110 protein-coding genes, 3 pseudogenes and 1 riboswitch are annotated in these 110,189 nt (G+C 72.1%); of the genes and pseudogenes, 59 read left to right on the top strand and 54 right to left on the bottom strand.

Going from position 1 to position 110,189, the window contains the following annotated elements; translation table 11 throughout:
• Positions 1-170: 170 nt before the first annotated feature.
• From ACZ6C1_RS30260 to ACZ6C1_RS30270, 3 genes are all read right to left on the bottom strand, one after another.
• Entirely contained in the window at positions 171-299 is a 129-nt protein-coding gene (locus tag ACZ6C1_RS30260) for a SapB/AmfS family lanthipeptide (RefSeq protein ID WP_073755677.1), read from the bottom strand.
• Positions 296-2,887, bottom strand: coding sequence for a class III lanthionine synthetase LanKC (gene lanKC, locus ACZ6C1_RS30265; protein ID WP_469245183.1), 2,592 nt, complete (start codon positions 2,885-2,887; stop codon positions 296-298). The genes ACZ6C1_RS30260 and lanKC overlap by 4 nt, the downstream gene beginning before the upstream one ends.
• 132 nt (positions 2,888-3,019) lie before the next feature.
• Complete coding sequence (locus ACZ6C1_RS30270; RefSeq protein ID WP_469245185.1) at positions 3,020-3,415, bottom strand: VOC family protein; 396 nt, start codon at positions 3,413-3,415, stop codon at positions 3,020-3,022.
• A gap of 196 nt (positions 3,416-3,611) precedes the next feature.
• On the opposite strand from ACZ6C1_RS30270, the gene ACZ6C1_RS30275 reads away from it, so the two are divergent.
• The 3 genes from ACZ6C1_RS30275 to ACZ6C1_RS30285 all read left to right on the top strand — a co-directional run bounded on the left by ACZ6C1_RS30275 (position 3,612) and on the right by ACZ6C1_RS30285 (position 5,303).
• On the top strand, positions 3,612-4,328 hold the full coding sequence (locus ACZ6C1_RS30275) for a lysophospholipid acyltransferase family protein (protein WP_469245187.1): 717 nt from the start codon (positions 3,612-3,614) through the stop codon (positions 4,326-4,328).
• A gap of 80 nt (positions 4,329-4,408) precedes the next feature.
• Positions 4,409-4,915: a YbaK/EbsC family protein gene (locus ACZ6C1_RS30280; protein WP_469245189.1), complete on the top strand. Its 507-nt coding sequence runs from the start codon at positions 4,409-4,411 to the stop codon at positions 4,913-4,915.
• Between the two features lie 97 nt (positions 4,916-5,012).
• Positions 5,013-5,303, top strand: coding sequence for a DUF4190 domain-containing protein (locus ACZ6C1_RS30285; protein WP_469245191.1), 291 nt, complete (start codon positions 5,013-5,015; stop codon positions 5,301-5,303).
• Between the two features lie 9 nt (positions 5,304-5,312).
• On the opposite strand, the gene ACZ6C1_RS30290 is transcribed toward ACZ6C1_RS30285, so the two are convergent.
• From ACZ6C1_RS30290 to ACZ6C1_RS30320, 7 genes are all read right to left on the bottom strand, one after another.
• The gene (locus ACZ6C1_RS30290) at positions 5,313-6,053 is read right to left on the bottom strand and encodes an urease accessory protein UreD (protein ID WP_469245193.1); all 741 of its coding nucleotides are present in this window, start codon (positions 6,051-6,053) and stop codon (positions 5,313-5,315) included.
• A complete protein-coding gene (ureG, locus tag ACZ6C1_RS30295) occupies positions 6,050-6,748 on the bottom strand; it encodes an urease accessory protein UreG (protein ID WP_469245194.1) in 699 nt (232 codons plus the stop codon). Before ureG ends, ACZ6C1_RS30290 begins: the two co-directional genes overlap by 4 nt.
• Positions 6,749-6,764: 16 nt before the next feature.
• Positions 6,765-7,427: an urease accessory protein UreF gene (locus ACZ6C1_RS30300; protein ID WP_469245196.1), complete on the bottom strand. Its 663-nt coding sequence runs from the start codon at positions 7,425-7,427 to the stop codon at positions 6,765-6,767.
• Between the two features lie 13 nt (positions 7,428-7,440).
• Positions 7,441-9,162, bottom strand: a complete 1,722-nt coding sequence (locus ACZ6C1_RS30305) for an urease subunit alpha (RefSeq protein ID WP_469245198.1) — start codon at positions 9,160-9,162, stop codon at positions 7,441-7,443.
• The gene (locus ACZ6C1_RS30310) at positions 9,155-9,466 is read right to left on the bottom strand and encodes an urease subunit beta (RefSeq protein WP_469245199.1); all 312 of its coding nucleotides are present in this window, start codon (positions 9,464-9,466) and stop codon (positions 9,155-9,157) included. The genes ACZ6C1_RS30305 and ACZ6C1_RS30310 overlap by 8 nt, the downstream gene beginning before the upstream one ends.
• A gap of 19 nt (positions 9,467-9,485) precedes the next feature.
• Positions 9,486-9,788, bottom strand: coding sequence for an urease subunit gamma (locus tag ACZ6C1_RS30315; RefSeq protein WP_469245201.1), 303 nt, complete (start codon positions 9,786-9,788; stop codon positions 9,486-9,488).
• Positions 9,789-10,119: 331 nt separating this feature from the next.
• Positions 10,120-10,410, bottom strand: coding sequence for a type II toxin-antitoxin system Phd/YefM family antitoxin (locus ACZ6C1_RS30320; RefSeq protein WP_469245203.1), 291 nt, complete (start codon positions 10,408-10,410; stop codon positions 10,120-10,122).
• A gap of 60 nt (positions 10,411-10,470) precedes the next feature.
• On the opposite strand from ACZ6C1_RS30320, the gene ACZ6C1_RS30325 reads away from it, so the two are divergent.
• The 4 genes from ACZ6C1_RS30325 to ACZ6C1_RS30340 all read left to right on the top strand — a co-directional run bounded on the left by ACZ6C1_RS30325 (position 10,471) and on the right by ACZ6C1_RS30340 (position 12,971).
• On the top strand, positions 10,471-11,079 hold the full coding sequence (locus ACZ6C1_RS30325) for an ATP-dependent Clp protease proteolytic subunit (RefSeq protein ID WP_469245205.1): 609 nt from the start codon (positions 10,471-10,473) through the stop codon (positions 11,077-11,079).
• Between the two features lie 3 nt (positions 11,080-11,082).
• The gene (locus ACZ6C1_RS30330) at positions 11,083-11,400 is read left to right on the top strand and encodes a hypothetical protein (RefSeq protein WP_469245207.1); all 318 of its coding nucleotides are present in this window, start codon (positions 11,083-11,085) and stop codon (positions 11,398-11,400) included.
• Positions 11,401-11,728: 328 nt separating this feature from the next.
• A riboswitch (cyclic di-AMP (ydaO/yuaA leader) is annotated at positions 11,729-11,901 on the top strand.
• Between the two features lie 4 nt (positions 11,902-11,905).
• On the top strand, positions 11,906-12,382 hold the full coding sequence (locus ACZ6C1_RS30335) for a C40 family peptidase (RefSeq protein WP_469245208.1): 477 nt from the start codon (positions 11,906-11,908) through the stop codon (positions 12,380-12,382).
• Between the two features lie 52 nt (positions 12,383-12,434).
• Positions 12,435-12,971 carry a DUF6328 family protein gene (locus ACZ6C1_RS30340; RefSeq protein WP_469245210.1) on the top strand — a complete coding sequence of 179 codons (537 nt, stop codon included), beginning with the start codon at positions 12,435-12,437 and terminating at the stop codon, positions 12,969-12,971.
• 351 nt (positions 12,972-13,322) lie between these two features.
• On the opposite strand, the gene ACZ6C1_RS30345 is transcribed toward ACZ6C1_RS30340, so the two are convergent.
• Positions 13,323-13,754: an ATP-binding protein gene (locus ACZ6C1_RS30345; protein ID WP_469245212.1), complete on the bottom strand. Its 432-nt coding sequence runs from the start codon at positions 13,752-13,754 to the stop codon at positions 13,323-13,325.
• Between the two features lie 229 nt (positions 13,755-13,983).
• Here ACZ6C1_RS30345 and ACZ6C1_RS30350 point away from each other — a divergent pair, with 229 nt between their 5' ends.
• On the top strand, positions 13,984-14,853 hold the full coding sequence (locus tag ACZ6C1_RS30350) for a helix-turn-helix domain-containing protein (protein ID WP_469245213.1): 870 nt from the start codon (positions 13,984-13,986) through the stop codon (positions 14,851-14,853).
• A gap of 15 nt (positions 14,854-14,868) precedes the next feature.
• A complete protein-coding gene (locus ACZ6C1_RS30355; RefSeq protein WP_469245215.1) occupies positions 14,869-15,066 on the top strand; it encodes a DUF397 domain-containing protein in 198 nt (65 codons plus the stop codon).
• A 6-nt stretch (positions 15,067-15,072) separates the two neighbouring features.
• Here the strand turns inward: ACZ6C1_RS30355 and ACZ6C1_RS30360 are convergent, their stop codons facing one another.
• Complete coding sequence (locus ACZ6C1_RS30360; RefSeq protein WP_469245217.1) at positions 15,073-16,260, bottom strand: 8-amino-7-oxononanoate synthase; 1,188 nt, start codon at positions 16,258-16,260, stop codon at positions 15,073-15,075.
• Positions 16,261-16,403: 143 nt separating this feature from the next.
• Between ACZ6C1_RS30360 and bioB the strand changes: the two genes are divergently transcribed.
• The 6 genes from bioB to ACZ6C1_RS30390 are packed head-to-tail and all read left to right on the top strand — an operon-like array spanning position 16,404 to position 21,457.
• Positions 16,404-17,582, top strand: coding sequence for a biotin synthase BioB (gene bioB / locus ACZ6C1_RS30365; RefSeq protein ID WP_469245219.1), 1,179 nt, complete (start codon positions 16,404-16,406; stop codon positions 17,580-17,582).
• Positions 17,575-18,864, top strand: coding sequence for an adenosylmethionine--8-amino-7-oxononanoate transaminase (locus ACZ6C1_RS30370; RefSeq protein WP_469245221.1), 1,290 nt, complete (start codon positions 17,575-17,577; stop codon positions 18,862-18,864). The genes bioB and ACZ6C1_RS30370 overlap by 8 nt, the downstream gene beginning before the upstream one ends.
• A 1-nt stretch (position 18,865) precedes the next feature.
• Positions 18,866-19,585 (top strand): dethiobiotin synthase, encoded by a 720-nt coding sequence (gene bioD / locus ACZ6C1_RS30375; RefSeq protein ID WP_469245222.1) that lies wholly within the window; start codon positions 18,866-18,868, stop codon positions 19,583-19,585.
• A 2-nt stretch (positions 19,586-19,587) separates the two neighbouring features.
• Positions 19,588-19,932 carry a VOC family protein gene (locus ACZ6C1_RS30380; protein WP_469245224.1) on the top strand — a complete coding sequence of 115 codons (345 nt, stop codon included), beginning with the start codon at positions 19,588-19,590 and terminating at the stop codon, positions 19,930-19,932.
• A gap of 52 nt (positions 19,933-19,984) precedes the next feature.
• A complete protein-coding gene (locus ACZ6C1_RS30385) occupies positions 19,985-20,629 on the top strand; it encodes a class I SAM-dependent methyltransferase (protein WP_469245226.1) in 645 nt (214 codons plus the stop codon).
• A gap of 48 nt (positions 20,630-20,677) precedes the next feature.
• Positions 20,678-21,457: an SDR family NAD(P)-dependent oxidoreductase gene (locus tag ACZ6C1_RS30390; RefSeq protein ID WP_469245228.1), complete on the top strand. Its 780-nt coding sequence runs from the start codon at positions 20,678-20,680 to the stop codon at positions 21,455-21,457.
• 230 nt (positions 21,458-21,687) lie between these two features.
• On the opposite strand, the gene ACZ6C1_RS30395 is transcribed toward ACZ6C1_RS30390, so the two are convergent.
• From ACZ6C1_RS30395 to ACZ6C1_RS30405, 3 genes are all read right to left on the bottom strand, one after another.
• Positions 21,688-22,218, bottom strand: coding sequence for a hypothetical protein (locus ACZ6C1_RS30395; protein WP_469245230.1), 531 nt, complete (start codon positions 22,216-22,218; stop codon positions 21,688-21,690).
• A 64-nt stretch (positions 22,219-22,282) separates the two neighbouring features.
• Positions 22,283-22,654 carry a fic family toxin-antitoxin system, toxin component gene (locus tag ACZ6C1_RS30400; RefSeq protein WP_469245232.1) on the bottom strand — a complete coding sequence of 124 codons (372 nt, stop codon included), beginning with the start codon at positions 22,652-22,654 and terminating at the stop codon, positions 22,283-22,285.
• Positions 22,651-22,890: a toxin-antitoxin system HicB family antitoxin gene (locus tag ACZ6C1_RS30405; protein ID WP_469245235.1), complete on the bottom strand. Its 240-nt coding sequence runs from the start codon at positions 22,888-22,890 to the stop codon at positions 22,651-22,653. The genes ACZ6C1_RS30400 and ACZ6C1_RS30405 overlap by 4 nt, the downstream gene beginning before the upstream one ends.
• 85 nt (positions 22,891-22,975) lie before the next feature.
• Between ACZ6C1_RS30405 and ACZ6C1_RS30410 the strand changes: the two are divergent.
• The 6 genes and pseudogenes from ACZ6C1_RS30410 to mug all read left to right on the top strand — a co-directional run.
• A pseudogene (locus tag ACZ6C1_RS30410) lies at positions 22,976-23,437 on the top strand (GNAT family N-acetyltransferase); the annotation flags it as partial.
• Between the two features lie 150 nt (positions 23,438-23,587).
• Positions 23,588-24,952, top strand: a complete 1,365-nt coding sequence (locus ACZ6C1_RS30415) for a hemolysin family protein (protein ID WP_469245239.1) — start codon at positions 23,588-23,590, stop codon at positions 24,950-24,952.
• Positions 24,949-25,965 (top strand): hemolysin family protein, encoded by a 1,017-nt coding sequence (locus tag ACZ6C1_RS30420; protein WP_469245241.1) that lies wholly within the window; start codon positions 24,949-24,951, stop codon positions 25,963-25,965. The genes ACZ6C1_RS30415 and ACZ6C1_RS30420 overlap by 4 nt, the downstream gene beginning before the upstream one ends.
• A gap of 33 nt (positions 25,966-25,998) precedes the next feature.
• Positions 25,999-26,790 (top strand): SGNH/GDSL hydrolase family protein, encoded by a 792-nt coding sequence (locus ACZ6C1_RS30425; protein ID WP_469245243.1) that lies wholly within the window; start codon positions 25,999-26,001, stop codon positions 26,788-26,790.
• 74 nt (positions 26,791-26,864) lie between these two features.
• A complete protein-coding gene (purB, locus tag ACZ6C1_RS30430; protein WP_469245245.1) occupies positions 26,865-28,307 on the top strand; it encodes an adenylosuccinate lyase in 1,443 nt (480 codons plus the stop codon).
• Positions 28,308-28,327: 20 nt separating this feature from the next.
• Positions 28,328-28,870: a G/U mismatch-specific DNA glycosylase gene (gene mug, locus ACZ6C1_RS30435; RefSeq protein ID WP_469245247.1), complete on the top strand. Its 543-nt coding sequence runs from the start codon at positions 28,328-28,330 to the stop codon at positions 28,868-28,870.
• Here the strand turns inward: mug and ACZ6C1_RS30440 are convergent.
• Complete coding sequence (locus ACZ6C1_RS30440; RefSeq protein ID WP_469245248.1) at positions 28,867-29,304, bottom strand: hypothetical protein; 438 nt, start codon at positions 29,302-29,304, stop codon at positions 28,867-28,869. The genes mug and ACZ6C1_RS30440 overlap by 4 nt on opposite strands.
• A gap of 555 nt (positions 29,305-29,859) precedes the next feature.
• On the opposite strand from ACZ6C1_RS30440, the gene ACZ6C1_RS30445 reads away from it, so the two are divergent.
• Positions 29,860-31,017, top strand: coding sequence for an ROK family transcriptional regulator (locus ACZ6C1_RS30445; protein ID WP_469245250.1), 1,158 nt, complete (start codon positions 29,860-29,862; stop codon positions 31,015-31,017).
• 56 nt (positions 31,018-31,073) lie between these two features.
• Here ACZ6C1_RS30445 and ACZ6C1_RS30450 read toward each other — a convergent pair whose 3' ends face one another.
• Positions 31,074-31,814: a GntR family transcriptional regulator gene (locus ACZ6C1_RS30450; protein ID WP_469245252.1), complete on the bottom strand. Its 741-nt coding sequence runs from the start codon at positions 31,812-31,814 to the stop codon at positions 31,074-31,076.
• Positions 31,815-32,073: 259 nt separating this feature from the next.
• On the bottom strand, positions 32,074-32,991 hold the full coding sequence (locus tag ACZ6C1_RS30455; RefSeq protein ID WP_469245254.1) for an RNA polymerase sigma-70 factor: 918 nt from the start codon (positions 32,989-32,991) through the stop codon (positions 32,074-32,076).
• 149 nt (positions 32,992-33,140) lie between these two features.
• Here ACZ6C1_RS30455 and ACZ6C1_RS30460 point away from each other — a divergent pair, with 149 nt between their 5' ends.
• The gene (locus ACZ6C1_RS30460; protein WP_469245256.1) at positions 33,141-33,971 is read left to right on the top strand and encodes an alpha/beta fold hydrolase; all 831 of its coding nucleotides are present in this window, start codon (positions 33,141-33,143) and stop codon (positions 33,969-33,971) included.
• A gap of 480 nt (positions 33,972-34,451) precedes the next feature.
• Here the strand turns inward: ACZ6C1_RS30460 and ACZ6C1_RS30465 are convergent.
• Positions 34,452-34,868, bottom strand: a pseudogene (locus tag ACZ6C1_RS30465) (EamA family transporter); the annotation flags it as partial.
• Positions 34,869-35,020: 152 nt separating this feature from the next.
• Between ACZ6C1_RS30465 and ACZ6C1_RS30470 the strand changes: the two are divergent.
• From ACZ6C1_RS30470 to ACZ6C1_RS30485, 4 genes are all read left to right on the top strand, one after another.
• Positions 35,021-36,073, top strand: coding sequence for a helix-turn-helix domain-containing protein (locus ACZ6C1_RS30470; protein WP_469245258.1), 1,053 nt, complete (start codon positions 35,021-35,023; stop codon positions 36,071-36,073).
• A 42-nt stretch (positions 36,074-36,115) separates the two neighbouring features.
• Entirely contained in the window at positions 36,116-37,516 is a 1,401-nt protein-coding gene (gene pdxR / locus ACZ6C1_RS30475) for a MocR-like pyridoxine biosynthesis transcription factor PdxR (protein ID WP_469245260.1), read from the top strand.
• A gap of 87 nt (positions 37,517-37,603) precedes the next feature.
• Positions 37,604-39,160 carry an alkaline phosphatase D family protein gene (locus tag ACZ6C1_RS30480; protein WP_469245262.1) on the top strand — a complete coding sequence of 519 codons (1,557 nt, stop codon included), beginning with the start codon at positions 37,604-37,606 and terminating at the stop codon, positions 39,158-39,160.
• Between the two features lie 116 nt (positions 39,161-39,276).
• Positions 39,277-40,662, top strand: a complete 1,386-nt coding sequence (locus ACZ6C1_RS30485; RefSeq protein WP_469245264.1) for a GNAT family N-acetyltransferase — start codon at positions 39,277-39,279, stop codon at positions 40,660-40,662.
• Here ACZ6C1_RS30485 and ACZ6C1_RS30490 read toward each other — a convergent pair.
• Positions 40,595-41,809 (bottom strand): trans-sulfuration enzyme family protein, encoded by a 1,215-nt coding sequence (locus tag ACZ6C1_RS30490; protein ID WP_469245266.1) that lies wholly within the window; start codon positions 41,807-41,809, stop codon positions 40,595-40,597. The two genes, ACZ6C1_RS30485 and ACZ6C1_RS30490, sit on opposite strands and share 68 nt — an antisense overlap.
• 60 nt (positions 41,810-41,869) lie before the next feature.
• Between ACZ6C1_RS30490 and ACZ6C1_RS30495 the strand changes: the two genes are divergently transcribed.
• Positions 41,870-42,376 (top strand): Lrp/AsnC family transcriptional regulator, encoded by a 507-nt coding sequence (locus ACZ6C1_RS30495; protein ID WP_469245268.1) that lies wholly within the window; start codon positions 41,870-41,872, stop codon positions 42,374-42,376.
• Positions 42,377-42,414: 38 nt separating this feature from the next.
• Entirely contained in the window at positions 42,415-44,106 is a 1,692-nt protein-coding gene (locus tag ACZ6C1_RS30500) for a DUF885 domain-containing protein (protein ID WP_469245270.1), read from the top strand.
• Positions 44,107-44,137: 31 nt separating this feature from the next.
• On the opposite strand, the gene ACZ6C1_RS30505 is transcribed toward ACZ6C1_RS30500, so the two are convergent.
• On the bottom strand, positions 44,138-44,629 hold the full coding sequence (locus tag ACZ6C1_RS30505; RefSeq protein ID WP_469245271.1) for a rhodanese-like domain-containing protein: 492 nt from the start codon (positions 44,627-44,629) through the stop codon (positions 44,138-44,140).
• 94 nt (positions 44,630-44,723) lie between these two features.
• Between ACZ6C1_RS30505 and ACZ6C1_RS30510 the strand changes: the two genes are divergently transcribed.
• Positions 44,724-45,170, top strand: a complete 447-nt coding sequence (locus ACZ6C1_RS30510; protein ID WP_469245273.1) for an Lrp/AsnC family transcriptional regulator — start codon at positions 44,724-44,726, stop codon at positions 45,168-45,170.
• On the opposite strand, the gene ACZ6C1_RS30515 is transcribed toward ACZ6C1_RS30510, so the two are convergent.
• The 6 genes from ACZ6C1_RS30515 to ACZ6C1_RS30540 all read right to left on the bottom strand — a co-directional run bounded on the left by ACZ6C1_RS30515 (position 45,160) and on the right by ACZ6C1_RS30540 (position 53,188).
• Positions 45,160-48,246 carry an AAA family ATPase gene (locus ACZ6C1_RS30515; protein WP_469245275.1) on the bottom strand — a complete coding sequence of 1,029 codons (3,087 nt, stop codon included), beginning with the start codon at positions 48,244-48,246 and terminating at the stop codon, positions 45,160-45,162. The two genes, ACZ6C1_RS30510 and ACZ6C1_RS30515, sit on opposite strands and share 11 nt — an antisense overlap.
• Positions 48,243-49,409, bottom strand: a complete 1,167-nt coding sequence (locus tag ACZ6C1_RS30520; RefSeq protein ID WP_469245277.1) for an exonuclease SbcCD subunit D — start codon at positions 49,407-49,409, stop codon at positions 48,243-48,245. The genes ACZ6C1_RS30515 and ACZ6C1_RS30520 overlap by 4 nt, the downstream gene beginning before the upstream one ends.
• 119 nt (positions 49,410-49,528) lie before the next feature.
• Complete coding sequence (gene grpE, locus ACZ6C1_RS30525) at positions 49,529-50,140, bottom strand: nucleotide exchange factor GrpE (RefSeq protein WP_469245279.1); 612 nt, start codon at positions 50,138-50,140, stop codon at positions 49,529-49,531.
• Positions 50,137-52,050 carry a molecular chaperone DnaK gene (gene dnaK, locus ACZ6C1_RS30530; RefSeq protein WP_469245281.1) on the bottom strand — a complete coding sequence of 638 codons (1,914 nt, stop codon included), beginning with the start codon at positions 52,048-52,050 and terminating at the stop codon, positions 50,137-50,139. Before dnaK ends, grpE begins: the two co-directional genes overlap by 4 nt.
• Before the next feature lie 10 nt (positions 52,051-52,060).
• A complete protein-coding gene (locus ACZ6C1_RS30535) occupies positions 52,061-52,468 on the bottom strand; it encodes a J domain-containing protein (protein WP_469245282.1) in 408 nt (135 codons plus the stop codon).
• Positions 52,469-52,561: 93 nt separating this feature from the next.
• Positions 52,562-53,188, bottom strand: coding sequence for a YigZ family protein (locus ACZ6C1_RS30540; RefSeq protein WP_469245284.1), 627 nt, complete (start codon positions 53,186-53,188; stop codon positions 52,562-52,564).
• Between the two features lie 64 nt (positions 53,189-53,252).
• Between ACZ6C1_RS30540 and ACZ6C1_RS30545 the strand changes: the two genes are divergently transcribed.
• Positions 53,253-53,675 (top strand): CoA-binding protein, encoded by a 423-nt coding sequence (locus ACZ6C1_RS30545; protein ID WP_469245285.1) that lies wholly within the window; start codon positions 53,253-53,255, stop codon positions 53,673-53,675.
• A gap of 3 nt (positions 53,676-53,678) precedes the next feature.
• On the opposite strand, the gene ACZ6C1_RS30550 is transcribed toward ACZ6C1_RS30545, so the two are convergent.
• On the bottom strand, positions 53,679-54,251 hold the full coding sequence (locus tag ACZ6C1_RS30550; protein ID WP_469245286.1) for a helix-turn-helix domain-containing protein: 573 nt from the start codon (positions 54,249-54,251) through the stop codon (positions 53,679-53,681).
• A gap of 92 nt (positions 54,252-54,343) precedes the next feature.
• On the opposite strand from ACZ6C1_RS30550, the gene ACZ6C1_RS30555 reads away from it, so the two are divergent.
• A complete protein-coding gene (locus ACZ6C1_RS30555; RefSeq protein ID WP_469245417.1) occupies positions 54,344-55,210 on the top strand; it encodes an EamA family transporter in 867 nt (288 codons plus the stop codon).
• Here the strand turns inward: ACZ6C1_RS30555 and ACZ6C1_RS30560 are convergent, their stop codons facing one another.
• Positions 55,211-55,954, bottom strand: a complete 744-nt coding sequence (locus ACZ6C1_RS30560; protein WP_469245288.1) for an acyltransferase — start codon at positions 55,952-55,954, stop codon at positions 55,211-55,213.
• Between the two features lie 130 nt (positions 55,955-56,084).
• On the opposite strand from ACZ6C1_RS30560, the gene ACZ6C1_RS30565 reads away from it, so the two are divergent.
• The gene (locus ACZ6C1_RS30565) at positions 56,085-56,615 is read left to right on the top strand and encodes a gamma carbonic anhydrase family protein (protein WP_469245290.1); all 531 of its coding nucleotides are present in this window, start codon (positions 56,085-56,087) and stop codon (positions 56,613-56,615) included.
• Between the two features lie 266 nt (positions 56,616-56,881).
• Here the strand turns inward: ACZ6C1_RS30565 and ACZ6C1_RS30570 are convergent, their stop codons facing one another.
• The 3 genes from ACZ6C1_RS30570 to ACZ6C1_RS30580 form a co-directional block, all read right to left on the bottom strand.
• Entirely contained in the window at positions 56,882-57,553 is a 672-nt protein-coding gene (locus ACZ6C1_RS30570; RefSeq protein WP_469245292.1) for a DedA family protein, read from the bottom strand.
• A 69-nt stretch (positions 57,554-57,622) separates the two neighbouring features.
• Positions 57,623-60,085 (bottom strand): beta-glucosidase, encoded by a 2,463-nt coding sequence (locus ACZ6C1_RS30575; protein ID WP_469245293.1) that lies wholly within the window; start codon positions 60,083-60,085, stop codon positions 57,623-57,625.
• 142 nt (positions 60,086-60,227) lie between these two features.
• Positions 60,228-60,680 (bottom strand): DUF4442 domain-containing protein, encoded by a 453-nt coding sequence (locus tag ACZ6C1_RS30580; protein ID WP_469245295.1) that lies wholly within the window; start codon positions 60,678-60,680, stop codon positions 60,228-60,230.
• Positions 60,681-60,786: 106 nt separating this feature from the next.
• Between ACZ6C1_RS30580 and ACZ6C1_RS30585 the strand changes: the two genes are divergently transcribed.
• Both ACZ6C1_RS30585 and ACZ6C1_RS30590 read left to right on the top strand, forming a co-directional pair.
• A complete protein-coding gene (locus ACZ6C1_RS30585; protein WP_469245297.1) occupies positions 60,787-61,863 on the top strand; it encodes a DUF8017 domain-containing protein in 1,077 nt (358 codons plus the stop codon).
• Positions 61,864-61,920: 57 nt separating this feature from the next.
• Positions 61,921-63,237, top strand: a complete 1,317-nt coding sequence (locus ACZ6C1_RS30590) for an MFS transporter (RefSeq protein WP_469245299.1) — start codon at positions 61,921-61,923, stop codon at positions 63,235-63,237.
• Here the strand turns inward: ACZ6C1_RS30590 and ACZ6C1_RS30595 are convergent.
• Together ACZ6C1_RS30595 and tuf are read right to left on the bottom strand one after the other, a co-directional pair.
• Positions 63,199-64,044, bottom strand: coding sequence for a spermidine synthase (locus ACZ6C1_RS30595; RefSeq protein ID WP_469245301.1), 846 nt, complete (start codon positions 64,042-64,044; stop codon positions 63,199-63,201). The two genes, ACZ6C1_RS30590 and ACZ6C1_RS30595, sit on opposite strands and share 39 nt — an antisense overlap.
• A gap of 150 nt (positions 64,045-64,194) precedes the next feature.
• Complete coding sequence (tuf, locus tag ACZ6C1_RS30600; protein WP_469245303.1) at positions 64,195-65,379, bottom strand: elongation factor Tu; 1,185 nt, start codon at positions 65,377-65,379, stop codon at positions 64,195-64,197.
• A 351-nt stretch (positions 65,380-65,730) separates the two neighbouring features.
• On the opposite strand from tuf, the gene ACZ6C1_RS30605 reads away from it, so the two are divergent.
• Entirely contained in the window at positions 65,731-66,435 is a 705-nt protein-coding gene (locus ACZ6C1_RS30605; protein ID WP_469245305.1) for a TVP38/TMEM64 family protein, read from the top strand.
• A 4-nt stretch (positions 66,436-66,439) separates the two neighbouring features.
• Here ACZ6C1_RS30605 and ACZ6C1_RS30610 read toward each other — a convergent pair whose 3' ends face one another.
• Positions 66,440-67,609: a thiolase family protein gene (locus ACZ6C1_RS30610; protein ID WP_469245306.1), complete on the bottom strand. Its 1,170-nt coding sequence runs from the start codon at positions 67,607-67,609 to the stop codon at positions 66,440-66,442.
• 176 nt (positions 67,610-67,785) lie between these two features.
• Here ACZ6C1_RS30610 and ACZ6C1_RS30615 point away from each other — a divergent pair, with 176 nt between their 5' ends.
• The gene (locus ACZ6C1_RS30615; protein WP_469245308.1) at positions 67,786-68,274 is read left to right on the top strand and encodes a winged helix-turn-helix transcriptional regulator; all 489 of its coding nucleotides are present in this window, start codon (positions 67,786-67,788) and stop codon (positions 68,272-68,274) included.
• A 103-nt stretch (positions 68,275-68,377) separates the two neighbouring features.
• Positions 68,378-69,253, top strand: coding sequence for an undecaprenyl-diphosphate phosphatase (locus ACZ6C1_RS30620; protein ID WP_469245310.1), 876 nt, complete (start codon positions 68,378-68,380; stop codon positions 69,251-69,253).
• Positions 69,254-69,693: 440 nt separating this feature from the next.
• Here the strand turns inward: ACZ6C1_RS30620 and ACZ6C1_RS30625 are convergent, their stop codons facing one another.
• On the bottom strand, positions 69,694-69,861 hold the full coding sequence (locus ACZ6C1_RS30625) for a DUF4177 domain-containing protein (protein WP_469245419.1): 168 nt from the start codon (positions 69,859-69,861) through the stop codon (positions 69,694-69,696).
• Positions 69,862-70,421: 560 nt separating this feature from the next.
• On the opposite strand from ACZ6C1_RS30625, the pseudogene ACZ6C1_RS30630 reads away from it, so the two are divergent.
• The 5 genes and pseudogenes from ACZ6C1_RS30630 to lnt form a co-directional block, all read left to right on the top strand.
• A pseudogene (locus tag ACZ6C1_RS30630) lies at positions 70,422-70,529 on the top strand (undecaprenyl-diphosphatase); the annotation flags it as partial.
• Positions 70,530-70,605: 76 nt separating this feature from the next.
• Positions 70,606-70,785 carry a hypothetical protein gene (locus tag ACZ6C1_RS30635; protein WP_469245312.1) on the top strand — a complete coding sequence of 60 codons (180 nt, stop codon included), beginning with the start codon at positions 70,606-70,608 and terminating at the stop codon, positions 70,783-70,785.
• A 403-nt stretch (positions 70,786-71,188) separates the two neighbouring features.
• Positions 71,189-71,404 carry a hypothetical protein gene (locus ACZ6C1_RS30640; protein WP_084896905.1) on the top strand — a complete coding sequence of 72 codons (216 nt, stop codon included), beginning with the start codon at positions 71,189-71,191 and terminating at the stop codon, positions 71,402-71,404.
• A gap of 67 nt (positions 71,405-71,471) precedes the next feature.
• Positions 71,472-71,930 (top strand): nuclear transport factor 2 family protein, encoded by a 459-nt coding sequence (locus tag ACZ6C1_RS30645; RefSeq protein WP_469245314.1) that lies wholly within the window; start codon positions 71,472-71,474, stop codon positions 71,928-71,930.
• Between the two features lie 56 nt (positions 71,931-71,986).
• Positions 71,987-73,588 (top strand): apolipoprotein N-acyltransferase, encoded by a 1,602-nt coding sequence (gene lnt, locus ACZ6C1_RS30650; RefSeq protein ID WP_469245421.1) that lies wholly within the window; start codon positions 71,987-71,989, stop codon positions 73,586-73,588.
• On the opposite strand, the gene ACZ6C1_RS30655 is transcribed toward lnt, so the two are convergent.
• A complete protein-coding gene (locus tag ACZ6C1_RS30655) occupies positions 73,509-74,417 on the bottom strand; it encodes a Gfo/Idh/MocA family protein (protein WP_469245316.1) in 909 nt (302 codons plus the stop codon). The two genes, lnt and ACZ6C1_RS30655, sit on opposite strands and share 80 nt — an antisense overlap.
• Positions 74,418-74,427: 10 nt before the next feature.
• Positions 74,428-75,657, bottom strand: a complete 1,230-nt coding sequence (locus ACZ6C1_RS30660; protein ID WP_469245318.1) for an FAD-dependent monooxygenase — start codon at positions 75,655-75,657, stop codon at positions 74,428-74,430.
• A gap of 81 nt (positions 75,658-75,738) precedes the next feature.
• Between ACZ6C1_RS30660 and ACZ6C1_RS30665 the strand changes: the two genes are divergently transcribed.
• The gene (locus ACZ6C1_RS30665; RefSeq protein WP_469245319.1) at positions 75,739-76,368 is read left to right on the top strand and encodes a TetR/AcrR family transcriptional regulator; all 630 of its coding nucleotides are present in this window, start codon (positions 75,739-75,741) and stop codon (positions 76,366-76,368) included.
• Between the two features lie 48 nt (positions 76,369-76,416).
• Positions 76,417-76,890, top strand: a complete 474-nt coding sequence (locus tag ACZ6C1_RS30670) for a hypothetical protein (protein ID WP_469245321.1) — start codon at positions 76,417-76,419, stop codon at positions 76,888-76,890.
• A gap of 495 nt (positions 76,891-77,385) precedes the next feature.
• Here the strand turns inward: ACZ6C1_RS30670 and ACZ6C1_RS30675 are convergent, their stop codons facing one another.
• From ACZ6C1_RS30675 to ACZ6C1_RS30705, 7 genes are all read right to left on the bottom strand, one after another.
• Complete coding sequence (locus tag ACZ6C1_RS30675) at positions 77,386-77,781, bottom strand: hypothetical protein (RefSeq protein WP_469245422.1); 396 nt, start codon at positions 77,779-77,781, stop codon at positions 77,386-77,388.
• Between the two features lie 175 nt (positions 77,782-77,956).
• Positions 77,957-78,640 carry a uracil-DNA glycosylase gene (locus tag ACZ6C1_RS30680; protein ID WP_469245323.1) on the bottom strand — a complete coding sequence of 228 codons (684 nt, stop codon included), beginning with the start codon at positions 78,638-78,640 and terminating at the stop codon, positions 77,957-77,959.
• 125 nt (positions 78,641-78,765) lie between these two features.
• Positions 78,766-80,343, bottom strand: a complete 1,578-nt coding sequence (locus ACZ6C1_RS30685; RefSeq protein ID WP_469245324.1) for an ABC transporter substrate-binding protein — start codon at positions 80,341-80,343, stop codon at positions 78,766-78,768.
• A gap of 119 nt (positions 80,344-80,462) precedes the next feature.
• Positions 80,463-81,230, bottom strand: a complete 768-nt coding sequence (locus ACZ6C1_RS30690; RefSeq protein WP_469245326.1) for an SDR family oxidoreductase — start codon at positions 81,228-81,230, stop codon at positions 80,463-80,465.
• 18 nt (positions 81,231-81,248) lie between these two features.
• Entirely contained in the window at positions 81,249-82,010 is a 762-nt protein-coding gene (gene fabG, locus ACZ6C1_RS30695; protein ID WP_469245327.1) for a 3-oxoacyl-ACP reductase FabG, read from the bottom strand.
• 146 nt (positions 82,011-82,156) lie between these two features.
• A complete protein-coding gene (locus tag ACZ6C1_RS30700; protein ID WP_469245329.1) occupies positions 82,157-82,540 on the bottom strand; it encodes a DUF3037 domain-containing protein in 384 nt (127 codons plus the stop codon).
• Complete coding sequence (locus ACZ6C1_RS30705; RefSeq protein ID WP_469245331.1) at positions 82,537-83,388, bottom strand: HipA family kinase; 852 nt, start codon at positions 83,386-83,388, stop codon at positions 82,537-82,539. Before ACZ6C1_RS30705 ends, ACZ6C1_RS30700 begins: the two co-directional genes overlap by 4 nt.
• Positions 83,389-84,183: 795 nt before the next feature.
• Here ACZ6C1_RS30705 and ACZ6C1_RS30710 point away from each other — a divergent pair.
• The 3 genes from ACZ6C1_RS30710 (at position 84,184) to ACZ6C1_RS30720 (ending at position 85,869) form a co-directional block, all read left to right on the top strand.
• The gene (locus tag ACZ6C1_RS30710; protein ID WP_469245333.1) at positions 84,184-84,321 is read left to right on the top strand and encodes a hypothetical protein; all 138 of its coding nucleotides are present in this window, start codon (positions 84,184-84,186) and stop codon (positions 84,319-84,321) included.
• 26 nt (positions 84,322-84,347) lie between these two features.
• A complete protein-coding gene (locus tag ACZ6C1_RS30715) occupies positions 84,348-84,605 on the top strand; it encodes a bestrophin-like domain (protein ID WP_469245424.1) in 258 nt (85 codons plus the stop codon).
• A 376-nt stretch (positions 84,606-84,981) separates the two neighbouring features.
• Positions 84,982-85,869, top strand: a complete 888-nt coding sequence (locus ACZ6C1_RS30720) for a nucleic acid/nucleotide deaminase domain-containing protein (RefSeq protein WP_469245335.1) — start codon at positions 84,982-84,984, stop codon at positions 85,867-85,869.
• Positions 85,870-86,105: 236 nt separating this feature from the next.
• On the opposite strand, the gene ACZ6C1_RS30725 is transcribed toward ACZ6C1_RS30720, so the two are convergent.
• Positions 86,106-86,363 carry a hypothetical protein gene (locus tag ACZ6C1_RS30725; RefSeq protein WP_469245337.1) on the bottom strand — a complete coding sequence of 86 codons (258 nt, stop codon included), beginning with the start codon at positions 86,361-86,363 and terminating at the stop codon, positions 86,106-86,108.
• A gap of 1,279 nt (positions 86,364-87,642) precedes the next feature.
• On the opposite strand from ACZ6C1_RS30725, the gene ACZ6C1_RS30730 reads away from it, so the two are divergent.
• From ACZ6C1_RS30730 to ACZ6C1_RS30750, 5 genes are all read left to right on the top strand, one after another.
• A complete protein-coding gene (locus tag ACZ6C1_RS30730; RefSeq protein ID WP_469245339.1) occupies positions 87,643-89,172 on the top strand; it encodes a WXG100-like domain-containing protein in 1,530 nt (509 codons plus the stop codon).
• 28 nt (positions 89,173-89,200) lie between these two features.
• Positions 89,201-89,755, top strand: coding sequence for an SUKH-4 family immunity protein (locus tag ACZ6C1_RS30735; RefSeq protein WP_469245341.1), 555 nt, complete (start codon positions 89,201-89,203; stop codon positions 89,753-89,755).
• Between the two features lie 618 nt (positions 89,756-90,373).
• The gene (locus ACZ6C1_RS30740) at positions 90,374-93,778 is read left to right on the top strand and encodes an NACHT domain-containing protein (protein ID WP_469245343.1); all 3,405 of its coding nucleotides are present in this window, start codon (positions 90,374-90,376) and stop codon (positions 93,776-93,778) included.
• A gap of 209 nt (positions 93,779-93,987) precedes the next feature.
• Entirely contained in the window at positions 93,988-96,135 is a 2,148-nt protein-coding gene (locus ACZ6C1_RS30745) for a S9 family peptidase (RefSeq protein ID WP_469245345.1), read from the top strand.
• Between the two features lie 74 nt (positions 96,136-96,209).
• Positions 96,210-96,692 (top strand): Rieske (2Fe-2S) protein, encoded by a 483-nt coding sequence (locus ACZ6C1_RS30750; protein WP_469245347.1) that lies wholly within the window; start codon positions 96,210-96,212, stop codon positions 96,690-96,692.
• Here the strand turns inward: ACZ6C1_RS30750 and ACZ6C1_RS30755 are convergent.
• Positions 96,679-97,356: a cysteine hydrolase family protein gene (locus ACZ6C1_RS30755; protein WP_469245349.1), complete on the bottom strand. Its 678-nt coding sequence runs from the start codon at positions 97,354-97,356 to the stop codon at positions 96,679-96,681. The genes ACZ6C1_RS30750 and ACZ6C1_RS30755 overlap by 14 nt on opposite strands.
• Positions 97,357-97,437: 81 nt before the next feature.
• Here ACZ6C1_RS30755 and ACZ6C1_RS30760 point away from each other — a divergent pair, with 81 nt between their 5' ends.
• A complete protein-coding gene (locus ACZ6C1_RS30760; protein WP_469245426.1) occupies positions 97,438-97,908 on the top strand; it encodes a pyridoxamine 5'-phosphate oxidase family protein in 471 nt (156 codons plus the stop codon).
• A 6-nt stretch (positions 97,909-97,914) separates the two neighbouring features.
• On the opposite strand, the gene ACZ6C1_RS30765 is transcribed toward ACZ6C1_RS30760, so the two are convergent.
• Positions 97,915-98,820: a LysR substrate-binding domain-containing protein gene (locus ACZ6C1_RS30765; protein ID WP_469245351.1), complete on the bottom strand. Its 906-nt coding sequence runs from the start codon at positions 98,818-98,820 to the stop codon at positions 97,915-97,917.
• 74 nt (positions 98,821-98,894) lie between these two features.
• Between ACZ6C1_RS30765 and ACZ6C1_RS30770 the strand changes: the two genes are divergently transcribed.
• Complete coding sequence (locus ACZ6C1_RS30770; RefSeq protein ID WP_469245353.1) at positions 98,895-99,866, top strand: DMT family transporter; 972 nt, start codon at positions 98,895-98,897, stop codon at positions 99,864-99,866.
• Here the strand turns inward: ACZ6C1_RS30770 and ACZ6C1_RS30775 are convergent.
• Positions 99,857-101,191 carry an aminotransferase class I/II-fold pyridoxal phosphate-dependent enzyme gene (locus ACZ6C1_RS30775; RefSeq protein ID WP_469245357.1) on the bottom strand — a complete coding sequence of 445 codons (1,335 nt, stop codon included), beginning with the start codon at positions 101,189-101,191 and terminating at the stop codon, positions 99,857-99,859. The genes ACZ6C1_RS30770 and ACZ6C1_RS30775 overlap by 10 nt on opposite strands.
• Before the next feature lie 35 nt (positions 101,192-101,226).
• Here ACZ6C1_RS30775 and ACZ6C1_RS30780 point away from each other — a divergent pair, with 35 nt between their 5' ends.
• Positions 101,227-101,907, top strand: coding sequence for a pyridoxamine 5'-phosphate oxidase family protein (locus tag ACZ6C1_RS30780; RefSeq protein ID WP_469245361.1), 681 nt, complete (start codon positions 101,227-101,229; stop codon positions 101,905-101,907).
• A gap of 20 nt (positions 101,908-101,927) precedes the next feature.
• On the opposite strand, the gene ACZ6C1_RS30785 is transcribed toward ACZ6C1_RS30780, so the two are convergent.
• Entirely contained in the window at positions 101,928-102,884 is a 957-nt protein-coding gene (locus ACZ6C1_RS30785; protein WP_469245363.1) for a DMT family transporter, read from the bottom strand.
• A 188-nt stretch (positions 102,885-103,072) separates the two neighbouring features.
• Positions 103,073-104,056 (bottom strand): EamA family transporter, encoded by a 984-nt coding sequence (locus ACZ6C1_RS30790; RefSeq protein ID WP_469245365.1) that lies wholly within the window; start codon positions 104,054-104,056, stop codon positions 103,073-103,075.
• Between the two features lie 215 nt (positions 104,057-104,271).
• On the opposite strand from ACZ6C1_RS30790, the gene ACZ6C1_RS30795 reads away from it, so the two are divergent.
• Positions 104,272-104,700, top strand: coding sequence for a type II toxin-antitoxin system Rv0910 family toxin (locus ACZ6C1_RS30795; protein ID WP_469245391.1), 429 nt, complete (start codon positions 104,272-104,274; stop codon positions 104,698-104,700).
• 80 nt (positions 104,701-104,780) lie between these two features.
• Here ACZ6C1_RS30795 and ACZ6C1_RS30800 read toward each other — a convergent pair whose 3' ends face one another.
• Positions 104,781-105,392, bottom strand: a complete 612-nt coding sequence (locus tag ACZ6C1_RS30800; protein ID WP_469245393.1) for a PadR family transcriptional regulator — start codon at positions 105,390-105,392, stop codon at positions 104,781-104,783.
• Positions 105,393-105,538: 146 nt separating this feature from the next.
• Between ACZ6C1_RS30800 and ACZ6C1_RS30805 the strand changes: the two genes are divergently transcribed.
• Positions 105,539-106,348 carry a PhzF family phenazine biosynthesis protein gene (locus ACZ6C1_RS30805; protein ID WP_469245395.1) on the top strand — a complete coding sequence of 270 codons (810 nt, stop codon included), beginning with the start codon at positions 105,539-105,541 and terminating at the stop codon, positions 106,346-106,348.
• Positions 106,349-106,459: 111 nt separating this feature from the next.
• Here the strand turns inward: ACZ6C1_RS30805 and ACZ6C1_RS30810 are convergent, their stop codons facing one another.
• The gene (locus tag ACZ6C1_RS30810; RefSeq protein ID WP_469245397.1) at positions 106,460-107,239 is read right to left on the bottom strand and encodes a CPBP family intramembrane glutamic endopeptidase; all 780 of its coding nucleotides are present in this window, start codon (positions 107,237-107,239) and stop codon (positions 106,460-106,462) included.
• Positions 107,240-107,339: 100 nt separating this feature from the next.
• A complete protein-coding gene (locus ACZ6C1_RS30815; protein WP_469245399.1) occupies positions 107,340-108,866 on the bottom strand; it encodes a glutamate-cysteine ligase family protein in 1,527 nt (508 codons plus the stop codon).
• Between the two features lie 521 nt (positions 108,867-109,387).
• Between ACZ6C1_RS30815 and ACZ6C1_RS30820 the strand changes: the two genes are divergently transcribed.
• Positions 109,388-109,981, top strand: coding sequence for a hypothetical protein (locus ACZ6C1_RS30820; protein WP_469245400.1), 594 nt, complete (start codon positions 109,388-109,390; stop codon positions 109,979-109,981).
• Positions 109,982-110,189 lie beyond the last annotated feature (208 nt).

Genomic DNA, 110,189 nt, shown 5'->3' on the forward strand with positions numbered 1-110,189 from the left:
ACGGGTTCGCACACGCGCCCCCGTATTTTTTCGGCCACCCCCCCCCACCCCCCCCCTCCCCCCCCCCCTCCCCTCCCCCCCCCCTCCCCCCCCCCCCCCCCCCCCCCCCCCCCCCCGGGACCGGGTGATCCGTACGGCCGCGCGCATTCGGCACCGCGCGACCGGCCGGATCAGTTACACGTGGTGACGCTCAGGCTGCTGTCGCCGCAGAGCAGCAGGCTCGCGCGGCTGCCCGTGGCGATGTCGCCCGTCGCCTCTTCCTTCGGGGTCTCCATCGACTGCAGGTCGAGAAGCGTCATGATCGATTCCTTTCCTTCATGGGGACGGTGTGCTCTGTCTCGGCCCCTGGCTGGGGCCGGCTCGTGGGCCGCCGGAGCGGCGGGAGGAACGGCAGGTGCGCGTGTCCGTCGGACGCGGCGCTGCCGAGGGCGAGCAGGCAGCCGGCGGTGCCCGTGGCGAGGTCCATGGACAGCCGCATCATCTGCTCGCCGGGGAAGGCCAGATGGCCCTGGTACGGCACGGCGTGCCGGGCGAGGGCGTCGATCTGGCGCCGTACGTCGGAGGGGGCGGTGCCGGGGCCGGGCGCGGTGGTGCGGCTGAGGTACAGCACCATGCCGGCCGCGCCGCGGAACAGCCCGGGCTGGGCGTAGAACGTGGCCTGGGCGGCCCGTACGATCTCGCGCCGCGCCCGGTCGAAGGCCTCGTCGTCGCGGTGGGCGGCGTAGTCGTCGAGCACCATCCCGATGCCGACACTCCCGGCGCCGAGGTACGGCATGGTGCGCCATCCCTCGTCGACCTGGAGGGTGCCGCCCGCGCTGGTGACGCAGCGGGCCAGGTCGCGCCGGAGCGCGTCGGCGGCCAGGTCGAGCAGTCCGCTGTCGCCGGTGCGTTCGTACAGGCGCAGGAACAGCAGGGCGGGACCCGACGCGCCGTACAGCAGCCCGGCCCGGGTGATTCCGGGGAGGGCGCCCGCGACGAGGTCGGCGCAGCGCAGGGCGGCGTCGCCCATCCCGAGGGCGTCCAGGGCGAGGCCCACTCCCGCGAGCCCGCTGTGCAGGTCGGGGGCGATGTCCTCCCAGGGGCGGCGGAGGGTCAGTTCGGCCAGTTCCATGGCCCGTTCGGGGTGGCCGAGGCGGTCGAGGGTCCAGGCGACGCCGGCGAGACCGTCGTAGAGGCCGATGGGGGTGCCGGACTCGGGTTCCTTGGTGCGGCGCAGCAGCCATTCCTCGGCTTCGGAGCAGGGTCCGGCGTCCGTCTCGGCAAGGGCGTACAGGACGCCGGCGGTGCCGTAGCCGAGGGTCAGTCCGCCGCCCGCGGAGGTGAACTGGGCGATGTCGCCGGGGAAGAACCGGTCCTCGCGTTGCGGTGTGGCGGAGGCGAGCACGGCGCGGACCATGGAGTCGCGGCTGCGCGGCCAGTCGCCGGGCTCGACCGGCAGGTAGGGGTCGGCCCTGCCCGGACGGTCGCCCGCGATCTCCTCGACGGCCTCGTCGAGGAAGGAGCGCGGTACGGGGAAGTGCGCGGCCGCGATGTCGGCGAGGTGGCGCGCCTTGCCGGGGTCCAGGGGGAAGAGGCTGGTCAGCGGTATGAAGAGGGCGAGGCGCAGGCATGCCAAGGCGTAGCGGTCGACGGCGAATCCGCGCCGGTCGGGCGGTGCGACGAACGCCGGGTTGGCGACGGTCTGGCGCCGTCCCTCGTCGATGTGGGCGGCGGCTTCGAAGTCGAGGAGTGCCACGGACGTCTCGTCCTCGGACACCATGATGTTGAACAGGTGCAGGTCGTTGAAGACGACCCCGCGTGCGTGCACGGCGTCGACGGCTTCCTCCACCAGGCGGTGGATCCGCAGTGCCCACTGGGTGTACTCCGCCAGCGACTCGGGTGTCGGGTCGGCCTCGATCAGCGGGTGGCGGCGGGCGAAGAAGGTGTTGAGGGGCTTGCCCTCCAGGAACTCCATCGCCAGGAAGTGGTGGTCGCCGAGGACGAAGGTGCCTTTGACGTCGGGGGTGTACGGCAGTCCGGCGAGCCGCTCCAGCGCGGTCTGTTCGCGTCGGAGCCGGGTCACCGCGTCGGCGCCGTCGGCCGCGAGGCCGGCGTGCGGGCGGCCCTCCTTGAGGACGACCTTCTCGCCGGTGCGGCGGTCGTGGCCGACGTACACTCCCCCGCCGTTGGAGAAGTGCAGGGCACTGTCGATGGTGTACGGGATGTCGGTGACCGTCACGGCGGACCGTGCGTCGAGGTGCGGCTCGAGGAAGGCGGGCGGGTCGATCCAGTCGGGCACCTGGAAGACCGGGCCGCGGAGGTCGGGGACGAGCCGCCCGTCGGGGTGCTGGACGGCCGGGCACAGTTCGCCGTTCTCGCCGTAGCAGTGCCGCTGTGTGAAGCTGCCGTACCGGACGTACACCGGGCCGTCGCCCCAGCGGAGGTCGCTGAGGATGTACGGGCCGGGCTCGCCGTCGAGCAGTGCCGCCAGGTCGTCGGCGATCCGGTGGCACTGCTGGTCGTCGGCCGGGTAGACGGTGATGAACTTGCCGCTGGCCGCGCGATCGGCGTACTTGGCGTTGCGGGTGTGCAGCAGGTAGCGGCTCGGTACGAACTTGAAGGCGACGTTCCCGGCGAGGCAGTAGTCCATGACCCGCGAGAGAATCGTTTCGGCGTTGTCCAGGCACGCCGATACGTGGATCTTCCAGCCCTGTGCGGGCAGCGTCAGGTCGATGGGACGCAGGGCCAGCCAGTCACCGCTGCGGTGCCGGCGCCACCCCTCGGGTACCGGGGCGAGCGCCGCCCCGTACAGCGCGCCCCTGCGGTCGGTGCCCTCGGCGGACAGCCGGTACGGCGCGTCGTAGAAGTGGCGGTCCGCGTCGCAGAAGGCGGCGTAGCCCTTGATCACACCTGCTCCCTCCATCGACGACGGTGACGACGGGGAAGACGTTGTCATCCCGGGGAGGGGCGGCAACAGTCACAGGCGTCAGCAACCGGCCGTGCGGAACGCATGAGTAACCTGCCGCCCGCCCGGGCCCCATCAGCTCGCCGTACGGCCTTCGCGGGCGACCAGGGTGAAGGAATGACCCGCCGGATCGGCGTACGTCCGCACGTCCCGGGGACCGGAGTTGTCCCTGGTCTCCACCGGTCGGGCGCCCAGGCCGACCGCCTCGCGCTCCGCCTCGTCCATGTCGTCCTCGGCCACCAGGATGTGCAGGTGCGCCTGCTGCGAGTCGTCGGGGCGGGGCCAGCTCGGCGGCGCGTAGCCGTGGTCGCGGCGTACGGCCACGCACACGCCGTCGTGGCCGACCACCTCGATGAAGTCGGGATCGGTTCCGCGTTGTGTCCGGGCGCCGAGGAGCCCCGCGTAGAACTCCGCCAAGGCCTCGGGTTCGGCGCTGTCCAGGACCAGGACACTGTTCTTGGGTACAGTCATGTCCCCCTTGTGCCCCCGGTCCGGCGGGGCATCACCCCGGGCGCTCGGGAGGGCCCGACGGATCCTCGCGGGCGCCTGTAGCGGAAATGGGCGGGTACGGATCGAGGGTGGGACACAATGACCTGACGCCCCGTTAAGGATGGGCGTCGGTCAGGACGCGGCGCAGAGGCGTATTCGGTGGCGTAGGGAGAAGCCCATGTTCTACCACCTGCTCAAGTACGTCCTCCTGGGGCCGGTGCTGCGGCTGTTGTTCCGGCCGAGCACCGAGGGCCTGGAGCACATTCCGCAGGACGGCGCCGCGATCGTCGCGGGCAACCATCTGTCCTTCTCGGACCACTTCCTGATGCCCGTCGTCCTCAAGCGGCGGATCACCTTCCTGGCGAAGCAGGAGTACTTCACCGGGCCCGGCATCAAGGGCCGGCTGACCGCCGCGTTCTTCCGCAGCGCCGGGCAGATCCCGGTCGACCGCTCCGGCAAGGAGGCCGGGCAGGCGGCGATCCGCGAGGGGCTCGGTGTGCTGGCCAAGGGCGAGCTGCTCGGGATCTACCCGGAGGGCACCCGCTCGCACGACGGGCGCCTCTACAAGGGCAAGGTCGGGGTCGCGGTCATGGCCCTGAAGGCAGGTGTTCCGGTCATTCCGTGCGCGATGGTCGGGACGTTCGAGATCCAGCCGCCCGGACAGGTCGTACCGAAGATCAAACGGGTGAGGATCCGGTTCGGCGAACCGCTGGACTTCTCCCGGTACGCGGGGATGGAGAACGACAAGACGGTGCTGCGTGCCGTGACCGACGAGATCATGTACCGGATCCTCGCGCTGTCGGGCCAGGAGTACGTCGACGACTACGCGGCCAGGGTGAAGGAGGCCCAACAGGCCGAGCAGCAGCGGAGGTTCCCCCCGAGGTTCCGCCGCTGAGGGCACCCGCGCACCACGGGCTCACCGATGGGTATCGTCGGCGTCACGCGGGCGGAGGACGCCCGGCCGAAGGGACGACGGTGAGCGAGCACGGGACCCACGAGCACGATACGTACGACAAGCTGATCGGCCTGCTGGACGAGCGCGGGGCGGCCTACCGGGTGATCGAGCACGAGCCGGAGGGCGCCACCGAGGCGGTCAGCGCGCTGCGCGGCAACCGGCTGCGGCAGGCCGCCAAATGCATGGTCGTGATGGTCAAGACCGGCAAGAAGACGAAGCGGTACGTCCTGGCCGTGGTGCCGGGCGACCGACGGGTCGACCTGGGCGCCGTGAAGGCGCTGCTGGGCGGTGGGTACGCCGGATTCGCGACCCCGGAGGTGGCGGAGCGGCTGGCGCGCAGCGTCAGCGGGACGATCCTGCCGTTCTCCTTCGATCCCGAGCTGGAACTGGTCGTCGACCCGGCGCTGCTGGCGGAGGACGAGCTGTTCTTCAACGCGGCGCGGCTGGACCGGTCGCTGGCGCTGCGGACGGCGGACTACGTGGCGATCGCCGAGCCCCGGACGGCCCCGATCGCTCAGGCGGACTGACCCGGGAGCGGCACGAAGTTCTCACGCCGCGGGCATGGGACCGGCACATCGGGCAACACGGACGTTCACAAGTCCACCCCGAACAGGGAGAGTTGTCATGGCCGGTTACGGCACCAGCGGTACGCACGGGCAGGCGCAGTCCCGTACGAACGGGCTCGCCATCGCCGGGCTCGTCTGCGGCATCATCGGCGTGCTTTTCTTCAATGTCATCCTCGGGCCGCTGGCCATCATCTTCGGTGCGGTCGGTCTCAAGCAGGCGCCGGTCAAGAACGGCGCGGGCATGGCGAAGGCCGCGATCGTCCTCGGTGTCGTCGACCTGGTGATCTTCGGCATCCTGCTGGCCGTCGCGGCGTCGTCCGGCGGCTTCACCTGGTACGTCGGCGGCTGACACGAGCCGTCACGGGGGCGCCAGCCGCGTCAGTGCCTCGTCCAGGACGCGTCGCAGGCGTCGCGCGTCCTGGGCGACCGCGGTCACCAGGGCCCCGGGCCCGGCCAGCGGGGCCAGGGCGGCGGTGTCCCCGATGAGGCACGGGGCGACGGGCTTGTCATGGAAGTCCGGGTCCACCACCAGGAGTTGACCCACCGCCCGATGCCCTGCCAGGACCGCGCCCCCGTCCCAGCCGCCGGGCGCCCCCGGACCGTAGGCCAGTTCCTGGTCCAGCAGGGGGCGCCCGGCGCGGCGTACGGTGAGGCGCGTGGTGAGGGTGCCGGTCTCCTCGCCGTGACGGCCGAGGACCTGCTCCTCGCGCAGCACCAGCCGGGCGCCGGCCGCCAGGTCGACCGTCGTGCGCATCCGGAGATCGGAGCCGTACGCGGAGACCAGCTGCTCCGGCAGCCAGCGCAGCTCCGCCCCCTCGCCGACCGTCAGACGCACGTCATAGGTCGCATGGCCGGCGTCGCGGCCCGGCAGGGCGACCGTCGCGGCCGCCGAGTCGACGGTGAGCCGCGCCCCGTCCCGTACCTCCGCCTCGACGGCCAGCCGGTCGCCGCCCAGCGGCGCGGTCATCGCGCCGACGACGGTGACCCGGGTGCGGGGGCCGGTGGCGCGGGTGCGGCGCAGGGCGAGCGGACCGTCGCTCTCCAGCACGGGCAGCCCCGCCGGGGTGGCGACGATCCGGGCGGTGGCGTGGACGCTCATCCCCGGGCGTTCCAGGCGGCGAGCCGAGCGCGTACCCAAGCGGCGACCGGTCCGACGCCCTCCTCGCCGGTCAGGGACGTGAAGGCGACCGGCAGGTCTCCGCGCTGCTCCTTGGCGTCGCGCGCCATCCGCTGAAGGTCGGAGCCGACGTACGGGGCGAGGTCGGTCTTGTTGATCACCAGCAGGTCGGCGGTGGTGACGCCGGGGCCGCCCTTGCGCGGGATGTCGTCGCCTCCCGCGACGTCGATGACGAAGATCTGGGCGTCGACCAGCCCCTTGGAGAAGGTGGCGGTGAGGTTGTCGCCGCCGGACTCGATGAGGATGAGGTCGAGCGGGCCGACGCCCTCGACGGAGAACACGGCCTCCAGGTCCTCGACGGCTTCGAGGTTGGCGGAGATGTCGTCACGAATCGCGGTGTGCGGGCAGGCGCCGGTCTCCACGGCCTGGATGCGCTCGGGCGGCAGGACGGCGTTGCGCAGCAGGAACTCGGCGTCCTCACGGGTGTAGATGTCGTTGGTCACGACCGCGAGCGACAACTGGTCGCGCAGTTCCCGGCACAGGGCGGCGACGGTGGCGGTCTTGCCGGAGCCGACCGGACCTCCGAGGCCGATGCGCAGCGCGCGGCGGGTGCCGTCGGGGCGGTGGGCGTCGGCGCTGACGGCGGCGGGGCCGTGGTGGTCGTGGTCCAGGTGCATGGGTACTCCAGTGGGTTCAGGATGCGAAGAGGCGTACGGGCCAGGCCGCGTGCTGCTCGGCGGTGATGTCGAGGAGGGGCGCGGACGCGGCGGGCAGCGCGTCGATGCCGGTGCGGGCGGCGTGCGCGGCCCGCTCGGCCACCCGGTCCATGTCGGGTGCGAGGCGGGCGAGGACGGCGGTGGCCTGGAAGGGGTCGAGGCTCAGCAGCCGGACGGCTGCTGTTGCGGGGCCGCCGACCGTCTCGTACGCGACGCAGTGCGCGGCGTCCTCGGGGCCGAGGCCCGCCGCGCGGGCGGCCAGGCCGAGGACGACCGGCTGGTGCGCGCCGCGCGGGAACGCCAGGGCGAGTGCGTCGAGTTCGGGGCTCGGCCAGGTGGCGCGGGCGGCCCGCAGCATCTGGCGGCCGAGCTTGCGGGCGGTGGCGCGCAGCGCGGGCGACGGGGTGCGGGCGTCGGCGGCCTCGTCGAGCGCGCCCGGGTCGTGTCCGAGGGCGGCAGCGGCGGCCAGGGCGGCGGAGGTGAGCCCGCTGGTGTGCAGGCGGCCCCGGCAGAAGGCCTCCAGGTCGCGGGCGTCACGGATGCGTCCCGCCTTGACGGCCGGTTCCGCGCCTCCGGAGTGGGCGTGGCCACCGGCGGGGAACCGGCCGTCGGCGAGGACGAGAAGAGCGGCGCGTGTCATCGTCACGTCCGTCTCAGAAGAGGAAGTAGCGCTGCGCCATGGGGAGTTCGGCGGCGGGCGCGGGATCTACCGGTTCGCCGTCGATCGTCACCGTGAAGGTGTCGGCGTCGACCTCGACGCGCGGCAGGGTGTCGTTCTCCCGCATGTCGGCCTTGGTGACGCCCCGGGTGCTGGTGATGGCTTTGAACTCCTTGGCGAGGCCGAGGCGTTCGGGCAGTCCGTCGTCGAGGGCGGACTGGGTGACGAAGTTGACCGAGCCGGCCGCGGCCGCCGCGCCCAGCGCGCCGAACATGGGGCGGGGCATGACCGGCTGGGGTGTGGGGATGGAGGCGTTGGCGTCGCCCATCTGCGCGTAGGCGATCTGCCCGCCCTTGATCACGGTCTGCGGCTTGACGCCGAAGAACGCGGGCTCCCAGAGCACGAGGTCGGCGAGCTTGCCGGTCTCGACGGAGCCGATCTCGTGGTCGAGGCCCTGGGCGACGGCGGGATTGATCGTGTACTTGGCGACATAGCGACGCGCGCGGTGGTTGTCGGCGCGGCCGTCGCCCGGCAGTGCGCCGCGGCGCCTCTTCATCACGTGGGCGGTCTGCCACGTCCGCAGGATCACCTCGCCGACGCGGCCCATGGCCTGGGAGTCGGAGGAGATGATCGAGATGGCGCCCAGGTCGTGGAGGATGTCCTCGGCCGCGATGGTGGAAGGCCGGATGCGGGACTCGGCGAAGGCCAGGTCCTCGGGGACGGCGGGGTTGAGGTGGTGGCAGACCATCAGCATGTCGAGGTGCTCGTCGAGCGTGTTGACGGTGTGGGGCCGGGTGGGGTTGGTGGAGCTGGGCAGGACGTTCGGTTCGGAGACGACCGTGATGATGTCGGGGGCGTGACCGCCACCCGCGCCCTCGGTGTGGTAGGCGTGGATGGTGCGGCCGGCGACGGCGGCGAGGGTGTCACCGACGAACCCGGCCTCGTTGAGGGTGTCGGTGTGGATGGCGAGCTGGGCGCCGGTCTCCTCGCAGACCCGCAGGCAGGCGTCGATGGCCGCGGGGGTGGCCCCCCAGTCCTCGTGGATCTTGAACCCGAGTGCTCCGCCGCGGAGTTGGGAGTGCATCGCCTCGCGGGAGACGGTGTTGCCCTTGCCGAGCAGGCCGATGTTGACGGGATAGGTCTCCAGCGCCTGGAACATCCGGGCTAGGTGCCAGGGGCCGGGTGTGATGGTGGTGGCCTTGGTGCCTTCGGCGGGTCCGGTGCCGCCGCCGACCAGTGTGGTGATGCCGGAGGTGAGCGCCTGCTCGACCACGGTCGGGGAGATGAAGTGGATGTGCGCGTCGATGGCACCGGCGGTGACGATCTTGCCGTTGCCGGCGATGATCTCCGTCTCGGGGCCGATGACGAGATCGGGGTGGACGCCGTCCATGGTGTCGGGGTTCCCGGCCTTGCCGATGCCGGTGATCCGGCCGTCGCGGATGCCGATGTCCGCCTTGACGACGCCCCAGTGGTCGATGATGACGGCACCGGTGATGACGGTGTCGGGAGCACCCTCGGCGCGGCCGGCGCGCGACTGGCCCATGGATTCGCGGATCACCTTGCCGCCGCCGAACACCGCCTCGTCACCCGCGCGTCCGGGTCCGCCGCAGCGGTCCTCCTCGATCTCGACGAGGAGGTCGGTGTCGGCGAGCCGGACACGGTCACCGGTGGTGGGGCCGAAGAGGTCGGCGTACACGGGCCGGGTCAGTTCAGCCATCGAGGGGGCCTCCGGTCTGTCCGCGCAGGCCGGGGACGACACGCAGCCCGGCGAGCGGTACGAGTTCGACGTCGACGGGGATGCCGGGCTCGAAGCGTACGGCGGTACCGGCGGCGATGTTCAGCCGCAGGCCGTACGCGGCCGAACGGTCGAAGTCGAGGCCCGGGTTGGCCTCGGCGAAGTGGTAGTGGGAGCCGACCTGGACGGGCCGGTCGGCGGCGTTGAGCACGGTGAGGCGGGTGACGGCGCGTCCCTCGTTGAGGGGGACGGGCTCGTCCGCGTACAGGATCTCTCCCGGAATCATCGGCGGCGCTCCTGTCCCGTCAGACGATCGGGTCGTGGACGGTGACGAGCTTGGTGCCGTCGGGGAAGGTGGCCTCGACCTGCACGTCGTGGATCATCTCCGGGATGCCCTCCATGACGTCTTCGCGGCTGAGCACCTTGCGGCCGGACGCCATGAGTTCGGCGACGGTGCGGCCGTCGCGGGCGCCCTCCAGGATGTGGGAGGTGATGAGGGCGACGGCCTCGGGGTGGTTGAGCCGCACACCACGTGCCCTGCGCTTCTCCGCCACGTCGGCGGCGACATGGATGAGCAGGCGTTCCTGCTCGTGCGGGGTCAGTTGCACGTTTCACCTCACAGTCTCCCGCCCGATGTGATCCCGGGCGCAGCGGGACCCTATCCGGCTTCAACACTCTGTTGACCTGCGGGAACGAGTGTGGCGCAGAGATATTTCAAACTCGGGCAGAAGTTTTTCCGGCAGGTTAACTGGCCCTTTGCCGGCTCATGGGCATCAGGCGGCGCGGACCCGGTGGATCCCGCCCTGGCGGGGGTCGTATACGGACCCGCCCCGTCACGGCGACGACGGCGGGCCCGACGGGTCTCGCCGTACGTGTGTCCGGACGGTTCTCGCCGTACGTAACTCCGGACGGTCTCGCCGTACGTACGGCGCCCTGTCGTCAGTGGCCCGGCCGGCGGGAACCCCCGGGGCGGTGTTCGGCGGCGATGCCGAACCGGCCCTGTTCGCCCGGAGCGGAGGGCGGGACGTCGTGGACGGTGGAGACGGAGCCGATCACCTTCTCGTCCGCCGTCGGCTCCTCTTCGAGTCGCTGCAGGTCGGCGGCCGACACCAGCGCCACGAGCGGCTTGCCGTGACGCGTCACGACCACGCGCTCGCCGCCGTAGACGACGCGGTTGATCAGATCGGCGAGCTCTGCCCGGGCTTGCGTCACCGGAATCTCGTAGGCCATGCTCCCATCATAACGGCCTGTACATCCTGTACATTTTTTACAGCGACAGAGGGGCACGTCTTGATCCACACCAGTCGCCACGTCCTGCCCGAGTTCACCGAGCGCACCAGCGCCGGGAGCCGCACGCTCGACCCGTACTCCAAGCTCCTGGAGGAGCGGATCGTCCTCCTCGGCACACCGATCGACGAGACCGCCGCCAACGACGTCGTCGCACAGTTCCTCCACCTGGAGTACGCCGCGCCCGACCGGGACATCTCGCTCTACATCAACTCCCCCGGCGGCCCCATCAGCGCCATGACCGCCGTGTACGACACGATGCTGGCCGTCCGGTGCGACGTGGAGACGATCTGCATCGGCCAGGCCGCGTCCACCGCGGCCGTCCTGCTGGCCGCCGGCACGCCCGGCAAGCGCATGGCCCTGCCGGGCGCCCGTGTGCTGGTCCAACAGCCTGCGATGGAGGAGCCCCTGCGGGGACAACCGTCCGACCTGGACATCCACGCGCGCGAGTTGCTGCGACTGCGCGGCCAACTCGCCGGAATGCTCGCCCGCCACACCGGCCGGAGCCGCGAGCGGATCGACGACGACCTGGAGCGCGACACGGTCTTCGACGCGACGGCCGCTGTGGCGTACGGCCTGGTCGACCGTGTCGTCCCCCGCCGGACGAGGTGAGCGGTGCCGGCACCCGAGCCTCCGCCGCTCCCCGCCCTCACCCGGGCCGAATGCGCGTTCGTCGACAGTTGGCTCGAGGTCGTCGACCTCCTGGGGCGGATCAACCCGGCGCGCGCCACCCACACCTACGGCGCCCTGCGCGCGGCACAGGCCCTCGTCGGACGCGCGACGGCGCTGCGCGACGCCCTGACCTCGATGCACGAGCGCGGCGAGTACGACGTGCATGCCCATACGCTGGCGCGGGCACTGCGGGTGCTTGACGGCGAACGGCGCGCGGGACGCGTGACGGTGCCTCAGAATCGAGGTGTGGGACCGACGTAGCTCTCCCCCGAATGGGCTCAGGAGTACGAGGACCGCTCCCCCGTTCAGCGTACGCAACCGGACGAATTTTGTACGACGCGAGTTGCGCTCCAGCTGTACACATCTGGCGGAATATCAGCTTCCGCCGCTGGTACGGGGATCGTCGAGGTCTCGCCGCCGGGCGCCAAATCCCCCCTGTCCACCCGAATGGATCAGTCGTGAGGAGCCTCACAAACGGCCGTTTCGACTCGGAATTTCTCCTCGACATGGGTCAAGATCCCTGACGACGACAAGCCCCCGCCACCGCGGCGGGGCGGTCCGGGCGGACGCCGAGTCCTGCCGCCGTCCGGATGACTGGTCGACAGGAGTGGATCGGCAGGAGTGGAGGACCCAAGCAGTACGGGTGACCGAACGATGTTCGTCCCATCGGTCGCCCTTGGGGTGAAGCCGCGTCAGCGGCCGGGCAACTTCGCCAGTCCGAACCCGACAGGTCATCCTTCACAGGCGGCTGACGAAGGGTTGCGCTATGACCGCGCAGATTCATGTCCCGTCTCTGCTGTCCCGGGCGGGTGCCGTCTCGGCACTCACCCTCGCCGCCGTCGGCGGCCCGATGCTGGCGCCCGGCGCCGTGTCGGAGGCCCAGGCCGCCCCGGCGCACGCCACGAAGGCGCTGAACATCGCCGCCTCCAAGAAGGGTGCACCGTACAAGTACGGAGCGGCCGGCCCGTCCCGGTTCGACTGCTCCGGCCTGACGCTGTACTCGTACAAGAAGGTCGGCAAGACCCTGCCACGCACGGCACAGCAGCAGTACAACAAGACCCGCCACATCTCCGCCTCCAGCCGGCAGAAGGGCGACCTGGTCTTCTTCCATCGCGGGAGCAACGTCTACCACGTCGGCATCTACGCGGGTAACAACAAGATCTGGCACTCGCCGAAGTCGGGGTCGGTGGTGAAGTTGGACAAGATCTGGTCGAAGTCGGTCTGGTACGGACGCGTCCGCTGATCCCGCGGTGACCCTCCGGGCATGAGTCGTGGTGCGGGGGTACTCGTCGGAAATGTCCGGCGAGTACCCCTGCACCGCGCGCAACGAGACGCCCCTGGAGCGTGCCGACCGCAATTTCGCCGAGCTGCTCCAGGAACTGCGCGTCACCCAGACCGGCGTCCAGATCCTGTTCGCCTTCCTGCTGACCCTCGCGTTCACGCCCCGCTTCGGCTCGCTCGACTCCTACCAGCGGGGCATGTACGTCGTGACGCTGCTGCTCTCGGTCGTGGCGGCGGTGCTGCTCACCGCCCCCGCCGCGCTGCACCGCACGCTCTTCCAGCAGGGCGCCAAGGCGCGCATCGTGGCCGTCTCCTCACGGCTGGCGAAGATCGGCCTCGGTGTCCTCGCCCTGGCCCTGACGTGCTCCGTGTCCCTGGTCGTGGACGTGGTGCACGGCCGCCCCGAAGGTCTGGCGGCCGGTGCCTTCACCCTGCTGGTCTGCGCCGGGCTGTGGGGGTTCCTCCCGCGTCTCGTACGGCGGGGGCTCAGCACCCCGCCACCGCAGCGGCCGGCGGCGACACATCCGGGGCGGCGAGTCCGCCACCGCTGACACCCCGCATGCGCCCTGGCGGGTACGCGGCCGTCCGCGCTCCGGCGAGCAGCCGGCTTGAGCGGGAGGCGGGCGCGGCACCGGGCGGGCACCGCTGAACGGCCTCACGGGCGGCCGGCCCGCGGGTGGGGACGTCCACCTCGCGGCGGCTTCGGGCGCGGGGACGTGCTCATGGGGCGCGCGGACGCGGGATGGCGTGGAATGCAGGGCACGGGACGCGGGACGGCGTCGGACGGGCACAGGCGCGGCGCTGTCTCGGGCCGGGGCCCGCGCACGGAGTGGTTCGGTTCCGGCGCTGTCCCGGGCGGGCCCGCGCACGGACTGGTTCGGGTCCGGCGTTCGGGGGTGCGCTCAGGTCTGGACCGGAACCGTCCACGGGAGGGCGATCCAGACGGTCTTGCCGCCCTCCGGGGTCGGGGTGACCGAGAGGCGACCGCCGCATTCCGCGGTGAGCCAGCGGATGATGACCATTCCGCGGCCGTTGTCCTGCTGCACGGCGGCGGGCAGCCGCTGCGGCCAGCGCGGGTGGCTGTCGGTGACTCCGATGCGCAGCCGCTCGTCGCGCTCCAGCCTTACGTCCACGGTGAACGTCGGCGACTGGCCGAAGGTGTGCTGGACGGCGTTGGTGGCCAGTTCCGAGACGATCAGCCGTACCGTGTCGGCCGTCTCGGCCTCGGCGGGGAGGCCCCATTCCGTGAGGACGTCCGCCACGTATCTCCGGGCGGTGGAGACCGAGGCGGGATCGCTCGGCAGAGTGACGGATGCTTCCTGATGGTCTGCCATGGCGACGCTGTCCCTTTCCCACCGGGGCCGGACTCCGACACGAACCGGATGTTTTGTGAGGACGGCCTCGGATTGCGCTTCGCGCCAGACTGCCACTTATGTCGCCCCTGTTGGGGGCGATCCCCCAAGATATGCATATATCTGTCGCTCGAAGCGGTGAACTCTGCTACGCGAGAACGGATTTGGACGGCAAACTGGTGGGTTGGCCCGGCTGCGGGAGGAGGCGGTCATGCGAGGCACTCGGCACGGCCCGGCGGTACGGCGGCGCAAGCTCGGTGAGGAGTTGCGCGGACTGCGCCTGGCCGCCGGCCTCACAAGCCGCGAGGCGGCACGGCTGGTGGGCTGGCACCAGTCGAAGGTGAGCCGGATCGAGACGGGTACGAGTGGGGTGACGGGGGCCGACGTGGCGCGGCTGCTCGACGCCTACGGGGTCCACGACCCGCGGTTGCGGGCCCTGTTGGAGGCGTTGGCGGGAGCGGCGGCCGACGGTGGCGGCGCGGGGTGGTGGCATGCGTACCGGGGCGTGCTCCCGCCTCCGTACCAGGATTTCATCAGCCTGGAGGCACAGGCGTGCACGGCCCGCACCCTGGAGACGTCCGTGGTGCCGGGGCTGCTGCAGACCGCGGAGTACGCACGCGCGGTGACACGTGCGGCGCTGGACGGGGCTCCGGCCGCGACGGTCGACTCGCTGGTGCGGGTGCGGATCGCGCGGCAGGAGGTGCTGCGCGCCGGTCGTCCGCTGCGACTGGAGGCGGTGATCGACGAGGCGGTGCTGCGGCGGCAGGTGGGCGGCCCGGGGGTGATGAGGGAGCAGTTACGGCAGTTGCTGGAGTGGGCAAAGTTGCCCCATGTGCGGCTTCAGGTGCTGCCGTTCTCGTCGGGTGAGTACGTCGGACTCTCCGGCCCTTTCGTTATTTTCTCCTTTCCGAACATTTCTGATCTGGATGTGGTTGCTCTTGACCACTTGACGAGTAGCCTCTATCTGGAACGCACGGAAGACCTCGAGGCGTACGGCGCCGCCTTCCGCACCATGCAGGCGCTCGCCCTGTCGCCCGAGGACACATCGGACCTCATCGCCGGGATCGGTGACGGCGCGTAGGGAGAGGCACCCCCCATGTCTGCTTACCTCGCACACCACGACGGCCCGCGCTGGTGGCGCAGCAGCCGCAGCGTCGGCATGAACAACTGTGTCGAGGCCGCCCGCCTCGACGGCGCGCACCTGGCCGTACGCGACTCGAAGAACACCTCCAGGCCGCCACTGCGGTTCTCCGCGGCGGCCTGGACCTCCTTCGTCTCCTCCCTGAAGTCCTGAGGGAGTTCAGCCGACCGGAACCGGTGCCGTACGGAGGATCGTGGCGACCGCCTCGTCCACCTGACCCTCCGTCAGGTCCGCGCGCGCCGTGAGGCGGAGGCGCGAGATGCCGTCCGGCACCGACGGCGGCCGGAAGCATCCCACCGCGAGCCCCTCGGCCCGGCAGTCGGCCGCCCACTTCACCGCCTGCTCCGGCGACGGCGCGCGTACGGAGACCACGGCGGCGTCCGGCCGCACGGCGGTCAGCCCCGCGGCCGTCAGCCGGGTGTGCAAAGTGGCCGCCACCGTACGCGCCCGGCCCGCCAGGCCCGGCTCGGCGCGCAGCAGCCTCAGGCTCGCCAGCGCGGCACCCGCCGCCGCCGGGGCGAGGCCCGTGTCGAAGATGAACGTCCGAGCGGCGTTGACCAGGTGGTCGATCACCCGCGCCGGTCCGAGGACCGCGCCACCCTGGCTGCCCAGGGACTTGGAGAGCGTGAGCGTGGCGACCACGTCCGGGGCGCCCGCGAGTCCCACCGCGTGCAGCGCGCCGCGCCCGCCGTCACCCAGCACGCCAAGACCGTGCGCGTCGTCGACCACCAGGGCCGCGCCGTGCGCCCGGCACGCCGTCGCGAATCCGGCCAGCGGCGCCGCGTCCCCGTCGACGGAGAAGACCGAGTCGGTGACCACGAGCGCCCGGCGCCCCGGGTGGGCGTCCAGGGTCTTGGCGACCGCGTCGGGATCGGCGTGCGGCACGACGGCCGTCTCGGCGCGGGAGAGCCGGCAGCCGTCGACGATCGAGGCGTGGTTGCCCGCGTCCGAGACGATCAGCGAGCCCCGGGCGCTCAGCGCGGTCAGGGCGGCGAGGTTGGCCGCGTACCCCGAGGAGAACACCAGCGCCGCCTCGAAGCCGCAGAACGCCGCCAGCTCCCGCTCCAGCTCGGCGTGGAGCTCGGTGGTGCCGGTCACCAGCCGTGAACCGGTGGCGCCGGCACCCCAGCGGCGGGCGGCGCCGGCGGCCGCCGCGGTGATGTCCGGGTGGTGGGTGAGACCCAGGTAGTCGTTGCTCGCGAGATCCAGGAGGTCCGGCACGGCCGGTCGCGGCCGCAGCGTGCGGACGAGACCGGCGTCCTCACGGCGGCGCGCCTCCTCGTCGGTCCAGTCGAAGGGCGAGCCGGTGGCCGGGGCGAGCGGCGGGTCGAGCGGAGCCTGGGGCATGTCTGGGTCCCTTTTGTAGACAGCGAACAGACCCTAATGGTGGTCGGGTGGTACCGGAGTGTGGTTATACACACACTCGAAACGGGCTCTCCTGTGGAGTTCCTCCTTGGCCCGGGGCCGTGCCGTAGGCCAGGATCAGCGTCATGGACCTGCTGAATACGCTGGTGGAGAAGGGGCTTCGGCGTGAGTTGCCGACCCGCGAAGAAGCGCTCGCCGTGCTGGCGACCTCGGACGACGAGCTGCTGGATGTGGTGGCCGCGGCCGGAAAGGTGCGCCGTCAGTGGTTCGGGCGGCGGGTGAAGCTCAATTACCTGGTCAACCTCAAGTCCGGTCTGTGCCCGGAGGACTGCTCGTACTGCTCGCAGCGGCTCGGCTCGAAGGCGGAGATCCTCAAGTACACCTGGCTGAAGCCGGAGGAGGCCTCGAAGGCGGCCGCCGCGGGCGTCGCGGGCGGCGCCAAGCGGGTCTGTCTGGTGGCCAGCGGTCGCGGTCCGACCGACCGGGACGTCGAGCGTGTGGGCAAGACCATCGAGGCCATCAAGGAGGAGAACGAGGGCGTCGAGGTGTGCGCGTGCCTCGGGCTGCTCTCGGACGGCCAGGCGGAGCGGCTGCGGTCGGCGGGTGCCGACGCGTACAACCACAACCTCAATACGTCGGAGGGGACGTACGGGGACATCACGACCACGCACACCTACGCGGACCGGGTCGACACCGTGCAAAAGGCGCACGCGGCGGGCCTGTCGGCGTGTTCGGGCCTGATCGCGGGCATGGGCGAGAGCGACGAGGACCTGGTCGACGTGGTCTTCGCGCTGCGCGAACTGGACCCGGACTCGGTGCCGGTGAACTTCCTCATCCCCTTCGAGGGCACGCCGCTGGCCAAGGAGTGGAACCTGACCCCGCAGCGGGCGCTGCGCATCCTGGCGATGGTCCGGTTCGTCTGCCCGGACGTGGAGGTCCGCCTCGCGGGCGGGCGCGAGGTGCACCTGCGGACGCTCCAGCCGCTGGCGCTGCACCTGGCCAACTCGATCTTCCTGGGCGACTACCTCACCAGCGAGGGCCAGGCCGGCAAGGCGGACCTGGAGATGATCGCGGACGCCGGATTCGAGGTGGAGGGCACGGACACCACCACGCTGCCCGAGCACCGCGCGGACGCCGCCTCCTGCGGAACCGGTGGCGGCGGCTGCGGCTCCGGATCCGTGTGCTCCTCCGAGGAGCCCGCCCCCGCCGCCACGGCCGAGCAGGCCCGTACCGACCAGGCCCGTACCGACCTCGTCGCCGTGCGCCGCCGGGGCGCCGGTACCGACCTCGCCCCCAATGCGTGAGTCCGACGCCGCCGAGCTGATCGCCCTCGACCGGGCCCACGTGTGGCACCCGTACGGCCCGATGCCGGGCCGTACCGATCCGCTCGTCGTGGAGTCCGCCTCCGGGGTGCGGCTGCGGCTCGCCCAACCGGCGTACGGCCGGGACGAACTGGTCGACGGCATGTCGTCCTGGTGGTCCGCCGTCCACGGCTACAACCACCCTGTCCTCAACGAGGCGGTGCGCGGCCAGCTGGACCGGATGAGTCATGTGATGTTCGGCGGGCTCACCCATGAGCCCGCCGTGCGGCTGGCCACCCGGCTGGTCGAGATCACCCCGGAGCCGCTGCGGCACGTCTTCCTCTGCGACTCAGGCTCGGTGTCGGTCGAGGTCGCGATCAAGATGTGCCTGCAGTACTGGCGCTCGGTGGGCCGGCCCGGCAAGCAGCGGATGATGACCTGGCGCGGCGGCTACCACGGCGACACCTGGCAGCCGATGTCGGTGTGCGACCCCCAGGGCGGGATGCACGAGCTGTGGTCCGGGGCGCTGCCGCGGCAGGTCTTCGCGGGGCCGCCGCCGGTCGCGTACGAGGAGTCGTACGCCGAGGAGCTGCGGGCCGCGATCGCGCGGCACGCGGACGAGCTGGCGGCGGTGATCGTCGAGCCGGTGGTGCAGGGCGCCGGCGGGATGCGGTTCCACGACCCGGCGTACCTGCGGGTGCTGCGGGAGGCCTGCGACGCGCACGACGTGCTGCTGGTGTTCGACGAGATCGCGACCGGCTTCGGGCGCACGGGCACCCTGTTCGCGGCCGAGCACGCGCGCGTGGCGCCGGATGTGATGTGCCTGGGCAAGGCGTTGACCGGCGGCTATCTGTCTCTGGCGGCGACGCTGAGCAGCACCCGCGTGGCGGACGGCATCTCGCAGGGCGACGTCCCGGTGCTGGCGCACGGGCCGACGTTCATGGGCAACCCGCTGGCCACGGCCGTGGCGTGCGCCTCTATCGACCTGCTGCTCGGCCAGGACTGGGAGCAGGAGGTCAAGCGGATCGAGACGGGGCTGCGGGACGGCCTGGCGCCGGCCGCCGAGCTGCCGGGGGTGCGCGAGGTGCGCGTGCTCGGCGCCATCGGCGTCGTCCAGCTCGACCACCCGGTCGACATGGCGGCCGCGACGGCGGCGGCGGTGCGCGAGGGCGTGTGGCTGCGTCCGTTCCGGGACCTGCTGTACGTGATGCCGCCGTACGTCACCGGTGACGAGGACGTGGCACGGATCTGCCGCGGGGTGTACGCGGCGGCACGGGAGGGCTGAGATGACGGTACTGGTGGTCAGCGGTACGGGCACGGAGATCGGCAAGACGGTCGTCACGGCGGCCCTCGCGTCGGTGGCACGGGCGGCCGGGCGGTCGGTGGCCGTGCTCAAGCCCGCGCAGACCGGCGTCGGGCCGGGTGAGCGGGGCGACGCGGACGAGGTCGTGCGGCTCGCCGGGGACGGCGTCACCCCGGTCGAACTGGCACGGTTCCCCGAGCCGCTGGCTCCGGACACGGCCGCGCGGCGGGCCGGCATGGCGCCGATCGGGCCGGCCGAGGTGGCCGAGGCCGCCGGCAAACTGGCGGACGAGTACGACCTGGTGCTGGTCGAGGGCGCGGGCGGGCTGCTCGTGCGGTACGACGAGGAGGGCGGCACCCTCGCCGACGCGGCGCGGCTGCTGGGCGCGCCGGTGCTGGTGGTGGCACCGGCCGGGCTCGGCACGCTGAACATGGTGGCGCTGACCGCCGAGGCGCTGCGGGCGCGCGGGCTGGTACAGGCGGGCGTGGTGGTCGGCTGCTGGCCGGACGAGCCGGGGCTCGCGGAGCGCTGCAACGTCACGGACCTGCCGAAGGTGGCGGGTGCGCCGCTGCTGGGCGCGGTGCCCGCGGGCGCGGCGGCGCTGCCGGTGGACGCCTTCCGGACGGGGGCCGCGCGGTGGCTCGCCCCGGCGCTCGGCGGCACGTGGGATGCGGAGGCGTTCGCCGCGGCCGTACGCTCCTGATCATGCGAGCTGTCGTCAGCGAGATCGTGTTCGACTGCGCCGATCCGGCGGCGCTGGTCCGCTTCTGGGCCGCGCTGCTGGGCGGTGAGCCGGTGGACCGGAGCCCGGACTGGTCGTATGTGGACCCTCCGGGCTTCGTCCGGGTCGCCTTCCAGCGCGTACCGGAGGGCAAGGCCGCGAAGAACCGGCTCCATCTGGACCTGGAGGGCGGCGACGTGGCGGCCGCGGCGAAGGAGGCGGTGCGGCTCGGCGCGGAGCGGGTCGGCGGCATCGTGACGGACGACTACGGCGACTTCCAGGTGCTGCGGGACCCCGAGGGCAACGAGTTCTGCTTCGTGAGCGGCTGACGGGGGGACACTGACGGTGTCTGGTCCTGGCCCCTCTCCCAGGAGGTCCGCGATGAAGGACACCGTCCACCACCCGCTGTTCGCCCGGGTCTACGCGCGCGTGAGCGTCGCCGTGGACACCAGGGGCGGGGTCGCCGCACACCGGCAGGAGCTGCTGGCCGGGCTCTCCGGCCGGGTCATCGAGGTCGGCGCGGGCAACGGGCTGAACTTCGCGCATTACCCGGGCGCCGTGTCGGAGGTCGTCGCGATCGAGCCGGAGCGGCGGCTGCGGCAGCTCGCCGCGAGGGCGGGGCTGCGCGCCGAGGTTCCGGTGGACGTGGTGCCGGGCGTGGCGGAGGCGCTGCCCGTGAAGAGCGAGGCGTTCGACGGGGCCGTCGCCTCGCTGGTGCTGTGCACGGTACGGGACCTGCCGCGGGCGCTCGGGGAGCTGCGGCGGGTGCTCCGGCCGGGCGGCGAACTGCGGTTCTTCGAGCACGAGGTGGCCCGGGGGCGGGCCGCGGCGACGGCCCAGCGGACGCTGGACCGCACGGTGTGGCCCTTGCTGTTCGGGGGCTGCCACACGGCACGGGACCCACTGGCCGCGATCGAGACGGCCGGGTTCGAGATCGGCTCGTACCGCCGGTTCAGGATCCCGGAGAAGGGTCCGTGGACGCCGACTTCGTCCTTGGTGCTGGGGGTCGCGCGGCGCGGGTCCTGAGCGTTCACCCGGGCGGAGGCGTCGTGGCGTGCGCATTACTGTGCGTGCATGACTTCGAACACGTACCTCTCGCGGCTGTTTTCGCTGGACGGCCGGGTGGCCCTGGTGACGGGCGGGAGTTCCGGCATCGGCCGGGGGATCGCGGGCGCCCTCGCCCGCGCGGGCGCGAGCGTGGTGATCGTCGCGCGCCGGGAGGCGGAGCTGGCGGCCACGGTCGACGAGCTGGTGGCCGACGGGTGCCGGGCCGCGTGGGTGAGCGGCGACCTGTCCACCCGGGACGGGGTGCGGGCGGCGGCGGAGCGGGCGGCCGGGGTGTACGGGGAGCCCGACATCCTGGTGAACAGCGCCGGGGTCAACCTGCGGCCGCCCATGGGCGAGGTCGGCGAGGACGTCTGGGACACCACGATGGCGGTGAACCTGGAGGCGCCCTTCCTGCTGGGGGAGCGTTTCGGCCCGGGCATGGCCGAGCGGGGCCACGGGCGGATCATCCACGTCACCTCGCAGCAGGCGCACCGGGCGTTCGTGCAGAGCGGCGCGTACGGGGTGTCGAAGGGCGGCCTGGAGTCGCTGGCCCGTTCGCAGGCCGAGGCGTGGTCGCCGTACGGCGTCACGTGCAACACGCTGGTACCGGGCTTCGTGCTGACCCCGCTCAACGCACGGCTCCAGGAGGACCCGGAGACGGTCGAGGCGCTGGCCGCGCGCACGATGGTGGGGCGCAACGGGCTGGCGGACGACTTCGCGGGCGCGGCGGTGTTCCTGGCGAGCGACGCCTCGGCGTACGTCACCGGGCACGCGCTGTTCGTCGACGGCGGCCTCTCCGTGCACTGATCGTGTGCGGGCACGAGACCGGCAGCCCCAGCCGCGCGGTCGACCGGCTCAGGGCGCAGGCCCCGGGGTAGGCCGCCGTCCATGTCCGACTGCGCGGGGTCGCTGATGCGGGCGGTGCGGCTGCTGGACCAGGCCCCGCCCCCGCCCGCCGCATCAAGGGCGCGGCGGCCGGTGGGGGCCCACCCGGTGGTGACCGCCGCGATCGTCGGGCACCCGCACCGCCCAGGGGGTTACTTGTCCAGCTCGTCGGCGAAGGCACGCAGCGCGTCGGCCAGTTCCTTCTTGGTGGGCAACTCGTCGACCTTCTTGTCGAGTGCGTCGATGCGCTTGGTCAGGTCGGCGAGGTCGGGCGGGGTGGACGGGCCGCCGGGGTCGCCCGGGTCCGTGGGCGCGGGGGTGGACGTCGGGCCGGGGTCCTCGCCACCGGAGCCGGAACCGCCGGAATCGTAGCCCCCGGAGTCCGGGTCGCCAGAACCGGAGCCGGAGTCGGAACCGCCGGAATCGTAGCCCCCGGAGTCGGGGGCGCCGGAACCGGAACCGGAGTCGGAACCGCCGGAGTCGGAGCCGGAACCGCCCATCGTGCCGCCGCTGTCACCGTCCGGCGGGATCGTCGGCTCCGGCTGCGAGGTGGACGGCGGCGTGGTCGGTTCGCCGGTGTCTCCGGCCGCGAGCGCGCCACCGATGCTCAGGACCACCGCCGCGGCGGTACCGGCGACGGCGACGGCGATCCGTCTCGTACGTACGTTCTGCGTGGGTGCCATGGGGCGAAAGTAAGCGGCGTGCCGGGGCGGACGGGGTGCTTCCGACGATCCCGTACAAGGGGATTCACCGGCTCCACCGGCGCAGCTCGGTGGCGATGGCGCGTACGTCCGCGTCTCCCGCCTTGACCAGCCGGGCCAAGTCCCTGACCTTTTCGGGAGAGGTGGCCACCTTGAGCCCGGAGGCGACGAGGTAGCCGTACGCGACGGCGGAGGCGTACATGGCGTTGGAGTGCTCCAGCGCGGGCACGTGCAGCAGCAGTTGGAGCAGCGCCGCGGCCCGGGTGTACGGGTCGCCGTAGACGGGGACGCCGAATATTTCCGCGTCGTGCCGGCTCACGGCGGCGACGAGTGCCCCCCAGTCGGCCACCTGGGGGTCGCCGGGCGTCTTCTGCTCGGCGACCATGAGCAGCCAGGAGAGGTCGACCGACAGGTTCATGCACGCCTGTCGGGCGTACGGCGGTCCGGCGCCTTGAACTCCTCGGCGAAGACGGCCTCGTACTGCTTCATGAAGTCGGCCGCGGCCTCGACGAAGGTGCGGCCCGCCTCGCCCGCGTCCTGCTGGACGAGCTCCTCGATGTACCGGTTCACGCTGACACCCCGCTCCTGCGCCCGGCGGCGGGCGGCCTCGGCGGTGGACTCGTCCACGCGTACGTTCAGCTGGGTCTTCGCCACACCACCAAGCTAGCGCGGTGGTGCTAGCACCGACAAGCCCGGCCGGTGCCGCCAGGAGGGCTTCGGGCGGTGACGGCGGAATTGCGGGCGAGCGACGGAACGGGTGTCCGATGATGGGGCGATGAACGATCTTCGGATACGGGCCGCGTCACCGGCTGACCTCGACACCGTCCTGGCCTTCTGGAAGGTCGCCGCCGAGGGAACGAGCATCAGCGACGACCGGGCCGGCGTCGAGCGGCTGGTGGCGCGGGACCCCGGGGCGCTGATCCTCGCCGAGCAGGGGGGCGAGCTCGCCGGGACGGTGATCGCCGGCTTCGACGGGTGGCGCTGTCACCTCTACCGGCTCGCCGTCCACCCGGACCACCGCCGCCGGGGCGTCGGCGCGGCGCTCCTCGCGGCGGCCGAGGAGAGGTTCGTGCGCCTCGGCGGGCGGCGCGGGGACGCCATGGTCCTGGATCGCAACGAGCTCGCCCACCACGCCTGGCGGGCGGCGGGCTACGCCCCGCAGCCGGAGTGGAGTCGCTGGGTGAAGCCCCTCGACCACTGACCGCTTTGCCGATCCTTTACCATGAGTGAACCAATCCCCACCGATCGAAAGGTGTGAGCGTCCGCCCATGGGCGACCCTCCCAGTAGTTGCCGTAGCCGAGATCGCGCATCCCTCCCCTCCGTGGCCGATCATGGAACGGAGGTGAACCGATGACCGAAGTGCTCCTGCTCCTCGTGGCGCTGCTGCTCTCCGTCGCGTGCGGTGCGTTCGTCGCAGCCGAGTTCTCCCTGACGACCGTCGAGCGCGGGGAGCTCGAACGGGCCGTCGAGCGGGGCGAGCGCGGGGCGCTCGGCGCCCTCAAGGCCGTACGCTCCCTGACCTTCCAGCTCTCGGGCGCCCAGCTCGGCATCACCGTCACCAACCTGATCGTCGGCATGCTGTCGGAGCCGTCGATCGCGAAGCTCATCCGTGGCCCGATGCAGGACCTCGGCTTCTCGGCGTCCGTGGCGTCCTCGGTGGCGCTGGTCATCGGTACGGCCCTGTCGACGGTGGTCCTGATGGTCGTGGGCGAACTCGTGCCGAAGAACTGGGCCATCTCGTCACCGCTGGCCGTCGCCAAGGTGGTGGCCACCCCGCAGCGGGTCTTCACGGCCGCTTTCAGGCCGCTGATCAGTCACCTCAACAACACGGCCAACCGCATCGTGCGCCGGCTCGGCATGGAACCGGCCGAGGAGCTGGCCTCCGCCCGCAGCCCGCAGGAGCTGGTGGCACTGGCTCGCCACTCCGCGCGCGAGGGCGCCCTGGAGCCGGACACCGCCGAGCTCTTCGTCCGCACCCTGAACCTGGCCGAGCTGACCGCGGAGAACGTCATGACCCCGCGCGTCCAGGTCACCGCCCTGGAGGCACAGGCCACCACCGAGGACGTCGCCAACGCGACCCGGGCCACCGGCCTGTCCCGCTTCCCCGTCTACCGCGGCGGCCTGGACTCGGTCATCGGCATCGCGCACATCAAGGACGTGCTGACGGTCCCGGCCGGGCAGCGGCGCCTCAAACCGGTCTCCGAGATCCTCCGTGAGCCGCTGCTCGTGCCGGAGTCGCTGACCGTGGACCGGCTGCTGGACCGGCTGTCGGGCAAGACGACGATGGCCGTCGTCATAGACGAGTACGGCGGTACCGCCGGCGTCGTGACGCTGGAGGACATCGTCGAGGAGGTCGTCGGCGAAGTGCGTGACGAGCACGACCCGCACGAGACGCCGGACCTGGCACCGGCGGGCGAGGACGCCGACGGGCGGGCCCTGTGGTCCGCGGACGGCGCCGCCCGGACCGACCAGCTGGAGAGGGTCGGCCTGCGGGTGCCGGACGGTCCGTACGAGACCCTCGCCGGGCTCGTCGCGACCGAGCTGGGCCGCATCCCGGAGGTCGGCGACCGCGTCGTCCTCGGCGGCTGGCTGCTCGACGTCGTGGACGCCTCCGGGCGCCGTGCCGCGCGGGTGCTGCTGCACGCCCCGGTGGGAGGCCCGGACGGTGACGCCGGAGAGCCGGGGGCCCGTGAGAGCGGGGAGGCGGGCCGATGACCGCGATCCAGTTGCTGATCGGTCTCCTCACGCTGGTGGTCAACGCCTTCTTCGTCGGCGCGGAGTTCGCCATGATCTCCGTGCGCCGCAGTCAGATCGAGCCGGAGGCGGAGGCCGGGAACCGGCGGGCGCGCAGCGTCATCTGGGGCCTGGAGCACGTCTCGGCGCTGCTCGCGGCGGCCCAGCTGGGCATCACGCTGTCCACCCTGGTGCTCGGTGTCGTCGCCGAGCCGGCCATCGCGCACCTGCTGGAGCCGCTGTTCGACGCCGTCGGCGTACCGCACGGGCTGGTGCACCCCATCTCGTTCGTGATCGCGCTGTCGCTGGCCACGTACCTGCACATGCTGCTCGGCGAGATGGTGCCGAAGAACATCGCGCTGGCGGAGCCGACACGGACGGCGCTCCTGCTGGGTCCGCCGCTGGTGACGCTGGCGCGGGCGCTGAAGCCGGTGATCTTCACGATCAACGCGTTCGCCAACGCCCTGCTGAAGCTGCTGCGGGTGGAGACGAGGGACGAGGTGTCGGCGACGTTCTCCGACGACGAGCTGGCCCGGATGGTGAAGGACGCCGGTGACGCGGGCCTCCTGGACGACCGGGCGGCCGAGCGGCTGCACGACGCCCTGGAGCTCGGGCGCCGCCCGGTGCGCGACGTGGTGATGCCGGTGGAGCGGGTGGTGTACGCCCGGGTCGGCACCACGCCGGAGGAGCTGGAGGCCCTGGCCGCCGAATCGGGGTTCTCCCGCTTCCCGGTCGTGGACTCCACCCGCCGGATCCTGGGCTATCTGCACGTCAAGGACGCGCTGGACGTGACGCCGCGCGACCTGCCGTTCCCGGTGTCCGCGATGCGGCCGATCGCCCGGGTGCGGGCGGCCACGCCGCTGGACGACGTGCTGACGGCGATGCGGCGCAGCCGGACGCACCTGGCGGCCGTGCTGGACGACGACGGCAAGCTGGCCGGCATGGTGACGATGGAGGACGTCCTGCGGGAACTGGTGGGGCGGCCGGCCGCGTAGCCCCGGCATACCGCACGGTATGATCGCTCCGCCATGGAGACGAATGCCACCTACAACAGTTTTGTCGCGCTGGGCGACAGCTTCACCGAGGGCATGTCGGACCTCCTGCCCGACGGCTCCTACCGGGGCTGGGCCGATCTGCTGGCCGCCCGCCTCGCCGCCCGGGCGCCCGGCTTCCGGTACGCCAACCTCGCCGTGCGCGGCAAGCTGATCGGCCAGATCGTCGACGAGCAGGTGGACCTGGCGGCGGCCATGGGGGCGGACGTCGTCACCCTGGTCGGCGGGCTGAACGACACGCTGCGCCCGAAGTGCGACATGGGCCGGGTGCGCGGGCTGCTGGAGGAGGCCGTGGAGCGGCTGGCCCCGTCTTGCGGGCAGTTGGTGCTGATGCGCAGCCCCGGCCGGAACGGCCCCGTCATGGAGCGGTTCCGGCCGCGCATGGAGGAGCTCTTCGCCCACGTCGACGCACTGGCCGCCCGGCACAGCGCCCTGGTGGTCGACCTGTACGGTGCCGAGGTGATGGGCGACCCGCGGCTGTGGGACCTGGACCGGCTGCACCTGACCACGGAGGGGCACCGGCGGGTGGCGGAGGCCGTGTGGCAGGCCCTCGGCCTGGACGCGGAGGAGGACTGGCGGGCGCCGCTGCCGCCGGCGGTGCCGATCGCTTGGCACGCCCGGCGGCTCGGCGACGCCCGGTTCGCCCGGCAGCACCTGGGGCCGTGGATAGCGCGGCGGCTGACCGGCCGGTCCTCCGGCGACGGCCGGCCGCCCAAGCGTCCGGAGCTGTTGCCGTACCTCCTCGACGACGAGCCCTCGCGCCCGTAGCGGGCGCGTTCGTAGCAAGCCACAATCCGGACCGTGGCGCTGGCCTGCAGAAACCGCCAGTAGAATCTGGTCACGTGACTGCTCAGACTGCGAAGCCCCGCATCCCGAACGTCCTGGCCGGCCGCTACGCCTCCGCGGAGCTCGCCGTCCTCTGGTCCCCCGAGCAGAAGGTGAAGCTGGAGCGCCGGCTGTGGCTCGCCGTGCTGCGCGCCCAGAAGGACCTCGGGATCGAGGTGCCGGACGCCGCGCTCGCCGACTACGAGCGGGTGCTCGACCAGGTCGACCTCGCGTCGATCGCGGAACGCGAGAAGGTCACGCGCCATGACGTGAAGGCGCGGATCGAGGAGTTCAACGCGCTGGCGGGTCACGAGCAGGTCCACAAGGGCATGACCTCCCGCGACCTCACCGAGAACGTCGAGCAGCTCCAGATCAGGCTCTCGCTGGAGCTGATGCGCGACCGCACGGTGGCGGTGCTGGCCCGGCTCGGCAAGCTGGCGGGCGAGTACGGCGAGCTGGTCATGGCGGGGCGCTCGCACAATGTCGCCGCCCAGGCCACGACGCTCGGCAAGCGGTTCGCGACCGCGGCGGACGAGCTGCTGGTGGCGTACGCGCGGCTGGAGGAGCTGCTGGGCCGCTACCCGCTGCGCGGCATCAAGGGCCCGGTCGGCACCGCGCAGGACATGCTCGACCTGCTGGGCGGGGACGCCGCGAAGCTGGCCGAGCTGGAGCAGCGGATCGCCGGTCACCTGGGCTTCGCGCACGCCTTCACCTCGGTCGGCCAGGTCTACCCGCGCTCGCTGGACTACGAGGTCGTCACGGCGCTGGTGCAGCTGGCCGCCGCGCCCTCGTCGCTGGCGAAGACGATCCGGCTGATGGCCGGGCACGAGCTGGTCACCGAGGGCTTCAAGCCCGGCCAGGTCGGCTCCTCGGCGATGCCGCACAAGATGAACACCCGCTCCTGCGAGCGCGTCAACGGCCTGATGGTCATCCTGCGCGGCTACGCGTCGATGACCGGCGAGCTGGCGGGCGACCAGTGGAACGAGGGTGACGTCTCGTGCTCGGTGGTCCGCCGGGTGGCGCTGCCCGACGCGTTCTTCGCGCTCGACGGACTGCTGGAGACGTTCCTGACGGTGCTGGACGAGTTCGGCGCGTTCCCGGCGGTCGTCGCCCGTGAGCTGGACCGCTACCTTCCGTTCCTGGCCACCACCAAGGTGCTGATGGCGTCGGTGCGGGCCGGGGTCGGCCGCGAGGTCGCGCACGAGGCCATCAAGGAGAACGCGGTGGCGTCGGCACTGGCCATGCGCGAGCAGGGAGCCGAGCGCAACGAGCTCCTCGACAAGCTCGCCGCCGACGACCGCCTGCCGCTGGACCGGGAGCAGCTGGACGCGGCGATGGCGGACAAGCTGTCCTTCACGGGTGCCGCCGCCGACCAGGTCGGTGCGGTGGTCGCCCGGATCGAGGAGATCGCCAAGCAGCATCCGGAGGCCGCCGGTTACGTGCCGGGTGCGATCCTCTGATCCCTGGGCACACGACCCGTATGACACCCCAGGAACTCGAGGCCGCTCGTGACCGCATCGTCCCCGATGTGATCGCGGGCGGCCTGTCCGTGCTGTTCTGCGGCATCAACCCGGGGCTGATGTCGGCGGCGACGGGCCACCACTTCGCCCGCCCCGGCAACCGCTTCTGGCCCGTGCTGCACCGCTCCGGCTTCACCCCGAGGCAACTGCGCCCGTCCGAGCAGGAGGAGCTCCTGACCTACGGGCTGGGCATCACCAATGTCGTCGCGCGGGCCAGCGCGCGGGCCGACGAGCTGAGCGACGAGGAGTTCCGCGAGGGCGGCAGGCTGCTGGCCCTCAAGGTGGAGCGGCTACGGCCGCGTTGGCTGGCGGTGGCCGGGATCACCGCGTACCGCACGGCGTTCCACGATCCCAAGGCCCGGACAGGGCCGCAGCGGCGGGTCATCGGTGACACCCGGATCTGGGTGCTGCCCAACCCCAGTGGGCTCAACGCACACTGGACGCTGGAGACGATGGCGGAGGAATTCGCCCGGCTGCGCGAAGCCGCGCGGGAGGAGTCCTAGGGCGGGTCGATCTCCGTCACCGCGGCGACCAGCTGGAACGGCAGCTCCTTGTCCCACTGGGAGACGCCGAGGACTATCCAGTGCTCCTCCACGCGCCACAGGTGGACGTCGGGCACGGACTGACTCAGGCCGTCCCACGGGTCGGGTATCTCCTCCCCGGCCATGCTGCGGTCCAGCACCGACCACAGGCTGAAGACCTGCGGCTCACCCCAGCGGGCCGTGAGCAGCATCGAGAGCGCTTCGCGCTCCGCCTCGTACTGGTCCTCGACGGCCTCGCGCCCGGTGCCGTCGTCGTCCCAGAAGTCCTCGCTCGTGGCGAGCTCGACGAGGTGGTAACCAACGCCGCTGTGGCCCACGTCCGTTCTGCCGGACTGCGCCGGGAAGGGCAGGGAGCGCAGCCGGTCGATGGTCGCCAGATGCCGTGCGGTGGTCATGGGTCCAGTAAAGCGGCCACCACTGACAATTGGCGTTCCGTCAGCCTCTCCTCCGGGTCGTGGTCGGGCGTCCCTGCGGCGCGGGGCGAACCAGCCGGCCGGCAGTGCGGCCGAGTGGCCACGGAGATGTGCACGCGGTGCGGCTGGTCGCGGGGGCGAGTCGCCGCTCTTCCCCGCGGCGGCGCGGTCGTTGGCCGCCCCCGTACGGCAGCGGCACCGCGCGGGCACGTGCCGGAGCGGGCCGCGCCGATCGGAGGGGAGCCGGAGCGGTGCTGCGGCGGGTGGTGCGGGGCCCGTACGCGGAGGTCGCCGCCGAGTTCGTCGTCGGCACGGAGACGGGCGAGACCCGTGTCGGCTCAGTCCTCGCCGAGGTGGGGGCGCACGACCGCGCGCACGCGGTGGCGTACGCGTCGGGGTTCCTCACGCCGGCCGAGCCGCCCGGGGTGCGGCCGGAGCGCACGCCCCTGGGGGCCACCGCGGGTGAGGGGTCTGACCACACGGCCGGGGCATTGAGTACCATCCGGCAGACATGCGTTCTAGCTGGGAGGACACACGGTGAGCCGGCTGACCGGCGGGGATCCGTCGCTTTTGCGGCGGATCAATTCCGCGGTGGTACTCCATGCGCTGCGGGGCGCCGACGCGCGCACCCTCACGGATCTCACCCGGATCACGGGGCTGTCACGGCCGACCGTCGAGGGTGTGGTCGAGGGGCTCATCGGCAACGGTCTGGTGGTCGAGGCGGCGCCCGAGGAGGGCGAGGCGAGGCGGCAGGGACGGCCGGCGCGGCGGTTCCGGTTCCGGGCGGAGGCCGGGCATCTGATGGGCGTCGAGATCGGTCCGCGCCGGGTGGCCGCGCTGATGTCGGGGCTGGACGGACGGATCATCGGCGCCGGTTCCCGGGAGGTGTCGGAGACGGCGTCGGCGGACGAGCGGCTGGAGCGGGTGCGGGCGGTGGTCGCCGACGTGCTGCGCCGCACCGGTGTCGCGCGCGGCAGTCTGCGGGCGGTGGGGGTGGGGACGCCCGGGATCGTGGAGGCCGACGGGACGGTCCGGCTCGGTACGGCGCTGCCCGGCTGGACCGGGCTGGCGCTGGGCGAGCGGCTGCGGCGGTCGTTCCGGTGTCCGGTGCTGGTCGAGAACGACGCGAACGCGGCGGCGGTGGCGGAGCACTGGAAGGGCGCGGCGACCGACTCGGACGACATCGTGTTCGTCCTGGCGGGGCTGAGTCCCGGGGCCGGGTCGCTGATCGGCGGGCGGCTGCACCGGGGGTTCGGCGGGGCCGCCGGGGAGATCGGGGCGCTGCACCTGCTGGGGCAGGGGGCGACGCCGGAGACGCTGCTGTCGACCACGGACGAGCCGCTGCACCCGCTGGACGAGCAGGCGGTGGCGGAGGTCTTCGCGCTGGCGCGGGACGGCGACGTACGGGCCCGGGCGGCGGTGGACCGGTTCATCCAGCGGCTGGTGCACGACGTGGCCGCGCTGGTGCTGGCCCTCGATCCGGAGCTGGTGGTGGTCGGCGGCTGGGCGGCCGGCCTGGACGGGGTGCTGCAGCCGCTGCGGGACGAGCTGGCACGGTTCTGTCTGCGGCCGCCGCGGGTGGCGCTGTCGCTGCTGGGTGAGGCGGCGGTGGCGACGGGTGCGCTGCGGCTGGCGCTCGACCACGTGGAGGAGCAGTTGTTCGCGGTCGAGGGAACGGTGACGGCCCGCCGCTGAGCGACGGGCCGGTCACGGTGGTGGGTACGCGGAGGCGATGCGTCAGGGGCGGTGCGTCAGGAGGCGATGCCGAAGTCGCCCGCGTCGCCGAAGGTGAGCCGGCAGGTGTCGGCGCGGTAGGTGGCGACGGAGACGGCGGCGGTGCGGCCGTCCGCCAGGTAGCGGGTGGTGACGACGAGGACCGGGGCACCGGGCAGCCGGTCGAGTTCCCTGGCGTCGTCCGCGCGGGCGGAGCCGAGCTCCACGGCGCGGTCCTGGCCCTCCAGGGTGAGCCGCTGCAGTTCGCGCAGGACGCTGCGGGCGCGGGCCGTGCCGGAGAGGGCGTCGATGGCGGTGAGGTCGGGTACGGAGCCGGCCGGGACGTACAGCTGCTCCGCGGCGACGGCCTGGCCGTGCGTCACACGGAGGCGGCGCACGGTGTGCACCGGTTCGTCGGCGTCCTGGTCGAGGAGGCGGGCCACGGCGGTGGGCGGGGCGGCGAGGGCGCAGTCGACGGGCTCCCAGGCCTCCTCGCCGGCGCCGGGCCACTGGGCTTGCGCGGTGGAGACGTCGACGCCCACGCGGGGCGGGGCGACGGTGGTGCCGACGCCGCGGCGGCGCTGCAGTCGGCCCTCCAGCTCCAGCTGTTCGAGTGCCTGACGGAGCGTGGCGCGGGCGACGCCGAAACGAGCGGCCAGTTCACGCTCGTTGGGCAGGATCTCCCCCACCGAGAAATCCGTGTCCAGTGCTTCGCCGATCACGGTCTTCAGGTGCCAGTACTTGGGCTCCGGCACCGATTCCAGCTGCGTGGTCCCCACCCTGATCCTCCGCAATCGCCGGACTCCCGGCGGCTTTCCGTGCCTTGTTTATTAAAGGTTCCTGCACTATCCCTTGCGACCATAAGGCGGTGCCCACCCTTGGTCAAGACCAATCGTCGGCCGGTTACGCAGCGGGGTCGAGCGTTGTCGCAGAGCGTTCACGGGCTGTTCGCACCCGCCGTGCGGGGCGGGGCTGCGGTACGACGAAGGCCCCGCGTCCGGGAAGGACGCGGGGCCTGGCGACCGGCGGGACGCCGGGTTACGGCTGCAACTGAAGTGAAGCCAGCTTGTCCGGGTTTCGCACGATATAGATGCACTGGATCTGATTGTCCACCACATCCACCTGGAACACCGAGTCGGGCCTGCCGTCGACGAGAACGACCATCGCGGGCCCGCCGTTGACCTCGACCGTCCGGAACTCGGCGTACGCGGCCGGATCCTGGGCGACAGCGCAGAGGAACCGCCCGACCTTGTCGGGGGTGTGCATGACGCGCAGCGGCGCCTTGGCCTTGCCGCCACTGTCGCCGATGAGCCGTACGTCGGGGGCGAGCAGGGCGAGCAGCCCCTCCAGGTCTCCCCCCGCCGCCGCCGCGAGGAAACGCTCCGTCAGGTCGCGGCGCTCGGCGGGGTCGACGTCGTACCGGGGCCTGCCCTCGTCGACGTGGCGGCGGGCACGGCCGGCGAGCTGCCGTACGGCGGCCTCCGAGCGGTCGAGGGTGGCCGCGATCTCCGCGTATGGGAAGCCGAAGGCCTCGCGCAGTACGAACACCGCCCGTTCCAGCGGCGAGAGGGATTCCAGGACGACCAGGACCGCGAGCGAGACGGACTCGGCGAGCACCGCACGCTCGGCCGTGTCGGGGACGGTCGGGCCGAAGTCGGTGACGACCGGTTCGGGCAGCCAGGGGCCGACGTAGGCCTCGCGGCGCGCCTGCACCTGGCGGAGCCGGTCGATGGCGAGACGGGTGGTGACGCGGACGAGGTAGGCGCGGGGCTCGCGGATGTCCGAGCGCTCGGCGGCGGACCAGCGGAGCCAGGCCTCCTGGACCACGTCCTCGGCGTCGGCGACCCGGCCGAGCATCCGGTAGGCCACTCCGGTCAGGACGGGCCGGTGCGCCTCGAACACCCCGGTGACGTCGTCGGCCTCCGTGCCGGGTTCTGTGTCTGTGTCGGTTGCCACCGCCCCATCATGCGATACGGGGCACCGGGGGCACCCACCCGCCCCTTGAACTCCGGCCCACCGCACGGTATTTCTTGCTGACATCGCGTCTAAGACATCGCGTCCACGACAGGGCGCGGAGGTGCAGGGCGGGGACAGGGAGAAGCAGCATGGCCGCACAGGTGTCCTTCTCGGTCGAGTCCTCGCGCGGGTCCGGCACGGTCTCCGTCGAGTACGAGCGGATGGGCGACGGGGAACCGCTGCTGCTCCTCCACGGCATCGGGCACCACTGGCAGGCCTGGCAGCCGGTGCTGGAGATCCTCGCGGCCGAACGCGAGGTGATCGCCGTCGACCTGCCGGGCTTCGGCGCCTCCCCCGCGCTGCCCGACGGGTTCGCGCACGACCTGGTCACCTTCGTACCGGTGCTCGGCACCCTGTGCGAGGCACTGGACCTCGACCGCCCGCACGTGGCCGGCAACTCGCTGGGCGGGCTGCTGGCCCTGGAGATGGGCCGGCGGAACCTCGTCCGGTCGGTCACGGCGCTCTCCCCCGCCGGCTTCTGGACCGAGGGCGAGCGCCGGTACGCCTTCGGCGCGCTGCTCGCCATGCGGCAGGGGGCGGAGTCCTTGCCGCTGTCGCTGATCGAGCGGCTGTCCCGGTCGGCCGCCGGACGGGCCGCGCTGACCAGCACCATCTACGCGCGGCCGGGGCGGCGTTCACCGGAGGCCGTGGTGGCTGAGACGCTCGCCCTGCGCGGGGCCGCCGGCTTCCGCCGGACGCTGGCCGCCGGGCGGGAGGTCCTGTTCGCGGACGACGTTCCCGGGCTGCCCGTCACCATCGCGTGGGGCACCCGCGACCGGCTGCTGCTGCGCCGCCAGGGCGTCCGCGCCAAGCGGGCCGTTCCCGGGGCGAGGCTGGTGCGCCTGCCGGGATGCGGACACGTGCCGATGAACGACGACCCCGCCCTGGTCGCGCGTGTGCTCCTGGACGGAAGCCGCTGAGGCGTCCGCGGTACGCCGCCGCAGGACACCCGAGCCGAGCGCGACACCCGCGCCCACCAGCGCGCTGCCGACGCCCTGGGCGACCCCGTACGAGCCGGTGGCCACCAGCGGCGCGGTCATCGCCGCCGACACCGGGATGAGCCCGGAGAAGAGGGTGGCGCGCTCGGCCCCGATTCGCTGGACGCCCATGTACCAGCAGACGAACCCGACGACCGTGACGACCGCCGCCTGCCACACCAGCGCCGCCGCCTCCTGGCCGGACGGTACGCGCAGCATGTCCGTACCGTCCATCAGCAGCCCCGCGAGGGCCGATTCGAGCGCCGCGACACCGCAGACGGTGGCCGACAGCACCTTCGGGCCGAGCGGCTTCAGTACGGGCACGGCCAGTACCGCGAACCCGACCTCCCCCACCAGGGCCCCCACTGACCAGGCGATCCCCGCCAGGTCGGTACGGCCCCACCCCTGCACGGTGAACGCCCCGGCGGCGACCAGCAGTGCCCCGTACAGCACGGGCCGGCTGGGCCGGCGGCCGCCCATGGCGGGCACCAGCACCGCGACCACCACGGGGGCGCAGCCGACGAAGACCCCTGGAACGGCGGGCTCCGCGGTGCGTTCGGCGGCCAGGACCGCCAGGTTGAACCCGACCATCCCGACGGCCGCGAGCAGCGCGACCCGACCCCACTGGCGCACCGTCAGCTTGCCTACGGCGTCGGCCGCGCCCGGCCCCACCAGAGGCAGCAGCAGGAGGAAGGCCAGGCCGTAACGGAGGGCCTGGCCGCCCGCGTACGGGTAGTCGCCGAGCACGCTGTTGGCGGTGAAGGAGGCGCCGACGAGGACGCAGGCGAAGGCGGCGAGTGCCATGCCGCGCGTCCGGTTCGGGTTCGCGTTCGTGTTCATGCCGTCGACGCTAGGTGCGGAGCCGGACCCCTTGGAGGTCCACTTTCCACCCTGGTTCGGGGACCACTCGCCCACACCTCGCCCGTCCGGGTCGCGGTTGCGGGACGCACCGAGTGCCGCGGTCCGCCGATGGGACGACCTATCCTCCTGCCATGGAGGCACTGGCCGCACGGCTGTCGCAATTGGACGCGCAGGCCGAAGGGGTGATCCGCGTCGTCATGTTCTACGACACGCTGATGCGCCGACGGGTGGATCTCCCGGCGCTCACCCGGGCTTCGGCGGGTCTGGCCGGGTGCGTGGCGGGGGTGCGGCTGCACGGCACGGGTCGGGCGATCCGCATGGCGCCCGACGGCAGGGAGGAGTCCACGCCGCGGTCCCCCGAGTGCGCCCGGGCGTCGATCACGCTCGACGAGGAGGAGATCGGCACGGTGTGGCTGGAGCGGCCGGGACCGCCCGGCCCGCTCGACGAGTTGCTGCTCGAACGGCTGGCCCTCGCCGCCGCCTCGGTCGTCGAGAGGTACGGCCCGGCCCGCACCACCATGGCCGACCCCGCCCTCGTCGAACTGGTGATCAGCGCCGACAGCGACGAGGCAGCCAGAGCACGGGCGTTGCGCCTGCTGGGTTTCGCGGCCGGACTTCCGGTCAGGGTCGTCGCCGTACACACGCGGGCCGCCCTCGACCAGGTCGGCGCCCTGGTCTGCCCGGCCCGTCCGGTGAAGGCGGCGGTAGTCGCCGACGTGGGCGTCATCCTGGCCACCACCGTCGACGCGGGCCGGTTCCCGGCGGACGTACGCGCGGGCATCGGCGCCGCCGGGAGCCCCGACCGCTCCTGGCGGCAGGCCCGCACCGCCCTCCGCTTCACCACCCCGCGCCGGCCGGTCGTCCCCTACGAGGGACTGGGCGCGCTGGCGCTGCTGGCCGATACGCCCCTGGACGCCCTGCGTGAGAACGCCGACGTGGCCGCGATCGCCCGTGTCGCCGGCAATCCGGAAGATCTGGAGACCCTGGACGCCTACTGCGCCACTGGCTCCCGGCGCCGGGCCGCCGAGCTTCTCCACCTCCACCACAGCAGTGTCGCCCGCCGCGTCGAACAGCTGGAGAAGACCCTGGGCATCGCGCTCGCCGAACCCGCCGGGCTGGTGCGGGCCTCCCTCGCCCTCGCCGGATGGCGGCTCCTCGACGACCGGGAATCGGTGACACGCTGATTTACTGGTCGCTTCGCGGCGGCATCGGGGGAGAGCGTGGCCATGACGGGCGAATGGCGCGGGGGCGCCTGGGAGTTGCTGCTGCCCGTGGCCGGCGCACCGCCCCGGCGGCGGGGCCGGGCGCTCCAGTCGGCGTTGCGCGAGGCGGTCAGGTCGGGACGGATCGCGGCCGGGACACGGCTGCCGTCCAGCCGGGAGCTGGCCGCCGACCTCGGGGTGTCCCGGGGGCTGGTGACCGAGGCGTACGAGCAGTTGACGGCCGAGGGGTACCTGCGCAGCGGCCGGGGTGCCGGGACCTGGGTGGGCGACGCGGTGCGGCAGGCCGCGCCCGCGGCGCGGGACCTGGCACCGGGCGGGGCGGCGGCCCGTGTGGACTTCCGCCCGGGCACACCGGACCTGTCGCTGTTCCCCCGTACCGCCTGGGCGGCCGCGCACAAGGCCGTCCTGTCCCGGCTGCCGCACCGCGCGCTGGGGTACCCCGACCCACGCGGGCTGCCGGAGCTGCGGACGGCGCTGGCCTCGCTGCTGGCGCGGCGGCGGGGGGTGGTGGCCGACCCGGAGCGGGTGGTGGTGTGCTCGGGCGTGGCACAGGCGATGACGCTCCTCGGTTTCGTCCTCCGGGCGCGCGGTCTGCGGACCCTGGGCGTCGAGGATCCGGGCAGCCCGGAGCCGACTGCCCTCTTCGCTTCGGCGGGGCTGCGGACCACTCCCCTGCCGCTGGACGCGGAAGGGCTCGCACCGGCGCCGCTCGCCGCGTCCGGCCTGCGGGCCGTGGTGCTCACGCCCGCCCACCAGTTCCCCTCCGGGCTCGGCTACTCGGCACGGCGCCGCGCCGAGCTGCTGGACTGGGCCCGTACGGTGGACGGTTACCTGATCGAGGACGACTACGACGGCGACTTCCGTTACGACCGCGCCCCCGTGGGCGCCCTCCAGGGCCTCGACCCCGAGCGCGTGGTGTACACCGGCTCGGTCAGCAAGTCCCTCGCGCCCGGGCTGCGGCTCGGCTGGATGCTCGTCCCGGAGTCCCTCGCCGACGAGGTCGTCGAACGCAAGCGCACCATGGACCTGGGCAACCCGTCGCTGGACCAGGCCGTGCTGGCCCACTTCATCACGAGCGGTGGCTACGACCGCCAGCTGGGCCGCTGCCGGCGCGCCTACCGGGAGCGGCGGGACGCGCTCATCGCCGCCCTGGCGGAGCACCTGCCCGGTACGGAGGTCAGCGGCATCGCGGCCGGGCTCCACGTCATCGCGCGCGTGCCGGGGCGATTCGCGCCCGAGGCGGTCTTCCTGCGGCGGGCCGCCGCGGCCGGGGTGGCCCTCCGTCCGCTCGCCGACTACGGGACGGCGCGGCCCGACGACCAGGACGTCCGGCTGGTCCTGGGCTACGCCCATCTGACGCCGGCGGAGATAGCGCGGGGTGTGGGGCTGATGGCGGGCGCCTGACGAAGTTCACGCGGGGTTCGCGTGCAGGCCGCCGCCGGGCGTTAGGCATGGGGCGGCCCCTGCCGTCCCGTCCCCGGAGGCGTATCGATGTCGCACCGCACGAGCCCGTCCCCCGCCCGCCGTACCGTCCTGCGCGGTTCGCTGGCCGCTTCGGCGGCACTCTCACTGGGCGCCGCCGCGCCCGCGTTCGCCCGGTCCGGCCGGCCGGGGGCCGCGTGGGGGGTGCAGACGGGTGACGTCACGGCGTCGTCCGGTCTGGTGTGGGTACGGTCGGACCGGCCGGCCCGGATGGTCGTGGAGACCTCGGCCACCGAATCGTTCCGGCGCGTGCACCGGCACGTCGGCCCGCTGCTCGGTCCGGACACCGATTTCACCGGCACCACGCCGTTGCGCGGCCTGCCGCCGGGCGAGCAGATCCACTACCGCGTCACGCTCGTGGACCCGGACGACCCCCGGCGCGGCGGCGAGCCGGTGCTCGGCACCTTCCGCACCGCGCCCGCGCGGCGGAGGGACGGGGTGCGGTTCCTGTGGTCGGGCGACATCGCCGGGCAGGGGTGGGGCATCAACCCCGACATCGGCGGGTTCTACGCGTACGAGGAGATGCGCCGTCTGGATCCGGACTTCTTCCTGTGCAGCGGTGACACCGTCTACGCCGACGGCCCCCTCCAGGCCCGGGTGGCGCTGCCGGACGGGCGGGTCTGGCGCAACGTCATGACCGAGGAGAAGGCGAAGGTCGCCGAGACGCTCGACGAGTACCGGGGGGTGTTCCGCTACAACTTGCTGGACCCGGCCGTCCGCGCCTTCAACGCCCAGGTGCCCTCCGTCGTGCAGTGGGACGACCACGAGGTGCGCAACAACTGGTACCCCGGCCAGATCCTGGACGATCCCCGGTACACCGAGAAGGACGTCGACGTCCTCGCCGCCCGCTCGATGCGGGCGTTCGGCGAGTACTTCCCGGTGTCCACGCTCCACTCGGGCCGGATGCACCGGGTGGTGCGGTACGGGCCGCTGCTGGACGTGTTCGTGCTGGACATGCGGACGTACCGCAACGCCAACTCGCCGGGCCGTCAGACGGACGACACCACGGGCATCCTGGGCGCCGGGCAACTGGCGTGGCTGAAGCGGGAGCTGAGCCGGTCCCGCGCGGTGTGGAAGGTGCTCGCCGCGGACATGCCGCTCGGGCTCGTCGTCAAGGACGGCGCCACGGACATCGAGGCCGTCGCGCAGGGCGACCCGGGCGCCCCGCTGGGCCGTGAACTCCAGATCGCCGAACTCCTCCGGTTCGTCAAGCACCGCCGGATCACCGGGACGGTATGGCTCACGGCCGACGTGCACTACACGTCGGCGCAGCACTACGCGCCGGAGCGGGCGGCTTTCACGGACTTCGCGCCGTTCTGGGAGTTCGTCTCGGGTCCGCTCGCGGCGGGCGGGTTCCCGGCGAACGCCCTGGACGGTACGTTCGGCCCTGATCGGGTCTTCGTCCGCGCGCCGGAGCGCGCCAACGTGTCGCCGATGGAGTCGCCGCAGTACTTCGGCGAGGTGGCCATCGACGGCGACAGTGGCGAGATGACCGTACGGCTGCGGGCGACCGGCGGGGCGACGCTCTTCACCAAGACCCTCCGGCCGGGGCGGGTCGGCCAGTGAGGCCCCCCCGGAAGCCCAAACTATTGAAAACCGGACCTAATAGTCCAGATGCACGCTTAACCCATCAGACACAAAGCGTTCGTGATCGCGCAACACCACTGGGTCACAGTGAAGCCATGACTGATGTGACTTCTGCGAAGAGCCCCCGCCGCCACCACTGGCGGCGGGACCTCGTCGAACTGGCCGCCCTGTTCACGGCGGTGGCCGTCGCGGACGCGATCGCGAACACCATCGTGCACGGTCCGGACGGCCGGTACCTCCTCGTCGTGTCGGCGGTGGCCCTGGTGGCGACGGCGGTGTTCCACACCTGGTGGGCACGCCGCCACAGCCATGCGCCGCCGGCCGTCTCCCATACCGGTGGCGGCCCCGCGACGGCCGCCGGCGGCGAGGACACGACGGGCGGCACGGTGCTGTGGCGCATGCGGACCACCGTGCGCGACGAGCCCGGAAGCCTCGCCGCGCTGTGCACCGCGCTGGCCCATCTCCGCGTCGACATCCTGACCCTGCAGACTCACCCACTGGCCGACGGCACGGTCGACGAGTTCCTGCTGCGGGCGCCCGCCTCGCTCCAGGCCCCGACGCTGACCCGGGAAGTGGCCTCGGCGGGCGGCACGGGCACCTGGACCGAGCGCGCCGACGCGCACGACCTGGTCGACACCCCCGCCCGGGTGCTGGGCCTGGCCACCCGTACCGCACTCGACGCCGCCGAACTCCCGCTGGCACTGCGCCAGTTGCTCGGCCGGTGCACGATCCACTCGCTGCCGGCCGTCTCGCCGACCGGCCGCCCCACCGGTGTGACGGCGCCGGTGGAGGGTGCCCTGGAGGACGGCGACACCGTGATGCGGCTGCGCGATCCCCACGGTGGAGCCATCACCATCGAGCGACCGTACCTGCCGTTCACTCCCACCGAGTTCGCCCGTGCCCGCGCCCTCGTGGAGCTGGACGCCCGCCTGGGTCCGCGCATCCCGCGCAGCCAGGACGTGCTGACGCTGCCGGAGGGCAACGAGATCACGGTCCGCCGTGCCGACCGGGGCGACCTGGAAGCGGCCCGGGCCATGCACGACCGCTGCTCGGACCGCACCCTGAGCCTGCGCTACCACGGCCCGGTCGGGGACGCCCGCAGCTATCTGAACCACCTGCTCAGCCCCCGGTTCGGCCGCACCCTCGCCGTCGAGACGGCGTCCGGCCGGCTGGTCGCCCTCGGTCACCTGCTGTGGGACGGCGACGAGACCGAAGTGGCGCTGCTCGTCGAGGACGACTGGCAGCGCCGCGGCATCGGCTCGGAACTGCTGAACCGCCTGGTCGGGCTGGCGCTCGAAGCGGGCTGCGAGAGCGTGTACGCCGTGACGCAGTCGTCCAACACGGGCATGGTCGCGGCGATGCGGGGGCTGAACCTGCCGCTCGACTACCAGATCGAGGAGGGCACCCTGGTGATCACCGCGCGGCTGACCGGTGTTCCCGCGCCGCACCCTCAGGGGCAGGCCGGGCGGGCCGAGCGCTGAGCGCCTCCGTCAGGTCCCGCCACAGGTCCTCGACGTCCTCCAGGCCGACCGACATCCGCAGCAGCCGGTCGCTGACGCCCGCCGAGCGCCGGTCGTCCTCGTCCACGATGCGGTGGCTGATGGAGGCCGGGTGCTGGATCAGGGTGTCGACGCTGCCGAGGCTGACCGCCGGCGTGATCAGCTTGACTCCGGCGATCACGTCGTGGGGGTCCCCGTACACCTCGAAGGCGACCATGGCCCCGCCGATCTCCGGGTAGTACACCCGGGCGATCCGGGGATCGGCCGCCAGCCGGCGCGCCAGGTCGGCTGCGGACGTGGAGGCGGCCCGCATCCGCACCGGCAGCGTGGACAACCCGCGCAGCAGCAGGTAGCCCGCCAGCGGGTGCAGGACCCCGCCGGTGGCGAACCGCACCTGGCGCAGCTTGCCGGCGAACTCCTCGTCGCACGCCACCACACCCGCCAGCACGTCCCCGTGCCCGCCGAGGTACTTGGTGGCGCTGTGCAGAACGATGCGCGCCCCGTGCTCCACGGGGCGTTGCAGCACGGGGGTGGCGAAGGTGGAGTCGACGAGGAGCGGCACCGAGCCACAGGCGTGCGCCACGGCCCGGATGTCCACCTCGGCGAGTGTGGGGTTGGCGGGGGTCTCCACCATCACCAGACCGGTGTCGGGGCGGATGGCGTCCCCGATGCCCGCCACGTCGGTCCAGGTCACCTCCGTACCGAGCAGCCCGGCCGTGAGGAGGTGGTCGCTGCACCCGTACAGCGGGCGGACCGCCACCACGTGCCGCAGCCCCATGCTCGCCCGGACGAGCAGGACCGCGGTCAGGGCGGCCATGCCGCTGGCGAACGCCACGGCGCTCTCGGTGCCCTCCAGCCGGGCGAGCGCGGTCTCGAAACGGGCGGTGGTGGGGTTGTCGAGCCGGGCGTAGACCGGCGGCCCGTCCGGGCGGGCACCCGTGGTCGCGAACGCGTCGATCCGTTCCGCCTCGGCTCTCGCGTCGTGGGACGGGTACGTGGTGGACAGATCGATCGGCACGGCGTGCAGGCCCAGGGCGGCGAGGTCGTCGCGGCCGGCGTGCACGGCTTCGGTGGCCAGCGCCCTCGGGGTGGGGAGGGCGGGCGAGGCGTCGTGAGACAGGGCATCCATGGACCGCACTGTGAACAGATACCGAGGGGTAGCTGGAAATTGCCGTGTTACGTTCGACGAATGACCGATTCTGTCGTCCTGGACACGGTCGATCTGCACATACTTCGCCTTTTGCAGAACGACGCCCGGACCACGTACCGCGAGCTCGCCGCCGACGTCGGGGTCGCCCCCTCCACCTGCCTGGACCGGGTGGCACGGCTGCGGCGCACCGGCGTGATCCTCGGGAACCGACTGCGACTCGATCCGGCCAAAATCGGCCGCGGCCTGGAAGCGCTGCTCCTGGTGCAGGTGCGCCCCCACCGACGGGAGCTGATCGGCCCGTTCGTCGAGCGCATCCGCGCCCTGCCGGAGTCCAGGGCCCTGTTCCATCTGACGGGTCCTGATGACTATCTGGTGCACGTGGCGGTGTCGGACCCCTCCGACCTGCAACGACTCGTGCTCGACGAATTCACCTCGCAGCGCGAGGTCGCCCGCGTGGAGACCCGGCTGATCTTCCAGCAGTGGGAGTGCGGGCCGCTGCTGCCGCCGGGCGCGCCCGCTCATTTGTCAGCCGACCGGGACGGATGAGGATGACGACGAGGCCCGTGGCATACCAGGATGGCCTCATGCCAGAGACCTCCAGCAGCGCGCTCCCCCGCATGGTCGCCGACGCCTATGTCGACGCGCTCATCGAACTCGACCCGATCACCGGTACCTACCTGGGTGTCCAGAAGAGCGCCGGACTCCTTCCGGACTTCTCGCCCGCCGGTCAGGAAGAGATCGCCCGGCTGGCCCGTGAGACGCTCGCCCGGCTCGACGAGGCCGAGCGCCTGCCCGGCGCCGGCAGCGACGCCGAGCGGCGCTGCGGACGGCTCCTGCGGGAGCGCCTCACCGCCGAACTGGCCGTCCACGAAGCCGGCGAGGGGCTGTGCACGGTCAGCAACATGCGCTCCCCCGCGCACAGCGTGCGCATCGTGTTCACCGTGATGCCCACCGAGACCGACGACGACTGGGCGGCCGTCGCCGAGCGGCTGCGGGCCGTACCGGCCGCGATCGCCGGTTACCGGGAGTCCCTCGAAGTGGGCCTGCAGCGGGGGCTGCTGGGCGGGCCGCGCGCCACGGCGACGTTCACCGACCAGCTCACCGAGTGGACGGGCAACGACGGGGCCGGACGCGGCTGGTTCGAGGAGTTCGTGGCGACCGCCCCGGCGGGCCTGCGCCCGGAGCTGGACGCGGCGGCGGGGGGCGCGACCCGGGCACTGGCGTCGCTGCGGGACTGGATGCGTGACGTGTACGCCCCGGCGGTGAAGGACGCCCCCGACACGGTGGGCCGCGAGCGGTACGCCCGCTGGTCGCGCTACTTCAACGGCAGCGACTGCGACCTCGACGAGGCGTACGCGTACGGCTGGGGCGAATACCACCGGCTGCTCGCCGAGATGAGGACCGAGGCGGAGAAGATCCTGCCGGGCGCCGGGCCGTGGGAGGCGCTGGCCCACCTGGACGAGCACGGCACCCACATCGAGGGGGTCGAGGAGGTACGGGTCTGGCTCCAGCGCCTCATGGACGAGGCGATCGAGGCACTGGACGGCACCCACTTCGAACTCGCCGAGCGGGTACGGAAGGTGGAGTCGCGGATCGCCCCACCGGGCGGAGCGGCGGCCCCGTACTACACCGGTCCGTCCGAGGACTTCTCGCGCCCGGGCCGCACCTGGCTGCCGGTCGACGGCGAGACGCGGTTCCCGGTGTACGACCTGGTGTCGACCTGGTACCACGAGGGCGTGCCGGGCCACCACCTCCAGATCGCGCAGTGGGTGCACGTCGCCGACCAGTTGTCCCGCTACCAGGCGACCATCGGCGGGGTCAGCGCCAACGCGGAGGGCTGGGCGCTGTACGCGGAGCGGCTCATGGACGAGCTCGGGTTCCTGCCCGACCCCGAGCGGCGCCTGGGGTACCTGGACTGCCAGATGATGCGGGCCTGCCGGGTGATCGTGGACATCGGCATGCACCTCGGGCTGGAGATCCCGGCGGATTCGCCGTTCCACCCGGGTGAGCGGTGGACTCCGGAACTGGCGCAGGAGTTCTTCCAGCGGCACACCAGCCGGCCGCCGGCGTTCGTCGAGAGCGAGTTGACCCGCTACCTGTCGATGCCCGGTCAGGCGATCGGCTACAAGCTGGGCGAGCGCGCCTGGCTGCTCGGCCGGGAGAAGGCCCGCCAGGCACACGGCGACGCGTTCGACGCGAAGAAGTGGCACATGGCCGCGCTGTCGCAGGGGCCGCTCGGCCTGGACGACCTGGTGGACGAACTGGCCAGGCTGTAACGGCTCCGGGGCGCCGGGCGGGCGGCGGAGGTCAGCAGCCGCAGTCGTCCGCGTCGACCGGAGCGGTCAGCGGGTCGGCGTCGCGCTCACGGACGCCTTCCCAGGTCTCGTACGCGAAGCCCTCGCGGGCCCAGTACTCGAAGCCGCCGAGCATCTCCTTGACCTGGTAGCCGAGTTCCGCGAGGGCGAGCGCCGCGCGCGTGGCGCCGTTGCAGCCCGGGCCCCAGCAGTACGTGACGACCGGCACCGACCTGTCCAGAAGCCGCTCCGCCTGCTCGGGGATGAGCGCTGTCGGCAGGTGGACCGCGCCAGGGATGTGGCCCTGGTCCCAGGACTCCGTCGACCGGGAGTCGAGGACCACGAACCCGGGGTCACCGCCGGCGGCGAGTGCGGCGGCCACGTCGGAGACGTCCGCGTGGAAGGCGAGTGCGGCCGAGAAGTAGGCGGCGGCCGCGGCCGGTGAGGCCGGGGGCACCCGGAGGACGGGGTCGGCGGGGGCGCTGCTGCTCTGTGTCGTCGTCATGTCCGAAAATCTATGATCCTTGATCATCTCAGTGAAGTGACAATCCCCGGAGGTTGTCTTGTCCGGCCGGGGAATCCCCTGCTATCCCTCGTCCATGACCGGATATTCCCCGGACGCCACCGACTGGCGCATCCTCGCGGCCCTCCAGGACCAGGGCCGGGCCACCTTCGCCGAACTGGCCCGTACCGTCTCCATGTCGGCGAGCGCCGTCACCGAACGGGTGCGGAGGCTGGAGGAGGCGGGGGTGATCGCCGGCTACACCGCGGTCGTCGACCAGGAGCGTCTCGGACTGCCGATCCTCGCCTTCGTACGGCTGCGCTACCCCAACGGCAACTACAAGCCCTTCCACGACCTGCTGGACACCACGCCGGAGATCCTGGAGGCGCACCACGTGACGGGGGACGACTGCTTCGTCCTGAAGGTCGCCGCCCGGTCGATGCGGCACCTGGAGGAGATTTCCGGGAAGGTCGGCGCGCTGGGCTCGGTGACGACGAGCGTCGTCTACTCGTCGCCGCTGCCGCGCCGCCCGATCAGCCGCTGAGCCCTCCCCCGCCACGCAGCCGCACCGCGGAACCACCGCGCTCCTTGACGACCTCCAGCTGGGTGGGGATGCGGCGGCGCAGGTCACCGACATGGCTGACGATGCCGACGCTGCGGTCGCGTTCACGCAGCGAGTCCAGCACGTCCAGCACCTCGTCCAGGGTCTGGTCGTCCAGGCTGCCGAAGCCCTCGTCGATGAAGAGCGTGTCGAGGCGTACGCCCCCGGCCTCGTCGGTGACGACATCCGCGAGGCCCAGGGCCAGCGCCAGCGACGCGAAGAACGTCTCCCCGCCCGACAGCGTCGCCGTGTCGCGCTCGCGGCCCGTCCAGGCGTCGACGACGTGCAGGCCGAGACCGGCCCGTTTGCCGCCGGACCTGGCGTCGGAGTGGACGAGCGTGTAGCGGCCGGCCGACATGCGTGCCAGGCGAGCCGTCGCGGCGGCGGCCACCTGTTCGAGCCGGGCCGCGAGGACGTACGACTCCAGCCGCATCTTGCGCTCGTTGTCCGCGGACGTGCCGGCGGTCAGCCCGGCCAGCCGTGCCACCCGGTCGTACTCCTGGCGCAGCGGCCCCAGACGCCGGACCTCGGTGGCGGCCTGCCGGGACAGCCGGTCCAGCTCGGCGCACCGGTCGCGGTGGGCGGCCAGGGCGGCGTCCGCGTCGCGGGCGGCCCGGTCGGCGGCGGCGTGGGCGGCGTGGGCGCCGTCCGGGTCGGCGGGCGGGCGCTCGGCCGCCGCCCGCGTCTCCGGCTCGGCGAGCCGGTCGGCGACGGCCGCCGCCTCGGCCTGCCAGGCGTCCAGCCGCCGCTGGAGATCGCGGTGGGCCGCGTCGTCGAGCAGCGCGGCGGCCGCGGCGGCCGGTGTGTCGAACCCGGCCCGGAACGCGGCGTCGGCGAGCCGGTCGTCGGCCTCCTTCAGGCGGCGGGCCGTGTCCTCGACGGTGCGTACGGCGTCGGCGGCCCCGGTGAGGCGGGCGATCCGGTGCTCCAGGGACGCCGCGTGCTCGGCGACGGCGCCGCCCGGCACCCGGGCGAGCTCGGCGTCCACGGTCCGCTGCTCCCGGTCGAGCGCCTCGCGCTGCGAGGTCCGTGCGGCGGCCCGGCGCTCGGCCCGCTGCCGCACGTCCAGCCTCCGCCGGTACTCCGCCTCGGCCTGATCGAGCGCCTCCCGCGCCGCGTGGGCGCCCCCCGCGACCTCACGCGCCTCGGTGTACGCGCGCTCCAGTCGCGTGACCTCGTCGGCCAGTTCGGCGACCGACGGCTGATCGCCGACCACGGGGTCGTCGCCGTGCCGCGGGGCGGCGGCGACGTCCGCACGGGCGGGAGCAACGTCCGCACGGGCGGCGGCGACGTCCGCACGGGCGGTGGCCAAGGCCTCCTCCGCCACGGCGAGTTCGCGTTCGGCCGCCGAGCGGGCCCGGTCGGCGCGGGTGTGGGCGTCGTAGGCCGCGTCCTCCGCCGCGCGGTCGACGTGGTCTGCGTCGGCGCGGGCGGGGGCCGGATGGTCGGCGGAGCCGCAGACCGCGCAGGGCTCACCGTCCGTGAGCCCGGCCGCGAGTTCGGCGGCGATGCCCCGCAGGCGGCGTTCGCGGAGGTCCAGCCACGTCTCGTGGGCCGCGTTGGCGTGCTCCCGGGCGGCCGTCAGGCGGGCGGCGGCGGCCGTCACGTCCCGTATCAGCGCGTCGCGGCGGCGTGCGGCGGCCAGCCTCCGGCGGGCGGGCTCCAAGCGGCCCGCCAGGTGTTCGGCGCGGGTGGCGGCCTCCTGGGCGGCCTCGACCCGGTCCTGGAGGGCCCGGCGGGAGGTCTCCCAGCCGGCCAGCCACACGTCCGCGTCCTGGAGGGCCACCTCGTCGGCGCGGGCCTGGCGGTCCAGCTCGTCGCGCTCGCGGGCCAGCTCCGCCGCGCGCCGCTCGGCCCGGCGGGCGGTGTCGAGGCCGCCGAGCTCCTCCCTCACTCTCCCCGCCAGCGCGGCCAGGTGTTCGGCGCCCGCGTCGGCGAGGTCCGGCGGCAGACCGGCCACGGCCCGCCCGTGCGTCTCGCCCGCCGCGCGGTGCTCCCGCTCGGCGTCGTCGCGCAGGCTCAGCGGGCCGGCCACCCGCTCGGCCTTGCGGCCCCGGTCCATCCGGGCCTGCCACCCGTCGCGCTCGGCCCGCCGGGCGTCCAGCTCGGCGCCGCGCCGCCGGGCGTCCTCGTACCGCCGCTGCCGCGCGGCCAGCTCCCGTTCGTCGTCGAGGGCGCGGCGCGCGGCGGCCCGGCGGCTCTCGGCGGCGGCGAGCGCCGACTCGGCGATGCCCAGTGCCTCGCGGGCGCCCGACCGGGCCACGGCGGCCCAGTCAAGGACGGCCCCGGCGAGACCCGGGTCGCCGGGCCTCGCCTCCGGCGCGGGCCACCCTCCGGCGGCGTCGCCCGCCGCCTGGGCGATCCGGTGCGCGAGGGCGAGGAGCCGTTCGTCGCCGTCCTTGACCTGCTGTTCGGCGGCGCGCCGCAGTTCGGCGAGGCGCTCCTCGACGGCGGCGAAGCGCCGGGTGTCGAAGAGCCGGCCGAGGAGCTTGCCGCGCGCCTCGGCGTCGGCGCGCAGGAACCGCGCGAAGTCGCCCTGAGGCAGGAGCACCACCTGGCAGAACTGCTCCCGGTTCATGCCGAGCAGTTGGGTGACCTCCTCACCGATCTCCTGGTGGGAGCGGCTGAGGCCCTTCCAGGAGCCGCTGCCCGCGTCGTACTCCCGCAGCCACGACTGCGCCTTCTCCGTGGTGAAGCCGCCGCCCCGTTTCTTGGGGCGCGGCTGGGCGGGCCGCCGGGTGATCTCCAGCCGCCGGCCGGCCACGGTCAGGTCGAGCACGACTTCGGTGGGCGTGCCCACCGGCGCGTGGTCGCTGCGCAGCGAGGCCCCGGGGCTCTGCCGGGCGCCGGGGACGGCTCCGTACAGGGCGTAGCAGACGGCGTCGAGGACGGAGGTCTTGCCCGCGCCCGTCGGCCCGTGGAGCAGGAAGAGACCGGCCTGCGACAGGGTGTCGAAATCGACGGTCTGGGTGGTGCCGAACGGGCCGAAGCCGGTGATGTCGAGCCGGTGGAGTCTCACCCGGCCACCTCGCGCAGCGCCATGTCCACCCGTACGTCGTCGAAGGCTCGCAGCAGCGCGGCGCGCTCCTGGTCGTCGGGGCCCGCCCCGCCGCGTACGTGGGTGACGAAGTCCTCGGCGATCTGCTGGTCGTCGCGGTCGCGCAGGCGCTGCGCGTAGGAGGCGTGGGGATCGTCGTCGGGCCGTTCGGGGGCGAAGAGCAGGCTGAGGGTGTGGGGGAAGCGCTCGGTGAGGCGGGCCATGGGCTCGGCGGGACGCACCGGGTCGGTGAGGGTGGCCTCGACCCAGGAGTCCTCGTGCCGGGCCAGTGCCGGGTCGGCGAGGAGGTCGTCGAGCCGCCCCCTGACGCGGGCGAGGGGGCGCGGCACCGGGCAGTCGATCCGTTCGGCGCGGATCGACCCGTCCCCGTCGAGGTCGACGAGCCACATGGTCTTGCGGTGGTCGGTCTCGGAGAAGGAGTACGGGAGGGGCGAGCCGGAGTAGCGGATCCGCGCGGTGAGAGCCTGGCTGCCGTGGAGGTGCCCGAGGGCGACGTAGTCGACTCCGTCGAACACCCCGGCCGGGACGGCGGCCACGCCGCCGACGGTGATGTCGCGTTCGCTGTCGCTGGGGGAGCCGCCGGCGACGAAGGCGTGGGCGAGGACGACCGAGCGGGTGCCGGGCGCGCGGCCGGCGAGGTCGGCGCGGACCCGCTCCATGGCGGCGGTGAGGACGGCCTCGTGTCCCGCCTTCTCGGCGCCCAGCCGGTCGCGGACGAGGGCCGGTTCGAGGTAGGGCAGTCCGTAGAACGCCACGTCGCCGTGTGCGTCGCCCAGCAGGACCGGGGTGCCGATCCCGGCCGGGTCGGTCCTCAGGTGGATCCCGGCGCGCTCGATGAGTCCGGCGCCGACGCCGAGCCTGCGGCCGGAGTCGTGGTTCCCGGAGATCATCACCGTGGGTACGCCCGCCTCGGCGAGCCGGTGCAGCGCGGTGTCGAACAGCTCCACGGCGGGCAGCGGCGGCACGGCGCGGTCGTAGATGTCCCCGGCGACCAGCACCACGTCGACGGCGTGCTCACGGACCGTCGCCACGAGGTGGTCGAGGAACGCGGACTGCGCCTCCAGCAGGCCCACCCGGTGGAACGACCGCCCCAGGTGCCAGTCCGATGTGTGCAGCATTCTCACGATGCCGCTCCGACCTGCATGTGTACCGCTCCTCCGCCCCCAGAACCCGCACGGGCACCGTTGTGAACCCCGTACACGCTAACGGTGCCGGGCACCGGCCACGTCACGGACCTCTTTTTTCACCGGTGCGCGGGACCGGTGACCGTGACCTCGGCGGGGCGGAGGAGGAGGTCGCCGACCCGGTATCCGGGGCGGACGATCTCGGTGCACACGGGCCGGTCCACCAGCCCGGAGCGGAGGTAGGCGACGGCCTGGTGGACGCGCGGGTCGAACGGGTCACCGACCGCGCCGAACGCCCCGAGGCCCAAGGCGCGGAGTTCGGTGTCCAGGGCCAGGGCGACGCGCTGGAAGCCGCCGGTGAGCTCGCCCTGGCCGGCCGCCTCCCCGATGGCGTCCAGCACGGGCAGGAACCTGCGCAGCACGTTGGCCACGGCCGCCTCGCGCACCGCGAGACGGTCGCGGTGCACACGGCCGCGGTAGTTGTCGTACTCGGCCTTCAGCCGCTGGAGGTCGGCGGTCCGCTCAGCCAGCGCCACGGCGAGCGCGGCCGCGCCCGGGGGCGGCGACTGCGGCACCTCCGCCTCTCGCGGCTCGCGCCGTCCACGGCCCGGCGGGTCGGGGCGTTCGGCGCCACCCTGGCGGGCCTGTCGGCCGGGGGTGGCCGGGGCGATCATCGGTGGCGGGTCGGCGGGGCCGCTCACCGTGGTCAGCCTGCGCGTACCCTGCCTCATCCTCCGCCTCCCTGCTGCTGCCCTTCGTCGTCGACGATCTCGGCGTCCACGACCTCGTCGTCGGCGCCCTTCGGCGCCTCTCCCGAACCGGAGCCCGAACCAGAACCGGAACCGGGACCGGCACCGGCACCGGCACCGGCACCGGCAGCGCCCTGGGCGGCCCGGGCGTCCGCGTACATGGCCTGGCCGAGCTTCTGGGAGACGGCCGCGACCTTCTCCGTGGCGGTACGGATCTGGGCGGTGTCCTCGCCCTTCAGCTTCTCCCTCAGGTCGGCGAGGGCGCTCTCGACCTCGCTCCTCACCTCCCCCGGGACCTTGTCCTCGTTGTCCTTGAGGAACCTCTCCGTCTGGTAGACGAGCTGCTCGCCCTGGTTGCGGGTCTCGGCGGCCTCGCGGCGGCGCCGGTCCTCCTCGGCGTGGCGTTCCGCGTCACGGACCATCTGGTCGATGTCGCCCTTCGGCAGGGCGGAGCCGCCGGTGACGGTCATCTTCTGCTCCCGCCCCGTGCCCAGGTCCTTCGCGGTCACGTGCATGATGCCGTTGGCGTCGATGTCGAAGGAGACCTCGATCTGCGGGACGCCGCGCGGGGCCGGCGGGAGGCCGGTCAGCTCGAACATGCCGAGCTTCTTGTTGTACGCCGCGATCTCGCGCTCGCCCTGGAAGACCTGGATCTGCACCGACGGCTGGTTGTCCTCGGCCGTCGTGAAGATCTCCGAACGCTTCGTGGGAATGGTCGTGTTGCGCTCGATCAGCTTGGTCATGATGCCGCCCTTGGTCTCGATACCGAGGGACAGCGGGGTCACGTCGAGGAGCAGGACGTCCTTGACCTCACCCTTGAGGACACCGGCCTGGAGCGAGGCGCCGATGGCGACGACCTCGTCCGGGTTGACGCCCTTGTGCGGGTCCTTGCCGGTGAGTTCACGGACGAGGTCCGTCACCGCCGGCATACGGGTCGAGCCGCCGACCAGGATGACGTGGTTGATGTCGGCCACCTTGATACCGGCGTCCTTGACCGCGTTGTGGAACGGGGTCTTGCACCGCTCCAGCAGGTCGGCCGTCATCTGCTGGAACTGGGCGCGGGTGAGCTTCTCGTCCAGGTGCAGCGGGCCCTCGGCCGACGCGCTCAGGTACGGCAGGCCGATGGTGGTCTCGGTCGTCGCCGACAGCTCGATCTTGGCCTTCTCGGCGGCCTCCCGGAGCCGTTGCGTGGCCATCTTGTCCTTGGTCAGGTCGATGCCGTACGCGCTCTTGAACCGTTGCGTCAGGTGGTCGACGATCCGCTGGTCCCAGTCGTCGCCTCCCAGGTGGGTGTCGCCGTTGGTCGCCTTGACCTCGACGACGCCGTCGCCGATCTCCAGCAGCGAGACGTCGAAGGTGCCGCCACCCAGGTCGAAGACGAGGATGGTCTGGTCGCTCTCCTTGTCGAGCCCGTACGCGAGGGCGGCGGCCGTCGGCTCGTTGATGATGCGCAGGACGTTGAGGCCGGCGATCTCACCGGCCTCCTTGGTGGCCGTGCGCTGGGAGTCGTTGAAGTACGCGGGCACGGTGATGACGGCGTCGTTCACGTCCTCGCCGAGGTAGCCCTCCGCGTCCCGCTTGAGCTTCTGCAGCACCCGCGCGGAGATCTCCTGGGCCGTGTACCGCTTGCCGTCGATGTCGCCGTGGTCGGGGAAGCGCCAGTCCGCCTCGCCGATGTGGCGCTTCACGGACCGTACCGTGCGGTCGACGTTGGTCACGGCCTGCCGCTTGGCGACCTCACCGACCAGGACGTCCCCGTTCTTCGCGAAGCCGACCACCGAGGGGGTGGTGCGGGCGCCCTCCGTGTTGGTGATCACCGTGGGCTCGCCGCCCTCCAGGACGCTGACCACCGAGTTCGTCGTACCGAGGTCGATTCCCACCGCGCGTGCCATCGCCGTCTCCTCAGCTCACCGTCCACTGCCACAGAAGGTCCAGGACCGTGCGGCGCCCCGCCGTCACGTCCGCCGGTTCGACCCGCGTCGGCCCCACCCGCAGCAGGACCTCGGAGGGGACGTGCCGCACGGGGACCCGGCGCGCCCGCCGGGCTTCGTCGTACGCCGCCCGCCGGGCCGGGTCGCGGAGGGTCGCGTAGGCCGCCACCACGTCGTCGAGCTGCTCCCGGGCGGCCGACCGCTCGGCGTCGCTCCAGGCGTTCCGGGCGTTACCGGTGTTCCAGGTCTTCCCGGTGTTCCGGGCGGGGTGCGTGTCGGGGTGCAGGGCCCGCACCCGGCTCCGGTAGGCGGAGGCGATCTGTCCGGCCGAAGCCGTCGGTTCCACCCCGAGTACGGCGTAGTGGTCCCGGCCCGCCACGGTTCTCACCTCACTGACGTCCTGCTCACCGGCGTCCTCAAGATGTGCATAGAACGTCGTCAGGCGCGTGTCAAGGTGCCCGCTTTTGCGGGGTTATGCACTGCCGTACGCCTCGCCGCCCAGCTCCAGTGCGGCGGTCCCGGCCGTCGCGTCCGCGAGCCAGGCGCGGAAGGTGTCGACGTCGGCGTCCGGCAGTCCGACCTCGATGGTGACGGCCTCGGCGTACCGCACGTCCCGTACGGCGCGGCCGGTCGCCCGCAGGTCGTTCTCCAGCTTTCCGGCCCGCTGGTGATCGACGGTGACGGTGGCCAGGCGGAAGCGCCGGCGGGTGAGGGTGCCGACCGCGTCGAGCGCCTCCCCCACCGCACCGCCGTAGGCCCGGATGAGCCCGCCCGCACCGAGCTTCACGCCGCCGTAGTAGCGGGTGACGACGGCGGCGACGTACCGGACCTCGCGGCGCATGAGCATCTGCAGCATGGGCACGCCGGCGGTGCCACCCGGCTCGCCGTCGTCGCTCGCCTTCTGTACGGCGGCGTCGGCGCCGATGACGTACGCGAAGCAGTTGTGGGTGGCGGTCGGGTGCTCCTTGCGGACGCGTGCGACGAAGTCCTGCGCCTCCTGCTCGGTCGCGGCGGGCGCGAGGGCGCAGATGAAGCGCGATCGGTTGATCTCGGTCTCGTGCACGCCCTCGCGGGCGACCGTCCGGTACTGCTCCTGCATCCCGCCACCCTATGCGTACGGTGGCGGGGGAAAAGACGACGACCTCATGCCGGGGAGGCACAGCGTGGCGAGCGAGACGCGGGAGAGCGAGACCATCCGCAGGATCCTGACCGAGTCGGGCGACACCTGGGCGGTGGTGGGCCTGTCCGCCAACCGGGCCCGCGCCGCGTACGGTGTGGCCGCCGTGCTCCAGCGCTTCGGCAAGCGCGTGGTGCCGGTGCACCCGAAGGCGGAGACGGTCCACGGGGAGCAGGGGTACGCCTCGCTCGCGGAGATCCCGTTCCCCGTGGACGTCGTGGACGTGTTCGTCAACAGCCGGCTGGCGGGAAGCGTCGCGGACGAGGCGGTGGCCAAGGGCGCCAAGGCGGTGTGGTTCCAGCTCGGGGTGATCGACGAGGCGGCGTACGAGCGGACCCGGGCGGCCGGGCTCGACATGGTGATGGACCGCTGCCCCGCGATCGAGATCCCCCGGCTCGGCCCGCGCTGATCCTCAGCGTACGGGCGGGATCGACACGGCCATGGTCATCTCGACCGTCTCCTCGCCGTCGTTGCGGTACGCGTGCGGGACGTTGGACTCGAAGACGGCGGAGGTCCCAGCCGGTACCGGGTGGTCGACTCCGTCGACGACGAGGGTGAGCTCCCCCGCCGTGACGTGGAGCAGCTCGGTGGTGCCGTCCGGGTGGGGGTCGGAGGCGCTGGCGTCGCCGGGCATCAGCGTCCAGGCCCACAGTTCGAGGGGGCCGCGGGCCTCGGCGCCGACGAGGAGGGTGGTGCTGCTGCCCTTGTCGGTGGACCACATCCTCACCGCCTGCTCCTGGGGTACGAGGCGGACGTGCGGGCCCTGCTCGTAGTCGAGGAGCGTGGTGATGGAGACGCCCAGCGCGTCGGCGAGCTTCACGGTGGTGCCGACGCTGGGGTTCGTACGGGCCTGTTCGATCTGGATGATCATGCCCCGGCTGACGCCCGCGCGGGCGGCGAGCGCGTCGAGCGTGAAGCCGCGTTCGCCGCGCCAGCGCTTGAGGTTGCGGGCGAGCGACTGCGTGAGCTGGTCCAGGTCCGACACATTCCGTCCAATATTCTGGATGACAGAGTTCATTCTGTTGAACTACGGTGTGGTGCACCCCGATGTTCACCGCACTGTACTGCGAGGATCTCATGACAGCGCTGTTCGCCCTGGCCACCAGCTTCCTGTGGGGGCTGGCCGACTTCGGCGGCGGGCTGCTCTCACGGCGTACGCCCGCACTGACGGTGGTCGTCGCCTCGCAGATCATCGCGGTCCTCGTCCTGGGCGCCCTCGTGGTCGCGACCGGCGGCTGGAGCGAGGCGGGACCCGGACTCTGGTACGCGGTGGCGGCCGGAGCCGTCGGCCCGGCGGCCATGCTCGCCTTCTACAAGGCCCTCGCTCTCGGCCCGATGGGCGTGGTCTCGCCCCTCGGCTCGCTCGGTGTCCTCGTCCCCGTGTCCGTGGGCCTGCTGGTCGGCGACCGGCCGGGACTCCTCCAGTTCGCGGGCATCGGGGTGGCGATCGTGGGTGTCGTCCTGGCGGGCGGACCGGAGTTGCGGGGGGCGCCGGTGCAACGGCAGGCGGTCCTGCTGACGCTGGTCGCGGCGTTCGGCTTCGGTTCGGTGATGGCGCTGATCGCGGAGGCGTCCACCACGCTCACCGGGCTGTTCCTCGCGCTGTTCGTGCAGCGCGTCACCAACGTCGCCGTGGGCGGGGCGGCGCTGTGGGTCTCGGTGAAGCGGGGCGGGCGGGCCCTGCCTGAGGGCGGAGGGATGAGGGCGGTGTGGGCGTCGCTGCCCGCGCTGGCTTTCGTCGGCCTGGCGGACGTCGCGGCGAACGGCACGTACGCGATCGCCGCGCAGAACGGTCCGGTCACCGTCGCCGCCGTGCTCGCCAGCCTCTACCCGGTGGTGACGGCACTCGCCGCGCGCGGGGTGCTCAAGGAGCGGCTGCGGGCGGTGCAGGCCGCGGGGGCGGGGCTGGCGCTGGTCGGCACGGTGCTGCTGGCCGCCGGCTGATCAGGCGCTGTCCGGGTCGAGTTCGGCCAGCGCGGCCAGTTGCTGAGGCGTGACGCCCTGCGGAATGGGCACCGGAGCGGGCGTACGCAGCGGAGGCTGCCAGCCGCTCTCGGCGTCCCAGCGGCGTACGACGCGGGCCGGGGCCCCGGCGACCACCGCGTGGTCGGGCACCTCACCGCGTACGACCGCTCCCGCCGCGACCACGACATTGCGTCCGAGCCGGGCGCCGGGAAGGATCACCGCCCCCGTGCCCAGCCAGCAGCCGGGGCCTATCACCACCGGTTCGGACCGCGGCCACTGCCTGCCGACGGGCTCGTGGGGGTCGTCGTAACTGTGGTTCGTCGAGGTGATGTAGACGTACGGACCGCAGAAGGTGTCCGAGCCGATGGTCACCGGCGCGTCGGCGATGACGTGGCTTCCGCGGCCGAGGACGACGCCGTTGCCGAGCGTGAGGATCGGGTCCGGGCCGAGGTCGAGCCCCGGCATCATCCCCGCGGTGAGCGTCACCTGCTCCGCGATGATGCAGTGGTCGCCGAGCTCGATCCACTCCTCGCCGAAGACGGTGCCCTGCGGGAACGCCAGCCGAGTACCGGGGCCGAGCCTGCGGAAGCGCAGCCGTCCGGGGCGCTCGGCGGTGACGGCGCCCGTCTCCTGCACCCACCGCCAGCCGCCGTGCACGGCCCGGCTGAGGACCCGGCGCCGCCAGGCTGCCAGGGAGGAGAACGTGTTTCTGTTCTTCGGCACCCGGACACGGTAATCGTCCAGGTCATGCCCCACCCGGGCCCCGCGCTGTGATGTTCGCCCCACCGTCGCCGCCGTGACGGCCGTCGCCTAACGTTCCCCCTGGCGCGACGTGCGGAACGAGGAGCAGACGATGACAGAGCGGCCGTTGATCACCGGAGTGGGCGGCAAGGAACCGGACGTGCATCCGGACGCGTTCGCCGCGCCGACGTCCGTGGTGGTCGGCGAGGTGACGATGGCGGCCGGGTCGAGCGTCTGGTACCACGCCGTCCTGCGTGCCGACTGCGGCCCGATCGTCCTGGGTGCCGACTCCAACGTGCAGGACAACTGCACCGTCCATGTGGACCCGGGCTTCCCCGTGACGGTCGGCGCACGCGTCTCGGTCGGCCACAACGCCGTCCTGCACGGGTGCACCGTCGAGGACGACGTGCTGATCGGCATGGGGGCCACGGTCCTCAACGGCGCCCACATCGGGGCCGGCTCGCTGATCGCCGCCCAGGCGCTGGTCCCGCAGGGCATGCGCGTCCCGCCGGGCTCCCTGGTCGCGGGGGTGCCCGCGAAGGTCAAGCGGGAGCTGACGGACGAGGAGCGCGAGGGCATCAAGCTGAACGCCGCGATGTACCTGGAGCTCGCCCGTGCGCACGGGGAGGCGCACTCGTCCTGACGGCCGGTCGGGGCGGCGGGGCGGTTCTCCCCCGCAGGGGGCCTTGGTCCCGCCGGCGGGACGCGGCGCCGGTCGCGGCGGAGTGGGGCCCGGGTGCCACCGGACGGCCCGTGCCACCGGGCGGCGCGTGCTACTGGACGGCCCGTGCTACTGGACGGCCCGTGCCACCGGGCGGCGCCGGTGGCGGACCGGGCGGCGGCCCGTCCGGCGGTCCCCGGCGCAGACGCCGGACCGGAGGGGCCGGCGAGGGCCCCTCCGCACGGTCGTCAGTCCGCGGTGGCGCCGACCGGTTCGGGGGAGGCAGCCTCGGTGGCCGACCGGGCTTCGGCCTGGGCCGCCGCCTTCTTGGCGCGGTTCTTGAGGACCAGCATCGACGTCAGGCCCACCAGGACGGCCAGTACGAGGCCCAGCCAGGAGAAACGCTTCAGCCACGCCTCGGCCACCACGCCGACCGAGTAGATGACGGCCGTGGTGCCGCCCGCCCAGAGGATGCCGCCGAAGACGTTGGCGATGGCGAACTTCCAGTAGGGCATGCGCAGGACGCCTGCGAGCGGCCCCGCGAAGATCCTCAGCAGCGCGACGAACCGTCCGAAGAAGACGGCCCACATGCCCCACTTCTCGAACGACCGCTCCGCCATCGCGATGTTCGCCTCGCCGAAGTGCTTGGGGAACTTCCTCTCCAGCCGGGCCAGCAGCGGCCGGCCACCCTTGCGGCCGATGGCGTAGCCGATCGAGTCGCCGATGATCGCCCCGGCCGTGGCGCAGGCGCCCAGGATGTACGGATTGATGTCGCCGTGCTGGGACGCGAGCAGCGCCGAGCTGACGAGGACGATCTCGCCCGGCAGCGGGATGCCGAGGCTCTCGAGCCCGATCACCACCCCCACCAGGACGTAGATGCTGACCGCGGGAACGGTCTCGAGCCACTCCTGGACGTGCAAAGCCGGTTCCTCCGTCGTCGTGTCGTGCTGCCCCCGCGCGCGACGCGCGCGCCGGGGCAGCCTACCCGGTCATGACGGGAGGACCTGTGCCCGAGCGGTGAGCAGCAGATCGCGCGAGGAGGTGCCGAGCCGGATGGTGCGCGTGCCGGTGCCGAGGACCCAGGTGTGGCGTTCCGGGTCCCAGGAGGACAGGGTCCGGGCGGCGACGGGCACCGTGACGTGGCGGAACTGGCCGGGCCGCAGCTCGATGCGCCGGTAGCCGGCCAGCATCCGTACCGGCTGGTCCAGCGTCAGGTCCGGTGACGGGCCGGCGTACAGCTGGGCGACGGTGACACCGGTGCGCCGCCCGGTGTTGCGGACGGTGAAGCGGGCCGTGAGGCCGCCGCCGGGCGCGGGGGTCACGGTGAGCCCCGTGTACGCGAAGGTGGTGTAGGACAGGCCGTGCCCGAAGGGGAACAGCGGCTCGACGCCCTCCGCGTCGTACCAGCGGTAGCCGGTACGGATGCCTTCGGAGTACTCCTGGACGCCGCCGCTGCCGGGGTAGCGGCGCGGGTCGCCGGCCATGGGGTGGCGGGTGTCGGAGACCGGGAAGGTCTGGGTGAGGCGGCCGCCGGGGTCGGTGTCCCCGAAGAGCACGGCGGCGGTCGCGGCGGCGCCTTCCTGGCCCGGGTAGTACATCTGCAGCACGGCGCCGGTGCGGTCCAGCCACGGCATGGTGACGGCGGACGAGGTGTTGAGGACGACGGTCGTACGGGGGTTGGCGGCGGTCACCGCGTCGATGAGTGCCTCCTGCCGGCCGGGCAGCGCGAGGGTGGTCCGGTCGCGGCCCTCGGCGGCGTCCTCGTAGGCGAAGAGCACCACGCTGTGGGCGGCGCGGGCCGTGCGTACCGCTTCGGCGAGGTCGGCCGCGCGGGTGGCGGTGGTGATGTGGCGCAGCCGGAAGAGCTGTCCTTGGGTTCCACCGTGGGCGGTGACGCGCAGGGTGTGGCGTCCGGGGGTGAGGCGGAGGCCGCGGCGGCGGACCTTCAGGCCGTCGGGGGCGGTGGAGACGAGGCCGAAGCCGGCGAAGAGTTCGGTCTCGCGGTCCTGCGCGGCGAAGAGTTCAGTGCCGTCCAGGACGACCTTGGGGCGTTCGCCGCCGTAGTGGACGACGAAGGTCCACTCGTCGGGGTCGTCGACGGTGAGCGTTCCTTCGTAGGTGTAGGTCTTCCCGGGCCGGACGCGTTGGCCCTCGAAGGACGCCCCGCGGACCGGGAGGGGCTTGCCGTACAGGTCCTCGCCGAGGGCGTGGGTGACCGTGGCGCCGTCGCCCGCGCGGGCGGTGATGGCGTCGAGCGGGCTGTCGGCACGGTCGGGGACGACGTGGGCGCTTCCGCCGCCGGCGGCGAACGGCACCGTGCCGGTGGGGCCGATGACGGCGACGGAGCGGGCGGCGGGCCCGGTGAGCGGCAGCGTGGACCGCTCGTTGCGGAGCAGGGTGGCTCCCGCGACGGCGACCCGGTACGCGAGGCGCGCCCCGGCCTCCCGGTCGCGGGCGGCGGGGCGGGCGGGCACGGTGCCGTCGAGGAGGCCGAAGCGGCTCATGACGGTGAGGATCCGGCGTACGGATCGGTCGACGACGTCCTCGGGGACGGTGCCGTCCCGCACGGCCCGCCGGAGGGCGTCGCCGAACCAGCGGCCGGCGGGCATCTCCATGTCGAGGCCCGCGGTGAGGGACGGGACGGTGCTGTGGGTGGCGTCCCAGTCGCTCATCACCCAGCCGTCGAAGCCCCACGTCTCGCGCAGGACGCCGGTGAGCAGGGCGCGGTTCTCGCAGGCGTGGAGGCCGTCGACCTTGTTGTAGGCGCCCATCACCGCTCCTGTGCCGGCGGCGACGGCGGCCTCGAAGCCGCGCAGTTCCGTCTCGTGCAGGGCCTGTTCGCCGATCCGTACGTCGACGGTGGTGCGGTCCTTCTCCTGGTTGTTGAGGGCGAAGTGCTTGACGGTGGCGATCAGTCCCTCCTCCTGGATGCCCCGGATCTCCTCGGTGACGAGGTCGGAGGTGAGGAGCGGATCCTCGCTGAACGTCTCGAAGTTGCGTCCGGCGTAGGGGGTGCGGATCAGGTTGACCATGGGGGACAGCAGGACGTCCTGTCCGAGCGCCCGGCCCTCGTGGCCGATGACGCGGCCGTACTCGTGCGCGAGGGCGGGGTCGAAGGCGCTCGCCAGCATCACGGGGGCGGGCAGGGCGGTGGCGCGTGCTCTGACGCGTACGCCCGCCGGGCCGTCGGCCAGTCGCAGGGGCGGGATGCCGAGCCTCGGTACGCCGGGGATCCAGCCGGCCTGGCCGAGGCTGCGGGGGTCCTTGGCACCGTGGAGGAAGGTGAGCTTCTCGTCGAGGGTGAGCCGGGCGAGCAGGTCGTCGACGCGGCTGCCGGTGGTGGGTGGTTCGGCGGCGCGGACGGAAGTGGTGAGGGGCCCGGTGGCCGCCGCTGCGGCGGCCGCTCCGGTGAGCAGGCGGAGCGTGGCCCTGCGTGAGACGTTTTCTGACATACGCGCACTATGCGCGTCATATGGGGCGTTTCAGGCGATGTGCCGCCGGACGGGGCCGCCCCCGCACCCGAAGAGGGGTGCGGGGGCGGCTTTCACGCGCGCGTCCGACCACGCGCGCGTGAAGCGTGGGCACGCGCGCGTGTCAGGAGTGCGGGCGCAGGGTCCAGATGATGGTCATCTCGCCCGTCACCGCGCCGTCCTCGCGGGTGATCTCGATGTTCACCGGGAACTCGGGGCGCTGTCCGGCGTCCAGTTCGGCGACGACCTCGGCCTTGGTGCGGCCGAGGGTGGCCGTGGCGGTGACGGGGCCCATCGCGAGCTTCTTGTAGCCGATCTCCGCCTTGACCGCGAGCGGCACGGCCCGGTTCATCTGGTCACCGAACGCGCCGATGACGATGGCTCCGCTGGCGGACTCGCCCAGCGTGAACATCGCGCCCGCGTGCGGGCCGCCGACGTGGTTGTGGAAGGCGCCCTGGTCCGGGAGGCGGAGCACCGCGCGCTCGGCAGTCGCCTCGACGACCTCCAGGTTCAGGGTCTTGGCCATGGGAACGGTGGCCAGCAGCATGTCGCCGATGTTCGGCAGGGTCTCGGACATGCCCCGAAGTTACCAGGCAGTAGCAAGCGCGGGAACCCATGCCGGGGCGCCTTCTCATGGGGGCGGGCGTGGCACCCGTCACCACCCCCCTCTATGGTTACTCGCCATGTGGCCAGGACAGCAGCCGCCCGGGGGCGAGCAGAACCCGCAGGACCAGAACCCGTACCAGCAGCCGGGGTACCAGCAGCCCAACCCGTACCAGCAGCCCGGCACTCCGCCGCCGCCGCACACTCCGCCGCCGCAGCCCGGCTACGGCTACCCGCAGCAGGGGCAGCCCGGGTACCCGCAGCCGAACCCGTACCAGCAGCCCACCGTCCAGCAGTACGGGGTCCCGGGGCAGCCTCCCGGCCCGCCCGTGCCGCCGCCGCGGAACGCCGACGACAAGAAGAAGACGACCGTCGTCGCGATCGTCGCGGCGACCGCCGTGGTCGTCGCCGCCGGTGTCACCGGGTTCCTGGTGCTGAAGGACGACGGCAAGAACACGAACGCCGGCGGGGACCCCAAGCCCTCGCAGAGCACGTCGAAGTCCTCCGTGCCCGCCCCGCCGGCGCCGACCGACAACCCGCGCGACGGTTCCGGCGCGGCCAAGCCCACCATCCCGGGGTGGAAGGTGGTCCACAACCCCAAGCGCAGCGCGCAGTTCGACGTGCCGCCGGACTGGGAGGTCGTCGGTGCGGGGACCGGCGTCGGCTTCGAGGACGAGAAGAAGGGCGACGGCAGCTCCGTCGTCATGATGTCCGCCCCGGCCGAGTACAAGAGCAAGTGGTGCGTGGACGACGCCGACAAGGACGGCCGCGACGAGGAGACCGGCCTCGCCATGGTCGGCACCAAGGGCGGCCAGGGCGCGAAGAACACCGCCGAGGCGGCCTACAACGAGGCGGGCAACTGGGTGTGGGCGGGATACGCCCAGACCGAGCCCAAGGGCACCGTCAAGGTGACCAAGGCCGCGCCGTACACGACCACCTCCGGGCTGACCGGGCACGTGGCCACGGCGACCGCCCTGAACACCAAGAAGGAGGGAAAGTGCGACACCGACGGCAAGTCCATCGCCTTCTCCTTCAAGAACTCCAAGGGTGACTTCGTCAGCTGGGTCATGTACGCCAACACCGGCGTCGCGGGCGAGGTGCCGGAGGCGACCATCCAGAAGATCCTCGCCACGGTCCGGCTGGCGGAAGGGTCCTGATCGCTCCGGACCGTAATCGGTTTGGCATCGGGGCGCGTCGCCGGGGATAGTCCCGGAGTGAGTACTCCCGCCGCCGCTCCCCGCAAGCGCTCCCGTCCCCGGCGCCCCGAGTGGGCCGGGCGCAACTACACCCTGCTGACCGCCGCCGCGATCGTCACCAATCTGGGCACCCACGGGGCCCTGATCGCGGCGGCGTTCGCGGTGCTGGAGTCCGGCGGGGACGGCGGCGACGTGGGCCTCGTCGCCGCGGCCCGCACCCTGCCCCTCGTGCTCTTCCTGCTCATAGGCGGCGCGGTGGCCGACCGGATCCCCCGCCACCGGGTGATGGTCGCCGCCAACGCGCTCAACTGCGCCTCCCAGGCGGTGTTCGCCGTCCTGGTCCTGGCGGGCGACCCGCAACTGTGGCAGATGATGCTGCTCACCGCCCTGTGCGGCACCGGGCAGGCGTTCTTCAGCCCGGCCGCCGAGGGCATGCTGATGTCCAGTGTCAGCGGCGAGCAGGCCGGCCGGGCCTTCGCCCTCTTCCGGATGGCCATGAACGGCGCGGGCATCGGCGGCGCGGCGCTCGGCGGCGCGATGATCGCCGCGTTCGGCCCCGGCTGGGTCCTCGCCGTCGACGCGGCGGCGTTCGCCGTGGCGGGCGCGCTGCGCGCCTTCCTCGACGTGAGTCACATCCCGGAGCGCGAGGCCGGGGGCGGGCTGTTGGCCGATCTGCGGGAGGGCTGGCAGGAGTTCACGGGAAGGCCCTGGCTCTGGGCGATCGTGGCGCAGTTCTCGGTCGTCGTGGCGGTGGTCGGCGCGGCCGAGTCGGTGTACGGGCCGCTGGTCGCCCAGGAGGAGCTGGGCGGCGCCCGGCCCTGGGGCCTCGCCCTCGCGGCGTTCGGCGCGGGCACCGTCGGCGGCGCGCTGCTGGCGATGCGGTGGAAGCCCCGCCGGATGCTCCTGGTGGGCACGCTGTGCGTCTTCCCGCTGGCCCTGCCGTCCGCCGCGCTGGCCGTGCCGCTCCCGGTGGGCGGTCTGATCGCGGCCATGTTCGTCTGCGGTGTCGCGCTGGAGATCTTCGGTGTCGCGTGGATGACCGCGCTGCACCAGGAGATCCCGGAGGACAAGCTGTCGCGGGTCTCGGCGTACGACTGGTTCGGCTCGACCGCGATGCTGCCGCTGTCGACTGCCCTGGCCGGACCGGCGGCGGACCTGTTCGGACGGTCGGCGTCGCTGTGGGGCTGTGCGGCGCTGGTGGTGCTGGTGACGGCACTGGTGCTGCTGGTTCCCGACGTACGGAACCTGACGCGGCGTACGAAGGAGGTGACCGCGCAGGCGGCCGTCCCCGCGCCGTCAGCCGATGCCGAAGGCCCCGTCGGGCGGCTGGGGTGACGCGACCGCGTCCTCGTCCCGTACGATCCGCGCGTCGCCCATGAACCGGGCCAGCGACGCCCCGTGCTCCACGCGCGCGGGGAAGGCGTCCGCGGCGGCCCGCCGGGCCAGGCGCGCGGTGTCGATCTCCCGGTGCGAGGCGACGAGCACGGCGTTGCCGAACCGCCGGCCGCGCAGCACGCCGGGCTCGGCGATCAGCGCGAGGTGCTCGAACACGGCGCCGAAGGTGGCCAGCTGGGAGCGGAGGAACACGAAGGGCGCCCCGTCCGCCAGGTTCGCCACATAGACCCCGTCCTTCCGCAGCACCCGCTCCGCGGCCCGCGCGTAGGCGAGGGACGTCAGGTGCGCGGGCACCCGCGACCCGCCGAAGACGTCCGCGATCAGCACGTCCGCCGACCGCTCGGGCGCCGCCTCCAGCCAGGCCCGCGCGTCCGCGCCGTGCACGGTGATCCCGCTGCCGGGCGGCAGCGGCAGGTGCTCGGTCACCAGCGCGATGAGTGCCCGGTCGGCCTCGACGACGTCCTGCCGTGAGCCGGGCCGGGTGACGGCCAGCCGGCGGGGCAGGGTGAGGGCCCCGCCGCCCAGGTGCAGGACGTCGAGGGGCTCGCCCTCGGGCGCCACGCAGTCCACGGCGTGGGCGAGCCGGCGGGCGTACTCGAACTCCAGGTGCGTCGGGTCGTCCAGGTCGACGTACGACTGGGGCGCGCCGTCGATCGTCAGCAGCCAGGCCCGGTCGCGGTCCACGTCGGGCATCAGCTTGGCGGTGCCGTGGTCGACATCGCGGAGTACGGGCAGCGGCTCGGTCACCGCTTCATTGTGCCCGCGCGGCGGCGACGGCCTCCGCGTGGGCCGCCCCCCCGGCGCGGGCCGCGCGCGGGCCGGCCGTCGGGCTGTCCGCCGCACCACCACGTGCCCGCCTCCCCGGGTGGTGCTCCCAGGGGAGGCGGGCACGTCGGCTCACAGCACCTCGGTCACCGTCCCGGCGCCGACGGTGCGGCCGCCCTCGCGGATCGCGAAGCCGAGGCCCGGCTCCAGCGGGACGTCACGGCCCAGCTCGACGGTCATGGTGACCGTGTCGCCGGGGCGTGCGACGGCCGCCTCGCCGAGGTCGACGTCGCCGACGACGTCCGCGGTGCGGATGTAGAACTGCGGCCGGTAGCCGGTCGTCAGGGGCGTGGTCCGGCCGCCCTCGCGCCCGGACAGGACGTACACCTGCGCGGTGAAGCGCCGGCGTGGCGCGACGCTGCCCGGCGCCGCCACGACATGACCGCGGCGGACCGCGTCGCGGGGCACACCGCGGAGCAGCAGGGCCACGTTGTCCCCCGCCTGGGCGGAGTCCATGGGCCTGCCGAAGGTCTCCAGGCCGGTGACGACCGTCTCCCCCGCTTTCGATGCCGCCGTCGCGCCGAGCACCTCCACCCGGTCGCCGACCCGCACGGTGCCGCGCTCGACGGCCCCGGTGACGACCGTGCCGCGTCCGGTGATGGTGAGCACGTTCTCGACGGGCAGGAGGAACGGGGCGTCCACGTACCGCTCGGGCATGGGGACATACGTGTCCACGGCGTCCAGCAGCGCCTCGATGGCGCCGGTCCAGCGCGGGTCGCCCTCCAGGGCCTTGAGCCCCGAGACCCGTACGACGGGGACGGCGTCGCCGCCGTACCCGTGCGCGGTGAGCAGCTCCCGCACCTCCAGCTCCACGAGGTCGGTGAGCTCCTCGTCGCCCGCGTCGGCCTTGTTGAGGGCGACGACGATGTGGTCGACGCCGACCTGGCGGGCGAGCAGGACGTGCTCGGCCGTCTGCGGCATGATCCCGTCGAGCGCCGAGACGACGAGGATCGCCCCGTCGAGCTGGGCGGCTCCGGTGACCATGTTCTTGACGTAGTCGGCGTGGCCGGGCATGTCGACGTGCGCGTAGTGGCGGGTGTCGGTCTCGTACTCGACGTGCGCGATGTTGATGGTGATGCCCCGCCGGGCCTCCTCGGGCGCGCGGTCGATGCGGTCGAAGGGCACGAAGGTGCCGGTTCCGCGCTCGCTGAGGACCTTGGTGATGGCGGCGGTCAGGGTGGTCTTGCCGTGGTCGACGTGGCCCATGGTGCCGATGTTGAGGTGCGGCTTGGTGCGCACGTATGCCGTCTTGGACATGACTGTCTGCGGTTCCTTCCCGGAACTCGAAGCGATGAAGGGGACCCCTGGGCCTTGCCGACCCTCCCCCTGCGGGGTCCGCCGGACGATCCGGGAAGGGTCAGCTTCGGGCGCCGTCGAGAACGGCCGGGAAAGCGAATGCGGCAGCCTTCGGCGCGTCCGCGACTGCGGACGGCGCTGCGGGGAAGGCGTACCGGAACATGTGCTGATCATGGCGCGGCGGGAGCCGCGCGTCGACCGATTTTCGCTACGCCCGGGACCGGTGGTGCCTGGGGGGCCGACGAGGCCGGCGGGGCGTGCGTGAGGCGGGCGTTACGGCGATCACGGCGCCCCGTCGGTTAGTCTCCCCGGATGCTCGACCCCGTCGCCAGGCCCCAGGCCGGTCTCGCCGTCCGCTGCTCCCGCGCTCTTCTGTCGCCGTGGTCGCGACTGTCGCTGCTCCTCGTCGTCCTCGCGTCGGCGGCGGTGACGGTGGTGCTGTACGAGCCTCAGCGGTTGCTGTCGGCGGGCTGGCCGCCGCAGGTGAGCGGTGCGGGCGCGGTGGTGTTGTTCGCGCTGGCGTACGGCCTGTGCACCGCTGCCTTCGTGCCGAGGCCGATCCTCAACCTGGCGGCGGGTGCGCTGTTCGGCTCCCAGGCGGGGCTCCCGGCGGCGGTCGCGGGGACGGTGCTGGGCGCCGGGATCGCCTTCACGCTGGGGCGGGTGCTGGGGCAGGACGCGCTGCGGCCGCTGGTGCGGGGGCGCTGGCTCGAGGCGGCGGACGGGCAGTTGAGCCGGCACGGGTTCCGGTCCATGCTGGCGATCCGGCTGTTCCCAGGAGTGCCGTTCGCCGCGGCGAACTACTGCGCGGCGGTGTCGCGCATGGGATACCTGCCGTTCCTGCTGGCGACCGGGCTCGGATCGATCCCCAACACGGCGGCGTACGTGGTGGCGGGGAGCGAGGCGGCGTCGCCGACCTCGCCCGCCTTCCTGTTCGCGATGGGGTTCATCGTGCTGAGCGGGCTGGGCGCCGCGGTGGTCGCCTGGTGCAAGCGGCACCGCCTGCGCAGCCGTTGAGCTCCTACAGCGCTTCGAGAATCATGGCGTTGGCCAGTCCGCCCGCCTCGCACATGGTCTGGAGGCCGTAGCGGGCACCGCGCTCGCGCATGGCGTGGACCAGGGTGGTCGTCAGCCGGGTGCCGCTGGCACCCAGCGGGTGGCCGAGCGCGATGGCGCCGCCGTGGACGTTGACACGGTCGAGGTCGGCGCCGGTCTCCTGCTGCCAGGCCAGGACGACGGCGGCGAAGGCCTCGTTGACCTCGAAGAGGTCGATGTCGTCGAGCCGCAGTCCGGCCTTGTGCAGCACCTTCTCGGTGGCGGGGATCACGCCGGTCAGCATCAGCAGCGGGTCCGAGCCGGTGACGGCGAAGCCGTGCAGGCGGGCGAGCGGACGGAGTCCGAGCTTCCGGGCGGTGTCGCCGGCCATGATCAGCACGGCGGAGGCGCCGTCGTTGACGGGGCTGGCGTTGCCGGCCGTGACGGACCAGTCGATCTGCGGGAACCGTTCGGCGAAGACCGGGTCGTGGTAGGCGGGCCGCAGCCCCGCCAGTATCTCCGTGGTCGTGCCGGGCCGGACGCACTCGTCGCTCCGGAGGCCCGCCAGGGGGGCGACCTCGGCGTCGAACAACCCGTCCGCCCAGCTACGGGCGGCCCGCTGGTGCGACATCACCGCGTACTCGTCCATCGCGGTGCGGTCGATCGACCACTTGGCGGCGATCAGTTCGGCGCTGATGCCCTGCGGCACCAGGCCCTCGGGGTAGCGGGCGGCGACGCCGGGGCCGAACGGGTCGGCGCCGGGCGGCACGTTCGACCACATGGGGACACGGCTCATCGATTCGACGCCGCAGGCGACCACGATGTCGTACGCGCCCGACATCACGCCCTGTGCGGCGAAGTGGGTGGCCTGCTGGGAGGAGCCGCACTGGCGGTCGACGGTCGTGGCGGGCACGTGCTCGGGCAGTCCGGCGCCGAGCCAGGCGTACCGCGTGGTGTTCATGGCCTGCTCGCCGACCTGGTCGACACAGCCGCCGATGACGTCGTCGACGAGGGCGGGGTCGACGCCGCTGCGCTCGATGAGGGTGCGAAGGGTGTGGGAGAGCAGCTCGACGGGGTGGGTTCCGGCCAGGGCTCCGTTCTGCTTGCCCTTGCCGATGGGGGTCCGGACGGCCTCGACGATGACGGCGTCGCGCATGGGTACGGCTCCTCGTTCGCGGGAGGTGGGCTGACGGGCGAGTGAGTTGGAAAACTGGACCAACACTCGTCGGTAACATAACGCAGTGAGTTGGGAAATCCAACCCTCCCCCTTAAGGTGGCCGCCATGGGGGACGCCCCATGGACGTCGCATGGACGTCGCCTGGAGGAAGCCGCATGAAGGAGACCCCACCGGTGAAGGAGTCCCGGCCGAAGCACCCCCGGCCCTGTTCGATCGCGGACACCCTGGCGCTCGTCGGCGAGAAGTACTCGCTGCTGGTGCTGCGCGAGGTGTTCCTGGGCGTACGCCGCTTCGACCGCATCGCCCGCAACACCGGAGCCCCCCGCGACATCCTCACCGCGCGCCTCCGCCGCCTCGTCGACGCCGGCATCCTGGAGAAGGTCCCGTACAGCGAGCGCCCGCGGCGCTTCGAGTACCGCCCCACCGACGCCGGCCGGGACCTGCACCCCGTCCTGCTCACCCTCATGGCCTGGGGCGACCGGCACCTGAACGACGAGCCGCCGACGGTGGTCGAGCACACGTGCGGCGTCCCGCTCCGCCCGGTCGTGGTCTGCGGCTGCTGCGGCGAGGAGGCCCGTGGTGACACCCTGACCCCGCATGTGCGGGCTCCCGGCTGGACGGTGGCGGGTCCCGTCGAGACCTGAGAGGGGTTCATTCATCTAAGGGCTGTACGCTGCGCACCGACCGGCCGTCGATCAACGGCCCCCTCATTGACCGCACGAGCACATTCGGGACGGCCCTAGCCCCATGAATTGGTTCGAATCGCTCATCCTCGGACTCGTCCAGGGGCTGACGGAATTCCTCCCCATTTCGTCCAGCGCACACCTGCGCCTCACCGCGGCCTTCGCGGGCTGGCACGACCCGGGCGCGGCCTTCACGGCGATCACGCAGATCGGTACCGAGACGGCCGTCCTCATCTACTTCCGCAAGGACATCGCGCGGATCGTCTCCGCCTGGTTCCGCTCGCTCACGGACAAGGCGATGCGCGGCGACCACGACGCACAGATGGGCTGGCTGGTCATCGTCGGCTCGATCCCGATCGGTGTGCTGGGCGTCACCCTCAAGGACCACATCGAGGGCCCCTTCCGTGATCTGCGACTGATCGCGACGACGCTGATCGTGATGGGCATCGTCCTGGGCATCGCCGACCGTCTCGCGGCCCGGGTCGAGGAGGGCGGCCGGCACCGTGCCGCGCCGGAGCGCAAGACGCTGAAGGACCTGGGGGTCAAGGACGGCCTGATCTTCGGCATGTGCCAGGCGATGGCACTGATCCCCGGTGTGTCCCGGTCCGGAGCGACCATCAGCGGCGGCCTGCTGATGAGCTACACCCGCGAGGCGGCGGCCCGGTACTCCTTCCTGCTCGCCATCCCGGCGGTACTGGCGTCCGGGCTCTTCGAGCTGAAGGACGCGACCGAGGGCGGACACGTGTCGTGGGGGCCGACGATCTTCGCGACGATCATCGCCTTCGGTGTCGGTTATGCGGTGATCGCGTGGTTCATGAAGTTCATTACGACCAAGAGCTTCATGCCGTTCGTGATCTACCGGATCCTGCTCGGTCTGGTGCTGTTCGCGCTGGTCGGGATGGGTGTCCTCAGCCCGCACGCCGGGGAGTCGGGCGGCTGACCGGGGCCTCAGCGATCCTCTCCCCCTCATCCAGACAGCCGTCACCGGGGCTCTTCTCCCGGCACCCGAACCTCCTTCACCGAGGCTCGCCCGCGACAGCGCAGGCGCGCAGCGGGCGCTTGAGCTCGTGAGGGAGGCCGCTGGTCTCCACCGAGCAAGGAGGGCAGAGCGGAGGATGTGATCGCAGAGGCCCGACGCGCCGGCCTGTCGCCGACCACCATCTCGGAGTACCCGCCCTCAGTCGCGAGTGGGTGCGCTGAATCGCGGACCGGGTGGACCGCGAGCGATCCACCGCCTAGCCCGCCGGTGCCGGCGCCGCTGGCGGTGTCGCGCGTCCGACCGTCACCCCCGACACCCCCGCCTGCCCGGCGGGGGCGTTCTGTATGCGTCCGGTTCGTGTCGCCCCCTTGCGCTGCGCCCCGGTTAGGCCGTTTTGATGCTTATCCGAATTTCGGGCGCTTCATGTAGGCCACGAGTTGGCCATCGTTGGGGCCGGGGTGGTTGGGCACGACTTGGACGAGCTCCCAGCCGTCGTCGCCGAAGGTGTCGAGGGTCTGCTTGGTCGCGTTGAGGGGTAGCGGTATGGTCGCGTACTCCCACTTCGCCAGTTCCGCGCTGCCACCTCCTGTGGGGGTGGATTTGGCTTCGATTCGATTCGAGGCGGTGGTCACCGTGGGGTTTTTCGCTTTTGCCTGCTCGCCGGTCGGCAGGAGCAGTAGCAGGGCCGCAGCGACCGACACTACGAGCGCGGAGCTGAGCGACCACCATAGGAGGCGCGGGCTGAGGCGGGTGGGTGTCGAGGGGGTGAGTCGTGGCATGGATGTACTCCGTGTTTGAGGGCAGGGGTGCCGCGTGGCTTGGGGCGCCTCTCGCGTAGGGCAACGGGTCCAGTTGCTGCGCGCAGCAGTTGAGGCACATTGGTGAGGCTAAGTGGGCCCTGATTACAGCGGCCAACCAGCCGAGCCGAACGAGTGAACGAAGTGTGCGGGACACGGTCGGCGACGCCGCCGGCGGTGCCGGGCGCCTGATCACACGAAGGAACGCCCCGCCTTCTCGGCGGGGGCCTTCTGCGTGTGCGCCCGCTTCGCGCCCTTGTGGCTGTATTCGGCTCGCCTGACCGTGGTGCGTAGGCAAGGTGTCGCATCGACGACAGAGGGCTGACCTGCGACGTAAGCTCATGCCGTTCGTGATCTACCGGATCCTGCTCGGTCTGGTGCTGTTCGCGCTGGTCGGGATGGGTGTCCTCAGCCCGCACGCCGGGGAGTCGGGCGGTTGACCGGCCGCGGGAGCTTCGTCACAAAACGGCCCTGGAAGTAGCCTGACCGCCCGCACCTCCGCCTACGCTGGTTGCCATGACCCGATCCCCAGACGAGCTGCCCACCCCGGATGCCGACGCCCTGAACGCGGCGATCCGGGAATTGTGGGTGCGCTCCGGCGGGCAGCTGTCGGCGGACGAGCAGCGGATCTACAGCGCCCTGGTCCTCCAGTGGGCCCGGACGTCGCAGCAGGGTGACGTCGCGAGGGCCGCGTAGGACCGCCCGGCGCGTGCCCCGGCCCCGCCGGGGTGCCAAGATCCGAACGACCCGCCCCAGGCCTGCCTCGCCCGGCGCCGCGACGCCTCCCCGGCGCACGTCATCGGTGACGTCCCGCCGCCGTACGCGCCCGACCCGCCGGAGTCTCCCGAGCACGGGCACCGGCTCCCGGCACGGGCACCGGCTCCGGGCATGGGCGGGGGCCGCCGGCAGGGGGGGGTGACCGGCGGCCCCATGCCCGGGTCCTCCGTCCCGAACACACATAAAGAGGGTCCCGCGCACCACGGATGGGCGCGAGGGCGCGCGGCGCATATATGCATGCATTCCGTTCACACCCCGTGTGAACCCTGTCCCGACTTCCCGCCCGGCTGCGATCACGCGCCGCGCGGCGCACCCTGGTCCCATGGCCTGGCAAGCACCTGTCGTCGTGCACCGCCCCTCCCCCGGGGGTGGGCGGCGCGTGACGATACGCGGGCAGATCGTGGGGCTCGCCCACAACGACGCGGACCTCATCGAGTTCCTGCGGCGGGCCGGGCTGGACGAGGCCGACATCTCCCTGGACGACCCGCACCTCGTGGAGTGGCGCGGCGGCCGGGCCCACCACTGGGAAGCGGCCTGAGGGACGGGGCGCAGGGCGGCCGTGCAGGGCTCTTGGCCCGCGGCTCCCGCTGCCCGACACTGAAGCGATGACGCAGCGCGTGGATCTCGCGACCGTGATGGACCGGCTCGCCATCGACGAAGTGATCACCCGGTACGCGGTGGCGGTGGACGACGCGGACTGGTCCGCCTACCGCGAGCTGTTCACGGGGGACGGGCACGCCGACTACCGGGCGGCGGGCGGTGTCGCGGGCAGGGCGGGAGAGGTCGCGGACTGGCTGGCGGAGACGATGCGGCTGTTCCCCGTGCGCCAGCACCTCATCGTCAACCGGCGGGTGGCCATCGAGGACATGGGCGGCTATCCAGGCGACAGCGCCGAGGCGCTGGCCGACTATGTGAACCCGATGCGGATGGCGGCGGGAGACGACTTCGTCTCGGGCGGGCGGTACACGTTCGCCCTGACGCGCACGGACGGCGGATGGCGGCTGCGGACGGTGGTCGTGCACGAGAAGTGGCGACGCGCTACGGGCGTACTGTCGGCGGAATGACCGGCTCCCGCACACTGGAGGCGTCAGGGGTGCCCCCACTGCGCGAGGAGGCGCGGATGCGGAATGCGGTCGGCGGCCGGGGCGGCACGGGGCGGCTGATGACGTCCCCGTGGTGGCGGGGTGCGGCGGCGGTGGCCGCCGGGGCGCTGCCCGCGCTGGCCTTTCCGGCGCCGTCCCTGTGGTGGTGGGCGTACGTGGCGCTGGTGCCGTGGATGCTGCTCGTCCGTACGGCGCCCACCGGACGCCGCGCGGCTCTGGACGGATGGCTGGGCGGCCTCGGCTTCATGCTGGCCGTCCACCACTGGCTGATGCCGAGCCTCCATGTGTTCATCCTCCTGCTGGCCGCGTTGCTGGGGCTGTTGTGGGCGCCGTGGGGGCCGCTGGTGCGGCTGATGCTGGCGGGGGCGCCGTCACGCGCGCGTGCCGTGGCCGCTCTGGTCGTCGTGCCGTCGGGCTGGCTGATGGTCGAACTGGTGCGGTCCTGGGAGGGGTTGGGCGGTCCGTGGGGGCTGCTGGGCGCCAGCCAGTGGCAGGTGCCGCCCGCCCTACGTCTGGCGTCGCTGGGCGGTGTGTGGCTGGTGACCCTGCTGGTGGTGGCGGTCAACACGGCGGTGACCCTGCTGGTGTCGGTGAGGTCCCTGCGGAGAACGGCGGTCGCCGGCCTCGTGGTGTGCGCGGTCGCCATGGGGGCGGCGGCGTGGTGGGTGCCGGCCCCCCAGCAGACCGGGCAGGTGGTCCGGGTCGCCGTCGTCCAGCCGGGTGTCATCAACGGGGTGGGCGGCGCGGAACGGCGGTTCGCGCGGGGCGAGGAGCTGACGCGGGAACTGGCGGGCCGGGGTGACGTGGACCTGGTGGTGTGGGGCGAGAGCAGTGTCGGCGCGGACCTGACGGCGCGGCCCGCCTACACGGACCGGCTGGCGAAGCTCTCCCGTGAGGTCGGTGCCGAGGTACTGGTGAACGTGGACGCGCGCCGCTCGGACCGGCCGGGCATCTACAAGAGCAGTGTCCTGGTGGATCCCGGTGGCACCACCGGTGACCGCTACGACAAGATGCGGCTGGTGCCGTTCGGCGAGTACGTCCCGTTCCGGTCGGTGCTGGGGTGGGCCACCTCGGTGGGCAAGGCGGCCGCCGAGGACCGCAGGCGGGGTGAGCGCCCGGTGGTGATGACGGTCGGGGAACGGGGACTGCGGCTGGGCCCGCTGGTGTGCTTCGAGTCGGCGTTCCCCGACATGAGCCGGCACCTGGCCGCTGAGGGGGCGCAGGTGCTGGTGGCGCAGTCGGCGACGTCCACCTTCCAGCACAGTTGGGCACCCGGGCAGCACGCGTCGCTGGCGGCGCTGCGGGCGGCGGAGACGGGGCGGCCGATGGTGCACGCGACGCTGACCGGCGTGAGCGCGGTGTACGGGCCGGACGGGGGCCGCGTCGGCGACCCGCTCGGTACGGACCGCAGTGCGGCCGCCGTGTACGAGGTTCCGCTGTCCGGGGCGACGACTCCGTACGTCCGGTTCGGTGACTGGCCGGTGTACGGGGCCGTCGCGGTGCTGGTGGCGCTGTGTGCCGTCGAGGTCGGCCGGGCGGTCAGGCGGCGGCCTGCTCCAGGCACTCCCGTACCACCCGCTCGCACAGCTCATGGGTCGCGAGTGCGTCCCGGGCGCTGAGCGTCTTCCCGGCCCGTACGGCGTCGAGGAAGGCGTGCACGGTCTGTTCGATGCCGCGCTGGCGGGCGACCGGCACCCAGTCGCCGCGCCGCCGGATGCTGGGCTGGCCCTTGTGGTCGATGACGTCGGCGAGGTTGAGGACCTGGCGCTTGGTCTCCTGCCCGGACACTTCGAGGATCTCCTCGGTGGAGCCGTTCATCCGGTTCATCATGCCGATGGCGGTGAAGCCGTCACCGGAGAGCTGGAGCACGACGTGGTGCAGCAGGCCGTCGCGGATCCGCCCGCGTACGTCGGTGTGCTCGACCGGGCCGGGCAGCAGGAAACGCAGGGTGTCGACGACGTGGATGAAGTCGTCGAGGACGAGTGTGCGCGGGTCCTCCGGCAGGCCGATCCGATTCTTCTGCATCAGGATCAGCTCGCGCGGGTGGTCCTGGCACTGCGCGTAGCCGGGTGCGAGGCGGCGGTTGAAGCCGACGGCGAGGCTGACGCCGTGCCGCTCGGCGAGCTCCACCAGGCGGCGGGAGTCGTGGAGTTCGTACGCCAGGGGCTTGTCGACGTACGTCGGCACGCCCGCCTCCAGCAACCGGGTGACGATCTCGGCGTGCACGGAGGTCGGGGCGTGCACGAACGCGGCGTCGAGCCCGGCGGCGAGCAGTGAGTCCAGGTCGGTGTGGCACCGGTCGGCGGGCACGTGGTAGGTCTCGGCGACCCGTGCGAGGGTCGCCGGGGTGCGGGTCTGGAGGTGCAGTTCGGCGCCGGGGACGGTGGCGAGCACCGGCAGGTACGCCTTCTGCGCGATGTCGCCGAGTCCGATGCAGCCGATTTTCACAGTGCTCTCCCTATCGCCGTACGCGCCTGTCCTCGCGCCCCTGTGCCCGGTCAGAATACGTGTGCTGGGGAGGCCGCCAGTCGGCGATGCCGTCGAAGGTGCGCAGCGCAAGGCCGGGGCCGAAGCGGGAGAGGGCCATCAGGGTCTCGCGGACGGCGACGGCCGGGGCGCTGGAGAGGGACACCAGCCGGGCGACGTGCGCGGACTTGCGGACGATGCCGGTGGTGCGGGGCAGACGTGCGGCGGAGTAGGCGGCGAGTCCGGCGCCCGGGTCGCCGTGGGGCGGCAGGTGGTGGGCCAGCACGATGCCGTCCTCGATGGCCTGGTTGCCGCCCTGGCCGAGGGTGGGCGCCATGGGGTGGGCGGCGTCGCCCAGCAGGGCGGTCCGGCCGCGGTGGAAGGCGGGCAGCGGGGTGGTGAGGTGGCGGACGTCGTGCCGGAGGACCTGGTCGGGGGTGACGGCGTCGAGGATCGCGGGGATGGGGTCGTGCCAGGTGCCGAAGCGGCGCAGCAGTTCGGCGCGTTCGTCGTCGGGGGCGTGGCCTCCGGCGGGTGCGGCGGCGGCCGCGTAGGCGTAGAGGCGGCCGTCCTTGAGCGGCTGGGTGCCCCACAGGGCCCCGCGGCCCCAGGTCTCGTGCGGGTGGAAGGGCTCTTCCGGGGCGGGGATGACGACGCGCCAGGTGGTCATCCCCGCGTAGGCGGGCTCGGGGTGGGCGGGGAACAGGGCGGGGCGGACGGCGGAGTTGATGCCGTCGGCGCCGATGACGAGGGCAGCCTCGATGTCGCCCTCCGGGGTCGTCACCACGGCGGGGCGGTCCCCGGTGGCGGACCCTGGCTCGGTGAGCGTGGCGGCCGTCCCGGTACGGATGGCCCCGTCCGGCAACCGGGAGGCCAGGGCGTCGATGAGCGTGGCCCGGTGGACCAGGACGAGCGGGCCGCCGAACCGGTCGGCGGCGGCCTGCGCGTTGGTACGGGAGAGCCAGCGGCCGTTCGGGGCGCGCATCCCGCCGTCGCCCTGCCAGGCGGCGAGGGCGCGGATCTCGTCGCCGAGGCCGATGACGTCCAGGGCGCGCAGTGAGTTGGGGGCGAGGCCGATGCCGGCGCCGACGGGCTGGAGCGACGCGGCGCGTTCCAGGACGGTGACGCGCCAGCCGCGCCGGTGCAGGGCGACGGCGGCGGTCAGTCCGCCGATGCCCGCTCCGATGACGACGGCCAGGGGCGTGGCGGTTCTGTTGTCCATGATTCCTCCGGAATCCGGCACTACACCTGTAGTGACCTCACCACCGTACTACGGATGTAGTGCGGGCGGTAGGTTGGTCCCATGACCGCACGCGCCGACCTGATCGCCGACGCCGCCCTGGCCCTCCTCGCCGAGCGCGGCATGCGCGGGCTGACCCACCGCGCGGTGGACGAGGCCGCCGGCCTCCCCCAGGGCTCGACCTCCAACTACGCCCGGACCCGGCAGGCGCTGCTGGAGACGGCGGTGCGGCGGCTCGCCGACCGGGAGGCCCAGGTGCTGTCCATGGAGGAGATGCCCGGGCCGGGAGAGGGCCTCGACGGGCTGCTCGACACCATGTCCCTGGCGCTGCACCGCTACCTCACCGACCACCGCGACCTGCTCGTCGCCCGCTACGAGCTGGCGCTGGAGGCCACCCGCCGCCCCGAGCTGCGAACGTTCTACGACGAGACCGGGCGACGGTTCCGGGAGCCGCTGATCGAGCTGATGCGAGCGGCCGGATCGGGGCAGCCGGAGCGCCACACCCTGTCCCTGGTGTCCTGGTGCGAGGGGATGATGTTCTCCTGCGCGGTGGGGCCGTTCCACTCCGCCGTACCGAGCCCGGCGGAACTGCGCGCCGGATTCGGCGAGTTGCTGTACGGGATGCTCGGCGCCCACCCGGCGCCCGGGGCTGATCACCTTGCCGCCGCCTCCCTCACTCGTGCGGAGCAATAACCTCGGGTAGCGATCCCCAAGGGGCCGGTCACCGACCACAGTTACCGCGTGCGACGAACGAGAATCACCGCGAAGGTCCTGGCGACCGTGGCCGTGGCGGCCGTCTCCGGCTGTGTGTCGGTGGACCACGACCCGCCCCCCGTACCGGCCGCCCCTGAGGCGAGCAGCCCTGCCCGACAGGAGGTCGCGCCGCAGGTCGTCGAGGGCCCCGCGCGGGAGGCCCTGGAGGCCGCGCTGCCGCCCCCTTCGGCGCCCGCGCCGCGGTCCCCGTCCCAGGCGGGCCCCCACCGGGCACCGGCCGCCGCGCCGCCCCCTGCTCCGCGCACCGACCCGCCCTCCGACCGGCCGGCCGGGCTCCCGTCCCCGGAGCGGCTGCGCGAGCGGCTCCCCCGTGTCCACCCGCCGTCGGTGCCGCCCCTCCCGGCCACCGTGCCGGACGTCTGCGCGCTCGGCCGGAGCCACGGAGGCTGGGACCCCGACAGCCGCCAGGCCCGCCTCTGCCGGGAGGCCTACGGCCACTGACCCCACCGCGGTCCCCCGACCTCGCAGGCGGGTCCCTCACCGGCCGCCTGAACGGTCTCGGCCCCACCGGTCACCTGCGTCGCAGAACGGCGCTCCAGCTCGTGCGGGACCGAGATCGGCGCGCAGAACCGGCCGGGCGCCGGCCCCACCGGTCACCCGGCGTCCCCGACCGGCGCCCCGCCGCGTGGGCTCAGGGCGCCCAGGCCGAAACCGGCCCGGCCGCCGCCCACCCGTGGGCACGCGCCCTGGGGGGACCACCGCGTGCGCGGCCCACGAGGGCACCGCCGCTCGGGGCACACGCCCCGAACCGACCCGGGCGCCGTCCTCCCAGGCACACGCCCCACGGGGCACCGCCGCGTGCCCCCGCCGCTCGGGGCAGACGCCCCGAACCGGCCCGGGCGCCGCCCACCCACGGGCGCACGCCCCGTGGGGCACTACCGCAGGCCGCCCCACGCGCACGCCCCGTGGGGCACCCCCTAGGGCGGGGGCGGGAGGTCAGTCCGTGGCCAGGCGCTCCGCGAGGCGGGCGATGGCGGCGCGGACGCCGTGCCCGTAGCTGTCGTCGTGCAGGCTGTGCGACGCGGCGCGTGCGCGGGCGAGGTGGATACGGGCGGCGTCCGGACGGCGCAGCCTGACGTAGTCGGCGGCGAGGTTGATGTGCAGCGAGGGGTACAGGGCGCGCAGCGCCGGGCGGGGCCCGTCCGGCCCTTCCGCGGCGGTCAGCGCGCGGAGGTCCCAGGCGAGCTCGTCGTAGGGGTCGTCCTGGGCGTCGGCCATGCAGTGCGCGAGCGTGCAGCGCTGGAGGGGGTCGCCGTCCGCTCCGAGCTGCTCCCACAGCTCACCGAAGCGGTTGCGGGCCTCCTCCCGGTCACCGCCGTGGAGCAGCATCATCGTCTGCCCGATCCTGGTGAGGACGGCGTCCTCGGACGCGTCCTGCTGCTGCTCCCGCACTGCGGCCTCCACTCGTCCGTCGGCGACCCGGCCCCGGCCGGCAAAGGCCCGGGGCCGGGGTTCCGACGCTAGCCGCAGTCACCCGCATTCCCGCTCAGGCTCGGGCAGCCGCCGGTCAGCCCAGGTTCGGGATGCGCCAGTCGATGGGGTCGTGGCCCTGGTCGGCGACGGCCTTGTCGATCTGGGTGAAGGGACGGGAGCCGAAGAACCTCTTCGCGGAGAGCGGCGAGGGGTGCGCGCCCTTGACCACCACGTGCCGCGTCTCGTCGATCAGCGGCAGCTTCTTCTGCGCGTAATTTCCCCACAGGACGAAGACGGCCGGGTCGGGCCGCGAGGCCACGGCGCTGATCACCGCGTCCGTGAACTTCTCCCAGCCCTTCCCCTTGTGGGAGTTCGGCTCGCCGGCCCGGACCGTGAGCACCGCGTTGAGGAGGAGGACGCCCTGCTGGGCCCACGGCATCAGATAGCCGTTGTCCGGCACGGGGTGTCCGAGCTCCTCCTGCATCTCCTTGTAGATGTTGCGGAGGGAGGGCGGGGTCTTGACGCCCGGCCGCACGGAGAAGCACAGGCCGTGCCCCTGCCCCTCCCCGTGGTACGGGTCCTGGCCCAGGATGAGGACCTTGACCTTGTCGTAGGGAGTGGCGTCGAGGGCGGCGAACACCTCTTCGCGCGGCGGGTAGACCGGCCCCTTGGCCCGCTCCTCCTCGACGAACTCGGTGAGCAGCTTGAAGTACGGCTTGTGCAGCTCATCGCCGAGGACGCCGCGCCAGGACTCGGGCAGCATGTCGGTGTCGGTCACGTCAACAACCTCCGGTGGGGTGATCGCCTTGTCTGTTCACAGAACTTACCGGTGACCACTGACAACCGGCCCCACCGGCCGGTCTCTCATACGATCTTCAACAGCCGGTCCCCACCGGCCGGTGCTCACCAGCTCGTCTTGCGCTGCAACTCCCACATCTGCATGACCGTCTGCGGGTCCAGCGCACGCTCGCCGCCCGCGATCTCCTCGCTCGCCGCGATGTAGAGCTTGCCCTGCCACAGCGGCAGCAGCCGGACGTCGTCCACGAGGATCTCCTGCGCCCGCTCGAACTCCTCCGTGACCGCTCCCCGGTCGCTGACCTTGCGGGACTTGGGCAGCAGTTGGTCGGTGATCTCCGGCTGGACGTACGGGGTGGACAGCACGTTCTCCTTGCCCACGAACGGGGCGATGAAGTTGTCGGGGTCCGGGAAGTCCGGGAACCAGCCACGTCCGAAGGTCGGGTACTCGCCCTTCTGGTAGCCCTCCTGGAACTCCTTCCACGGCTTGCCCTTCAGCGTGACCGTGAACAGCTTGGACGCCTCGAGCTGCCGCTTGAGCTCCCGGAACTCGGCCTCGGTGCCCGAACCGTAGCGGTCGGTGGTGTACCAGAGCGTCAGCGCGACCGGCCCGTCGACACCGGCCTCGTCCAGCATCTTCTTCGCCTTGTCGACGTCCGGGTCCCCGTACTTGTCGAAGAAGGCGGTCGTGTGCCCGGCGATGCCCTTGGGGACCATCGAGTACAGCGGTTCGGCGGTGCCCCGGTACACCTTGGCGACCAGCATGTCCCGGTCGACGACCTGGGCGATCGCCCGGCGGACGGCGAGCTTGCTCACGGAGGGGTCCTTGGCGTTGAACACCAGGTAGCGGATGTCCGCGCCAGTCGATTCGACCAGCTGGAGCCCCTCGTTCTCCGGCTTCTTCTCCTTGAGCTGGACGACCTCCTCCGCGGTGAGACCGCGGTAGGTGGCGTCGATCTCCTTGGCGCGCAGCGCGCCGACCATCGCCTCGGACTCCTTGAAGTACCGGATGGTGACGGCGTCGTTCTTACGGCTGGCGAAACCCTTGTAGGTGGGGTTCTTGGTGAGCTCGGCCTTGGCGCCCTCTTCGTACGAGTTCAGCACGTACGGGCCGGATCCGGTGACCTTGCCGTCCTCGCGCAGCGCGTCCGCCGGGTACTTCTCGGGCGGGACGATCGACATGGCGGGGGTGGCCAGGATGAACGGGAAGGTGGCGTCCGACTCCTTGAGGTGGAACGTGACGGTGCGGTCGCCGCTGGTCACGATCTTGTCGAGGGACCCGAGGAGCGGGACGGGGCCACCCTTGGCGTTGATCGTGCGGATCCGGTCGATCGAGTGCTTCACGGCACGGGCGTCGAGCTTGGCCCCGTCGGAGAAGGCCAGCCCCTCCTTGAGCCGGCATTCGTAGACCTTGCTCACGGTGTCGGTGAATTTGCACTCGGCCGCGTCCGGCTGCGGGGTCGCACTGCCGGTCGGGAAGCTCATCAGGGTCTGGAAGACGTTCCGATACAGCTCCCAGGAGCCGTCCCAGGCGGCCGCGGGGTCGAGCGTGCTGGGTTCGCTCGTCGTGCCGACTACGATCTTGTTCTCCCCATCGGCGTCATCCCCCGAAAAGAGGCTGCATCCCGCCAGCAGGGATATGGACGCAAGGGCTGCAGCCGCCTGCAGACTGGTCCGGTTGAACACGTGCGCACGCTCCTCGTTCAGCCATGGGTCGGCCGACCATACCGCAGTGCCCCGCCAGGTCAATGTGGTGGCCGGGCGGGGCACTTACGGCATCTAGCAATCAATCGGAAAAATCGGGATCAGCCGACTCCGGCATTGAGGAAAATTCCGCCGTCGACCACCAGTGTCTGGCCGGTGATCCAGTCCGACTGCCCGGAGGTGAGGAATGCGGCGGCCCCGCCGATGTCCTCGGGCACCCCGAGCCTGCCCAGCGGATACGCGGCCGCCGCCTCCGCTTCCCGGCCCTCGTAGAGGGCCTCGGCGAATTTCGTCTTCACGACGGCCGGGGCGATCGCATTGACGCGGACCCGGGGGGCGAATTCGTGCGCGAGCTGGAGAGTCAGATTGACCATGGCGGCCTTGCTCATGCCATAGGCGCCGATGAAGGGCGAGGGGGCGATTCCGGCGACCGACGCGATGTTCACGATCGCACCGCCGTTGTCCTTCTGCCACGCCTTCCACGTCTGCTGGGCGAACCCGAGCGCCGAGATGACATTGGTCTCGTAGACCTTGCGCGCGACGCTCAGGTCCAGCTCGGCCATCGGGCCGAAGACCGGATTCGTACCGGCGTTGTTCACCAGGAAGTCGACACGGCCGAAGGCCTCCATGGTGCGCTGCACGGCGAGGGCCTGGTGCGCCTCGTCGTGGGCCTTGCCGGCGACGCCGATCACACGGTCGGCGCCCAGCCTCTCCACGGCCTCCTTGAGCGCCTCCTCGCCGCGCCCGGTGATGCACACCCGGTCACCCCGGGCGACGAGCGCCTCGGCGACGCCGTAGCCGATGCCGCGACTGGCGCCCGTGACCAGGGCGACCTTGCCGGACAGCGGGGGCAGTTCCTGTGCGGTCATGTCCGTCACCCTTCCGTCTCAGTTGAGCGGGCCGCCGGCCACGTACATGACCTGGCCCGAGATGAATCCGGCGTCGTCGCCCGCGAAGAAGGCGATCGCGTGGGCGACGTCCTCGGGCCGGCCGACGCGCTGGACGGGGATCTGGGTGGCGGCGGCGGCCTGGAACTCCTCGAAGCCCATGCCCACGCGCGCGGCGGTCTGGGCGGTCATCTCGGTGACGATGAAGCCGGGTGCCACGGCGTTGGCCGTGATGCCGAACTTGCCGAGCTCCTTGGCGAGGGTCTTGGTGAAGCCCTGGAGGCCCGCCTTGACGGCCGAGTAGTTGGCCTGGCCGCGGTTGCCGAGCGCGGAGGACGAGGAGAGGCTGACGATCCGGCCGAAGCCCGCGTCGACCATGTGCTTCTGGCAGGCCTTGGCCATCAGGAACGCGCCCTTGAGGTGCACGTTCATGACCATGTCCCAGTCGGACTCGCTCATCTTGAAGAGCAGGTTGTCACGCAGCACGCCCGCGTTGTTGACGAGGATCGTCGGAGCGCCGAGCTCGGTGGCGACGCGCGCCACGGCGGCCTCCACCTGGGCGCTGTCGGAGACGTCGCAGCCGACGGCGATGGCCTTGCCGCCCGCCGCGGTGATCTTCTCGACGGTGTCCTTGCAGGCCGCCTCGTCGAGGTCGAGTACGGCGACGGCGCGGCCCTCGGCCGCGAGCCGGACCGCGGTGGCGGCGCCAATGCCCCGCGCGGCCCCGGTCACGACCGCGACGCGCTGCTCGGTGGTGGACATGCTGGTTCTCCTCGCCCTTGGATCCCGGATAGGCGGCTCGGCCGGCAACGTCCCTGCCGGTGAGCGACCGCTTAGTACCTTCAGCAGACGAGACGCTAGAGACCCTGGCACCCGGTGTCAACGGCCCACCGGGTGCGCCCGGTCACTCAGCGCACCAGCAGGTCGAGCAGCCGCTCCGCCTCGGCCACCGGATCGCCCGTGAGGCCGGTGTGCACCGGCCCCGGCTGGACGACCGTGGAACGCGGTGCGATCAGCCACCGGAAGCGCCGCCCGGCGTCGTCACGCGCCGCCTGCCCCGCGTGCTCGCCGCCCTCGCAGACACCCTCCACGGCACGCAGGGCGGCCCGTACGCCAGTCACGTCGGCGTCCGGGTCCAGCGCCCGCAGCTTCGCCTCGTCGAGGTGCGTACGGGCGCACACGAAGGCCTTGGCGCGGCAGTACACCACCACGCCCGCGTTGAAGCACTCGCCGCGCTCGACACGCGGCACGACGCGCAGCAGCGCGTACTCGAAGACGTCCCGGTCGTTCACTGGTTGCCGTCCTCGCTGCTCTTGGTGGGGTGCGGCCAGGGCGCCAGGTGGTCGGTGAGCCACCCGGGGGCGCTGGACGGCCCCGGTTCGGTGCGCTCCCCGAGGGAGATCCGCTCGTGGATGGTCGCGGCACGCGACAGCAGCGCCTCCACGTAGGCGCGGCGCAGCGCGTCGGCCGTGTCGAACCCCGGCTCGTCGACCAGCCACTCGTCGGGGACGTCGGCGGCCACCTCGGTGAGCAGTTCCTCGGTGACCAGCGGGGCGAGTTCGGCCGCCGCGGCCGGGACGTCGGGCCGGAAGGAGGCGAGCACGTGGTCGGAGGCGTCGTACGGTTTGGCGACGGAGGCCTGGACGCCCGGCCAGTTGTGGTGCCAGATCATGGTGGCGCCGTGGTCGATGAGCCACGGCTCGCCGTGCCAGACCAGCATGTTGGGGTTGCGCCAGGAGCGGTCCACGTTGTTGATCAGCGCGTCGAACCAGACCACGCGGCCCGCCTCCTCGGCGTCCATCGCGTAGGCGAGCGGGTCGAAGCCGATCGAGCCGGGGAGGTAGTCCATACCGAGGTTCAGCCCGCCGCTCGCCTTGAGCAGCTCCTGGACCTCCTGGTCGGGCTCACCGAGCCCGATGACGGGATCCAGTTGGATGCTGACCAGTTGGGGCACGCGCAGCCCGAGCCGGCGGCCGAGCTGTCCGCAGATGACCTCGGCGACGAGGGTCTTGCGACCCTGTCCGGCTCCGGTGAACTTCATGACGTACGTACCGAGATCGTCGGCCTCGACGATCCCTGGGAGCGAGCCACCCTCACGCAAAGGCGTGACATAGCGGGTCGCGACGACCTCTTCCAGCACTTTCCCAGGCCACCTATCTCTTCAGCCTTACATCCACGGACGACTTCTCCGAGGCGCAGGGGCATGAATCACCGGTCAACGACGCTGGGAGAATCCGGGGAGTTCCGGCCGGCGGGCCGGTCTCCCCGCTCCCCCAGCAGGCCGTCGATGACGCCGCGCCCCTTCCTGCCGGCCTCCGGCACGAAGTGAGCATAGTAACCGAGGGTGATCGTCGGCGAGCAGTGTCCGAGCCACCGGTCCAGGGTCACAACAGACTCTCCGGCCTCCCGCGTGAACGAGGCCAAGGTGTGCCGAAGCACGTGGAAGCCGCCCTTGGGGGCCGCCACCCATTGCCAGGCTTGGTCTGTGTTGTCGGGTCGCGTCAGGAGACGATGTTCCCACCGGTGAGATGACGGGCCATGAGGTCGCTCTGGACGACCTCGCGCAGCAGTCCCCATTCCTCAAACCCGTATCTACGCAAACAAGCGTCGGTACGCGACGCCGCGGTGGTCTGCGCCAGGTCCCCATGGGCTGACGGATGCCGGCCTCTCGGCTGGCCGCGATCAGCGGCCGCATCAACGCGTCTCCCAAACTTTGGTTGATGCGCCTGGGCGTCAGGTACGCGGAAACCTCACCAGTGTGCCGGTACGACGGACCCGGCTTCCACGGATGCACATGTCCGTAACCCACTACCTCGTCCTCCACCGCCACGAGGAACGGCAGGCGGAGCTTGCGCAGGTCGGACCCGGTCGCGCCGCGGTCACACCGCCGACGTACCCTCCCCGCCTCGACCACCTCAGCAGGCGATGATCACGTGTGCTGATCACCATCGTCGTAGCCGCAGCCGCCCTGGTCCTGGGAGTGATCGGGCACTGGGTACTCCGCAGCCGGCTTGAGGAAACCGCAACCCCTGCGCTCACCATCCGCGACTTTGTCCTGCCCTTGCAGACCTGACGGTGGTCGTCCTCGCATTCGTCCTGGTGACCGCCTCCACGTCGAACGGTAAAGCAGACGAAGCGGCCCGCAAGGAGGCCGCTGTGGTGGACCACATGTACGAGGTCGCCGACTTTGCTCCGGCAGCCCAGCGCCAGCGCCTCCAAGGCGACGTCGTCTGTTACGCCCGCGCGGTGCGTGCCCACGAGTGGCCGTCGATGGCCCCGGGACACGGTGCGTCAGAGCCCAGCAGATGGGCAGCGACGCCCCCGTCTTCGGCATGCTCATGGCCACTGACGGCATAATCGCCCTCCGGCAGCACACCGCTGCCGCCAAGACCAGATCCGAGCACCACGGGCCTCGGTGGACTCCTCCGCGCGACCCCGCCCAACCTCGACCTGAAGCAGACGCGGAGAAGCCTCGAAGCCCTGACGGAAGTACCAAGCAGGCAGCCCGGCTCGCCGACGCCACGGGCGACAACGCGGCAGCACGGGAATACTTGGGCCTGCCGGAGGCCAACCCGGAGATACCCGCCTGCTGCTCACCACATCGCAGATTGAGTGACCTACCTGGGTCGGGGCACTGCTATTGCTCCTCCCGCAGCCGCCTGCGGTGCCGGCTGCCGATCAGGCGAGACTATGGTCGTGGTGACCATCGGCCGTTCGCTTCAGTGAGGTAGCTATGCCGTATCCCGCCTCGGATCACCCTGATGAGTTGATTGAGCACTTTGGCCAGGAGGGTGTTCGGCGTTTTGAGGCGGCCAGCCTGTTGGGGGCTCGCTTGCCGGGTGCCGAGGAAGCTCTCTTGAAGGCGGTCGGTGTCCCACGTGTGGTTGCACCGTACTTCCGGGCTCCTGACCCCGACGAGCCGGTGTCTCTGGGCGTGGTGGCCTCACGGTCGTCCGGACCTCTCGCGCCGGCCCCGATGGAGTCTTGGCCCAGGATCGGCTTCGATGGCCTGGCGCACTTGTGTGTGCGTCCCGATGGTGCTGTGCAAGCGGTGGTGTTGGGGAACGTGGCGGACGACATGTTCGTCAATACGGACGTCGCTTCGTTGAACGCATCCCTCCTGGCCTTGGACCGTGCGCAGTCCGTCATCGCTGTGTCTTCCAACTTGGAGGAGGCTGCCGCTGTCTTCCGCGACTTGAGTGCTGAGCTGCGGCGCATCGATGCGGGAGCCTACGAGGAGCGAGAATCGTGGTGGCCGCGTGTGCTCGACGACGTCCGGCACACGCTGAACTTCCCCTTCTCGGCCGCCTTCGAGTACGTAGATGCTTCTGGAGCCAAGCACGTGGTGACGGAGGCAACGGGACCTGGACTGCTGCATCCTGAGGAAATCCTCTGGCGCCGTCTGTCTGCGGAAGGAATCGAAGGTCACCAAGTACGTCGCGTGTACTGCGAGTTGGAGCCATGCATGATGCCAGGGCACTATTGCGCGGTGTGGATGATGGAGACGTTTCCGCAGGCGCAGTTCACCCATAGTTTTGACTACGGGCAGACGGCCCAGTCCCGTGAAGAGGGGCTGAAGGGTCTGATCACCCACGCCGCTGAGCAGGCGAGGCGTCGGTAATGCGCTGGGGACGTCCTGCTGCTGGTCGTGAGCCTGCGGCCGCAGCTCTACTGGCCTGGCTCGCCGATCCTCTCGCACCTGGTCTGTGCCTGGTCAGTGGTTCGCAAGGATCGGGAAAGTCCGAGCTGCTCGCATGGCTCGTTTCCAACGGAACCCGGCCGGGCAACGCTGCCGAACGTGCGGTTCATGCTGTCGTGCCCTCGGCGGGAAGGTCTTTGAGAGCTACTGCCTGGTCCCTAGCCGACCAGCTCGGTGTGGTGACGACCACTCCTGGCGACCTTGTCGCTGCCCTGGCGAGGGATCCCCGCCGCACTGTGATCGTTCTTCCGGATCTCCACGAAGAAGCTGTAGTCGACCTTGTCCTCGAGCTGATGCGGCTGCCGCATCTTCGCTTGCTCGTCGAGGCCCGTACCGAAGGCGCAGCGCATAAGGTGCTGCGCCGCACCGAATGCGCAGAACTGGACCTGGACCTCGATCAGTGGAGGGATCAGCACCGGTACGATCAGTGGCTGGCCTCGGTGCCTGACTCTCGCTCCGCTGAAACGAGTGACCGTGATGTAGATGTGGACCTGGCTGACCCTGTTGCCGTCTGTGAAGGGGATCCGTGGCTGATCACCGCTGGGTATGAGCGGGGTGATCAGGATTACGACGGCCTGAGATCCGCGTGGTTCCGGGCCGGACAGGCAGTGTGTCGACAGCAGTCGCCGGCGTTCCGGGCTCTGATTCTCTCAGTTGTCCTGGGTGACGGTGCCGATCCTCGGATCGCCCCGGCACTTGCCGATCTGGCTACAGGGGCATCATGGCAACTGGAATGGAGTCGGGTGCGCGGGGACCTGATGCCTCCCTGGCCAGGGCCGGCCACTGCTCTGACGAGGGGAGCGGGCCCTTTGGCCGGCAGCCTTCTCATCGCCGGCCAACACGAAACCGTGCGACTGGTCAGCGCGACCGACGCAATGCCGCGGGGCCGTAAAGCCTCAAAGTACGGGCCGCCACAAGCGGTCGCCGTGATGGCAAACGGCACGGTACTCCTGCTCGATGAGGGCGGTCGCGTACATGCGGACGTCACATGGGCCGCACGGCCGTCTCAGTCCGGAATCAAAGGCCTGCTGGAGAACGGTCCCTCATGCACGGACCGCCTCACTTCTGCCCTGACACAGCACCGTGGTACAGCACTCGCCCTTCTTGAAGACCATGGAGTCGAGTCGGTCGTGCTGGGGTGCGCTGACGGAGCGGTGAAGGTGATCGGAGAGTCACTGCAAGCGGAGGTGCTGCACGACGGTGCCGTGACCTCGGTCGCAGGGATCGGCCTATCGCTTGGCGACGATGAAGCTGTACCCCTTGTCTACAGTGGTGGAGCTGACGGCAAGGTCCGTGCCTGGGCCCCCGGCCTTCCCCCCATGGCAGAGCCTGTCATGCAGCGGGCCCTCGCCGTGGCATCTCTGGACGCTGCGACAACGGCCGACGGGCCTGTACTCGTAGTCGCTTGGGCGGACGGGATGGTATGCCACCTCCGCTTGGACGTTGGCGTGCAGCACGCATTCCCGCCTGGCCTCCCTGTCCGTTCGGTGGCGCTCGCCGACGACGGCCGTGTACTCATCGGCATGGACGAAGCCTTGGCCTGCATCAGGCCCGTCCTGTCCTCCACGTAGATGGGCCGCACAAGTTCCGTACTCGCCCGGCTCACTGCATGACGGACGTTCCCAGGCTCGACTGAGTTGACGTACAGTCAACCTTTGCCCCAGGGTTAGCCGATTGGCACTACGGGGGTAACGCATGGGGAAGCAGCTGCCCGACGACCTCGTCGAGGTCTTGGACCTTATCGGTATTGACTGGCCGCAGATCGATGAGGACGAGATCAAGGCGTCGGCCACGGACTACCGGAACCTGGCCGAGGGCATTCGCGACGCGGTGAAGGAAGGCAACAACGCCTGCTCACACATCGTCGGAGGTAAGAGCAAGGGTGAGACGGTCAAGGCGATCGACCGCCGCTGGGGCAAGCTCACCACCAGAGACCTGGCCACGTTTGCCAAGGGGTGTGACGACCTTGCGGGCGCACTTGACGACTGCGCCAGCCTCATCCTGACCTGCAAGATCGCGATTATCACCAAGCTGAGTGCCACGGCCGCGGCTGCGACCGCCGGTGTAGTTGGCATGTTCTTCACCGTCGGGCTCAGCGGGTTGCTGTCAGCCGCAGCCATCGCTGCCGCGCGGTTGGTAATCCAGGAAGCCATCGATTACGCCATTGGCGAGATCACCTCGATTGTTACCGACAGGATTGAGAGCAAGATTCTGTCCGAGATCGAGAAGCTGTTCTCCGACAAGCCGGGCGGAGGAAGCACGTACGACGTCATGGCCTCCGGTGATGCCGACATGGCCCAGGATTTGGTAATAGAATTTACCGAGTTCGAACTAGCAGCCGGCGACTACAAGACGACCGCATCCAACTTCGACAAGAAGAATGGTGAATTCAAGACTGGCGGTGTCCAGCGCAAGTCATCCGTCAAAAAGGACAGCCGCTTCTACAAGCTTGCCGCCGTCATGGACAAGGCCGAGGACGCTGTCGACAAAAAGGCCGACGAGATGGTCAAAACCCTCGAAGACCACGGCGGCAAGATAGATAAGAGCAAGGGTCACCACAAAGACGAGGACAAGCACCAGAAGCAGGAAATCGATAAGTGCAAGGGGGGCGGCGATGACGACGACGTACCCATGTACCTGCTTAACGCGGACGGAACCGTGCAGCGTCTTAGTCTCGACGGCGGTGTAGACGCACTCAGTACCAGCGATAAAACGCGACTCGACGGAATCTTGAATGACGGAAAGGTATGGATACCCGAGACACCCAAGGAGAAGTCCGAGTTCTACTCCGACTCTTCTCATACTGGCAAGGTTTCGTCGACAAAGATCAGCTTCAACAGCACAAATGATCTCGTGCAGGCCACTCAAGCCGCACGCATTGCGCGGGATGACTACAAGGGCACCAACTATGCTGCTGGCCGATACATCGACCCTGACTCGGGCAAGGAGTCGATCCTCGTTGGGTACAGCAATAAGCAAGGCCACTCCGAACGCATGATAGGACGCCCGTTGTTGCACAACGGGAAACAAGACGGCCTGAAGGAGGTTTTCACCGAACGAGAGCCGTGCAAGAAGAATCCAGAATGCGCACGATGGCTAGACTACTACTTCGGCAAGGATGTAAATGTCACACATGTTGCCGACTACTACAAGCCCAACGGAGTGACGTCGAACAAACAACACACCGACTATCTCACCTACCTCAAGAAAGTGCACGGAAAGTGACGGTTGCGGGGTGGGGTAGAATATAAGTGTGAATTCCTCGATTAATCCTCAAGACCTCCTGCGGGCCTACGGGTTGAGCAACGTCGTGTACTTCCCGCAGAGCGGGGTCAGTGGTTTCGATCAGCGCACGGCCAATTTCCTGAGCTGGGTGGGCCTACCGCACTCAGAAGTTTTTTCCTCTCGCGAAGACGTCGAGGATCCTTACGACCCCGAACTGGACGCCATCACCCTCGGGAGTCGCTTCGACCACTACGGCATCCCCTGCCCGCCAGAAAGTCGGTCGTGGTGGATGCTTGGCTACCTTTTCACTTCATTGGTGGCCGTTGACCCTGCCTCCGGGAAGATCTACGGCTTCCCAGAGGGTTCCACGGGATACATTCTCCTGCACCGAGATATCGAATCTCTGGTATACGCCCTCATTGAATTCCGGAAACTCGAAGTCGACCACGACAACGACGTAGACCCCGAGGAGCTGTCGGCGCGCTTCAGAGAGGTGGTCGGCGCATTTGATCCCACCCCCTTCGCCGACGAAAACTCACAGTGGAATCTGTCGCTTGAGGAGCTGGAGCACGGCATCTGGTGAGTGGGTAGCTCAGACGGCGTGGTCAGTTGCAACGTCGACTTCGCGGAGGCTCGGTCGTGGCCACGTCTGCCGGCAGATCGGCATAACCGGTCGAGAAGAAGGAGGTTGAGTGTTGCGGCGGTCAGTGCGGCGGCTCACCGACGGGGGCCGCATCGCCGCCGACAGCCCGATCACCGCCGCCGGCCTCGGAACCTCGACCCGACCGCCCTGCCGTCCGGCTACGTCCTCCAGCTCGCCCTCGGCCCGCTGGACAAGCTCGTCTCCTCGATGCGCCTCGCCCGCGACCACAAGTACGCGATCCTTTGCGCATGGCGCAGCGCCTCCCCCAGGCCGGTCCAGCAGCAGATTGGCCCGCGGGGGAGAGCGTGCCCGCCCGGCTCATGTGGGGCCGCACACCCCGATTGACCGGGCCACGGTCCCAGGTCCTGTCCGATGGGTCGTTGTCGGCGTGACTGAGCAAGGCTGGCGCCCATGACCAGCGAACCCGTGCAGATCCCGATCGATCAGCTTCGTCGCGCTTTGGACGACTGGGCCGGCCGGGTGAATGACGGTGGGGTGCCTGCCTGACACGGAATCAGTCACAGCGTGAACGTTGGAAGGAGTTCCTCGCGTCGGCTGATGAAGCAGGGGTACGGCAAGGCCCGGCCCTGGCGGGTCCGCAAGAGCGGGTGGTACTACCTGTCGCTCGCGGCGACGGTCCTGGGCGCCCTGTTCCTGCTGTTCCTGGCCGTGACGGCGCTGGTCACGCTGGTGAACGACAAAACGTACTGGACGCCCGTCCGGTGGCTCGACCAGCGCTGCGAGGACAATGGATTCGCCTGCAACATCCTGCAGACACTGACCATGCCGTTCCTCACGCTCGCCCTGGCCACCGTCGCGTACCTCTCCTTCCGGTTCACCCGGGTGCGCAGGGCATATCTGAGGAAGGCGCGGCAGGAGCCGCACGCGCTGGTGGAGACGGCGGGTGGCATCTTCGGCAAGGTCGTGGGCCGCGACCAGCTGTGCGAGGTCCTCATGGAGGACCAGCGGGACACCAGGTTCCGCCGTACGCACGTCGTGGTCGGCGGCGTCGGCACGGGCAAGACGGCGCTGATCGTCCTGCTGGCGGAACAGCTCGCCCGGCGCAAGGCCCTCCCCGTGCCCCTGCGGCTGCGGAACTCCGACACGAACCTGGATTTCCGCCAACTGGCGTTCGAGCGGTTCTCACGGGAGGTGCAGGGCTACATCCGTTCCGACGCCGAGGCGGAGAAGGTGTGGCGCAGCCTGTGCCAGCAGGGACGGATCGTCGTCCTCGCGGACGGCCTGGAGGAGGCCCTCACCGGTGACGACCTGGCGGAGGAGCGCGACAGCGTCATCCGACTGGCGATCCGGCGGGCCAACGACGAGCGGCTGCCGCTCATCATCACCTCGCGTCCGCACGATTCGCTGCGGGCCATGGAGGCCTCCCTCACGGATCTGGAGCCGCTGAGCGAGGAGGCGGCCCTCACGTACATCTCCTCCGGCAGCGCCTGGGAGGACCGGCAGCGGCTGGACTGGATCGTCGAGAAGGCCGGCATCGCCGAGGCGCCGACGTATCTGCAGATCGCCAGCGAACTCCATGAGGAGGGCCTGCTGGAGCGCGCCCTGACCGCCCGCTCCCAGGAGGAGGCGGTGGAGACGCGCGGCGGGGACCGGGCGGCCCTGCGCCACCACCTGCTCGACAGCTGGATCGCCGCCGTGATCAGCGGACGTTTCCTGCCCGAGCTGCCGCTCGGCCAGGATGAGCGGCGGGCGGTCGTTCATTACCTATCCGCGCTGGCGTGCGCCGGCCTGGCCTCGGACTCCTGCGAGGTGCACTTCACCGACGTGGTGGACGAGCAGAACCCCTCGCGGCCCCGCTTTCCCGAGCTGCTGGGGGAGCTGGTGCGGAGGGTCGAGGACAGCGGGCTGGACATTCGCCTGGCCGCGCACTGGGGGGCGCGCATGGGGCTGGTGGAGGTCGGCGGTGACAAGGTCCGCTTCCAGCACAGCGTCATCCAGGCCCACCTCGGGGCGCGGTTCATGAACGCCGTGATCCATCGGCACATCCCCGACGAGCCCACGGAAGGGTGCTTCTTCCCGGCGGCACTCGAGAAACCGGGCCGGGAGCTGCTGATCGCCATGGTGCTCTACTCCCGTACGCCCGAGGGCTCGTGCCGCCACGGCGGGGACGCGCCCGCCGGGGAGGATGCGGACGCGCACGGGGACAGGGACGGGGACGGTCAGCAGTGGTGCCCCGTGTCCGCCGCGCGTGATCTCCTCGTGCGGGCGGCCTGCAGGGCTCAGATGGCGGCCAGGGAGGACGGGCACGCCCAGGCACCCGATACGCCGTGCTGCCCGGGACCGCGGGCGGAGCAACCGGACGCCCGGCGGCTGTCCGGCCGCACGCTGCACGCGAAGGCGCTCGAGCTGTACGCCGCCGCCCTGGAGATCGACAGCGTGGACGCCGAACCGCAGCAGCACCTCATCGCCATGCGGCTGGCCACGGCCTGGTCCGACCTGCGCGCACGCGATCCGCACACGCTGCGCGTCGCCAAGACGCTGCTGGTGTCCCGCTTCGGCGATGCCATGCGCGGCGTCGCGCAGAGGGGCACGGTGGTCCCCGCGTACCTGGAGCTCTTCGAGATCGCGCGCCTGGAGCCATCGTACCCCATTCGCGTCGCCATCGCGCAGGAGATCGGCGCGGGCGGTGACAGCGCCTTCGCGGTTCTGCAGGCGCGGTTGCGCGGCCCGGAAACCGACCGGGACCAGCGGATCGAGCGCTCCGCGGACTGGATGCTGGACCTGTGGGGGGCCCAGGACCCGGAGACCGACGGCGGGAAAGAGGGGGAGGGAGAGCGTCGAGGACACCGCCGGGCGGAGGGCGACGGGGCCCACACGCCGTGGGAGGTGCGCGAACGGGAGCAACGGCGGCGTGAGGAGCGCAGGAGGGAGGAGTCCGAGCGGGAGGAGGAGGAACAGCAGTGGCGGGACAACACCATGTGCGCCTGGCTGGTCCCGCTGCTCGTCGGCTCCGTCACGACGCAGCGCCACCAGAACACCCCCTATGAGTTCCTGGAGGGCTGGGTACGCCGGGTCGGCGCGCCGGACGGATCGGGCGCACCCGCACTCGATCTGACGGTGGAAATCGCGCTCGCCCAGGGCTTCAAGTACGCGGCGAACCGCCGCCACCGCCATCCGCACGCCCGCGCCGAGGCCCGCGAGTACCTCAGCGGGCAGGCCTGGGACATGCTCAAGCGCACCCGGTTCTGGTTCACCCGCCTCACGCTGCTGCACGCGCTGACCCTGTGGGACCTGCCCGACGGCGTCACGGTGACACGCCCCGCGCAGGGACAGGGCTCGGACCCCGAGGCGCAGGTCCGTCAGTGGCTGGCTCTCCCGGACGGCAAGGAGCAGCACCCGTTCGTCGAGGAAGCCGCCCAGCTCTGCGTGTGGGCCATGAAGACCCGGCAGCCGGAGCGGTTCCTCTGGATCGACGAGTCGGGTGTCGCCGCCCACGTCGGTTCGCAGACGGCGCCTCACGGGGAGGCACGCAAGCATCAGTTGTGGATTCCGCCCTCCACCGGCTGGAGCACCCTGCACCCGCGCGCCCAGCAGCTCCTGGCGGACGTGCTGCTGCTCCTGAACCTCGCCGAGCGGGGCGACTGGCCCAAGGACCGCCTGCGGCGCCTGCGGCACACGGCACGACCGGACCTGCCACCGTGCCTGACCCGGGACCGCAGCCCGCTCGACCCGGGTCGTACGGTCGTCCGTACGGCCGCTTCCCTGGCCGGCTCCAATTGCCGTGACGACTGCGCCTTCGAGCTGTGCCCCTACCCGCCCAAGGGCCTCGACGGCCATCGGGTCGAACTCAGCGAGGCGTTCTGCCGGGCGCAGTCGTCCCTGCTGTCGCGGTCCTTCTTCCACCCCCAGGCGCCCTGGCAACGGCGCACGGACGTGGCCGGGCTGCGCCGGTTCTGGGAGCGCATGGGGCAGCGGGCACAGGACAACACCCGCCCGCGCTGACGCCGTGCCTTTCCGGTGGGGTGCCGCTGTGGTTCGGGTCGGTGAGGCGGGCCCCCGCGCGGAACTGAGGCCCGACTTCCGGGAGCGGCTCCCGCCCCACGTGGCTGTCATGGCCCGACTTCCGTGAGCGGCTCCCCACCTCACGTGGCTGTCATGGCCCGACATCCGGGAGCGGCTCCCCGCCCCACGTGGCTGTCATGATCTGCCCCATGATCACCGCCACCGCCACCACCGCCCCGGGCGTGAACCTGCCCGGATTTCCCCGCCAGTTCGCCCGTACGCGCCGCTTCTCGCTCGGTGTTCCGGGCGGGTTCACCGTCTCCCCGGACGGCTCCCGGGTGTTGTTCGTGCGGACCGGTTCCGGCTCCGACCCCGTTGGGCGGCTGTGGCTGTACGAGGACGGCGGCGAGCGGCTTCTCGCCGATCCCTCCGCACTGGTCGGTGACCGGGAGGACGACGTTCCGCCGGCGGAGCGGGTGCGCCGGGAGCGCGCCCGGGTGGCGTCGATCGGTGTGGTGGATTACGCCGTCGACCGGCACGCGCGCGTGGCGGTGTTCGCGCTGGGCGGCTCGGTGTGGGCGGTACGGACGGACGGCGGGGCTCCGTGGCGGATACCGACGGCGGGGCCGGCCGTGGACCCGAGGCCGTCGACGGACGGTTCCCTGGTCGCGTACGTGACGGAGGGCGCCGTCCGGGTGGTCAGGACCGAGGACGGCGCGGAGGACCGGCTGCTGGCCGCGCCGGAGGGGCCGGACGTCACCTACGGGCTGTCGGACCATGTGTCGGCCGAGTCGGTCGGCCGGCTGCGCGGCCACTGGTGGGCGCCGGACGGGGAGGCGCTCCTGGTGGCGCGGACGGACCACGCGCGCGTGGCGCGGTGGTATCTCGCCGACCCCACCGATCCGTCCCGCGCTCCGCGCGCCGTCCGGTACCCGGCGGCCGGTACGGCCAATGCGGAGGTGTCGCTGCACGTCCTGCGCCTGGACGGGAAGCGGATCCCCGTCCGGACACCGGCGGAGGCCGATCCGGCCACCCATCCGCCGGGCGAGTGGACGGACCCCCGGTTCGCGTACGTCACGGCTGCCGGCTGGGACGGAGCCGGGCCGTTCGTCGAGGTGCAGACGCGCGACCAGCGGTCGACCGAGGTGCTGGCCATCGACCCGGACACGGGCGCGACCCGCCCGCTGGCGCACCGCCACGACCGCGCCTGGGTGGACCTCACACCGGGCGTGCCGGTCCGTACCGCCACCGGAACGCCGGTCGTCGCCCTCGTCCGCGACGACGTGCGCGGCCTGCGCGTCGGTGACGTACCGAGCCCGCCGGGGCTGCATGTCCGTGCCGTCCTCGGCACGGCCGGCGAGCGGGTGTTCTTCACCGCGAGCGAGGACCCCACGGAGACACACGTGTGGGTGTACGACCCGGCCGGCGGGTTCGAACGCGTCAGCCGTGAGCCTGGCGTCCACACGGCCGCCGCCGGCGGTGACACCGTCGTCCTGGACAGCCGGACGCCGGACGGGCGGACGGTGACGGTCCTGCGCGGCGGGAAGCCCGCGGGTGGCGTCGCCGTGCTCGCCGAGAGGCCCCTGGTGGTGCCCCGGCCCGTGCACCTGTCGCTGGGCGTGAGGGAGCTGCGCAGCCACCTCTACCTGCCGTCCTGGTACGACCCCGGGTCGGGCCGACTGCCCGTACTGCTGAGCCCGTACGCGGGCCACGGCGTGCAGCTGGCCGTGCGGGCGGGCGGCTGGTACGGCGCGGTGGCCCAGTGGTTCGCCGAGCAGGGCTTCGCCGTCCTGATCACCGACGGGCGCGGCACGCCGGGGCGCGGCCGGGCGTGGGAGACGGCGGTCCACGGCGACCGGCTGACCGCGCCGCTCCAGGACCAGGTGGACGCGCTGCACGCGGCGGCCGAGCGGTATCCGGACCTGGACCTGGAGCGGGTGGGCATCCGGGGCTGGTCGTACGGCGGCTATCTCGCCATCGGCGCCGTACTCCACCGCCCTGACGTGTTCCATGCGGCCGTCGCGGGCGCCGCGCCGACCGACCGGCGGCTCTACGACACGCACTGGGAGGAACGGTTCCTGGGCCACCCGGACGTCCAGCCGGAGGCCTACGAGCGGTCCTCGCACGTGCCGTACGCGCACCTGCTGTCGCGCCCGCTGCTGCTGATGCACGGGTTCGGCGACGACAATGTGGTGGCGGCCCACACTCTGCGGTTCTCCGCCGCGCTGCTGGCGGCCGGGCGTCCGCACAGTGTCCTGCCCCTGCCCGGCGCGACGCACAGCGTCACCGGGGAAGACGTGGCGAGCGGCCGGCTGTCGGCCGAAGTGGAGTTCCTGAAAAGCTCCTTGCGCATGTGAACACCTCCGGCGGCCCCGCCGTACTCCCCCACGACGCGTTGACGTCGGGTCGACCACCACGGAAGGGATGCGGAATGACCGGATCGCAGGGGACCAGCAGGGCAGTGGCCCGCCGTACCGTCGTCGCGGCGGCGAGTGGGGCCGGCCTGGCCGCCGTGCTCACCGCGTGCGGCGAGTCGGACTCGCCGGCCACGTCCGTGGGCGACGCCCAGGCGGGCGGGGGCCCGACCGGCGCGGCCGCCGGGGGCGGTGCCGGGGCCGGGAGCGGGGCCGGGGGCAAGGTGCTGGCGAAGACGTCGGACATCCCCGAGGGTGGTGGCAAGGTCTTCGGCGAGGTCGTGGTGACCCAGCCGAAGGCGGGCGAGTTCAAGGCGTTCTCGTCGAAGTGCACCCACGCGGGCTGCGCGGTGAAGGACGTCGCCGACGGGATCATCAACTGTCCTTGTCACAACAGCAAATTCGACGCGACGGACGGCAGCGTCAAGGGGGGCCCGGCCACCGCCCCGCTCGCGGCGGCGTCGATCATGGTCGAGGGCGACTCGATCAAGCTGGTGTGACGCGTGTGCCGGCGGAGGCGCGGCGCGGTCGCTTCCAGCAGGCCAGCACCTCGTCGGTGGTGGTGATCGTCGCCACCAGGGCGAGTGTGTGGCGGACCATCGCGGGGGTGTACTCGGAGGGGATCCCCGCGATGGCGTCCGCCGGGACCACCGCCGTGTAGCCGAGGTTCACGGCGTCGAAGACGGCGTTCGGTACGGCCACGTTGGCGGAGACACCGGTGACGACCAGGGTCCGGCAGCCGAGGTTGCGCAGCAGCGCGTCGACGTCGGTGCCCGCGAGCGGGGACAGCCCGTGCAGCCGTCGCACCACGAGGTCCTCGTCGGCCACTTCGATCGGCTCGGCGACCCGGACGGCGGTGCTCCCGCTGTGCTGCTGTACGGGGAGCCGCTCGGCGGCCCGGAACAGCCGTGCGTTACGGCTCGCCCCCCGCCCGTCGGGGCGCCGCTCCGCCACCGCGTGCAGGACCTGGACGGAGGCCTCGTGGGCGGCGTGGACCAGTCGGACCACCCGGTACAGGGCGCCCGACGACCGCGCCTCGGCGGCGAGTTCGGGCAGCGCGCTGTCCGGGCCCACGACCCCGCGCTGGCACTCGACGGTGAGCAGCACCGTACTGGCGGGGTCGAGCTGGTCACGGAGCTGTGCGAACCTCGGCGTCGTCGCCATGCGGCGCGAGGGTAGCCCCCATTGCGCGGGGAAGGAAGAGACCCCATGCTTTCTGACAGTCCATCAGAAAGCGAGGCGGTCATGACGGCCACCCAGCGCCGGGGCCGGCGCATCATGATGTCGGAGCCGGAACTCGACACGTACCTCACCGAGCGGCGCACCTGCCGCGTGGCGACCGTCTCCCCCGACGGCCGGCCCCATGTCGGCGCCCTGTGGTTCGCCTGGGACGGGACGTCGCTGTGGCTGTACTCCCTGACCCGCAGCCGGCGGTGGGCGGACCTGCGCCACGATCCTCGGATCGCCGTCGTCGTGGACGACGGGGAGGAGTACGGCGAGCTGCGGGGTGCGGAGCTGTCCGGCACGGTGACCTTCGTCGGGGAAGCACCCCGTACGGGAGAGCCCTGCCCCGAACTGGACGCCGTCGAGCGGCTCTTCGCCGCCAAGAACTTCGGGCTGGACGCCATGCCGCACGACGGCCGCCACGCATGGCTGCGCCTGACCCCCGAGGCCGTCGCCTCGTGGGACTTCCGCAAGCTCGGCGACGCCCCCTGACCACCGTCAGCCGCCGGCCGACCGCCCCACCTCGCGCAGCGCCTCCACCACCGCCCTGATCGACGGCCGCCGGTCCGCGTCCGCGCGCCACACGGCGTAGATGTGCCGCCGCATCTGGTGGCGTACGGGTACCAGGACGACGCCGTCCGGCACGGCGCCACGGCCCAGCCTGGGCGTGACGCACACCCCGAGGCCCGCCTGGATGAGGGCGAGCTGGGTGTGGTGTTCCCCGGCCAGGTGCGCGATGCGCGGTTCGACGCCCTTCGAGCGCAGCGTGAACATCAGCCACTCGTAACAGAACTCTCCCTCCGGCCAGGACACCCAGTCATCGTCCGCGAGGTCCTCCAGGTCCAGCTCCGCCCGGCCGGCGAGCGGGTGGTCCGCGGGCAGCGCCACGTCCGCGGTGTCGTCCAGCAGCTCCGCCCTGGCGAGCCCGGCGGGGACGGGCAGCCGCTTGTTGTTCCAGTCGAGCACCACCGCCAGGTCCATGTCGCCGCGCATCACCTGGCGTATGCCGTGCTCGGGTTCCAGCTCGCTGGTGCGTACGGCCAGGTCGGGGTGGTCCCGCCGCAGGGTGCGGATCGCCGCCGGGAACAGCCCGCGCGCCGCCGTCGGGAATCCCGCCAGCCGGACCTCGCCCACCACCTGGCCGCGCTGTGCCTCGATGTCCGCCTGCGCCAGCTCCACCTGGGAGAGGATCCGTGCCGCGTGGTCGGCGAGCAGCAGACCCGCGTCGGTCAGCCGCACCCCGCGCCCGTTCTTGGCGACGAGCTGCTGACCGACCTCCCGCTCCAGCTTGGAGAGCTGCTGCGAGACCGCCGAAGTGGTGACGTGCAGCCCGTCGGCCGCGGCACTCACCGAGCCATGACGGGCGAGGGCGTCGAGGGTGCGGAGGCGCTCCAGGTTCAACATGTAAGCAATGCTAAGCGAACCGTCCCAGAAAATCTCGCTTGTTCTACGACGTATCAGGGGCCATCGTGTTCGTCATGAGCACCGCCACCGCACCCTCCCGCCGCTCGCGGCCCACGGCATCCACCCCCTCCAGCGCGCCTCCCGCGCCCCGTCGCGCCCTCGACTGGCGCGTCCGCTTCGCGCTGCTCTCCCTCGTCTGGGGCTTCAGCTTTCTGCTCATCAAGGTGGGCACCGAGGCGTACGCCCCGTTTCAAGTGACCTTCGGCCGCCTCCTGTTCGGCACCGCGGTGCTCGCCGTCGCCATGGTGGTGAAGCGCGCGAGGCTGCCGCGCGGCGCCCGGACGTGGGGCCACCTCGCGGTGGCGGCGTTCTTCCTCAACGCCCTGCCGTTCTCGCTCTTCGCGTACGCCGAGCTCACCATCCCGTCGACCCTGGCGGGCATCTGCAACGCCACCTCTCCGCTGTGGGGCATGGCCCTGTCCCTCGTCGCCCTGTCGGAGGACCGGCCGACGCGCCGCCGGGTGGCGGGGCTCGGCATCGGATTCCTCGGCGTCCTGACGGTGCTGGGGGCGTGGCAGGGCTTCTCCGGACTGGACGCCACGGGCACCGCGATGGCGCTGCTGGCCTCGCTCAGCTACCCCGTCGGCTGGATCTACGTCCGGCGCACGCTCGCGGGCCGGGACGAGTCGCACCTGTCCCTGACCGGGGCGCAGCTCTTCCTGGCCACGCTGCAACTCGCCGTCGTCACACCGCTGTTCACCACCTGGCCGACCGCCTTCCCGGTGGTGCCGCTGCTCGCGGTGATCGCGCTCGGGGCGCTGGGCACCGGCCTGGCGGTCCTGATCCAGTACGGGATCGTCGCCGAGGTCGGCCCGACGACCGGCCAGATGGTCACCTACTTCATCCCGGTGATCGCCACCGCCGCCGGGGTCACCCTCCTGGACGAGGCGCTGACCTGGAACACCCCGGTCGGGGCGCTGATCGTGCTGGCCGGAGCCGCCCTCACCCAGAGCCGCCCGAGGACGGGCACCGGACGTCAGCCGTAGCTGCGCGCCGCCACCGGGCCCACCGCCGCCGCCACCGTGTCGGCGAGCGACTCCAGGTCCGCCGGCGGCAGCCCCGAGACGGTGATCCGTACGCCCGGTCCGGCAGCCATCCGGAACCGGGCTCCGGGCGCCACCGCCCACCCGGCGTGCAGCAGGCGGGCGACCGCCCCGGTCTCGTCGGCGACCGGCACCCACACGTTCATACCGCTGCGCCCGTGCGCCTCGACGCCCCGCCGGGCCAGGGCCGCCACGAGCGCGTCGCGCCGCTCCGCGTACGCCGCCGCGACGGCTCGCGAGTCCACCGCGCCGGTCTCCCACAGGTGCACGACGGCCCGCTGCAACAGGCGGCTCACCCAGCCGGGCCCCAGGTTCTGCCGGCCCAGCACCCGGTCGACGGTGACCGCGTCGCCGGTCAGCGCGGCGACGCGGAGATCGGGTCCGTACGCCTTGGCGACCGACCGCACCAGCACCCAGTGGTCGGTCACGCCCGCGAGCGGATGCAGCGGCACGTCGACGAAGCCGTGCCCGTGGTCGTCCTCGATCAGCAGCACGCCCGGATGCGCGGCCAGCACCCGCCGCAGTTCCTCCGCCCGCGCCGCGCCCACGGCGGCGCCGGTCGGGTTCTGCGCCCGGTCGGTCACGACCAGCGCCCGCGCCCCGGCGTCACGGAGCGCCCGCTCCACCTCGGCGGGCAACGGACCGTCGTCGTCCAGGGCGACCGGCACCGGCTTCAGCCCGAGCGCGGGTACGAGGTCGAGGAGGGCGCCCCATCCGGGGTCCTCGACCGCCACGGCGTCACCGGGCCGCAGATGGGCGGCGAGTACGCGTTCGATGGCGTCCAGGGAACCGGACGTGACGGCGATCGGCCCGTCCGGCACTCCGTCGGCGTCCAGCGCCGCACGGGCGAGCCGGGCGAAGTCCTCGTCCACCGGCGCCTGCCCGTACAGCCCGGGCTCCTCGGCGTCGCGCCGTGCGGCGGCCGCCAGTGCCTCGCCGAGCGGCGGCAGCAGGGCCGGGTCGGGGTTGCCCTGCCCCACGTCCCGTACGCCCTCCGGCGCGTCGATCCGGAGGGAGCCGCGCACCGTGGTGGCCGGCCGCGACCGCACCCGGCTGCCCCGGCGCCCGGCCGTCTCGATGACCCCGCGCTCGCGCAGGGTGCGGTACGCGGCCGCGACCGTATTGGGATTGACGCCCAAACGAGCCGCCAACTCCCGCATGGGAGGCAGCAGTTGACCCGGCTCCAGCCGGCCCGAACCGACACCCTCCTCCACGCTCGCGGCAATCTCCGATGCGCGACGCCCTGTGATCCGATACTCTCCTAGCACAAACAAGATTATGCACTAGTGCAATGGAGACCGCAATGCCGGGGACCTCGACGCCGGAGACCGAGACCGCCTACCAGCCCACCGACCGGACCGTGCCGACCCGCTCCCGGGACCGGGCGTCGTACGACCGCGCCCTGGTGCACGCCATACTCGACGAGGCGTACGTCTGCCACCTCGGCTTCGTACGGGACGGCGCGCCGGTCGTCCTGCCCACGCTGTACGGCCGCGTCGGCGAGCGTCTCTACGTCCACGGTTCCACCGGTTCGCGCCCGGTGCGGATGGCGGGCGGGGCCGACCCGGGCCTCGCCGTCTGCCTGACGGTGACCCACGTGGACGGCCTGGTGCTGGCCCGTTCCGCCTTCCACCACTCGATCAACTACCGCTCGGTGGTCGTCCACGGCATCGCCCACCAGGTCACCGATCCCGAGGAGAAGCGCACCGCCCTCGACGCCCTCGTCGACCACGTCGTCCCCGGCCGCTCCACCGACTCCCGGCCGGCCAACGCCAAGGAGCTCGCCGCGACGGCCGTCCTCCGCCTGGACCTCGACGAGGTGTCGGCCAAGCTCCGCACCGGCGGCCCCAACGACGATCCGGAGGACCTCACGCTCCCGCACTGGGCGGGCGTGCTGCCGCTCCGGCCCGCCTACGGCAGCCCCGACCCGGCCTCCGACCTGGACCCGGCGATCCCCGTCCCCGACTACCTCACCGTTCTCTGAGACGCCCCGGGACGGGGCGATCAGGCCGGCGCCTCCAGCCGCCGCCCGACCGCGCTCCGCGCCTCGGCGACCGCCAGCCCGGTGACGGCACCGAGCAGGAGCAGCGTCCCGCCCACCGTCGCCCCGGTCAGCCGCTCGCCGAGCACCGTGACCGCGATGACGGCCGCGCTCACCGGCTCCAGGAGCATGATCACGGAGACGGTCGCGGCGCGCACCACGGCCGCGCCCGCGAAGTACAGCGCGTACGCCAGCGCGGTCGGCACGGCCGCCACGTACACCAGCAGTCCCACCACCTTCCCGAGTTCGGCCGTGTGCGGGACGAGGCCCTCGGCCGAGGCCATCGGCAGCAGCGCCACGGCGCCGACCGCGAAGGCCCAGGTGCTGGTGGCCAGCGCGTCCGGGCCGTCACCGCCCCTCCCGAGCCACCGCGTCAGGAGCGTGAGCGCGGCGTATCCGGCGGCGGAGAGCACCGCGAGCGCCACTCCGGCGGGGCGCACGGCGACACCTCCGCCGCCGAGCACGAGCACGGCGAGCCCGGCCAGCGCGCCCGTGACGGCGAGGACTCCGCCGCGCCCGAGCCGCTCGCCCATGGTCAGCCGTGCGCCGAGCGCGATGAGCACGGGACCGGCGCCCAGGGTGACGACGGTGCCGACCGCGAGGCCGGTCGCCTCGACGGCGGCGAAGTAGGCGCTCTGGAAGAGGGCCAGCCCGACCCCCGTACCGAGGACGCGCAGCACCCGCCGCCGACGGGACTCGGCCGCTCGGGGCGCACGGCGGCGGCGTACCGCCAGGGCGCCGAGCAGCAGTACGAGGCCACCGACGCAGCGCCAGAACGACAGGGCCAGTGGACCGAGGTCGCTGACGAGGAACACCAGCGAGGCGGCCGCCCCGGCGGTGCCCCAGGCGACCCCGGCGACGATCAGGTAGAAGAGACTGCGCCCTATGGACAAACCGGGCACAACAGAGGCATTCGACACGTGACTTCTCCGCACGAAGACAGACAGATGGATGACCGCTCGACTCCGCACGCGGGCAGCGACGATCCACCCGGCAACCCGGCGCGCGCCTGCGCACCGAGCCCGGATCGGTCTCCGTCAGAAGGGAGAGGTGCCGCCCGCGTTACGCGGCAGGCGGCGGAAGTACGGTCGAATGCATGATCGTCACCTTACGTGGCGGCCGTTCCGGCCGACAACTCGCCCTCCGACCGCACCTGGCCGGACCCGGCCACCGGCCCCGACGGCGCCTTGGGCGTCGATGACTGGGCGATGAAGGCACCGACGAGCACCACCGCGCCGCCCAGGATCTGCGGCCCCGAGAGGTGCTCCTCGAGCAGCACCCAGGCCAGTACGGTCGCGATGACCGCCTCCAGACAGGCGACCACGCCCGCCACCTGCGGCGAGAGCCGCCGCACCGAGATGACACCGGTGACGTACGCGAGGACCGTGGCGATCAGCACGATCCAGCCGAGCAGCAGCCACGCCGGAGCGGCCGCCCCGCCCATGTCCGCACTGCCGCCCAGCACGGCCCAGTCCATGCCCCACGGGCGCGCGACGGCGGTGAGGACGACCGAGCCGAAGAGCAGCCCGTAGGCGATGACCCCGAGCGGGTCGGCCGGTTCCGCCTCGTCGCTGCCCTGGTCGGAGAGGACGAAGTAACCCACCTGGCAGCAGGCGGCACCCAGCGCGAGCGCCAGACCGAGGAGGTCGAAGCTCAGCCCGGACCACACCTCCACCACGCACGCGAGTCCGCCGACGGCGAGGAGCACCCCGAGAGCCGCGGCCCTCGTCACCGGCCTGCGCTGGACGAACCGCACCCAGCCGAGCACCAGCGCCGGGGCGAGGTACTCGATGAGGAGCGCGACCCCGACGGGGATGCGGGAGATGGCCGCGAAGTAGCAGGCCTGTACGCCCGCGACGGCGAGCAGCCCGAAGCCGGCGAGCAGCGCGGGCTTGCGGCGGAGCAGATCGCGGTGGCGCCAGGCCACGGGCAGCATGACGAGTGCGGCACCGGTCACCCGTAGCCACACCACGTGCAGCGGGTCGAGCCCCGCCTCGATCAGCGGCTTGGCCGCGACGCCTGATCCACCGAATGCGAACGCCGAGGCCAGGGCGAGTCCCAGGCCGGCGCTTCTCCCCTGAGACGCGTGCATCGGCACATCATGGCAGGGGCGCGTCAGGAGCGTAAAGACGGTGACACCTGTTGAGACGGTCCACCGTCGGGAGCAGCGTGTGCCGGACGGGGCCGTGTCCTCGCGGACGGGACCGGAGGAGGCCGGGCCGAGAACTGACGGCCCATCAGCCTTGTATGTTCACGACGGCACGGCTACCTTCCGCGCACCGATACCCGCCGAGAAGGGGTGATCGCATGGCCGAGGTCAGCGCGGAGGCACGCATCGAGGCACCGGCGGGCGAGGTCTGGGCCCAGCTGACGGACCTCACGTCGTACGGCCGCTGGAACGCCACCCACACGAGTTTTCCCGGCGGCGCCCCCGAGAGCCTCGCGGTGGGCACCGCCTACCAGGAGAACATGAAGCTCATGGGATTCCCGGCCGAGGTCGCATGGACCGTCGACGAGCTGGAGCCGGAGCGCCTGCTGATCACCCGCGGAAAGGGCCCGATGGGTGTCGCGCTGGGCATGCGCTACACGCTGGCGCCGGACGGTGAGGCCACGACCGTCCGCGTGGACGGGGAGTTCACCGGAGCCGCCGTGTCCCTGATGGCGGGGAAGCTCAGGGACTCGGCGACCACCGCACTGGACGAGTCCCTGCGCCGGCTGGCCGCCCTGGTGACGTGACACGAGGGGCCGTGCGAGAGCCCTGCGCCGAGGGCCCCGGGCACACACCGCGGGGCCCTCGGGGGTCTTGGCGCCGAGACTCAGTCCTCGTCGGCCAGGATCAGGTACAGCTTCTTGCGAGTGTCGTTGATGACGGCCAGCGCCTTCTGCCGCTGCTCCGCGTTCCCCGTCTTCCAGACCTGCCCGAACGCCTCGAGCAGCCCGAACCCGGCCTGGCGGATCTCGTGCATGGCTTCCCAGTCGACCCCGCGCCCCGCCTCTTCCCAGGGAGCGTCCGGCCCCGACTCGGCCTCGGCACGCCCGGTGTCCGTGAGCGTGAACAGCTTCTTGCCGCCCTCGCTCCGGCTGGTGATCAGATCCTCGTCCTCCAGCAGCTGAAGGGTCGGGTAGACCGAGCCGGGGCTGGGCCGCCAGGCCCCGCCGCTGCGCTCGGCGATCTCCTGGATCATCTCGTAGCCGTGCATCGGACGGTCCTTCAGCAGCGCGAGGATCGAGGCGCGGACATCACCGCGCCGCGCCCGGCCCCGGCCGCCTCCCCGCCCTCGCCCGCCCCCGAACGGTCCGCCGCCGAACGGCCCACCGCCGAAACCCGGCCCGAAGGGGCCGAAGGCGCCACGGCGCCCCTCGAAGTCCCCACGGTGCTCGCCACCCCAGCCGCGATGGCCGGGTCCACAGTTCCCTTGCGCACGCATCTCGTACGCTCCTTCCATCGTTGATCTGTCGCGATGCTTCAACGATATATCGGAACAGCTCGCTGAGCAATCGTCCGGGCCGGAACAGGCCAGTCGGGCGGAATTGGCCTTGGTCCGGGAGGCCACCCGGCCCCTACGGTCAGGGCATGCGGATCCGAATCGTCGACGCCTTCACCGATCGCCCCTTCTCCGGCAACCCGGCCGGGGTCGTCCTCCTGGACGCCTTCCCGGACGACCAGTGGCTCCAGAAGGTCGCCGCGGAGGTCAACCTCTCCGAGACGGCCTTCGCCCACCCGCTGGCCCCGGGTGGCGAGGCCGACTGGGCGCTGCGCTGGCTCACCCCCGTCGCCGAGGTCGACATGTGCGGCCACGCCACGCTCGCCACGGCTCACGTCCTGCACACCACCGGCCGCGCGAGCGGCACCGTTCGCTTCAGTGCCCGGTGCGGCATCCTCTCCGCCACCGCGGCGGAGGACGGCACCATCACGCTGGACTTCCCGACCTCCACGCTGACGCCGGTCCCGGCCCCGGCCGGGCTCGCCGAGGCACTCGGCGCCGACGTCGTCACCGTCCACGACACCTCCCCGCACATCGGCGACCTGCTGGTCGAGTTGGCGGACGAGCGGTCCGTACGGGCCCTGGCGCCGGACTTCGCGGCCCTGGCGACCATGGCGGACCGGGGCGTCATCACCACGGCCGCCGCCGAGGACCCGGAGCGCGGACACGACTTCGTCTCCCGCTGCTTCTTCCCGGCCCTCGGCATCGACGAGGACCCCGTGACGGGCAGCGCGCACACCGCCCTCGCGCCCTTCTGGTCGGCCCGGCTGGGCCGTGACGAGCTGACCGGCCTGCAGGGCGGCGCCCGCACCGGCCTGGTACGCACGACGCTTCGGGGCGAGCGGACGCTGCTGACCGGCAACGCGGTGACCGTCATCGAGGGCGACCTGCTGGCCTGACACCGGCGGAGACGGCCGGAGCGGCGAAGGGGCGTACGGAACACTCCGTACGCCCCTTCGCCGTCACCGTCTCGGCACACCCGGCCCGGCCCGGCACCCGCCGTCACCGCCTCACGCCGTGGGCAGCCACCCCACCCGTCCCGCCAGCAGCGCGTACCCCACGAACGCCACGATGTCGAGGAGCGCATGGGCCACGACCAGCGGCCCCACCCGTCCCCAGCGCCGGTAGAGCAGGACGAAGACCACGCCCATCACCATGTTGCCGATGAACCCGCCGATGCCTTGGTACAGGTGGTACGAGCCGCGCAGGACCGAGCTGGTCACCAGCGCCGCCATGGGGCTCCAGCCCAGTTGGTCCAGCCGGCGCAGCAGATAGCCGACGACGATGACCTCCTCCAGGACGGAGTTCTGCACCGCCGAAAGGATCAGCACCGGGTACTTCCACCACACGTCGGGCAGCGCCTCGGGCACCACCGTCAGATTCGCCCCCGAGGCCCGCGCCACGAGGTAGAACGCGAGTCCCGCGCTGCCGATACCCGCCGCGACCAGGGTCCCGCGGCCGAGGTCCAACCACGGACGGGTGCGGTCGAAGCCGATCGCCCGCAGGCCCGCGCCCTCCCGCATCAGCAGGTGCGCCACCAGCACGACCGGGACCAGCGCTGTTGCGATCCCGAAGAGCTGCCAGGCCAGGTCCAGCCAGGGACGCCCGGGCGCGTACGAGCCGTTGAGCGTCGCCGCCTGTTCCTTCAGGCCGCCCGGTTTCGTCAGCGAGCCGATGAAGCTGATCAGCGCCGAGACCCCGCTCGCCCCGAGGGAGAGCGCCAGGACGATCAGCGTCTCGGACCGCAGGGTCCGCACCCCCACGCCCTCCGCGGGAAGAGATCCAGCCACGTACGCGCACACCTGCCTCGGTCGACCGCCCTGGAGGTCACAGCTTGCCCGACGGTCGCGGCCGGAACCCAGCCGGGGCGGCACACCGGCCGCCCCGGCCTCACCGCTCCAGCCGGGCCGACGGCTCTCCGGGGAAGCCGACCGGCCAGGTGTGCACCGGGTTGCCCTGTCGCATCAGACGGCAGTACTGACGGGTGGTGGCGGCCAGCGCCGCCTCACGTCCCAGCCCCGCCTCCAGCGCCCGGTGGAACGTTTCCACCTGCCAGGACGCACCGTTCACCCGGCGCTTGCACCGCTCCTCGACGATCCCGAGGTACCGCTTGCGGTCCGTGGGCTCCACGCCCCACGCGTCGAGACCCGCGGCGGCGAGCGGCAGCAGCTCGTCGCGTACCAGCTTCACCGCCGGCACCGTGGTGACCCCACCACCCCGGCCCGGCCGCGGCCAGCGCAGTTCGGCGTCGATGCCGTACCGGCACGCGGCGTCGAAGTTGGCGGCGGCGTCCTCGAACGACAGCCGCTTCCACACGGGCCTGGCCTCCTCGGCGAGTGCGCGGACCAGCCCGTAGTAGAAGGCCGCGTTGGCGAGGACGTCGTCGATCGTCGGCCCGGCCGGCAGCACCCGGTTCTCCACGCGCAGGTGCGGGACCCCGTCCACCACCCCGTACACCGGCCGGTTCCAGCGGTAGACCGTGCCGTTGTGCAGGGCGAGCTCCTGGAGGGCCGGGACCCCGCCCTCGTCGAGGACGCGCAACGGCTCCTCGTCGTCGCAGATCGGCAGCAGGGCGGGGAAGTACCGTACGTTCTCCTCGAAGAGCTCGTACGCCGAGGAGACCCACCGCTCCCCGAACCAGGTGCGCGGCCGCACACCCTGCGCCTGGAGCTCGGGCGGACGGGTGTCCGTGGCCTGGGTGAACAGCGGCGGGCGGGACTCGCGCCACAGCTCCCGGCCGAAGAGGAACGGCGCGTTGGCACCGACCGCGATCTGCACGGCGGCGATGGCCTGCGCGGCGTTCCACACGTCGGCGAAGCGCTCGGGCGTGACCTGGAGGTGCAGTTGTACGGAGGTGCACGCCGCCTCGGGAACGATGGAGCTCGCCGTGCAGCTGAGCCGCTCCACGCCTTCGATGTCGAGGGTGAAGTGCTCGCCCCGCGCGGCGACGATCTCGTCGTTGAGGAGTCGGTAGCGGTCGACGTCCGAGAGGTTCCCGGACACCAGATCGTCCTCCGAGAGAGTCGGAAGAATTCCGATCATCACAATGCCGGCATCGACCTCCTGCGCCTTGCGGTGCGCATATGCCAGACCCGTGCGCAGCTCCTCGGCGAGCTGGTCGAAGACGCGCCCGCCGAGCCGGTGCGGCGCGATGTTCACTTCGAGGTTGAACATTCCGAGTTCCGTCTGGAAATCCCGGCTCGCGATGCGCTCCAGCACCTCGGCATTCATCATCCGCGGCATGCCGTCCGCACCCGCCAGATTCAGCTCGATCTCCAGGCCCACGAGATTCCGTGGCCGGTCGAACCTCTTGTCGGCAAGGAGTCGCTCCAGACCCGTCAGGCACTGCTGGAGTTTCGTGCGGTACCTCTGCCGATCGGACAGGTCGAAGCCGCCTGCCGCGATCTTCTCCCCCATCGAAGCGTCCCTCCTCGAGTGGGCGGCGCGCGGCATCGTCCGCTCGCGTCACGGACGATAATGCCCAGCCGGACTGATCTGTAACGCCCACATGGACAGGGCTTGGACGGTAGGCTGGATACGTTGTTTGCCCGGCACATTCCGGAGGCATGAGGCAGCGCGCAGTTACCGCCGTCCGACCCCCGCCCCGGACGCGACGAGGGCGCGCCGAGTCGCCCGAAACGGCGACGGCATTCGGCCTACCGCACGCCGGGCAACACCGCAGGCAGCGACCTCGCCGACGCGGGAAATCCACAGAAACTCCGCAAATTGAAGACCTGTTTCGGCCTTGTGGGTAATATCGCCGACGGCTAGCGGAAACATTGCGTGAACACGCGTCGTATAAACTCCGCGAACGAGGCAGAGAGTCGAGCCCGGCCACGGCCCATCGGCCCCCTCCGGCACCCTCTGACCCCGAAGCTGACACTGCCGTCCGCACCTCCCCCGCATCACCCTGTCTCTTGACTGAGAGGCGACCCACCATGCCGCTCCACGTCTCCCCTGCCCCCGCGCCTGCCTTGCGCAGCGTCCTCGCGGCGCTCGGTTCCCCCGCCGTCCGTGAGGCACACACACCCGCTCTGCGGTCCGTCCAGGGACCGATGAGCCCCGAACTCCCGCTGCCCGTCCATGTACTGGACGTCCGCGACCAGATCGTTCCGCCCGTCGGTGCACCGCGTACCCGACTGGCCGGCTGGCGGTTCCTGATCCGCGGCGGCGACCGCCCCGTCGCCGCCGCGGACACCATCCTCACTCCCGACGGCTGGGCCTTCTCGCACTTCTTCGAAGGCCCCTATCTCGGGTCGACGGAGCGTGCGCTGCGCCAGGCCGAGGCCATGGCGACCCGCTACCAGCCGCGCCTGCTGTCCGTACCCGAGCTGTACATGCTGACCCTGTGGCTGCACGGGGACACGGAGGCCGACCCGGCCACCGGCGCCCCGGCCCCGGCGGACCTGCTGATCCCGCTGGCCCCGGCTCCCCCGGGGATCGCCCCGCACATGCCGTACCGGGTCGCCGACCTGTTGCCTGTGCTGACGCTGCGACTGGTGCCGCCACCGCTGCTGGAGTCAACGGCGTGATGACTCCCCCCGTCCGTTCGGACTAGCCCGGTCAGGCCATCACGAACCACCCGAAGGGACAGGGTGGTTGAGCTGAACCATCCGCGTGGGTGACACGTCATTAAGCAGTAGGAAGCGCTGACCCGAAATCCCTGCGGATTGACGCCCGTGGGGCAACACTGGGAACGGACCGACCGACAAACGGGGGGCGGCCATGAACACCGCGTCG

The organism is Streptomyces sp. NPDC041796, assembly GCF_055590785.1.

Bases quoted from the DNA above. Each gene is read 5' to 3' on its own strand.
- ACZ6C1_RS30260 (WP_073755677.1), bottom strand. From the start codon at position 299: ATGACGCTTCTCGACCTGCAGTCGATGGAGACCCCGAAGGAAGAGGCG.
- ACZ6C1_RS30270 (WP_469245185.1), bottom strand. From the start codon at position 3,415: ATGACTGTACCCAAGAACAGTGTCCTGGTCCTGGACAGCGCCGAACCC.
- ACZ6C1_RS30275 (WP_469245187.1), top strand. From the start codon at position 3,612: ATGTTCTACCACCTGCTCAAGTACGTCCTCCTGGGGCCGGTGCTGCGG.
- ACZ6C1_RS30285 (WP_469245191.1), top strand. From the start codon at position 5,013: ATGGCCGGTTACGGCACCAGCGGTACGCACGGGCAGGCGCAGTCCCGT.
- ACZ6C1_RS30290 (WP_469245193.1), bottom strand. From the start codon at position 6,053: ATGAGCGTCCACGCCACCGCCCGGATCGTCGCCACCCCGGCGGGGCTG.
- ureG (WP_469245194.1), bottom strand. From the start codon at position 6,748: ATGCACCTGGACCACGACCACCACGGCCCCGCCGCCGTCAGCGCCGAC.
- ACZ6C1_RS30300 (WP_469245196.1), bottom strand. From the start codon at position 7,427: ATGACACGCGCCGCTCTTCTCGTCCTCGCCGACGGCCGGTTCCCCGCC.
- ACZ6C1_RS30305 (WP_469245198.1), bottom strand. From the start codon at position 9,162: ATGGCTGAACTGACCCGGCCCGTGTACGCCGACCTCTTCGGCCCCACC.
- ACZ6C1_RS30310 (WP_469245199.1), bottom strand. From the start codon at position 9,466: ATGATTCCGGGAGAGATCCTGTACGCGGACGAGCCCGTCCCCCTCAAC.
- ACZ6C1_RS30320 (WP_469245203.1), bottom strand. From the start codon at position 10,410: ATGGCCTACGAGATTCCGGTGACGCAAGCCCGGGCAGAGCTCGCCGAT.
- ACZ6C1_RS30335 (WP_469245208.1), top strand. From the start codon at position 11,906: ATGACCGCGCAGATTCATGTCCCGTCTCTGCTGTCCCGGGCGGGTGCC.
- ACZ6C1_RS30340 (WP_469245210.1), top strand. From the start codon at position 12,435: ATGTCCGGCGAGTACCCCTGCACCGCGCGCAACGAGACGCCCCTGGAG.
- ACZ6C1_RS30345 (WP_469245212.1), bottom strand. From the start codon at position 13,754: ATGGCAGACCATCAGGAAGCATCCGTCACTCTGCCGAGCGATCCCGCC.
- ACZ6C1_RS30350 (WP_469245213.1), top strand. From the start codon at position 13,984: ATGCGAGGCACTCGGCACGGCCCGGCGGTACGGCGGCGCAAGCTCGGT.
- ACZ6C1_RS30355 (WP_469245215.1), top strand. From the start codon at position 14,869: ATGTCTGCTTACCTCGCACACCACGACGGCCCGCGCTGGTGGCGCAGC.
- ACZ6C1_RS30360 (WP_469245217.1), bottom strand. From the start codon at position 16,260: ATGCCCCAGGCTCCGCTCGACCCGCCGCTCGCCCCGGCCACCGGCTCG.
- bioB (WP_469245219.1), top strand. From the start codon at position 16,404: ATGGACCTGCTGAATACGCTGGTGGAGAAGGGGCTTCGGCGTGAGTTG.
- ACZ6C1_RS30370 (WP_469245221.1), top strand. From the start codon at position 17,575: ATGCGTGAGTCCGACGCCGCCGAGCTGATCGCCCTCGACCGGGCCCAC.
- bioD (WP_469245222.1), top strand. From the start codon at position 18,866: ATGACGGTACTGGTGGTCAGCGGTACGGGCACGGAGATCGGCAAGACG.
- ACZ6C1_RS30380 (WP_469245224.1), top strand. From the start codon at position 19,588: ATGCGAGCTGTCGTCAGCGAGATCGTGTTCGACTGCGCCGATCCGGCG.
- ACZ6C1_RS30385 (WP_469245226.1), top strand. From the start codon at position 19,985: ATGAAGGACACCGTCCACCACCCGCTGTTCGCCCGGGTCTACGCGCGC.
- ACZ6C1_RS30390 (WP_469245228.1), top strand. From the start codon at position 20,678: ATGACTTCGAACACGTACCTCTCGCGGCTGTTTTCGCTGGACGGCCGG.
- ACZ6C1_RS30395 (WP_469245230.1), bottom strand. From the start codon at position 22,218: ATGGCACCCACGCAGAACGTACGTACGAGACGGATCGCCGTCGCCGTC.
- ACZ6C1_RS30400 (WP_469245232.1), bottom strand. From the start codon at position 22,654: ATGAACCTGTCGGTCGACCTCTCCTGGCTGCTCATGGTCGCCGAGCAG.
- ACZ6C1_RS30415 (WP_469245239.1), top strand. From the start codon at position 23,588: ATGACCGAAGTGCTCCTGCTCCTCGTGGCGCTGCTGCTCTCCGTCGCG.
- ACZ6C1_RS30420 (WP_469245241.1), top strand. From the start codon at position 24,949: ATGACCGCGATCCAGTTGCTGATCGGTCTCCTCACGCTGGTGGTCAAC.
- ACZ6C1_RS30425 (WP_469245243.1), top strand. From the start codon at position 25,999: ATGGAGACGAATGCCACCTACAACAGTTTTGTCGCGCTGGGCGACAGC.
- mug (WP_469245247.1), top strand. From the start codon at position 28,328: ATGACACCCCAGGAACTCGAGGCCGCTCGTGACCGCATCGTCCCCGAT.
- ACZ6C1_RS30440 (WP_469245248.1), bottom strand. From the start codon at position 29,304: ATGACCACCGCACGGCATCTGGCGACCATCGACCGGCTGCGCTCCCTG.
- ACZ6C1_RS30460 (WP_469245256.1), top strand. From the start codon at position 33,141: ATGGCCGCACAGGTGTCCTTCTCGGTCGAGTCCTCGCGCGGGTCCGGC.
- ACZ6C1_RS30470 (WP_469245258.1), top strand. From the start codon at position 35,021: ATGGAGGCACTGGCCGCACGGCTGTCGCAATTGGACGCGCAGGCCGAA.
- pdxR (WP_469245260.1), top strand. From the start codon at position 36,116: ATGACGGGCGAATGGCGCGGGGGCGCCTGGGAGTTGCTGCTGCCCGTG.
- ACZ6C1_RS30480 (WP_469245262.1), top strand. From the start codon at position 37,604: ATGTCGCACCGCACGAGCCCGTCCCCCGCCCGCCGTACCGTCCTGCGC.
- ACZ6C1_RS30485 (WP_469245264.1), top strand. From the start codon at position 39,277: ATGACTGATGTGACTTCTGCGAAGAGCCCCCGCCGCCACCACTGGCGG.
- ACZ6C1_RS30490 (WP_469245266.1), bottom strand. From the start codon at position 41,809: ATGGATGCCCTGTCTCACGACGCCTCGCCCGCCCTCCCCACCCCGAGG.
- ACZ6C1_RS30495 (WP_469245268.1), top strand. From the start codon at position 41,870: ATGACCGATTCTGTCGTCCTGGACACGGTCGATCTGCACATACTTCGC.
- ACZ6C1_RS30500 (WP_469245270.1), top strand. From the start codon at position 42,415: ATGCCAGAGACCTCCAGCAGCGCGCTCCCCCGCATGGTCGCCGACGCC.
- ACZ6C1_RS30505 (WP_469245271.1), bottom strand. From the start codon at position 44,629: ATGACGACGACACAGAGCAGCAGCGCCCCCGCCGACCCCGTCCTCCGG.
- ACZ6C1_RS30510 (WP_469245273.1), top strand. From the start codon at position 44,724: ATGACCGGATATTCCCCGGACGCCACCGACTGGCGCATCCTCGCGGCC.
- grpE (WP_469245279.1), bottom strand. From the start codon at position 50,140: ATGAGGCAGGGTACGCGCAGGCTGACCACGGTGAGCGGCCCCGCCGAC.
- dnaK (WP_469245281.1), bottom strand. From the start codon at position 52,050: ATGGCACGCGCGGTGGGAATCGACCTCGGTACGACGAACTCGGTGGTC.
- ACZ6C1_RS30540 (WP_469245284.1), bottom strand. From the start codon at position 53,188: ATGCAGGAGCAGTACCGGACGGTCGCCCGCGAGGGCGTGCACGAGACC.
- ACZ6C1_RS30555 (WP_469245417.1), top strand. From the start codon at position 54,344: ATGACAGCGCTGTTCGCCCTGGCCACCAGCTTCCTGTGGGGGCTGGCC.
- ACZ6C1_RS30565 (WP_469245290.1), top strand. From the start codon at position 56,085: ATGACAGAGCGGCCGTTGATCACCGGAGTGGGCGGCAAGGAACCGGAC.
- ACZ6C1_RS30575 (WP_469245293.1), bottom strand. From the start codon at position 60,085: ATGTCAGAAAACGTCTCACGCAGGGCCACGCTCCGCCTGCTCACCGGA.
- ACZ6C1_RS30580 (WP_469245295.1), bottom strand. From the start codon at position 60,680: ATGTCCGAGACCCTGCCGAACATCGGCGACATGCTGCTGGCCACCGTT.
- ACZ6C1_RS30585 (WP_469245297.1), top strand. From the start codon at position 60,787: ATGTGGCCAGGACAGCAGCCGCCCGGGGGCGAGCAGAACCCGCAGGAC.
- tuf (WP_469245303.1), bottom strand. From the start codon at position 65,379: ATGTCCAAGACGGCATACGTGCGCACCAAGCCGCACCTCAACATCGGC.
- ACZ6C1_RS30605 (WP_469245305.1), top strand. From the start codon at position 65,731: ATGCTCGACCCCGTCGCCAGGCCCCAGGCCGGTCTCGCCGTCCGCTGC.
- ACZ6C1_RS30610 (WP_469245306.1), bottom strand. From the start codon at position 67,609: ATGCGCGACGCCGTCATCGTCGAGGCCGTCCGGACCCCCATCGGCAAG.
- ACZ6C1_RS30615 (WP_469245308.1), top strand. From the start codon at position 67,786: ATGAAGGAGACCCCACCGGTGAAGGAGTCCCGGCCGAAGCACCCCCGG.
- ACZ6C1_RS30620 (WP_469245310.1), top strand. From the start codon at position 68,378: ATGAATTGGTTCGAATCGCTCATCCTCGGACTCGTCCAGGGGCTGACG.
- ACZ6C1_RS30635 (WP_469245312.1), top strand. From the start codon at position 70,606: ATGACCCGATCCCCAGACGAGCTGCCCACCCCGGATGCCGACGCCCTG.
- ACZ6C1_RS30640 (WP_084896905.1), top strand. From the start codon at position 71,189: ATGGCCTGGCAAGCACCTGTCGTCGTGCACCGCCCCTCCCCCGGGGGT.
- ACZ6C1_RS30645 (WP_469245314.1), top strand. From the start codon at position 71,472: ATGACGCAGCGCGTGGATCTCGCGACCGTGATGGACCGGCTCGCCATC.
- lnt (WP_469245421.1), top strand. From the start codon at position 71,987: ATGCGGAATGCGGTCGGCGGCCGGGGCGGCACGGGGCGGCTGATGACG.
- ACZ6C1_RS30660 (WP_469245318.1), bottom strand. From the start codon at position 75,657: ATGGACAACAGAACCGCCACGCCCCTGGCCGTCGTCATCGGAGCGGGC.
- ACZ6C1_RS30665 (WP_469245319.1), top strand. From the start codon at position 75,739: ATGACCGCACGCGCCGACCTGATCGCCGACGCCGCCCTGGCCCTCCTC.
- ACZ6C1_RS30675 (WP_469245422.1), bottom strand. From the start codon at position 77,781: ATGATGCTGCTCCACGGCGGTGACCGGGAGGAGGCCCGCAACCGCTTC.
- ACZ6C1_RS30690 (WP_469245326.1), bottom strand. From the start codon at position 81,230: ATGACCGCACAGGAACTGCCCCCGCTGTCCGGCAAGGTCGCCCTGGTC.
- fabG (WP_469245327.1), bottom strand. From the start codon at position 82,010: ATGTCCACCACCGAGCAGCGCGTCGCGGTCGTGACCGGGGCCGCGCGG.
- ACZ6C1_RS30720 (WP_469245335.1), top strand. From the start codon at position 84,982: ATGCCGTATCCCGCCTCGGATCACCCTGATGAGTTGATTGAGCACTTT.
- ACZ6C1_RS30730 (WP_469245339.1), top strand. From the start codon at position 87,643: ATGGGGAAGCAGCTGCCCGACGACCTCGTCGAGGTCTTGGACCTTATC.
- ACZ6C1_RS30740 (WP_469245343.1), top strand. From the start codon at position 90,374: ATGAAGCAGGGGTACGGCAAGGCCCGGCCCTGGCGGGTCCGCAAGAGC.
- ACZ6C1_RS30745 (WP_469245345.1), top strand. From the start codon at position 93,988: ATGATCACCGCCACCGCCACCACCGCCCCGGGCGTGAACCTGCCCGGA.
- ACZ6C1_RS30750 (WP_469245347.1), top strand. From the start codon at position 96,210: ATGACCGGATCGCAGGGGACCAGCAGGGCAGTGGCCCGCCGTACCGTC.
- ACZ6C1_RS30755 (WP_469245349.1), bottom strand. From the start codon at position 97,356: ATGGCGACGACGCCGAGGTTCGCACAGCTCCGTGACCAGCTCGACCCC.
- ACZ6C1_RS30760 (WP_469245426.1), top strand. From the start codon at position 97,438: ATGACGGCCACCCAGCGCCGGGGCCGGCGCATCATGATGTCGGAGCCG.
- ACZ6C1_RS30765 (WP_469245351.1), bottom strand. From the start codon at position 98,820: ATGTTGAACCTGGAGCGCCTCCGCACCCTCGACGCCCTCGCCCGTCAT.
- ACZ6C1_RS30770 (WP_469245353.1), top strand. From the start codon at position 98,895: ATGAGCACCGCCACCGCACCCTCCCGCCGCTCGCGGCCCACGGCATCC.
- ACZ6C1_RS30780 (WP_469245361.1), top strand. From the start codon at position 101,227: ATGCCGGGGACCTCGACGCCGGAGACCGAGACCGCCTACCAGCCCACC.
- ACZ6C1_RS30790 (WP_469245365.1), bottom strand. From the start codon at position 104,056: ATGCACGCGTCTCAGGGGAGAAGCGCCGGCCTGGGACTCGCCCTGGCC.
- ACZ6C1_RS30795 (WP_469245391.1), top strand. From the start codon at position 104,272: ATGGCCGAGGTCAGCGCGGAGGCACGCATCGAGGCACCGGCGGGCGAG.
- ACZ6C1_RS30800 (WP_469245393.1), bottom strand. From the start codon at position 105,392: ATGCGTGCGCAAGGGAACTGTGGACCCGGCCATCGCGGCTGGGGTGGC.
- ACZ6C1_RS30805 (WP_469245395.1), top strand. From the start codon at position 105,539: ATGCGGATCCGAATCGTCGACGCCTTCACCGATCGCCCCTTCTCCGGC.
- ACZ6C1_RS30815 (WP_469245399.1), bottom strand. From the start codon at position 108,866: ATGGGGGAGAAGATCGCGGCAGGCGGCTTCGACCTGTCCGATCGGCAG.
- ACZ6C1_RS30820 (WP_469245400.1), top strand. From the start codon at position 109,388: ATGCCGCTCCACGTCTCCCCTGCCCCCGCGCCTGCCTTGCGCAGCGTC.